General features: G+C 60.2%; 97 protein-coding genes, 1 tRNA gene, 1 other RNA gene and 1 riboswitch (1 of these 100 running past the window's edge). Of the genes, 55 read left to right on the top strand and 44 right to left on the bottom strand.

The window, feature by feature from the left end; genetic code table 11:
* Nucleotides 1-129, bottom strand: the beginning of a protein-coding gene (locus LVD10_RS06795) for a TonB family protein (protein ID WP_237062590.1). Its footprint begins 1032 nt before the window's first position; only the first 129 of its 1161 coding nucleotides appear in the window; the start codon lies at nucleotides 127-129; its stop codon lies beyond the left edge, outside the window.
* A 438-nt stretch (nucleotides 130-567) separates the two neighbouring features.
* Here LVD10_RS06795 and LVD10_RS06790 point away from each other — a divergent pair, with 438 nt between their 5' ends.
* From LVD10_RS06790 to LVD10_RS06775, 4 genes are all read left to right on the top strand, one after another.
* Nucleotides 568-1275, top strand: a complete 708-nt coding sequence (locus LVD10_RS06790) for a cyclic nucleotide-binding domain-containing protein (RefSeq protein ID WP_233006259.1) — start codon at nucleotides 568-570, stop codon at nucleotides 1273-1275.
* A gap of 249 nt (nucleotides 1276-1524) precedes the next feature.
* Nucleotides 1525-2715: an efflux RND transporter periplasmic adaptor subunit gene (locus tag LVD10_RS06785; RefSeq protein ID WP_237062588.1), complete on the top strand. Its 1191-nt coding sequence runs from the start codon at nucleotides 1525-1527 to the stop codon at nucleotides 2713-2715.
* A complete protein-coding gene (locus LVD10_RS06780; protein ID WP_233006257.1) occupies nucleotides 2712-5879 on the top strand; it encodes an efflux RND transporter permease subunit in 3168 nt (1055 codons plus the stop codon). Before LVD10_RS06785 ends, LVD10_RS06780 begins: the two co-directional genes overlap by 4 nt.
* Before the next feature lie 71 nt (nucleotides 5880-5950).
* A complete protein-coding gene (locus tag LVD10_RS06775) occupies nucleotides 5951-6877 on the top strand; it encodes a phosphoribulokinase (protein ID WP_237062586.1) in 927 nt (308 codons plus the stop codon).
* A gap of 103 nt (nucleotides 6878-6980) precedes the next feature.
* On the opposite strand, the gene LVD10_RS06770 is transcribed toward LVD10_RS06775, so the two are convergent.
* Nucleotides 6981-7802 (bottom strand): hypothetical protein, encoded by an 822-nt coding sequence (locus LVD10_RS06770; RefSeq protein ID WP_237062584.1) that lies wholly within the window; start codon nucleotides 7800-7802, stop codon nucleotides 6981-6983.
* A gap of 108 nt (nucleotides 7803-7910) precedes the next feature.
* On the opposite strand from LVD10_RS06770, the gene LVD10_RS06765 reads away from it, so the two are divergent.
* The gene (locus tag LVD10_RS06765) at nucleotides 7911-8774 is read left to right on the top strand and encodes a thioredoxin domain-containing protein (protein ID WP_237062582.1); all 864 of its coding nucleotides are present in this window, start codon (nucleotides 7911-7913) and stop codon (nucleotides 8772-8774) included.
* Between the two features lie 71 nt (nucleotides 8775-8845).
* Here the strand turns inward: LVD10_RS06765 and LVD10_RS06760 are convergent, their stop codons facing one another.
* The gene (locus LVD10_RS06760; RefSeq protein ID WP_233006253.1) at nucleotides 8846-9250 is read right to left on the bottom strand and encodes a hypothetical protein; all 405 of its coding nucleotides are present in this window, start codon (nucleotides 9248-9250) and stop codon (nucleotides 8846-8848) included.
* A 204-nt stretch (nucleotides 9251-9454) separates the two neighbouring features.
* Here LVD10_RS06760 and LVD10_RS06755 point away from each other — a divergent pair, with 204 nt between their 5' ends.
* Both LVD10_RS06755 and LVD10_RS06750 read left to right on the top strand, forming a co-directional pair.
* Nucleotides 9455-9907: a methylglyoxal synthase gene (locus tag LVD10_RS06755; protein WP_233006252.1), complete on the top strand. Its 453-nt coding sequence runs from the start codon at nucleotides 9455-9457 to the stop codon at nucleotides 9905-9907.
* Between the two features lie 184 nt (nucleotides 9908-10091).
* On the top strand, nucleotides 10092-10514 hold the full coding sequence (locus tag LVD10_RS06750; RefSeq protein ID WP_233006251.1) for an ExbD/TolR family protein: 423 nt from the start codon (nucleotides 10092-10094) through the stop codon (nucleotides 10512-10514).
* A gap of 133 nt (nucleotides 10515-10647) precedes the next feature.
* Here the strand turns inward: LVD10_RS06750 and LVD10_RS06745 are convergent, their stop codons facing one another.
* A complete protein-coding gene (locus tag LVD10_RS06745; RefSeq protein WP_233006250.1) occupies nucleotides 10648-11430 on the bottom strand; it encodes a tryptophan 2,3-dioxygenase in 783 nt (260 codons plus the stop codon).
* A gap of 130 nt (nucleotides 11431-11560) precedes the next feature.
* Between LVD10_RS06745 and LVD10_RS06740 the strand changes: the two genes are divergently transcribed.
* The 3 genes from LVD10_RS06740 (at nucleotide 11561) to LVD10_RS06730 (ending at nucleotide 14772) form a co-directional block, all read left to right on the top strand.
* Nucleotides 11561-12814: a Zn-dependent hydrolase gene (locus LVD10_RS06740; RefSeq protein ID WP_237062580.1), complete on the top strand. Its 1254-nt coding sequence runs from the start codon at nucleotides 11561-11563 to the stop codon at nucleotides 12812-12814.
* Between the two features lie 80 nt (nucleotides 12815-12894).
* Entirely contained in the window at nucleotides 12895-13812 is a 918-nt protein-coding gene (locus LVD10_RS06735; protein ID WP_233006248.1) for a dimethylarginine dimethylaminohydrolase family protein, read from the top strand.
* Nucleotides 13813-13995: 183 nt separating this feature from the next.
* Nucleotides 13996-14772, top strand: a complete 777-nt coding sequence (locus LVD10_RS06730; protein WP_233006247.1) for an enoyl-CoA hydratase — start codon at nucleotides 13996-13998, stop codon at nucleotides 14770-14772.
* Nucleotides 14773-14834: 62 nt separating this feature from the next.
* Here LVD10_RS06730 and LVD10_RS06725 read toward each other — a convergent pair whose 3' ends face one another.
* Together LVD10_RS06725 and LVD10_RS06720 are read right to left on the bottom strand one after the other, a co-directional pair.
* Complete coding sequence (locus tag LVD10_RS06725) at nucleotides 14835-15149, bottom strand: hypothetical protein (protein WP_233006246.1); 315 nt, start codon at nucleotides 15147-15149, stop codon at nucleotides 14835-14837.
* A gap of 52 nt (nucleotides 15150-15201) precedes the next feature.
* Nucleotides 15202-15522 carry a heavy metal-binding domain-containing protein gene (locus LVD10_RS06720; protein WP_233006245.1) on the bottom strand — a complete coding sequence of 107 codons (321 nt, stop codon included), beginning with the start codon at nucleotides 15520-15522 and terminating at the stop codon, nucleotides 15202-15204.
* 282 nt (nucleotides 15523-15804) lie between these two features.
* Between LVD10_RS06720 and LVD10_RS06715 the strand changes: the two genes are divergently transcribed.
* Nucleotides 15805-17589 (top strand): DUF5011 domain-containing protein, encoded by a 1785-nt coding sequence (locus tag LVD10_RS06715; protein WP_237062578.1) that lies wholly within the window; start codon nucleotides 15805-15807, stop codon nucleotides 17587-17589.
* 38 nt (nucleotides 17590-17627) lie between these two features.
* Here the strand turns inward: LVD10_RS06715 and LVD10_RS06710 are convergent, their stop codons facing one another.
* From LVD10_RS06710 to LVD10_RS06675, 8 genes are all read right to left on the bottom strand, one after another.
* The gene (locus LVD10_RS06710) at nucleotides 17628-18305 is read right to left on the bottom strand and encodes an SDR family oxidoreductase (RefSeq protein WP_237062576.1); all 678 of its coding nucleotides are present in this window, start codon (nucleotides 18303-18305) and stop codon (nucleotides 17628-17630) included.
* A 240-nt stretch (nucleotides 18306-18545) separates the two neighbouring features.
* Nucleotides 18546-19319 (bottom strand): DUF3050 domain-containing protein, encoded by a 774-nt coding sequence (locus tag LVD10_RS06705; RefSeq protein WP_233006242.1) that lies wholly within the window; start codon nucleotides 19317-19319, stop codon nucleotides 18546-18548.
* A gap of 870 nt (nucleotides 19320-20189) precedes the next feature.
* Nucleotides 20190-22463 carry a ribonuclease R gene (gene rnr / locus LVD10_RS06700; protein ID WP_233006241.1) on the bottom strand — a complete coding sequence of 758 codons (2274 nt, stop codon included), beginning with the start codon at nucleotides 22461-22463 and terminating at the stop codon, nucleotides 20190-20192.
* A 272-nt stretch (nucleotides 22464-22735) separates the two neighbouring features.
* Nucleotides 22736-22945 carry a cold-shock protein gene (locus tag LVD10_RS06695; RefSeq protein ID WP_233006240.1) on the bottom strand — a complete coding sequence of 70 codons (210 nt, stop codon included), beginning with the start codon at nucleotides 22943-22945 and terminating at the stop codon, nucleotides 22736-22738.
* 737 nt (nucleotides 22946-23682) lie between these two features.
* Nucleotides 23683-24072: a transfer-messenger RNA gene (gene ssrA, locus LVD10_RS06690) on the bottom strand.
* A gap of 133 nt (nucleotides 24073-24205) precedes the next feature.
* Entirely contained in the window at nucleotides 24206-25558 is a 1353-nt protein-coding gene (locus tag LVD10_RS06685; RefSeq protein ID WP_237062568.1) for a sodium-dependent transporter, read from the bottom strand.
* A gap of 43 nt (nucleotides 25559-25601) precedes the next feature.
* Nucleotides 25602-26081, bottom strand: a complete 480-nt coding sequence (gene smpB, locus LVD10_RS06680; protein ID WP_233006231.1) for an SsrA-binding protein SmpB — start codon at nucleotides 26079-26081, stop codon at nucleotides 25602-25604.
* A 19-nt stretch (nucleotides 26082-26100) separates the two neighbouring features.
* A complete protein-coding gene (locus LVD10_RS06675) occupies nucleotides 26101-27519 on the bottom strand; it encodes a sodium-dependent transporter (RefSeq protein ID WP_233006230.1) in 1419 nt (472 codons plus the stop codon).
* 188 nt (nucleotides 27520-27707) lie between these two features.
* Between LVD10_RS06675 and LVD10_RS06670 the strand changes: the two genes are divergently transcribed.
* Together LVD10_RS06670 and LVD10_RS06665 are read left to right on the top strand one after the other, a co-directional pair.
* Nucleotides 27708-28148, top strand: coding sequence for a type II toxin-antitoxin system RatA family toxin (locus LVD10_RS06670; RefSeq protein WP_233006229.1), 441 nt, complete (start codon nucleotides 27708-27710; stop codon nucleotides 28146-28148).
* Nucleotides 28145-28489, top strand: a complete 345-nt coding sequence (locus tag LVD10_RS06665) for an RnfH family protein (protein WP_237062566.1) — start codon at nucleotides 28145-28147, stop codon at nucleotides 28487-28489. The genes LVD10_RS06670 and LVD10_RS06665 overlap by 4 nt, the downstream gene beginning before the upstream one ends.
* A 61-nt stretch (nucleotides 28490-28550) precedes the next feature.
* Here LVD10_RS06665 and LVD10_RS06660 read toward each other — a convergent pair whose 3' ends face one another.
* A complete protein-coding gene (locus LVD10_RS06660; protein WP_233006227.1) occupies nucleotides 28551-28898 on the bottom strand; it encodes an outer membrane protein assembly factor BamE in 348 nt (115 codons plus the stop codon).
* Nucleotides 28899-29225: 327 nt separating this feature from the next.
* On the opposite strand from LVD10_RS06660, the gene fur reads away from it, so the two are divergent.
* Complete coding sequence (gene fur, locus LVD10_RS06655) at nucleotides 29226-29636, top strand: ferric iron uptake transcriptional regulator (RefSeq protein WP_233006226.1); 411 nt, start codon at nucleotides 29226-29228, stop codon at nucleotides 29634-29636.
* An 87-nt stretch (nucleotides 29637-29723) separates the two neighbouring features.
* On the opposite strand, the gene LVD10_RS06650 is transcribed toward fur, so the two are convergent.
* From LVD10_RS06650 to recN, 3 genes are all read right to left on the bottom strand, one after another.
* Complete coding sequence (locus LVD10_RS06650) at nucleotides 29724-30164, bottom strand: OsmC family protein (protein WP_237062564.1); 441 nt, start codon at nucleotides 30162-30164, stop codon at nucleotides 29724-29726.
* A gap of 179 nt (nucleotides 30165-30343) precedes the next feature.
* Complete coding sequence (locus LVD10_RS06645) at nucleotides 30344-30937, bottom strand: 1-acyl-sn-glycerol-3-phosphate acyltransferase (protein WP_233006224.1); 594 nt, start codon at nucleotides 30935-30937, stop codon at nucleotides 30344-30346.
* Nucleotides 30938-31114: 177 nt separating this feature from the next.
* Nucleotides 31115-32782: a DNA repair protein RecN gene (recN, locus tag LVD10_RS06640; protein ID WP_233006223.1), complete on the bottom strand. Its 1668-nt coding sequence runs from the start codon at nucleotides 32780-32782 to the stop codon at nucleotides 31115-31117.
* 272 nt (nucleotides 32783-33054) lie between these two features.
* On the opposite strand from recN, the gene grpE reads away from it, so the two are divergent.
* The 3 genes from grpE to dnaJ all read left to right on the top strand — a co-directional run bounded on the left by grpE (nucleotide 33055) and on the right by dnaJ (nucleotide 37064).
* Complete coding sequence (gene grpE / locus LVD10_RS06635) at nucleotides 33055-33702, top strand: nucleotide exchange factor GrpE (protein ID WP_233006222.1); 648 nt, start codon at nucleotides 33055-33057, stop codon at nucleotides 33700-33702.
* Between the two features lie 174 nt (nucleotides 33703-33876).
* Nucleotides 33877-35820 carry a molecular chaperone DnaK gene (dnaK, locus tag LVD10_RS06630; RefSeq protein WP_233006221.1) on the top strand — a complete coding sequence of 648 codons (1944 nt, stop codon included), beginning with the start codon at nucleotides 33877-33879 and terminating at the stop codon, nucleotides 35818-35820.
* Between the two features lie 119 nt (nucleotides 35821-35939).
* A complete protein-coding gene (gene dnaJ, locus LVD10_RS06625; protein WP_233006220.1) occupies nucleotides 35940-37064 on the top strand; it encodes a molecular chaperone DnaJ in 1125 nt (374 codons plus the stop codon).
* 73 nt (nucleotides 37065-37137) lie between these two features.
* Here dnaJ and LVD10_RS06620 read toward each other — a convergent pair whose 3' ends face one another.
* Both LVD10_RS06620 and LVD10_RS06615 read right to left on the bottom strand, forming a co-directional pair.
* On the bottom strand, nucleotides 37138-37584 hold the full coding sequence (locus LVD10_RS06620) for a hypothetical protein (RefSeq protein ID WP_233006219.1): 447 nt from the start codon (nucleotides 37582-37584) through the stop codon (nucleotides 37138-37140).
* 98 nt (nucleotides 37585-37682) lie between these two features.
* A complete protein-coding gene (locus LVD10_RS06615; protein ID WP_237062562.1) occupies nucleotides 37683-38027 on the bottom strand; it encodes a TraR/DksA family transcriptional regulator in 345 nt (114 codons plus the stop codon).
* A 107-nt stretch (nucleotides 38028-38134) separates the two neighbouring features.
* On the opposite strand from LVD10_RS06615, the gene dapB reads away from it, so the two are divergent.
* The 6 genes from dapB to greA all read left to right on the top strand — a co-directional run bounded on the left by dapB (nucleotide 38135) and on the right by greA (nucleotide 46850).
* Entirely contained in the window at nucleotides 38135-38959 is an 825-nt protein-coding gene (gene dapB / locus LVD10_RS06610; RefSeq protein ID WP_237062560.1) for a 4-hydroxy-tetrahydrodipicolinate reductase, read from the top strand.
* A gap of 47 nt (nucleotides 38960-39006) precedes the next feature.
* Nucleotides 39007-40431, top strand: coding sequence for a 30S ribosomal protein S6--L-glutamate ligase (rimK, locus tag LVD10_RS06600; protein WP_439651221.1), 1425 nt, complete (start codon nucleotides 39007-39009; stop codon nucleotides 40429-40431).
* A 211-nt stretch (nucleotides 40432-40642) separates the two neighbouring features.
* Nucleotides 40643-41239: a YfiR family protein gene (locus LVD10_RS06595; RefSeq protein WP_233006216.1), complete on the top strand. Its 597-nt coding sequence runs from the start codon at nucleotides 40643-40645 to the stop codon at nucleotides 41237-41239.
* Nucleotides 41240-41776: 537 nt separating this feature from the next.
* Nucleotides 41777-42934 carry a glutamine-hydrolyzing carbamoyl-phosphate synthase small subunit gene (gene carA / locus LVD10_RS06590; RefSeq protein WP_233006690.1) on the top strand — a complete coding sequence of 386 codons (1158 nt, stop codon included), beginning with the start codon at nucleotides 41777-41779 and terminating at the stop codon, nucleotides 42932-42934.
* A gap of 98 nt (nucleotides 42935-43032) precedes the next feature.
* Entirely contained in the window at nucleotides 43033-46263 is a 3231-nt protein-coding gene (carB, locus tag LVD10_RS06585) for a carbamoyl-phosphate synthase large subunit (protein WP_233006215.1), read from the top strand.
* Between the two features lie 110 nt (nucleotides 46264-46373).
* Complete coding sequence (greA, locus tag LVD10_RS06580; protein ID WP_233006214.1) at nucleotides 46374-46850, top strand: transcription elongation factor GreA; 477 nt, start codon at nucleotides 46374-46376, stop codon at nucleotides 46848-46850.
* A gap of 61 nt (nucleotides 46851-46911) precedes the next feature.
* Here greA and LVD10_RS06575 read toward each other — a convergent pair whose 3' ends face one another.
* The 9 genes from LVD10_RS06575 to LVD10_RS17935 form a co-directional block, all read right to left on the bottom strand.
* The gene (locus tag LVD10_RS06575; protein ID WP_233006213.1) at nucleotides 46912-47787 is read right to left on the bottom strand and encodes a hypothetical protein; all 876 of its coding nucleotides are present in this window, start codon (nucleotides 47785-47787) and stop codon (nucleotides 46912-46914) included.
* A 517-nt stretch (nucleotides 47788-48304) separates the two neighbouring features.
* On the bottom strand, nucleotides 48305-49186 hold the full coding sequence (locus tag LVD10_RS06570) for a hypothetical protein (protein WP_237062558.1): 882 nt from the start codon (nucleotides 49184-49186) through the stop codon (nucleotides 48305-48307).
* Between the two features lie 181 nt (nucleotides 49187-49367).
* Nucleotides 49368-50246 carry a hypothetical protein gene (locus LVD10_RS06565; RefSeq protein WP_233006211.1) on the bottom strand — a complete coding sequence of 293 codons (879 nt, stop codon included), beginning with the start codon at nucleotides 50244-50246 and terminating at the stop codon, nucleotides 49368-49370.
* 439 nt (nucleotides 50247-50685) lie between these two features.
* On the bottom strand, nucleotides 50686-51579 hold the full coding sequence (locus LVD10_RS06560) for a hypothetical protein (protein WP_237062557.1): 894 nt from the start codon (nucleotides 51577-51579) through the stop codon (nucleotides 50686-50688).
* Nucleotides 51580-51606: 27 nt separating this feature from the next.
* Nucleotides 51607-52170: a hypothetical protein gene (locus LVD10_RS06555; RefSeq protein ID WP_233006209.1), complete on the bottom strand. Its 564-nt coding sequence runs from the start codon at nucleotides 52168-52170 to the stop codon at nucleotides 51607-51609.
* A gap of 42 nt (nucleotides 52171-52212) precedes the next feature.
* Entirely contained in the window at nucleotides 52213-53082 is an 870-nt protein-coding gene (locus LVD10_RS06550) for a CsgG/HfaB family protein (RefSeq protein ID WP_233006208.1), read from the bottom strand.
* A gap of 64 nt (nucleotides 53083-53146) precedes the next feature.
* Entirely contained in the window at nucleotides 53147-53566 is a 420-nt protein-coding gene (locus LVD10_RS06545) for a curli assembly protein CsgF (protein WP_233006207.1), read from the bottom strand.
* A complete protein-coding gene (locus LVD10_RS06540) occupies nucleotides 53566-54012 on the bottom strand; it encodes a curli production assembly/transport protein CsgE (RefSeq protein WP_233006206.1) in 447 nt (148 codons plus the stop codon). Before LVD10_RS06540 ends, LVD10_RS06545 begins: the two co-directional genes overlap by 1 nt.
* Complete coding sequence (locus LVD10_RS17935) at nucleotides 54009-54599, bottom strand: helix-turn-helix transcriptional regulator (RefSeq protein WP_255774599.1); 591 nt, start codon at nucleotides 54597-54599, stop codon at nucleotides 54009-54011. The genes LVD10_RS06540 and LVD10_RS17935 overlap by 4 nt, the downstream gene beginning before the upstream one ends.
* Nucleotides 54600-55342: 743 nt before the next feature.
* On the opposite strand from LVD10_RS17935, the gene LVD10_RS06530 reads away from it, so the two are divergent.
* Genes LVD10_RS06530 through LVD10_RS06515 form a run of 4 tightly spaced genes read left to right on the top strand, consistent with a single transcriptional unit; the run spans nucleotide 55343 to nucleotide 59260 of the window.
* Complete coding sequence (locus tag LVD10_RS06530; protein ID WP_233006688.1) at nucleotides 55343-56743, top strand: hypothetical protein; 1401 nt, start codon at nucleotides 55343-55345, stop codon at nucleotides 56741-56743.
* Complete coding sequence (locus LVD10_RS06525; protein WP_237062555.1) at nucleotides 56740-57399, top strand: vWA domain-containing protein; 660 nt, start codon at nucleotides 56740-56742, stop codon at nucleotides 57397-57399. Before LVD10_RS06530 ends, LVD10_RS06525 begins: the two co-directional genes overlap by 4 nt.
* A gap of 54 nt (nucleotides 57400-57453) precedes the next feature.
* Nucleotides 57454-58356, top strand: a complete 903-nt coding sequence (locus LVD10_RS06520; RefSeq protein WP_237062551.1) for a glycerophosphodiester phosphodiesterase family protein — start codon at nucleotides 57454-57456, stop codon at nucleotides 58354-58356.
* The gene (locus LVD10_RS06515) at nucleotides 58349-59260 is read left to right on the top strand and encodes an MBL fold metallo-hydrolase (protein ID WP_233006203.1); all 912 of its coding nucleotides are present in this window, start codon (nucleotides 58349-58351) and stop codon (nucleotides 59258-59260) included. The genes LVD10_RS06520 and LVD10_RS06515 overlap by 8 nt, the downstream gene beginning before the upstream one ends.
* Nucleotides 59261-59312: 52 nt before the next feature.
* On the opposite strand, the gene LVD10_RS06510 is transcribed toward LVD10_RS06515, so the two are convergent.
* Genes LVD10_RS06510 through LVD10_RS06500 form a run of 3 tightly spaced genes read right to left on the bottom strand, consistent with a single transcriptional unit; the run spans nucleotide 59313 to nucleotide 61445 of the window.
* A complete protein-coding gene (locus LVD10_RS06510) occupies nucleotides 59313-60074 on the bottom strand; it encodes an ABC transporter permease (protein WP_233006202.1) in 762 nt (253 codons plus the stop codon).
* Nucleotides 60071-61027, bottom strand: coding sequence for an ABC transporter ATP-binding protein (locus LVD10_RS06505; RefSeq protein WP_237062550.1), 957 nt, complete (start codon nucleotides 61025-61027; stop codon nucleotides 60071-60073). The genes LVD10_RS06510 and LVD10_RS06505 overlap by 4 nt, the downstream gene beginning before the upstream one ends.
* 40 nt (nucleotides 61028-61067) lie before the next feature.
* Complete coding sequence (locus tag LVD10_RS06500) at nucleotides 61068-61445, bottom strand: hypothetical protein (RefSeq protein WP_233006200.1); 378 nt, start codon at nucleotides 61443-61445, stop codon at nucleotides 61068-61070.
* 23 nt (nucleotides 61446-61468) lie between these two features.
* Between LVD10_RS06500 and soxR the strand changes: the two genes are divergently transcribed.
* Nucleotides 61469-61927, top strand: coding sequence for a redox-sensitive transcriptional activator SoxR (gene soxR / locus LVD10_RS06495; protein WP_233006199.1), 459 nt, complete (start codon nucleotides 61469-61471; stop codon nucleotides 61925-61927).
* A gap of 17 nt (nucleotides 61928-61944) precedes the next feature.
* Here the strand turns inward: soxR and LVD10_RS06490 are convergent, their stop codons facing one another.
* The 11 genes from LVD10_RS06490 to LVD10_RS06440 form a co-directional block, all read right to left on the bottom strand.
* On the bottom strand, nucleotides 61945-62247 hold the full coding sequence (locus LVD10_RS06490; protein ID WP_369413276.1) for an antibiotic biosynthesis monooxygenase family protein: 303 nt from the start codon (nucleotides 62245-62247) through the stop codon (nucleotides 61945-61947).
* An 87-nt stretch (nucleotides 62248-62334) separates the two neighbouring features.
* Nucleotides 62335-63060: a dienelactone hydrolase family protein gene (locus LVD10_RS06485; RefSeq protein ID WP_237062547.1), complete on the bottom strand. Its 726-nt coding sequence runs from the start codon at nucleotides 63058-63060 to the stop codon at nucleotides 62335-62337.
* Nucleotides 63061-63157: 97 nt separating this feature from the next.
* Nucleotides 63158-63568, bottom strand: a complete 411-nt coding sequence (locus LVD10_RS06480) for a VOC family protein (protein ID WP_237062545.1) — start codon at nucleotides 63566-63568, stop codon at nucleotides 63158-63160.
* A 5-nt stretch (nucleotides 63569-63573) separates the two neighbouring features.
* The gene (moeA, locus tag LVD10_RS06475) at nucleotides 63574-64857 is read right to left on the bottom strand and encodes a molybdopterin molybdotransferase MoeA (protein WP_237062543.1); all 1284 of its coding nucleotides are present in this window, start codon (nucleotides 64855-64857) and stop codon (nucleotides 63574-63576) included.
* An 89-nt stretch (nucleotides 64858-64946) separates the two neighbouring features.
* On the bottom strand, nucleotides 64947-67625 hold the full coding sequence (locus LVD10_RS06470; protein ID WP_255774598.1) for a nitrate reductase: 2679 nt from the start codon (nucleotides 67623-67625) through the stop codon (nucleotides 64947-64949).
* 2 nt (nucleotides 67626-67627) lie between these two features.
* A complete protein-coding gene (gene nirD / locus LVD10_RS06465) occupies nucleotides 67628-68023 on the bottom strand; it encodes a nitrite reductase small subunit NirD (protein ID WP_233006194.1) in 396 nt (131 codons plus the stop codon).
* Nucleotides 68024-68117: 94 nt separating this feature from the next.
* Nucleotides 68118-70658, bottom strand: coding sequence for a nitrite reductase large subunit NirB (gene nirB, locus LVD10_RS06460; protein WP_233006193.1), 2541 nt, complete (start codon nucleotides 70656-70658; stop codon nucleotides 68118-68120).
* Nucleotides 70659-70948: 290 nt separating this feature from the next.
* Nucleotides 70949-72628: a bifunctional protein-serine/threonine kinase/phosphatase gene (locus LVD10_RS06455; RefSeq protein WP_237062529.1), complete on the bottom strand. Its 1680-nt coding sequence runs from the start codon at nucleotides 72626-72628 to the stop codon at nucleotides 70949-70951.
* Between the two features lie 89 nt (nucleotides 72629-72717).
* Complete coding sequence (locus tag LVD10_RS06450) at nucleotides 72718-74184, bottom strand: NarK family nitrate/nitrite MFS transporter (protein WP_237062526.1); 1467 nt, start codon at nucleotides 74182-74184, stop codon at nucleotides 72718-72720.
* Between the two features lie 222 nt (nucleotides 74185-74406).
* Nucleotides 74407-75477: a CmpA/NrtA family ABC transporter substrate-binding protein gene (locus LVD10_RS06445; protein WP_237062524.1), complete on the bottom strand. Its 1071-nt coding sequence runs from the start codon at nucleotides 75475-75477 to the stop codon at nucleotides 74407-74409.
* A complete protein-coding gene (locus LVD10_RS06440) occupies nucleotides 75474-76058 on the bottom strand; it encodes an ANTAR domain-containing response regulator (RefSeq protein ID WP_237062522.1) in 585 nt (194 codons plus the stop codon). Before LVD10_RS06440 ends, LVD10_RS06445 begins: the two co-directional genes overlap by 4 nt.
* Before the next feature lie 662 nt (nucleotides 76059-76720).
* A riboswitch (molybdenum cofactor riboswitch) is annotated at nucleotides 76721-76929 on the top strand.
* On the opposite strand from LVD10_RS06440, the gene moaA reads away from it, so the two are divergent.
* The 10 genes from moaA (at nucleotide 76918) to LVD10_RS06390 (ending at nucleotide 85809) form a co-directional block, all read left to right on the top strand.
* Entirely contained in the window at nucleotides 76918-77886 is a 969-nt protein-coding gene (gene moaA / locus LVD10_RS06435) for a GTP 3',8-cyclase MoaA (protein ID WP_237062520.1), read from the top strand. It overlaps the preceding riboswitch by 12 nt.
* A 2-nt stretch (nucleotides 77887-77888) precedes the next feature.
* On the top strand, nucleotides 77889-78563 hold the full coding sequence (gene mobA / locus LVD10_RS06430) for a molybdenum cofactor guanylyltransferase (protein WP_233006187.1): 675 nt from the start codon (nucleotides 77889-77891) through the stop codon (nucleotides 78561-78563).
* Nucleotides 78556-79086 (top strand): molybdenum cofactor biosynthesis protein B, encoded by a 531-nt coding sequence (gene moaB, locus LVD10_RS06425; protein ID WP_233006186.1) that lies wholly within the window; start codon nucleotides 78556-78558, stop codon nucleotides 79084-79086. Before mobA ends, moaB begins: the two co-directional genes overlap by 8 nt.
* Nucleotides 79087-79090: 4 nt before the next feature.
* A complete protein-coding gene (gene moaC, locus LVD10_RS06420; protein ID WP_233006185.1) occupies nucleotides 79091-79609 on the top strand; it encodes a cyclic pyranopterin monophosphate synthase MoaC in 519 nt (172 codons plus the stop codon).
* Nucleotides 79606-79854 (top strand): molybdopterin converting factor subunit 1, encoded by a 249-nt coding sequence (gene moaD, locus LVD10_RS06415; RefSeq protein ID WP_233006184.1) that lies wholly within the window; start codon nucleotides 79606-79608, stop codon nucleotides 79852-79854. The genes moaC and moaD overlap by 4 nt, the downstream gene beginning before the upstream one ends.
* Nucleotides 79855-79856: 2 nt before the next feature.
* Nucleotides 79857-80312: a molybdopterin synthase catalytic subunit MoaE gene (moaE, locus tag LVD10_RS06410; RefSeq protein ID WP_237062518.1), complete on the top strand. Its 456-nt coding sequence runs from the start codon at nucleotides 79857-79859 to the stop codon at nucleotides 80310-80312.
* A gap of 473 nt (nucleotides 80313-80785) precedes the next feature.
* Nucleotides 80786-82336: a Re/Si-specific NAD(P)(+) transhydrogenase subunit alpha gene (locus LVD10_RS06405; RefSeq protein ID WP_439651220.1), complete on the top strand. Its 1551-nt coding sequence runs from the start codon at nucleotides 80786-80788 to the stop codon at nucleotides 82334-82336.
* 18 nt (nucleotides 82337-82354) lie between these two features.
* Nucleotides 82355-83746, top strand: coding sequence for a Re/Si-specific NAD(P)(+) transhydrogenase subunit beta (pntB, locus tag LVD10_RS06400; RefSeq protein ID WP_233006181.1), 1392 nt, complete (start codon nucleotides 82355-82357; stop codon nucleotides 83744-83746).
* 60 nt (nucleotides 83747-83806) lie between these two features.
* Nucleotides 83807-85405: a S41 family peptidase gene (locus LVD10_RS06395; protein WP_237062516.1), complete on the top strand. Its 1599-nt coding sequence runs from the start codon at nucleotides 83807-83809 to the stop codon at nucleotides 85403-85405.
* Complete coding sequence (locus LVD10_RS06390; protein ID WP_237062514.1) at nucleotides 85405-85809, top strand: hypothetical protein; 405 nt, start codon at nucleotides 85405-85407, stop codon at nucleotides 85807-85809. Before LVD10_RS06395 ends, LVD10_RS06390 begins: the two co-directional genes overlap by 1 nt.
* Before the next feature lie 10 nt (nucleotides 85810-85819).
* On the opposite strand, the gene yhbY is transcribed toward LVD10_RS06390, so the two are convergent.
* Complete coding sequence (yhbY, locus tag LVD10_RS06385) at nucleotides 85820-86122, bottom strand: ribosome assembly RNA-binding protein YhbY (RefSeq protein ID WP_233006178.1); 303 nt, start codon at nucleotides 86120-86122, stop codon at nucleotides 85820-85822.
* 147 nt (nucleotides 86123-86269) lie between these two features.
* Between yhbY and rlmE the strand changes: the two genes are divergently transcribed.
* The 17 genes from rlmE to LVD10_RS06300 form a co-directional block, all read left to right on the top strand.
* Entirely contained in the window at nucleotides 86270-86893 is a 624-nt protein-coding gene (gene rlmE / locus LVD10_RS06380; protein ID WP_233006177.1) for a 23S rRNA (uridine(2552)-2'-O)-methyltransferase RlmE, read from the top strand.
* Nucleotides 86894-87195: 302 nt separating this feature from the next.
* Nucleotides 87196-89115, top strand: a complete 1920-nt coding sequence (ftsH, locus tag LVD10_RS06375; protein WP_233006176.1) for an ATP-dependent zinc metalloprotease FtsH — start codon at nucleotides 87196-87198, stop codon at nucleotides 89113-89115.
* A 154-nt stretch (nucleotides 89116-89269) separates the two neighbouring features.
* The gene (gene folP, locus LVD10_RS06370; RefSeq protein ID WP_233006686.1) at nucleotides 89270-90064 is read left to right on the top strand and encodes a dihydropteroate synthase; all 795 of its coding nucleotides are present in this window, start codon (nucleotides 89270-89272) and stop codon (nucleotides 90062-90064) included.
* A gap of 75 nt (nucleotides 90065-90139) precedes the next feature.
* On the top strand, nucleotides 90140-91492 hold the full coding sequence (gene glmM, locus LVD10_RS06365) for a phosphoglucosamine mutase (RefSeq protein ID WP_233006175.1): 1353 nt from the start codon (nucleotides 90140-90142) through the stop codon (nucleotides 91490-91492).
* 104 nt (nucleotides 91493-91596) lie between these two features.
* Nucleotides 91597-92337, top strand: coding sequence for a triose-phosphate isomerase (gene tpiA, locus LVD10_RS06360; RefSeq protein WP_233006174.1), 741 nt, complete (start codon nucleotides 91597-91599; stop codon nucleotides 92335-92337).
* A 77-nt stretch (nucleotides 92338-92414) separates the two neighbouring features.
* On the top strand, nucleotides 92415-92861 hold the full coding sequence (gene secG, locus LVD10_RS06355) for a preprotein translocase subunit SecG (protein ID WP_233006173.1): 447 nt from the start codon (nucleotides 92415-92417) through the stop codon (nucleotides 92859-92861).
* Nucleotides 92862-92876: 15 nt separating this feature from the next.
* Nucleotides 92877-92962, top strand: a tRNA-Leu gene (locus LVD10_RS06350).
* A gap of 636 nt (nucleotides 92963-93598) precedes the next feature.
* On the top strand, nucleotides 93599-94108 hold the full coding sequence (locus LVD10_RS06345) for a hypothetical protein (RefSeq protein ID WP_233006172.1): 510 nt from the start codon (nucleotides 93599-93601) through the stop codon (nucleotides 94106-94108).
* 2 nt (nucleotides 94109-94110) lie between these two features.
* On the top strand, nucleotides 94111-96156 hold the full coding sequence (locus LVD10_RS06340; protein ID WP_237062511.1) for a tetratricopeptide repeat protein: 2046 nt from the start codon (nucleotides 94111-94113) through the stop codon (nucleotides 96154-96156).
* Nucleotides 96153-99353, top strand: a complete 3201-nt coding sequence (locus tag LVD10_RS06335) for a tetratricopeptide repeat protein (RefSeq protein ID WP_237062509.1) — start codon at nucleotides 96153-96155, stop codon at nucleotides 99351-99353. The genes LVD10_RS06340 and LVD10_RS06335 overlap by 4 nt, the downstream gene beginning before the upstream one ends.
* Before the next feature lie 58 nt (nucleotides 99354-99411).
* Complete coding sequence (locus LVD10_RS06330; RefSeq protein ID WP_233006169.1) at nucleotides 99412-100008, top strand: tetratricopeptide repeat protein; 597 nt, start codon at nucleotides 99412-99414, stop codon at nucleotides 100006-100008.
* On the top strand, nucleotides 100005-100319 hold the full coding sequence (locus tag LVD10_RS06325; RefSeq protein WP_237062507.1) for a hypothetical protein: 315 nt from the start codon (nucleotides 100005-100007) through the stop codon (nucleotides 100317-100319). The genes LVD10_RS06330 and LVD10_RS06325 overlap by 4 nt, the downstream gene beginning before the upstream one ends.
* A gap of 87 nt (nucleotides 100320-100406) precedes the next feature.
* Nucleotides 100407-101198, top strand: coding sequence for a MotA/TolQ/ExbB proton channel family protein (locus LVD10_RS06320; protein WP_233006167.1), 792 nt, complete (start codon nucleotides 100407-100409; stop codon nucleotides 101196-101198).
* Nucleotides 101198-101788 carry an ExbD/TolR family protein gene (locus LVD10_RS06315; RefSeq protein ID WP_237062505.1) on the top strand — a complete coding sequence of 197 codons (591 nt, stop codon included), beginning with the start codon at nucleotides 101198-101200 and terminating at the stop codon, nucleotides 101786-101788. Before LVD10_RS06320 ends, LVD10_RS06315 begins: the two co-directional genes overlap by 1 nt.
* Complete coding sequence (locus LVD10_RS06310) at nucleotides 101785-102342, top strand: ExbD/TolR family protein (protein WP_233006165.1); 558 nt, start codon at nucleotides 101785-101787, stop codon at nucleotides 102340-102342. Before LVD10_RS06315 ends, LVD10_RS06310 begins: the two co-directional genes overlap by 4 nt.
* A gap of 9 nt (nucleotides 102343-102351) precedes the next feature.
* Entirely contained in the window at nucleotides 102352-103728 is a 1377-nt protein-coding gene (locus LVD10_RS06305) for an AgmX/PglI C-terminal domain-containing protein (protein ID WP_233006164.1), read from the top strand.
* 306 nt (nucleotides 103729-104034) lie between these two features.
* Nucleotides 104035-115343 (top strand): hypothetical protein (locus tag LVD10_RS06300; RefSeq protein ID WP_237062503.1); only part of this gene is annotated, 11309 nt, incomplete at its 3' end.

Here is a 115343-nt window from a genome sequence, read left to right as displayed (position 1 = left end):
GACAGCAGCAATGTAGCGATCCTTGTTAAATTGTTGTTCAAGTGCAAGGCCGTTCAATAACGGTGCAGCGCTGGCGGACACTGCCGCGGCAAACACCATTACAGCGGTGATGAATTTTAACGATTTCATTTTATTTTGGTGTCTGTCTTTCCGGATGGGATTAATCCGTAGGATAGGTTACTTTACGCTCTCCTCCCCCGAAGCGCGTTGCCCGGTAAAAATTTTGTCCTACTGGATGCGTCGAAAAACGTCCCGGTAGTACAAACCCTTCATTTAGTCCGGACTGTTCCTAACTCTACTTCAACTGCAATGGAGTTCAAGCCTAAAACGGGTAGAATGTCTCGTTTTTCCGAAAATGCACTTGCAACAGGGAGACAGTGGTCATAGGGCCGGTACAATCGGGACGAGCCGGATAGTGTTCCTCAGTGAGGAGAGCCCCGTAAAAACGGATTGGACTTCGCGGGAAATATACCCGCCCTGATGAAATTTTCGGCATGGGCGCCCCGGCGCGCCTGTAACACACAAAGCCATAACGCGATCCAACAGATTTCTTTTGCAAATAACCCGATGGATATAAAACCTCTCAGTGACTACCCCCGGGAGGCGGTGGACCGCCTTCTCAGTGTCATTCATTTGTTTCGTGACATTCGTGCGGCCAGCGACTGGCAGTATGACGTCGTGCTGCAGCGCTCGCGCCTGGTTGGGCTCGCCCCGGGGGAGTCTCTGCTGGCGGAAGGAGATGTGGATCAGTGGGTTTATTTCCTGCTGCGCGGCGAGCTGAACGTCCACATAGATTCCGATGACGACGATAGCCTGGCTGCAGGCCGGCCGTTGGCGGTAATCCGGCCGGGCGAGGTGTTCGGGGACCTGTCGATGTTGCTGGCGGAGCCACGGACAGCCAATGTCAGCGCGGCGCCGACCAGCCGGGACACCCAGGTGCTAGGGGTCGACTGTACCCTCTTCGGTGACCTGGATGACTTCTCGCTCCTGCATCTCTCCACCAAGCTGATTTTTTACCGGAATATGGTGCACTCGCTGCGCTGGAAACTGGAAGTATACCGTTCCAAGTATCCGGATCATGAGCTGGCTGACAGCCATCGCCGGGTCAAGCTGTATACCGGTCCGAAGAACAGCCGCGACGAGCTGAAGGCCCTCGCCGACCAGGCTCGTGCCCTGGCGCGATTCCTGCTCGACTGGAATGCCGAATTCGGCAGTGGCCAGCTGATGGATGAGGAATCCGACATGTCCGATTTCCTCGAATCCATGCTTTCCTGATCTGAATCCCCTCCGGCGGGGTATCAATTGGCGGGTTCCCCCGCCATTGTACTCCGCTCCTGGCCTTCCCGACCGGCCGCGCTATCTCAGGGTCATTTTCCGGGTGTATTCTGGAATCGTGCGGGTGGCGCTTGTGATTTTCGCATTCCGGCAGACTTTGCGCTGGTGGTGGCCCCTATACTCCAGCTCCCGTCTCGGGAGCCTGCGCATGCGTGTTAATCAAATTTTTTAGAAGGATGGGTTTGGGTAATGAGTTCCTTGTCTGATATCTGGCGCCGGAAGAATTACCGGATCGCGCTGGGCGTCGCGGCGGCGGCGCTGCTGTGGCTGGCGAGCGGCCTGCTCGATTCCGGTGAGCAGGAAGAGTCGCCTGCTGGCCGTGCTGGCGCCGGCGGGGAAATGGCACCGATCAGTGTGCGGGCCCGCCGGCTGGAGGCCCGGCCCTACACTACCCGGGTGACCGTCAATGCCCATACCGAGGCCAATCGAAGCGTGCGGATGCGCGCTGAACTCGATGGTGTGGTGGCGAAGCTGCCAGTCGAGGAGGGGCGGGCAGTGGAGAAAGGAACGGTGATCTGTCGCTTCGAGGCCGAAGATCGCCCACAGCGCCTGGAACGTGCGCGCGCCGCCCTGCGCAAGGCCGAGCTGGACTTTGCAGGTTCCCAGCGGCTGCGCAAGAAGGGCTTGCAGTCCGAGACTGAACTGGCGCAGCAGGAAGTGGCGCTGGCCAACGCCCGGGCCGAATACGAGCGCGCCCGTGTGGAAATGGACAACCTGGAGATCCGGGCCCCCTTTGCCGGCGTGATCAACCGCCGGGCAGTGGAACTGGGGGATTACATCCGCCGCGGGGAGGAATGCGCAACCCTCCTCGACCTGGACCCCATCCTGGTGGTAGGCGAGGTTGCCGAGGGAGAGGTGGGCAGCCTGGTCCCGGGCGCGCCGGCGGTTGCGGAACTGCATCGGGGCCGGGTAGCGAAGGGGCGCCTGCGCTATGTGAGCCAGGAGGCACACGCGGTGACCCGCGCCTACCGGATCGAGGTGTCGGTGGATAACAGCGACGGCGAACTGCGTGCCGGGCTCAGCGGCCAGCTGGCCCTGCCCACCGGTGAGGTTCAGGCACACCTGATCAATTCCTCGTTGCTGACGCTGGACGACCGGGGCGAACTCGGGGTGCGCCACCTGGACAGCGAGAACCGGGTACAGTTTTCCAATGTCCAGCTGGTCGGGGACGGGAGCGAGGGGGTCTGGGTGACCGGGCTGCCCCGGGAAACCAACCTGATAACCGTGGGCCAGGAATATGTCACCGCCGGGCAGGTGGTGGCAGTAGAGCAGGAGCAGGGGCAATCGGCCCTGCCACCCCCCGAGCGGGATTCCGGCCTGCCGGCTATGCAGCAGGTGGCGGATCCGGTCGGCGAAGACGGGGACGGGGGCCGCCCATGAGTATTCTCGACAGCGCAGTGTCCCGCGCGCGCAGCACCATCAGCCTGATGCTGCTGGTGGTACTGGTGGGGATCGTCGCGCGGCAGATGATGACGATCGAGACAAATCCGGAAGTGAATCCGCCGTTTGTGATCGTGCAGGTGCGCCATGAGGGGATTTCGCCCGAAGACGGTGTGCGCCTGCTGGTGCGCCCGCTGGAGCAGGAAATCCGGGCGCTGGAGGGGGTGCAGGAAATGATTGCCACCGCACGTGAGTCCCTGGCTTACCTGGTGGTGGAATTCGATACCGCAATCCCTGTCGATGAGGCGCTCGACGAGGTGCGCAATGCCGTTGACCGGGCAAAGGCGGAACTACCGCGGGATGCCGATGAACCGATTGTGGAGGAGGCGGCGGCACAGCCGTTTCCGGCGATCGTCGTGACGCTGGCGGGCGAGGGTGTCGGGGAGCGGGTCCTGCTGCAGACGGCACAATACCTGCAGCGCCGGATCGAGAATATCAGCGAGGTCCTGAGTGCGGATTTGCGCGGCAACCGCGAAGAGGTGGTGGAGGCCCTCATCGACCCGGTGCGGCTCGAGCACTACCAGATCACCAGTGGCCAGCTGATCAATGCCGTGGTGGGCAATAACCTGCTGATTCCCGCCGGGGAACTGATGACCGAGCGCGGGCGTTTTTCGGTCAAGGTGCCGGGGCTGATTGAGACCGCCCGCGACGTCTATGAGATCCCGGTAAAGTCCTCCCCGGACGGTGTCGTCAAGCTGGGTGAGGTCACGGATGTGCGGCGCACTTTCAAGGACGCCTCCAGCTACACCAGCGTCAACGGGCGTCCCGGCCTGGCGATCAACGTGGAAAAGCGCAACGACGCGAGTTCGGTCGCACTGGCGGATCGCGTGCGCGAGGTAGTCAATGCAGAGCTCGACAGCCTGCCCCGTGGTGTGGAAGTGAACTTTGTCTTTGACCAGTCACGGTTTGCCCGCGATATGGTCAGCGAGATGGAGGGCAATATCCTCACGGCGATGTTGCTGGTCATGATTATCGTGGTGGCGGCACTGGGGCTGCGTTCGGGCCTGCTGGTGGGCCTGGGGATTCCGTTCTCGCTCCTGTTCGGCTCGATCATCACCTGGTACCTGGGTTTTTCATTCAATTTCATGGTCATGTTCGGCATGCTGCTGGCGCTGGGCATGCTCATTGATGGCTCCATCGTGATCACCGAGTACGCCGACCGCAAAATGGCCGAGGGCATGTCGGCACGGGTTGCCTACACCCTGTCGGTGCGGCGCATGTTCTGGCCGGTGGTGGCCTCCACCGGCACAACCCTGGCGGCATTCCTGCCGATCATGTTCTGGCCCGGCGTGGTGGGCGATTTCATGCGCTACCTGCCGGTTACTGTCTTTGCGGTATTGGCAGGATCGCTGCTGTATGCGCTGTTCTTTGCCCCGGTGCTGGGCAGCCTGTTTGGCAAGGGCAACCTGGACAGCCGCACCCAGCAATACCTGAAACAGTTGGAGAGCGGCCAACCCACGGAACTCACGGGCATTACCGGGACCTTTGCGCGAACCCTGGACGCCATTGTGCGACGGCCACTAATGGCTTTTTTCGGTGCCGTAGCGACACTGGTTGGCATTGTTGTTGCGTATGGTTCTTTCGGGGCCGGGGTTGAGTTTTTTACCGATACCGAAGAGCAGTACGGCAATGTGGAGGTACGCGCACAGGGGAACCTGTCAGTTGCCGAGCAGCGTGCCCTGGTGGCGGAAGTGGAGCAGGCTGTACTGGAGGTGCCCGAGGTGCGGATTGCCTATACCGCGGTGGGGTCCGGTGGCCTGTCGGGCAATCGCGACCGCGCCCCGGACCAGATCGCCAATATGCTGGTGGAGCTCTACCCGGCGCAGCAACGTGAGCGGCGCAGCCGCGATATATTTGCCGACCTGCGCGCTCGCACCGCCAACTTCCCCGGTATCAAGGTGACGGCCAACGTATTTGAGGGGGGGCCGCCGATCGGCAAGGACATCGTGCTGGAATTGCGCGGTCGCGACTACGACCAGTTACTGGCGGAGACCCGGCGACTGCACCGCGCGCTGGAGAACGATTTTGATGGCTTGCGGGATATCGTCAATACGGCGCCCCTGCCGGGCATCCAGTGGGAAGTGACTGTGGACCGGGCGAAAGCGGCCCTCTACGGTGCCGACCTCACCGAGGTGGGCCGCGCGGTGCAACTGGTGACCACCGGTGTGCGGGTGGCGGAGTACCGGCCGGACGATAGTAACGAGGAAGTGGATATCCGCATCCGTTACCCGGAGCGGGCGCGCGGAATCGCCGCCCTGGACCGGCTCAAGGTGAACACACCCGGGGGCACAGTGCCGGTGAGCAGCTTTGTCGCTACCGAGGCGCGCCCCAAGGTGGATAAGATCGAGCGGATCAACGGTATAACCCGCATGCAGATCAAGGCGGATGCCGAGGAGGGCGTGCTGGCCGACGACAAGGTGAAGGAAATCCGGGCCTGGCTCGAGGACAACCCGGTACCCGCGGACGTCGAATTGCTGTTTCGCGGTGCCGATGAGGAACAGAATGAGTCGCTGGCTTTCCTGGGGGTGGCATTCCTGTTGTCGTTGTTCCTGATGTTTATCCTGCTGGTGACGCAGTTCAACAGCTTTTACCAGTCCCTGTTGATACTGTCCTCGGTGATTATGTCCACCATCGGTGTACTGCTGGGCCTGCTGCTAACCCAGACCACATTCAGTGTGATCATGACCGGTGTCGGCATTGTCGCGTTGGCGGGGATCGTGGTGAACAACAATATTGTACTGATCGATACCTACAATTTCGTGCGCAGTAACGAGCCAGCCCTGTCACCCGCAGCGGCGGCGGTGAAAGCTTCGGCGCAGCGACTGCGCCCGGTCTTCCTGACGACGGCCACCACAATCCTGGGGTTGTTGCCGCTGGCCCTGGGGGTGAGCGTCGATATGCTGGGCCGGGATATAGTGGTGGGCGGGGTAATCGCCTCCTTCTGGGTGCAACTGGCCAGTGCGATTGTCTATGGCCTTACTTTCTCCACCCTGCTGACGCTGGTGGTGACGCCAATCATGCTGGTGTTGCCGGGGCGCATTCGCGAGGGCCTTGCCGCCTTTTCGCCACCCGTTATTCGCGGTGCACAGTGGGGTGAGGATTAAAGGCCGGCAGGGGATGACCGTCCTCTGGACGGGACGGCCAGGGCCAGAAAATAAAATAGGGAAAATCCAATATGGCGGATTCTCACTGGCCTGCTGCGGTGTCGGAGCGGGCACAGGCGCTACAGGCACAGCTGGAAGGTGAAATCCGGCAATTTATCGCCACGCACCGCTTGCCTGCGGCATTCATGCAACTTGTTGAAGACTATTACCTGCCACTGGCGGTATGGCTTGCCCGGCAGCAGCGCGACAGGGGAGGCCCTCTGGTGGTGGGACTATGCGGTGGCCAGGGATCGGGCAAGTCGACCCTGACCGCTTTCCTGCAGCTGGTCTGGCAATCCCTGGGCATCGAGAGCGCCGGCTTTTCCCTCGATGATATTTACCTGACGCGCGCCGAACGCCAGCAACTCGCCCGCCGGGTACATCCGTTGCTGGCGACACGCGGCGTACCCGGCACCCACGATGTGCAACTGGGTGTAGATACCATCGATCGCCTGACCCGCTTGCCCGGCGGGCAGGAGGTGCCAATTCCGCGCTTTGACAAGGCCACCGATGACCGGGCTCCGCGGGAAACCTGGTCATGCCAACACTCGCCGGTGGATATCCTGTTGTTTGAGGGCTGGTGTGTCGGGGCGCTTCCCTGGCAGGACCAGGAAACTCCGGTCAACGAGCTGGAACGCTCAGAGGATCCCCGGGGGATCTGGCGCGACTACGTCCGCGCACAGCTGGATGGGCCCTACCGGGAGCTCTTTTCCCGGCTCCACCTGTTATTGATGTTGCGGGTGCCAGACATGGCCAGTGTGCTCGAGTGGCGGCGCCTGCAGGAGGAGAAGCTACGTGAGGCTACCGGTGGTGGAATGAGTGATGCGGAGGTGGAAAGGTTCGTGCAGCACTATGAGCGGGTGACCCGCACCCTGCTGGATGAAATGCCCCGGCGGGCGGATTGCGTCCTGGAGCTGGGTCGCGATCACCGGGTCTGCGGGTTGCGCCTGAACCAATAGTGCGCTGAGAGCCCGACCGAACATTACTGGAAAAGCAAAACCCCGGCCTGTGGCCGGGGTTTTGCATTGCGGGCAGGCCGGCGACGGCGTGCCGTAGTCTGCCTTACTTGGACTTGGGCGGACGGCCCGGGCCGCGCTTGGCGCCAGTCTTTTTGGTGGCAGTTTTTTTAGCTGCAGTCTTCTTGGCTGCGGCTTTCTTCGGGCGACCGGGACCGCGCTTGGCAGTGGCCTTCTTCTTGGTCGCTGCGTTTTTGGTGGCAGCCTTCTTGGTAGCAGCCTTCTTCGGGCGGCCAGGACCTTTTTTGGCGGCAGTTTTGGCCTTGGTCTTGGCCTTGGCGGCGGCCTTCTTGGCCTTTGCAGCAGCTTTCTTCTTGGCGGCGGCGGCCTTCTTCTTCTCTGCAGCAGCCTTCTTCTTGGCAGCAGCGGCGGCCTTCTTCTTCTCTGCAGCAGCCTTCTTCTTGGCAGCAGCTGCTGCCTTCTTGGCCTCGGCGGCGGCCTTCTTCTTGGCCTCAGCGGCGAGCTTCTTGGTAATGGCGGCCTCTTCCTTCGCTACAGCCTTGGCCACCTTGGCCGCCATCTTGTTGTCTTCCTTGATGGCAGCGAGCTGGGTCTTGGCCTCTTTGGCTGCCGCCTTGGCGTTGTCGGCGGCCTTCTTGGCCGCTGTTGCCGCAGAGCGGGCCGTGGCCAGCTGGGCTTTCTGGGCCGCGGTCTTTTTCTTGGCGCGGACTGTTTTCAGCTTGTTCTGGGCCGCAGCAGCTTTCTTGGCCGCTTTCTCAGCGTCCTTGGCCAGCTTGTCGGCAGCTTTTGCCGCGTCCTTCTCCTGCTTTTCGCGGGCTTTATCCAGTTTTGATTTCAGTGAAGTCAGTTCCGCTTGCAGCTTGGTAACATCACTGACCGAACCGGCAGATTTTTTACTTGCAGCCATAAAATATCCCTGTAATTAAATTTGTTTTGGACGAAAGAATTTCATCGCGCTAATTGCAGCGTATTTATATAATCAATTGCAAGTGTTTTTGGGCCAATATGACCTTTTATGGCTAAATTTAAGGGATTTTTTACTTTTATCGCGTTTGCCTGGCTCTGGGGCTGCGGTTTTTTTGCAATCGACCAGTGGATTGCCAGTGGAAAACTGGCCTGGCTGGGAACATTTCTCAGTGGCTGGGGCCTGCCCGGCTGGTTATTGTTGCGCTACTGGCGGCCAGAAAAATTCAGGGCAGACGAGCGCGAATCGGCGGGACTGACGGTAGTTTTGTCAGGGTTGGCAGTTGTATTACTTACCGACAGGGAAATTGGAAATGCCCTGTACCTGGCGCTGCTTAACCTGGGCCTGGTGCTGCTGTACCTTTTCCATTTTTCCTCGCTCCAGCATCCCCCCCTGCCGGAGCCCGGAGCGAAATTCCCCCCGCTGGTAACCGCCGATGGCAAAAAATTAGAGATTTCTGATTACCTGCGGCAACAGAATGTTTCCGGCGTGCTATTGGTAGTGCTGCGGGGAAGCTTCTGTGCCAGTAGCCGGGAATCGCTCGCGGAAGTGTCCAGCCTGGCGCCGGCACTGGAAAAACACGATGCGATGCTGTTGCTGGCATCAGCCGAACCGGAAGAGCACTGGTCCGCCCCCCGCCCCCCGAACGGGAGGCGGCAGGGCTATCTCAGCCTGGACATTGCGGCTCGGGAAAACCAGGCCTGGATAGAGGCCGGGGCGGAGCCCCTGTGGGTGAGGATCTTTGGCGTGAAGCGTGCGGGGCGCCGCTGGCGGGCCGGGATAGGTGCGGCCAGGCCATCCTGCTGGCTGCTTGACCGGGATGGCTATGTACTGTGGCGATTTGTCCCGGATAATTATCGCAAGCCAGCGCCCGTCCAATTGCTGCGCAGCCAGCTGTCGCGCCTCGGCGACTGAGCCAGGCCGCACGCCTGTCGACAGTCGCCGTCACCGTCCCTGTTGCCAGGGGATGGCACCAGGGCGGCAGGTTAAAGGGGGCCGTAGGGAAGGTAGCGGTTGTCTGAGTGCTCGCGAATCCACAGCAACTGCTCGCGATCGAGTGCGGCCTTGCGCCGGCGCAGGGACTTTGCCAGTGGAATCACGGGCGACTCGGCGCCGCCATCCCAGCCCGACAGTTGCATCTCGGCCAGGGTAAAGAAGCGGATCAGGTTCCACACCTGTTCATTGTCGAGGGATTCGCAGGCTTCCAGCCACTGGCCGGCCGGCAGCCGCATCAGGGCCGATGCAGCCAGGTCATCCTGGCCCAGCGGGCCTGGCAACTGGTTGTTGTCCCGCACCGCGTCGATAAACCTTTCCAGTTGCGCGCGGTCTATGGCGACTTGTGCATCGCTGTTGCTTGCCGTGTCTTCCGGCTCCCAGGCACCAACGCTCATATGCGATCACCTCCTGATTTCGATATTTGAGTGGTAGCGCAGTATAACCGGGCAGCACGCTTTCGTCGGGGGGGGGATGAACCGGCCTTCGGGGGAAGGCTTGTGTCGCGCTGCCAAAATTGCGTAAATCAACCCTGGCCCGGGCCTCGCTACGGCCGGCCCCGGTTCCAAGCCGCTACCGACCAATAAGAGACACTATATAAGATGCAGTTTATTGCCCAACCCCTCCCGGCCAGGAAACGGGTGGCCCTGGTCGCCCACGACAATCGCAAGCAGGCACTGATCGACTGGTGCAACCGTCACAGGGCACTGCTGGAGCAGCACGAGCTGCTCGGCACCGGGACTACCGGGGCGAAGATCGAGTCCGCCACCGGTCTGCCGGTTGAGCGCCTGTTCAGCGGCCCCCTGGGGGGGGACCAGCAACTGGGGGCGAAGATCTGCCAGGGGGAGATCGACGTGCTGGTGTTTTTCTGGGACCCGTTCGAGCCCATGCCCCATGACCCGGACGTCAAGGCACTACTGCGGATCGCCGCGGTGTGGAATATCCCGGTGGCCTGTAACTCGAGCAGTGCCGATATGATGGTCCAGTCCGCCCTGATGGATACCAGCTTTGAGCGCGAGGTTCCGGACTACGAAAGCTACCTGTCGACCCGATAGTGCAATTTTTGCCCAAAAAATGCTTTTGCCTGCCTGGAATAGACCTTAAGCGCTTGATTCAAAAGGATATTTTCCTTACGGTGAAGGTTTCACTTGCAAAGATGGGCATTTCGCGGCAATCTTGCCCCCCTGATCAGACCGGTCAATCCGGCGCCATTCGCATTAGATAATTGTACGGTGTTTTATGAGTAGACGACGCGGTAAGGCCGTAGAAGAGGAAAAAGCAGATATCGACCTGACGCCCATGCTGGACGTTGTGTTCATCATGCTGATCTTCTTTATCGTGACGGCGTCCTTTGTGAAGGAAAAGGCGCTGGATGTGAACGTGCCCGATCCGAATGAGACAGAACAGACTCCGCCGGATCCCGACAAGCAGAACATCCTGCTGACCGTGGATGCCAACGACGACATCTATATGGGCGCCAGCCGTGTTGACTCCCGCGCTGTCCGTGCCCGTATCGCCCAGCTGTTCGCCGAGAACCCGCAGGCGATTGTGATTGTACGCGCGCACAACAAGTCCAGTGCCGACACCTACGTCACCATCGCGGACGCGGCCAAGGAAGTGAATGCCGGTATCCAGGTTTCCCTGGTACCGTTCGAGGACTGAGGTCCCGGTTCACTGTCCGGAGTTGCTCCGGAAAGCAAAAAGCCAGCTTATGCTGGCTTTTTTTATGCCTGGCAGTTGCCCGGGGCAGCGCTGCGGTTGTCCGGCGCCGCAGCGCCGGCTTGCCCGGCCGGGACTAGAACTCGGAGCGAATTGCCCACAGGTCCGGGAATACCGGCCGGAACAGGGTGCTCTGCAGGTAGCCCACCCCGCTCGAACCGCCGGTGCCCATCTTCGCGCCGATGGTCCGCTCCACCATCTTTACGTGGCGGTAGCGCCACTGCTGGAGGGATGTGTCGATATCCACCAGTGCTTCACAGATCTCGCCTACCAGCGGGTCGTTGCGATAGACATCGATCAGCACCTTCTGCACCGCACTGGAGGGTTCTGCCACCTGGCTGAAGTCCCGCTTGAGCACGCTCTCTGGAATTGAATGCCCCTCCTTGGCAAGGAAAGTCACGAAGGCATCCCACAATGTTGGGGCCTCGAGGCGCTCTTGCAGGCGGGCGCGGTGCTCCGAGCCCCGGGGGTAGTTCTCCAGTTTCTTGGCATCCTTGGCTCCGTAGACGAATTCCAGCTCCCGGAACTGGAACGACTGGAAACCACTGGCGGTGGAGAGGCGATCACGGAAGGAGAGGAATTCCAGCGGCGTGAGGGTCTCGAGAATGTCCACCTGCTGGATCAGGGTCCGGTAGATGGCATCCACCCGCTTCAGGGTATGCAGGGCGCGGTACTTCTCCCCGGCATTGAAAAGGCCCATCAGGAAGTCCAGCTCGTGCAGCAACTGCTTGAACCACAGCTCATAACTCTGGTGGATCACAATAAACAGCATTTCATCGTGCTCGGGGCCGTCGGAAAGCGGCTGCTGGCACTTGAGTAGGTCGTCGACTTTAAGATAAGAGCTATAGGTTACGGTCATGGAATCTTTACTGCCTGTCTGTATTTTGATCAACGGCGAAACTTTGCTTTCTTTATGCGCCGCAGATCAAAACTAAAATTGCGGGAAAAAGCGTAATATTAGACACATTATAAGGTCTGGAGCGACTCGAATGAAAAACACCGCGCAAGATCTGCGAATCGACGGCGCCCGCCTGTGGGACAGCCTAATGGAGATGGCGCGTATTGGCGCCACACCGGCCGGTGGCTGCAACCGCCAGGCACTAACCGACGAGGACAGGGCCGGTCGTGACCTGTTCACCGAATGGTGCCGCGAGGCCGGCTGTGAGATCCGGGTGGACCGCATGGGCAATATCTTTGCCCGGCGGCCGGGCTCTGACCCGGACTTGCCACCGGTGATCACCGGCTCCCACCTGGACACCCAGCCCACCGGAGGCAAGTACGACGGTGTCTTTGGTGTCCTCGCCGGACTGGAGGTGATGCGGACCCTGGAACAACATGGACTACAGACACGCGCGCCCCTGGAAGTGGTGGTGTGGACCAACGAAGAGGGGGCGCGCTTCTCGCCTGCCATGATCGGCTCCGGGGTCTGGTGCGGGGAGTTCAGCCTCGACTACGGCCACGGCCGCGAGGACAAGAACGGCAGGACCATCGGTGCCGAGCTGGAGCGCATCGGGTACCTGGGAGACCAGCCGGCGGAACCCTTCCCTATTACCGCGGCGTTCGAGGCGCATATCGAGCAGGGCCCGATCCTGGAGAAGGAGGACCAGGTCATCGGGGTGGTGACCGGGGTCCAGGGCATCCGCTGGTATGACGTTACCTTCCATGGCACGCCGTGCCACGCCGGACCCACGCCCATGGCGGACCGCCGGGACCCGGTACAGGCGTTGTCACAGCTGTGCGAGCGCCTCTATGGCGAGGTTAAGGCTTACAGTGACGAGGCGCGGATGACCTGCGGCGACCTGCGCGCAGAGCCGGGCAGCCGCAATACCGTCCCGGAAAAGGTGGTGTTGGCGCTGGATTTGCGTCATCCCCAACCGGAGGGACTCGAGCACCTGCACCAGTCCCTGCACCGGGTGGCGCAGGAAGTACAGGAAGCCACCGGCTGCGGGATCGAAATCCGCGATGAGTGGCATTCCCCGCCGGTGGCGTTCGACCCGCAATGTATCGACGCGGTTAACACCGCGGTGGAAGGGCTCGGTTACAGTCACCGCAGGATGGTGTCCGGGGCAGGGCACGACTCGGTATACGTTTCCCGCGTGGCCCCGGTATCGATGATCTTTGTCCCCTGTGCCGGCGGCCTGTCGCACAACGAGGCGGAATCCGCCGAACCGGATCACCTGGAGAAGGGCTGCAATGTCCTTTTGCAGGCCATGCTCGCCCGCGCCGGCGTCGCCAGTGACTGAATGGCAATAGCAGCCGGCAAAGAAAGAGGGGCGACCTGCGGTCGCCCCGGGAATCCAGCAGTTAATTGGAAAGAGCCGTAATGAGTGACTTCACCTTTCGCCGCCGCCTCGACAATGGCGGTACCCCGCCCCTGGATAAGTGGGGCATGGACTCCGAATATGGAACCCTGCGCGACGTGTTGATAGGGCCCGTGGATAATTTCAGCTGGCGCACCGGCAATGCCAGTGCCCGCCGGGCGGTGCGTCTGGGGATGCAGTTTGATCACAAGGTGGCTGCAGCCCAGCATGCAGAAATGGTCGATGCCTATCGCCATGCCGGGGTGAATACTCACATTATTCCCGCAGATAGCGCGTTGCCTTACCAGATCTATGGCCGTGATTCCTCGGTGATGACCCCCTGGGGCCCGATTGTCACGCAGATGTACAGCCCCTGGCGGCGCGGCGAATGGGCGCCGATCGTAAAGCTCTACCAGGAGCTGGATATCCCCATCTACGACATCATCACCGCCGGCTCCCTGGAGGGGGGGGACTTTATGGTGTTGGAGCCGGGCGTCATTCTCTGCGGCTATTCCGGTGAGCGCACCAGTCCCCAGGGCTTCGAGCAGATGAAAGGCTGGATCGAGCAAGAGGGCTGGGAAGTGAAGGGCTACCCGTTTGACCCCTTCTTCCTGCATATCGACGTGATGGTGGCAATGCTGGCGGAAAAGTTGGCGGCTATCTGTGTCGACGCGGTGGAGCCTGAGCTGGTGCAGTGGTTCCGCGACCGCAAGATCGAGATCATCGATATCCCCTTCCCGCAGGTGCTTGAGCTCGGGGTCAACGTAGTGGCCCTGGGCAATGACCGGGTGATGCTGCCCAGTGCCAACAAGGGGCTGGCGGAGAAGTGCCGCGCCCACGGCCTGGAGGTGATCGACCCGGATATCTCCATGATCACCCCCGGAGGCGGTGGCGTGCACTGCATGTGCCAGCCCCTGCGCCGGGATTCGGTCGCGAAGTAAGCAGCCACTGGCAGGCGCCGCCCCAGGGGGCGGCGTTTTTGCATGATGCGGTGACTCCGGTCAACGGATGTGGTCGATTCGGGACTCCCAAGCCCCGGCCCAGCAGCTAAGATGGTGGCATTATCGCGGCGCGCGGCCCCACCGGGACTGGCGCCTGTCAGCAGACTGTAACCGGAGATGCCCATGCAAAGCTCATGTGCAGAAGTCCAGGCGCAGGTATCCGACCGCGTACTGGAAATCACCATCGTGCGCCCCGAGCGCAAGAACGCCCTCACCATGGCCATGTACCAGGCCATGGCCGATTTGCTGAATACCGCAGCGGAGGACCGGGATGTCCGCGTAGTGGTCATTACCGGTGCCGAAGGCGTATTCACCAGCGGTAATGACCTGATGGATTTCCTCGGGGGGTCCGCCTCCAGCGAGGAATCGCCGGTCTTCCAGTTCATGGTGGCCCTGTACAACTTCCCCAAGCCGGTGATCGCTGCCATCAACGGCCCGGCGGTGGGGATCGGTACCACCATGCTGCTGCATTGCGATATGGCGTTCGCCGGCGAGGACGCGCTGTTCCAGATGCCGTTTGTGAACCTGGGCCTTTGCCCGGAATACGCTTCCAGCTACTTTATGCCGCGCATCATGGGCCATGCCAGGGCAGCGGAGCTGCTCCTGCTGGGCAAGAAATTCGATGCCGCCGAGGCGGTGGAGCTGGGCATCTGCAATGCCGCAGTAGCGGCGGAAGAGGCATTGCCGCGGGCGCGCCAGGTGGCGGCAGAGCTGGCAACCCGAGCACCGGAGGCGGTGCGCCTGAGCAAGCAACTGTTGCGTAAGGGCACCCATGACCGGGGCCTGGAAGTGATCCAGGAGGAGGCCGGTCACTTCCAGAAGCGCCTGCAGTCCGAGGAGTTCAAGGAAGCGGCTACCGCGTTTATGGAGAAGCGCCCCGCGGATTTCTCACGCTTCTAGGCCCGAATCCCAGCCACTATTGCCTCTCTCTTCACTGAAGCCGTTCCCGGTCGGGTGCGGCTTTATTCAACCCCGGGTTCACCGTTGCGGATAAAGGTGGGGGCCTCGTAGGCCCGGTAGTCGACCGGCTCGCTCTGCCAGTTCAGCGGGTTATCCTCGCGGCGCTCGCGGATCGTCTTGCCGAATACGCTGAAATGCGTCTCTTCCATCAGCTGCGTCAATTCCCGGTTGTCGGTCAGCCCGAAAAATACCCCGGCCTGCATAAAACCCTCCAATCGGTGCCGGTCCACCGCCGGTGTCTTGTAACCGCTCTTGGAGGCCGAGAACATACGCCGCAGCCGCGATTCCACCTCAGCGAGATACTGGTCCTTGTCCATTCCTCTACCCTGCAATTCGGATCAGCTGTTATGTGATTATTGAGCGCCAGTTTCAGCGGAATTTGACCGCCGTACCGCTGACGCTGACCATCATCATTGCGCCCTCAGCGCCGACAACTTCGTAATCGATATCGATACCGACAACGCCATCGGCGCCCAGTTCACGGGCCTGCTCCTCCATTTCCTTGAAGGCGATCGCCCTTGCCCTGGACATTTCCTTTTCGTAAGCAGCAGCGCGGCCGCCAACGAAGTCGCGAATGGCACCAAAGAAGTCTTTAAAAACATTGGTACCCATAATTGCCTCGCCTGCGACGACATCGAGATACTCGCGAATTTCCCGACCATCGACAGTGGATGTGGTTGTCCTGAGCATGGTGTTCTCCTTCTGGCACAATGATTCCAGAGGTTACCGCAGGCAGGCAATATCCGTCGACCGGAATCCGGGCATGTGTAAGGTCCGCCTTCGGATGGGCTGATACATGCACTAAGCTGTGTTGAATCGGGGATATGGATGTTAAGGAACGCGGCACGACCGTTGATAAATGAGAACCCTGTTGCAGGGTTGACCCTTCTTGCCACGTAATTATTCAATGTTCTTTGGTCAGGCAACCTATTCTAATCGTAACAATGAGCGGCAATTCACAGGAAGTGCGCTATGCCCCGGATATCACAGGCAATCGCCATCGCCGGGATCCTGATTCTCCTGACCGGGGTGCTAAAAATGCAGTCACCGCCGGAGTCTGTCGATCCCTCCGATATGCCTCTGGTCGCAGGCCAGGGGCAGGGGAATGGCAACGGGCCCAAGAAGGATCCCTGTGAGTGTGATGATGGCGGTGGGGGTAGCGCCAACATCGACGCCATATTGCGGGTGCTGACGCGCAGCAGCGGGGTGTCGCCGGAGACGATCTATTTCTCCGCCCAGGATTCAACCGATACTGCCTGCCAGGATCTTTCCGGTGGCACCGATCCGGTGGCCTGTGCCACCGGCCAGTGGTTCGCCTATCACTTCAATTTCGACGATCCCGAGTCCGGTGAATTCAGCACAACAATGCGCAGCCGAAACCAGCAGGTAGGGTCCAGTCCCCGTGCCATCCATACGTTTGTCTGTACGCCCTCCAGTAGCCGCTATGTCGACGGTGCCTGCGAGTACAATGTCGGTGTAAGGGTGCAGAACCCGAGTGGTGATTACGAAGATGCTTTTACGACGGTACGGGTACTGGCACAGGAGGCCTACTACACGCCGGATAGCACAATCTGTGTTTCTCCTGCCGGGGACTACAATGGTTGTCCTGCAGGGGCCGTCCAGGCATCGGACCTGCCGGCTACTGGCGAGTATGCTGGCAAGCGCGTGTTGCTCCATGCGGGCGAAAGTTTCGGGAGAATCTGCACCGATTACGGCGAGGGGAATATCACCATTGACCGCTACGGTGAGGGTGCACGACCCGTAGTCGAGGACGTGCGTATTGGTGTCGCGGGGCGTTGTGAAGACCGCAGCCCCACTTCGGCACAGGCCCAGGGGTATCCGGAGCTTGTGCAGGATAATCAGGGTAATATTGTCCAGGGCTGGAGTTACAATGTGACTGTCACTGGCATCCGTGCTGGCAATATCAGCGGTGGTATGGCCGCAACCCTGGTGACTGTACACAATGTGGATATGGACTGGTCGGAGACCGGGCAATATTGGGGCACCTTCAGCTTTACCTCGCAGGCGAATTATTGCGGCAAGAATCCGGACATCCTCGATTGCTCGCTGCTCCACTGGCCCTACGGTATCTTCCTGTCCGATTCCGTGCTGAAAAGTCATCCGGACAATCTTCCCAACGTCAATATCGGTTGTATGGACAGTTGCCAGATGGTCAACGGTGGCCTGATTGGAAACGATGTGACCACAGCGATGGAGCACAATGCCCGCTTTATGGGCGTGTGGGGACTGGTAGTTTCCAATGTCTGGCACAGGGGAAATCATATTGGTGGGCGTGGCGGTAAGCACCGGCTCGCCTTGCGGGGCAGTGGTGGATTCGAGAACCTGAATACCACGAAAAATCCTGAGGACTTATCTGGCACGGACTACCTGCGCACCGGGGATATCAGTAACCACTGGGCACCGAGATTCAATTTCGTTGTAGACAGCTTTTTCAATGACACAGTGTTGATGCCGGAACACGACTCGGCAGCCTTTGTCGAGCTCTCGTCCGGTTACCTGTATTCAGGTATGTTCAACAGCCGCTTTTTCCCCGATACCGTGGATAACCTTGCCGCCCAGGTCCGTGTCGGTGGCGTAGATGTTGTTCTGAGGGGCAATCAGTACCATGACAGTAATCCAGCTTGCCGGCAGGATAATGGCGAGTTGCACGACGAGAGCCAGATTTTTACCGATGCAGAGGGTTGTACTCCGGTTAGCTCGGGGACTGCCCCGATGCCCGACGTGCCGGGGCGTTGAGCTGAACCCGGCCAGCAGACCCTGTAGGCAGCCCGGTGTTACTCCGTGGGAACTACGAATACCTCGCGGACATTGGCCCTAGGTGGTGCGTTGACAGCGAACAGTACAGCGTCGGCAATGTCTTCCGGGTCGAGCTTGTCGGGCTTCGGCTCGTCGAAGAACTCCGTGTTTACCATCCCCGGGGCAATAACGGTACAGCGCCCGTTCCACTCCGCCATTTCCTCTGCCAGGTTGGCCCCGAAGCCGTGTACGAACCACTTGGAGGCACCGTAGACCGATCCCTTGATCGGCATCCGGCCAGCCTGGGAGCCGGTCATGATGAAGTGACCACGGGAACTGCGCAGGTGCGGCAGGGCGAGCTTTGCTGTCCAGAGCAGGGCGCGGATATTGACGTCTATCACCTGTTGCCATTCGCCAGGGTCACCCGCCTCGGTCCCTGGCTGTGAGATGCCGGTGCCGGCGTTGGCAAATACCACGTCCAGCTGCCCGAACCGGTTGATGGCTGTTTTCACCACTTTTTCAAGCTGGTTCCAATCCGCAACATCGGCCGGGACAGCCACGGCGTTATCAGCTCCCAGCTCTGTTACCAACGAATCCAGGGCGTCCTCCCTGCGGGCGGTGAGGACCAGTCGCATTCCTGCGTGGCCGGCTTTCAATGCCGTAGCTCGCCCGATGCCACTTGAGGCGCCGGTGATTAACATGACTTTGCCTGCCATTTGTATACTCCTAATTGTATTGGAGGGATTTGCAGTAGCAACTTAGGACAAGATTTCGTGTCCAGCCTATTTCTTGCCGGGCTGCCAATAAAGTGGCGCCGTAAACCATGGCTGTCACCATAGGCCAACTGGAACTTTGTGCGCTGGAATACAGGGTGGGGCGGGGCACATCGGTAAGACGGGGGGAGTGAGCGCCCCGGAAAGCGCCGATACCGGGCTTGCCGGGGCCTGGCGATATACCTAGACGGCGATTCGCGCAGATGGCTCGGCTTGCTGGATCTGCACCAGAATGCCGTCCCAGAGTCGGATTCTCCCCTCTATCGCTTGTTCCGCGGCCCTGAACGCGCGGGCCCGAGCGTGATCACAACCCCCAATCAGGTTTTCGAGAATCTTCTGTGCGGCAGGTCCATGCTCATCCCCATCAAGATCAATGTGTCTCTTCAGGTAATATGTCATGCGGGGAATGCGGTGCTCATCCACCCCCCACTGGTCCAGTAGCCGGGTAAACATCTCGGGGATGGCATCCTCCCGACCGTAGAGAAAGTTTGCCGCAACCTCTTCATTGCCACCGGTCAGGGCAAGCTGGATGTTTGCGCGCACGAACTCCCGCACGAAATCCGGTGTGTCGGCTTCCTCCAGGGCTGTTTCCAGGTCCTCCCCACGTTCCAGTGCTGCGATAAACGTGAGGAAGCAGGATGCATCCGCCTCGATTTCTTCCATGGCCTCAAGGTACATGGTCAGGTGGCTCGCAGGCTGCCCGTCAAAGTTCAGGTCGGTTTCCTCGTAAAACACGATTTCATTGATCAGGCGGGCGGCGAAGATGTTTTCCGGGTTTTTCCAGGGGAGCGTGACGCAGGTCAGGGAGTTCTGTAGCCGTTTCACGAGGGTCATGAAATCCCATACCGCAAATATGTGGATGCTCATGAAGTCACGTAACTGGTCAAGGGTGGTAATGCTCCGGTAGAGCTCGTGGTGCTGGAGGGTCTCTGTGACGGATTGCAGCTGATTTTTCATACACTTCTGTCCTTGTTTTATTGCTTATTAACCAAGGTATTTCGCGTACGACAGTGTTGTGTGTCGTTGTGTCTGGAAGTCACATCGCTCGTGGAGCCGTCTGTCGCGGCCTTTCACTACTATTGCCGAGCTTTTGCCCGAAGTGTTTTACCCCCTGTTCCCCCTCGTCTACTGCAAATTGCCCTTGCGTCAATGAGCGACGGTCCTTTGCATCTATGAATTGCCAGCCCCGTAATGGTGCAGGTTGGGAGCTAGGTTTGTTTGCGAAATGATCGGCGCGGGAATGGAATAAGCCCTAGCGCCAAATTCATCTTCACCACTCGAGAGTCAACGAGGAACTGGCACAGTGCAACCTATTTTTTGCCTGATGTAGAAAAAAGTGCCTCGTATCACACTTTTTATAGGAAATATTTTCACTAGGACTGAGGGGAAGCTTTGGGGTTCTCTGGCACAAGACAGGGAGAGTGAATCAGGACAGGGGACATCCAATACCGATGCCTCCCCCATATTTGCTCGCTCGATTAACCAGGCTCGCGTGGCCGCAGTGTCAATTGGGTATGGTACGAGTGAGCTGTTTGTGTGCCGGAACGGGAGTCGTAGTTGACCCGGGTGGAGCTGGATCCAGTTGCCATTCGGTACAGCAAGGCTACAGGCGACTGCTGGCAGGCTTCATTTGCTGGAGAGGAGAAGTCATTGGCCGCCAACCATGCGCAGCCCAGGCTTTTGCTGGATGACAGCCACCAAGGGATGCCCCGGTGGTTGTTGGTCGATACCTAACCCCGCCCCCCAAACTCAGTTGCGAGGGACTGGGGTATCCGGGTAGATCACAGTCGGCTGCTTCACTGTTGCTCAAGATTTCCAGGCGGGGCCTTAATCGACCAGTGCAAATTCAATCTTGCGACGTTCCATATCAACGCGTACTACCCGCACCTCGATCTCATCTCCGAGGGCAAAACTCGTATTGCTGCGCTCGCCGGTAAGGCACTGCCTGGCGGCATCAAAGTGATAGTAGTCTTTCTTCAGTGCCGTCACGTGTACCAGGCCTTCAACCTGAATCTCGTCAAGCTCGATAAACAGGCCGAAGTTGGTGACGCTACTTACCTGGCCGGGGAAGGTCTCGCCAACAAAGTCCTGCATGAACTCACATTTCAGCCACGCCTCCACATCCCAGCTCGCCTTGTCGGCGCGGCGCGAGGCGGTAGAACAATGTACAGCGAGAGTCTCCATTGCCGCCATGTCGTAGGGGTAGCTCTTGTGCGGGGCGAGGCGTTCCGCGCTGTCAAAGCGCTTCACCGCTGCCTTGCCTGCGCCGAAGATGGATCTAATCGCCCGGGGCAAAAGGTTACGCTGCACTGGCTGGCGGATCACTGAGCGAATGGCCCTGTGTACCATCAGGTCCGGATACCGGCGAATGGGCGAAGTAAAATGGGCATAGGCGGAATAGGCCAGGCCGAAATGGCCACGGTTATCCGGGCTGTACTCCGCCTGGCTGAGTGATCGCAGCATCATGGTGCGGATGGTTTGTGCATCGCTACGTTCGCCTGCCTGGGTCAGTAGCTGGTCGAAATGCGCGGGGCGGGGCTTGTTGCCGCCGGCCAGCTTGAGTCCCCTGGCGTTAAGGAAGGCGCGCAGGGTAGTCAGCTTTTTATCCTGCGGGCCTTCATGCACCCGGTACAGTGCCGGCATCTTCCGTTGCTTGAGGAAGTCTGCGGTCGCCACGTTGGCGCTCAGCATGAATTCCTCAATCATCTTGTGTGCATCATTGCGGATGACGGGTACTATCCTGTCAATCTTGCGGTCTTCGGTGAACCTGAATTGCACTTCCGGCTTTTCAAAATCCATTGCGCCGCGCTTGGTACGGGCTTTTTTCAATACCGCATACAACTGATGCAGTGCGTGGATGTGAGGTGCCGTTTCCTTGAGTTGGCGAGCGGTCTGGCGACCCAGCTTGGAGTCCGGGGCTGTCAGGAACGCGTTTACCTGGTTATAGGTCAGCCTGGCATGAGAGTGAATAACACCTTCTGAAAAGGTGTAACCAGTCATTTTCCCGGACTTGCTGATTGTCATCTCACAGACCATAACCAGCCGGTCAACCTGCGGGTTGAGCGAGCACAAACCGTTGGACAGTGATTCCGGCAACATGGGTACCACGCGGCCGGGAAAGTACACCGAGGTTGCGCGCTTCCGGGCTTCCTCGTCGAGCGCACTTCCCGGGGCTACGTAGTGCGAAACATCCGCAATTGCCACGAACAGGCGCCAGCCACCGGACGCAACATTTTCACAGTAGACGGCATCGTCGAAGTCTTTGGCGTCCTCGCCGTCGATGGTTACAAATGGCAGTTTTCTCAGGTCGGCACGATGCAGCTTGTCTGCCTCGGGTACCTCACTGCCCAGTTTTTTCGCCGCCCGCAGGGCATCCTGCGGCCAGCTGTGGGGGATCTCATGGCTGCGGATTGCTACATCGATTTCCATGCCCGGCCCCATCGAGTCGCCCAGCACCTCGGTTACGCGCCCGAAGGCATTGTAGCGACGGCTCGGGAACTCGGTGATATCTACGGAGATGTACTGGCCGGGCTTTGCGCCCATCAATTCGTCTCGATCGAGGTCAATTTCGTGGGCGATACGGCTGTTTTCCGGCTTGAGGAAATAGTGGTCATCCTCAAACTGCAGCCGGCCCACAAGCTGCTGTGTATTGCGTTCAATGACACTGACAATAACGCCGAGCTTGCGCCCGCGCCGATCGGTACCACTGATGCGGGCCTGCACCCGGTCACCGTCAAAGACGGTCAGCATTTCGTTGTCTGACAAGAACAGGTCTTCTTTCAGTGCATCAGTACTCAGGAAGCCGAAACCATCCGGGTGGCCGATGACACGGCCGCTTACCAGGTCCTCTGCTTTAACCAGGCTGTAGCCCTTGCGGCGGTCAAAGGCAATTTGTCCGTCACGCTCCATTGCCCGCAACCGGCGGCGCAATGCCTCTTTCTGTTCATCGCTGTTGAGTTCAAGGACTGTTGCCAGCTTCTCACGGTCAAGGGCTTTTTTATTGTTCTCGAGCAAGCTCATAATGAACTCGCGCGCGGGAATTGGGTGGCTGTATTTTTCAGCATCGCTGGGATTAAACGCAGCTACTGGGGCTTTTCTCATAAAATTCTCTCGGGAAAACCGCCAATAAAATTGCGCTTGGTGAGAACTTGAGTGATGTGGCAGGGCAGATCAGGTGTTACTCGGCAAGGTATGCAGGCGGAATGGCTCAAAGGTGTTGAGCGGGTGTTACTAGTGGCCATTCAGACTGTCACCAGTCTGAAGGCCGGTCTTTCAGGTTGGGAGACCCGGAGGTTGCCTCTCAACCGGGGTGGCATCCGGGCCACCCAGCAGCGGACCTTTGCAGGGCCGGCTGTAAATGTGAGCCTGTTGGCTCAGACACAAACAATGTTTTCAGCTTGCGGGCCTTTGGGGCCCTGGGTTACGGAGAACTCAACAGCCTGGCCTTCGGCCAGGGTTTTGAATCCTGAGCTGACGATTGCGCTGAAGTGTGCGAACACATCAGGGCCAGACTTCTGTTCAATAAAGCCAAAGCCTTTTGACTCGTTAAACCACTTAACGGTACCGGTCGTCGAATTAGACATGGTGATTTCCTGTAAACAACTATTGATCAGCCTTTATGGGGCGCGGGTAGTAAAAAAAGACTGGAATTTAGATGCTGCAGGACGAAGAAATACAGATGCGACGAAACTGAGGATTTAAACAAGAGGCTTACTTTTAACTGTAGGCACTGTAGGGCCTCTTGGGAAGTAAGTCAAAGGTTTTTTAGAGGGGCGGACCTTGGGTATATCGGTACTGCATTTCCAGGCATTGGAGGGAGGTTTTACTGCCAATAATGCCGATAGAGAAACGTAGATCTGGCCGTTGGTGCCCCAGGAGGGAGGCGAAAGGGGGATGACAGGAGTGGCTAGACGCCTTGCAATCCAACTAGAGCTCTTCGGGGCGGCCCCGGGCGCCTTGTGAATAGCTTAGTCAGAGATTGTGGTGGCGCCCTGATAGTCTGATGGCGGGAGTGATTCGTCGCTGCGCTCCTCACCCCTGCGGGGCGGCCCTTCGGCCGTCTTAACGCGCTTCGCGCGTTGATCGAACCCGGGCGCTATGTATTCCACTCTTGCTCCGTCAGCGGATGTTGTAGAGAGCTGGAACTCATGATGGCGGGAGTGATTCGTCGCTTTCGCTCCTCACCCCTTCGGGGCGGCCGTTCGGCCGTCTTAACGCGCTGACGCGCGTTGATCGAACCCGGCGCATTTGCATTCCACTCGCGACAGCTCTGCCAAATTAAAAAAGGCCCGCTACCTTGCGGTAGCGGGCCTTTTTAATTTGGTGGAGATGGCGGGAGTCGAACCCGCGTCCGTCAGCACTCTGCCATGAGCTCTACATGCTTAGGTCCATCTATTGATTTAGCCGCATACAGCCCGATGGGCAGGACGTAATTGGCGAGCCTGAATAAGTTTTAACCCTTCCACGTCAGGCACGCTTCAGGGCGATCCAGTTCTGTATGACAGCCAGCAGCGCGGTACTGGAACCTTGCTGAAGGCTGCTAAGGGACGAACCCTTAGTTAGTGCTTCACAGGCTGCTTACGCAGCGAGTTGGGCACCGTAGTTGTCGTCGTTGGCAACTAATAGATTGCAGCTTTGGATTTACGTGATTCGCTACCATCACGGCATGCACCCATGGTTTCGTCACCGGCGTCGAATCCAAGTCATCCCCGATGCAAAACCCTGTGTGGTCTAGGACTTAGTATACCGGATTTTGTTCCCGGACAATATGCCCCGACACGACCAGATGGTGAAGATGGTCGCGGATGGCCAGTTATGGACGGCCAGTCGCGACCAGAAAGTCATCAGCCCAGCAATACCGACTGGGCGAAAGCGGCGAAGATCAGCAGCGGGCACACGATGCGCACGTACCAGGGCCAGATCTTCCAGAACAGGGTTCTCTCGATGCCCTCGTGGCCCTTCTCCAGCTCCGTGAGCAGTTGGTCACGGCGCCAGATCCAGCCGGCGAAGATACACAGGGACACGCCCAGCAGGGGCTGGCCGTACTCGGTGCTGATGCTGATGACCAGCCCGAACAGGGTATCGAAATTGAAGATGATCAGACTGCTGATGGCAAAAATGACCAGGCCGACCAACATGGTCGCCCGTTTGCGCCCCAGCTTCAGGTTCTCGATGGAGAAGGCAACGGGGACTTCCAGCATGGAGATGGAGGACGTCACCGAAGCGATGGTCATCAGGGCGAAGAAGGCGATGGCCACGAACAGGCCGGCGGTGCCCATGGTGTCGAACAGGGCCGGCAGCACCTGCAGGATCAGGCCCGGCCCGGCGATCAGCTCGCCGCTTTCGGAGAAGATCTGGGTGCCCGCTTCCTGGGCCACGTACATGGCCGGCAGGATCAGCAGGCCGGCGGTGAAGGCGATGCCCACGTCGATCAGGGTTACCAGGGCGCCCAGCCGCGGCAGGCTCTCCTGCTTGCTCAGGTAGGAGCCGTAAATCAGCATAGTGCCCACGCCCAGCGACAGGGAGAAGAAGGCCTGGCCCATGGCGGACACCAGCAGCTGCGGTGACAGGTGGCTGAAGTCGGGCATCAGGTAGACCTCGAGGCCGGTCATGGCGCCGGGCTGGGTCAGTACGTAGATGATCAACAGCAGCAACAGGATGATCAGCGCGGGCATCAGCAGGGTGGACCAGCGCTCGATACCCTTCTCCACGCCGCTGGCAATGATCACCATGGTGATGGAGCTGAACAGGGCGGTAAACAGGAGGTTGCGGGATGTGCTGCTGCCGGTCAGCCACTCGGCGGCGCCGCCGGCTCCCCACAGTTGAGCAAAGGGCTCCACCAGGTGCGCGACCATCCAGCCGGCAACAATGGAGTAAAAGCTCAGGATAAGCGATGCCACCAGGATGCCACCGAAGCCGGTGAGGTTGGCAAAAAAGCGGCTTACCGGGCCCTCGGCCACGCCGCGCAGCGCCTGGACCATGTTACGGCGTGCGTGGCGGCCAATGGTGAGTTCGGCCATCAGGGCCGGGTAGGCCAGCAGGAAGGCCAGGATCAGGTAAACCACCACGAAGGCGGCGCCACCATTGCCGGCGGCCTTGGTGGGGAAGCCCCAGATATTGCCCAGGCCAACGGCGGAGCCCGCCGCGGCCATCAGGAAGCCGATGTTGGAGCTGAATTGTCCTCTCGGTGCACTCATGAGTAACCCTGTAATTATTTTTCTATCGGGCGCCGGCGCCCTACTACTTGTGTTCGGTGCGCATCAGGCGCTGTTTCTCGCGGTTCCAGTCGCGCTTCTTCTCGGTCTCGCGCTTGTCGTGATGGGCCTTGCCCTTGGCGAGGGCGATCTCGCACTTGATCAGGTGCTTCTTCCAGTAGAGCGCGGTGCAGACGACGGCATAGCCCTTCTGGTCGACAGACGCAATCAACTTGGCCAGCTCGCGCTTGTTGAGCAGCAGGCGGCGGGTGCGGTCGGGCTCGGTGACGAAGTGGGTAGAGGCGCTGGGCAGCGGCTGGATGCGCGCACCCAGCAGCCAGGCCTCGCCATTCTTGAAAATGACGTAGCTGTCCGTCAGCTGGGCCTTGCCCTCGCGGCAGCTTTTCACTTCCCAGCCCTGCAGTTCCATACCCGCCTCGAACTTCTCCTCGATGAAGTAGTCGTGGCGCGCCCGCTTGTTCAGGGCGATGGTACGGGAGGAGTTTGCGCTTTTCTTTTTGGCCATGGATACAACAAGTGCCTGATTAGAAGAAACTGTGCCCGAAGTACTTCTCGGCTACTGTGTTGATAAACACCAGTAGCAGGATCAGGGGGATGAAAGTCCCCAGGGAGAAGTTGACGTACTTCTGGGAGAGGCTGCCGGCAAAGCTGGGGTCACCTTCCTGCAGCTCGCGGTCGAAATTGGCCCGCTTCCACTTGTAGATGACGAATAGGCATACCAGCAGGCCGTTCAGTGGCAGGATCGTAGAATAAAAGATCAGCTCTACCAGATCAAAGAAAGACTTGTTCTCGCCGGCGATGGATACAAACTGGGTTAGCCAGTCGGCCATGCCGAACGACATGGCGCAGGCAATGGCCAGCACCAGTTGTATGGCGGCGATGCTGTAGATCGCTTTCTTGCGCTCCATGCCGCGCTCGTCACACAGGGTCGCTACCGGCACCTCGATAATGGAGACCAGCGAAGTGATCGCGGCCACCAGCACCAGGAAGAAGAATACCGCTGCGAAGGCGCTGGCCCCGAAGTAGCCGATATTTTCCTGCAGGGCGAGGAAGATCTTCGGCAGGAACAGGAAAATCATGCCGGCCGAGGAGTCACTCAGTTCGGTGGGGTCGATCTGCGGATTGAAGTGGAAAATGGTGGGCAGGATCAGCAGGCCCGCGGTAAATGCCACCAGGGTGTCGGTCAGGGCCACGGCCTTGGCGGAACCCGGGATCGAGTCCCGCTTCTTCATATAGGAGCCGTAGGTAATCATGATGCCCATACCCAGCGACAGGGAGAAGAAGGCCTGCGCCATGGCATTGTTGACCACCTCGGCGTTGAGCTTGGACAGGTCGGGGGTCAGGTAGTACTTGACGCCCAGCATGGCGTTTTCCTGGGTCAGCACGAATATCACCAGGCCCAGCAGCATCACGAACAGCATCGGCATCAGGGTCTTGGCGGCGCGCTCGATACCGTCCTTGACCCCCATGGCGAGTATGCCGTTGATGATCAGCATCAGCACCACCAGGTAAGCGAACACGATGGGGGAATTGATGAACTGGCCGAAATGCTCGCCGGCAGCCAGCTGGTCCAGGTTGCCGCCCAGGGTTGCCACCAGGTAGCCGAGTACCCAGACGGTTACCACCAGGTAAAAGACAGCGATCATGAATGGGGTGATCAGGGCAAACCAGCCGGGAATACGCCAGCCAATGGAGCCCCCGGAGACCTGGCGGTAGGCGCCAACCGGGTCCTTGTCGCTTTTACGACCCAGTGCCAGCTCGGCCATCATCACGGGAAGGCAGATCAGGAACACAAACAGTGCATATACCAGCAGGAAGGCCCCGCCGCCGCTCTTGGTGGCGGCGACCGGAAAGGCCACCAGGTTGCCGATTCCCACGGCGGAACCCGCCGCGGCGAGGATAAACCCCAGTCGCGATCCAAAATGCTCTCTTGCTGCGGACATAGTACTCTCGCTTGCCTGTTATTCTTGTCTTTACACCGCTGGCAGCGGCGACCGGCCGGGCACCCCGGCCGGATAAAGCTGCGATTGTTGCAGGAATTGACTTGCTTGAGTAGCGCCGACTGGCAAAATTGCCCGCTCCGCGCGCGGAAATGGCCGTGTGGGCGGCAGTATTGGAAAGATTGGAAAGCATGGCAGAGATAGAGCGCAGTGCACTGGTGATGTTCAGTGCAGAGCAGATGTTTGACCTGGTGAACGATGTGGAGAGCTATCCCCAGTTCCTGCCCGGCTGCAAGAGTGCTGAAATTTTGCACAGTGACGAGAATACCCTGGAGGCGCGCCTGGAGCTCAGCCGGGCCGGTATCCACCAGAGCTTTGTCACCCGCAACCAGCTGGAGCGGCCGACGCGCATGACGCTGGAGCTGGTGGACGGCCCGTTCGAGCACTTCGAGGGGCTCTGGCACTTCTCGCCGCTGGCACACGACGCCTGCAAGGTGAGCTTTGCGCTGTCTTTCCGGCTGCGCAACCGGCTGGTGGCAGCGGCTGTGGGCAAGCTGTTCAGTGAGCTGGCCAACCAGATGGTGCGGGTCATGTGTGAACGCGCCGAGCACGTATACGGGAAACCGCAATGACCGATATGAAGACAATTGCCGTGGAGGTGGTGTACGCACTGCCGCACGAACAGCGGCTGGTGAGCCTGCTGGTACCGCCCGGCACCACGGCGACCGAGGCCCTGGTCCGTTCCGGATTGCCGGAAGAGTACCCGGGGATCGATCCGGCGACGGCGCGGCTGGGCATCTTCGGCCAGGCGCTGGGGACCAAGGGGCTGGCGGTGGCCGATCAGTATGAGCTGAAGCCGGGAGATCGGGTGGAGGTATACCGGCCGTTGATTGCAGACCCGAAAGAGGCCCGCAAGCAGCGTGCGGAGAAGGCCCGGCGCAAGGCGCAGGAGACCGGTGGTAAAGCGGATTAAATGGCCGCGCTGCCCGGTGTTTTGGGCAGGCAGCAGCCGGGGCGCCGCTGAAGGAAGGCTGTTACTGCGGCCAGCCGGCCGGCTGCCAGTCGCCGCTGGTGGCAATCAGCAGGTCGCCATTGAAGTAGACGGAGAACTTCTTCTGTTCCACTTCGCCCTTTGGGTCGCGCACGCGGTTCACGTAATCCCAGCGATTGGCGTTGAAGGTGTCTTCGAGCAGCGGTGTACCCAGCACGAAGCGCACCTGCCGGCGGGTCATGCCCGGCTTGAGCTGGTTTACCATTTCCTGGGTAATGATATTGCCCTGCTGGACTTCGATCCGGTGCACGCCCGGAAACTTGAACAGGCTGCAGGCGCTGATCAGTGCGCAGAGGCCGGCAATGGCGAGGGCTTTCAGGGTCGTTGGCATTCAATGCTCCATTGTTATCTCGATGCTGGCGGAACCGGCTTGCCGGGCCGGGAATGGTCCACCTGGGTAAGGGTAGGCGCCCCGGGGCGCTGAAAGTTCCCGTTGCCGGCGCCTCACGCCCCCTCATATCAGGGGAGGCGGCTGTGCCGGGGCCGGGCCAGGGAGCGCCGGGGTTCCGCTGACTACGCTCGGCGTGGATAATACCGCAAGAGTTGGCGAGCTGACAGGCATCGGAGTGCCTGTCTGTGTCCGGCCGCCCCGGTTACATCCGGGCCGGTAACTGGCTGTATCGCCGAAACCAGAAGAATTTTCCCGGGAAACTGATCCATGTCGAACGAAAACCAGGAACTGCGCAAAGCCGGTCTCAAAGTGACGCTGCCGCGAGTCAAAATCCTGCAGCTGCTCGAGAACGCGAGTGAGCAGCACCTGAGCGCTGAAGATGTCTACAAGTTGCTGCTGGACGCCGGGGAGGATGTTGGCCTGGCGACGGTGTATCGCGTCCTGACACAGTTTGAGAGTGCCGGGCTGGTGATGCGACACAACTTCGACGGCGGGCACTCGGTGTTCGAGCTGGATCGCGGCGACCACCACGACCATATGGTGTGTACCGATAGCGGCAGGGTAATCGAGTTCCACAATGAGGAAATCGAGCGCCTGCAGCAGCAGATCGCCGAGGAGCACGGTTATGAGCTCACCGGGCACAGCCTGGTGTTGTATGTGAAGAAAAAGGATTCCTGACCGGTCAACCGGAAAGCCGCTCCCCCACTATGGGGGCGGCCCATGGCCACGACAACCCGGCTGTTAACCCGGGTTCTCCCCCTCCCTTCATGCCTGTCTTTGGCGGACCCTCACCTCGAGCGTTACCCCGGCCACCAGCGAATTGGTCACCAGGCACCTTTCCTCCGCCTTGTGCAGTAGCCGCTCCGCTTCCCCGGTGTCACCACCTGCGGGTATCTCCAGTTCGGCCGAGATGGTAAATGCGGTGAACTGTGTCTTGCGGTCGCGCCGGTCGAGGGTGCCGTTCGCCTCGCAGGCCAGGGAGTGCCACTCCAGTTGCTTGAATGTTGCGATCGCCCGGAAAGTAAGGATGAAGCAATCCGCCAGCGCTGCCACCAGCAGGTCCTCCGGCGACCAGTGATCCCCGGGCCCGCCAAACTGTACCGGCGGCGCGGAGGTCAGGGGTTCAACCCCATCTGTGGATAACTCGACATCACTGCCGGGATCGGCCCGGGCGGCCACCCGGTACTGGTGGGGAAGTTCCTGCATGGCCTGGCACCTCACAAAGCGCTGAGTCGCCAAAGGCTAGGGTCAGGCGCCCCGGGCCACCAGCCTCGGGCCTTGCCCCGTGGCTGGTGCATATCGCTGCGGTCCATGCACCCTGCGGGTGTGCAGGCTGCGTTATTTGTGGGGACGGCCCATGGTCGTGATCGGTTGCGCCGAGCGCCTTACGCCGGCGGCGTGTAGCGCTGCGGGAACTTGCCAATCTTGTCGGCATAGAAGTCACGGAACCGTTCCAGCTCGCGGGCCAGGTCGGCGCTCATTTCAAAGGCCGGCCCCATGCCCACTTCTTTCCTGGGGAAATTGATGAACCCGCATACCACCGGCACACCGGCACCGCGGGCAATATGGTAAAAGCCGGTCTTCCAGCGTTCCGCCATACCGCGGGTGCCTTCCGGCGGCACGGCGATCACCAGGGAGGCGCTGCGCTTGAACTGCTCCACCGTTGCCTCGACCAGGTTATTGGCCTTGCTGCGGTCCACGGCGATGCCGCCAAACCACCGCATCATGCCGCCCAGCGGGAACTTGAACAGCTTGTCCTTCCCCATCCACTGGGGCACCAGGCCCAGCTTGAGGGCGGTGAGGATAAAGTAGTAGCCATCCCAGTTGGTGGTATGCGGGGCGCCCAGCAGTACGTATTTCTTCAGTTTGAGCGCCGATTCGTCAGCGACCACCCGCCAGCCGTGCAGTTTCAGCAACAGCTTCGCGACCTGGCGCAGGATCGGGGTGACAATCGGTGTGTTGAAAATGGTTCTCTGCATGAAATCAGCCAGATTGAATGTTGGCGGCGAATTATAGAGGCATTTCGGCGCCAATTCCGGTTAATTGCGGCTTTTATCAGTGTAGGGTGAATTGTCCCCGCCACGCGGCTGCAACAGCCGGGGCGCCCGCCAGAGTGGAAAGGGAAGGCCCGGGAGCCGGGGCGCTATGCTCCCCCGTCAGGCGCGGGAGAGCATCTCCCCGGCGTGGGCCAGGGACTGTGCGGTGGTTTCGCCGCCCAGCATGCGGGCGATCTCTTCCCGGCGCTCCTGGTCCTTGAGTTCCCGCAGCGCCACGAATGCGGCGTCTCCGTCGCTGTGCTTCTCCACCAGGTACTGCCGGTGGGCCCGCGCCGCCACCTGCGCCAGGTGGGTTACGCAGATCACCTGGCCGGTGCGGCCGTTGCGGCCCTCGCCCAGTTGCCGCAGCAGGCGCCCGACAACATCGCCGGTGGCCCCGCCGATACCCACGTCCACCTCGTCGAAAACCAGGGTGGGGGTGCGGGAGGTCTGGGCGGTGACTACCTGGATTGCCAGGCTGACCCGCGACAGTTCGCCCCCGGAGGCGATCTTGCCCAGCGGCCGTGCCGGCTGGCCGGGGTTGGTGGCGATCAGGATTTCCACCTCTTCCAGGCCGGTGGCCGCCGGTTTTTCCTGTGGCTGCAGCGCCAGCTCCACCCGGGCGTGGGGCATGGCCAGGTCGGCCAGCTGCCCGTTCACCGCGGCGGCCAGTTTTTCGGCCGCGCCGGCGCGCAGTTTGCCCAGCTTGCCGGCGGTGGCCCGGTAGGCCTGTTCCAGTTCCCGGCACTCGGATTCCAGCCGGTCCAGTGCATCCGGTGCGCCAATTTCGTCCAGTTCCGCCTGCAGCTGCTCCTGTAGCCCGGGCAGCTCCGGTGGCTGCACGCGGTGCTTGCGTGCGGCCTGGTAAATGGCGCTGAGCCGCTCCTCCACCTCTGCCAGGCGTTCGGGATCCATCTCGAAGCGATCGATATGCCGCGTCAGGGTGCCGGCGGCTTCGTCCACCTGGATCCGGGCGCTGTCGAGCATCTGCGCCACCTCGGTCAGCTCCGGCGACTGCTCCGGCATGGCCGTGAGCAGCTGCAGGGCCCGGTGCAGGTGCTCGGAGATATCCCCCTCCCCGCCGGTGAGCATGGCTGCAAGCTGGTAACTGCCGCTGAGGATCTGGCCGGCATTGGCCAGCTGGCGTTGCTCGCTCTCGAGTTCAGCGATTTCGCCCGCTTGCAGGTCCAGCTGGTCCAGCTCCTCCAGCTGGTATTGCAGCAACTGCCGGCGCGCCTCGGTTTCCTCGGCACTGTCCGCCAGGCTGCGGTAGCGGCGGTACTGGTCCTGCCAGGTCTTGAAATGAATGCGGGTCTCCGCAGCCAGCTCGCCGGCACCGGCGAACTCGTCCAGCAGTCGCCGGTGGGTGTCTTTTTTGAGCAGGGACTGGTGCTCGTGCTGGCTGTGGATATCGATCAGCTGCTCGCCCAGGGCGCGCAGCTGCAGCAGGGTCACCGGCTGGCCATTGATATAGGCCCGGGAGCGCCCGTCGGCACTGATGGTGCGCCGCAGGATTACCTCGTGGCCGGTGTCCAGTTCCTGCTCTTCCAGCCAGGTGCTGGCCTCCGGATGGTCACTGATATCGAAAGTCGCGTGGATGTCGGCCCGTTTCGCCCCGGCGCGGACCAGCTCCGCATTGCCGCGGTCGCCGAGGGCCAGGCCCAGGGCGTCGAGGGTGATGGACTTACCGGCCCCGGTCTCGCCGGTCAGGGTGCTGGTGCCGGAGCCAAACTCCAGTTCCAGCTGGTCCACCAGGGTGAATTGGCTGATAGACAGGTGCAGCAACATAGGGATCGCTTCTGGCTCAATTGTTATCTGTGTATTTATACAGTAATCGCCGGCGGGTCGCTACCGCCACCCGGTGACATTACAGTGCGCGGGGAGGCGGTCAAGCGCCGCGCTGGCGGGGCGCGTGGCGAGTTTCCGGGATAACCCCTTGAACTGCATGGGCAAGGCCCCATATACACCTGCACTGTCCGCCCGGCATGGCACGCCCGGCTTGGCGCCCCCGGCGGACATCATATTTGAACCAACTGACAGTCGACGCGACGGAGAGAGCAGTGGCCAGAGAGCGCAGCGAAGAAGATCAGATTGACGAGGGGACGCCGCATCCCGAGGCACTGACCGCGGAAGAGGCGGCAGCCGAGGAAACCAGTGCGAGTGCCGAGGTAGAGGAACCCTCCCCCGAAGAGCAGCACGAGGCAGAGGAGGCCCTGCACGCGGAGCCCGACAGCCCCGAGGCACTAAAGGGGGAGATCCTGGGCCTGCAGGAGCAGCTGGCGATCCAGAAGGACCTGGCCATGCGCGCACAGGCCGAGGCCCAGAACGCGCGCCGCCGCGCCCAGCAGGATGTGGAGCGGGCGCACAAGTACGGCGTGGAGAAGCTGCTGCAGGATTTCCTGCCGGTGGTGGACAACCTGGAGCGGGCGCTGTCCAGCATCGACCGCGAGGACGAGGCCAACAAGGCCATCATCGAGGGTATCGAGCTGACCCATAAGTCCTTCGTGGACACCCTGGCAAAGCATTCCGTGGAAGTGGTGAACCCGGCCGGCGAGCCATTCGACCCGGAACGGCACCAGGCCATGACCCAGGTCCCCAGTGGTGATGTGGAGCCCAATACGGTGCTGGATGTATTCCAGAAGGGCTATGTACTGAACGGCCGCCTGTTGCGGCCGGCAATGGTAGTGGTGAGCAAGTCCCCGTCGTGACTGCACACCCCTTTGTCGGGGGCAGGCCCGGAGAATCGGGCAGCCCGGGCAGAGGATCGGGCATAAAGCCCCTTGAAATTGTAAGGCCGGCACCAATATAGCTGGCAACTGAACGAAAACTTGCGCTCCCGCCGGTATCGGGCGGGAAGCGGCGAAAAAGTGAGGAACATACTGATGGGAAAAATTATCGGCATCGACCTGGGAACCACCAACAGTTGTGTGGCAGTCCTGGATGGTGACAAGGCGCGCGTGATCGAGAACGCCGAGGGCGATCGCACCACCCCGTCCATCGTGGCGTTCACCGATGACAACGAGATCCTGGTGGGCCAGTCTGCCAAGCGCCAGGCGGTTACCAACCCGCAGAATACCCTGTATGCGGTCAAGCGCCTGATCGGTCGTAAATTCAAGGACGATGTGGTGCAGAAGGACATCAAGATGGTGCCCTACAGCATCGTCGAGGCCGATAACGGTGATGCCTGGGTAGAAGTGAAGGGCGACAAGAAAGCGCCGCCGCAGGTTTCCGCCGAAGTACTGAAAAAAATGAAGAAGACCGCCGAGGATTTCCTGGGCGAGACCGTCGATGCAGCGGTGATCACCGTCCCGGCCTACTTCAATGATTCCCAGCGCCAGGCCACCAAGGACGCGGGCCGCATCGCCGGCCTGGACGTAAAGCGCATCATCAACGAGCCCACCGCGGCCGCGCTGGCTTATGGCCTGGACAAGCAGGGCGGTGACCGGACCGTGGCGGTCTACGACCTGGGTGGTGGTACCTTCGATATCTCCATCATCGAGATTGCCGATGTCGACGGCGAGAAGCAGTTCGAGGTGCTGTCCACCAATGGTGACACCTTCCTCGGCGGTGAGGATTTCGACCTGCGCCTGATCGACTACCTGGCAGAGCAGTTCAAGAAGGACCAGGGCATCGACCTGAAAGGCGACCCGCTGGCCATGCAGCGCCTGAAGGAAGCGGCCGAGAAAGCCAAGATCGAGCTTTCCTCCAGCCAGCAGACCGAGGTCAACCTGCCGTACATCACCGCAGATGCCTCCGGTCCCAAGCACCTGGTGGTGAAGCTGACCCGCGCCAAGCTGGAGAGCCTGGTGGAAGAGCTGGTCGAGCGCTCCCTGGGGCCGGTCAAGACCGCCCTGGCTGATGCCGACCTGGCGGCCTCCGGCGTGGACGAGGTGATCCTGGTGGGCGGCCAGACCCGTATGCCGCTGGTGCAGAAGAAAGTAACCGAATTCTTTGGCAAGGAGCCGCGCAAGGACGTCAACCCGGATGAGGCGGTGGCCATGGGCGCTGCAATCCAGGGCGCGGTCCTGGCCGGCGATGTGAAAGACGTACTGCTGCTGGACGTTACCCCGCTGACCCTGGGCATCGAGACCATGGGCGGCGTGGCGACCCCGCTGATCGAGAAGAACACCACCATCCCGACCAAGAAGTCCCAGGTGTTCTCCACCGCGGATGACAACCAGACCGCTGTGACCATCCACGTGGTCCAGGGCGAGCGCAAGCAGGCGTCCGAGAACAAGTCACTGGGTCGCTTTGACCTGGCTGACATCCCGCCGGCGCCGCGCGGTGTGCCGCAGATCGAAGTCGCCTTCGACATCGATGCCAACGGCATCCTGCACGTGCACGCGAAGGACAAGGCCACCGGCAAGGAGCAGTCCATTGTGATCAAGGCTTCCTCCGGCCTGAGCGAGGAAGAGATCGACAAGATGGTGCAGGACGCCGAGGCCAATGCCGAGGCGGACAAGCAGTTCGAGGAGCTGGTAACCACCCGCAATACCCTCGACGGCATGATCTCTGCCACCAAGAAGACCCTGGAAGAGGCTGGCGACAAGGCCACTGCCGAAGAGAAGTCCGCGATCGAGGCGGCCATCTCCGAAGCGGAAGAGGCCGTCAAGGGCAACGACAAGGACGCCATGGAAGCGGCCACCAACAAGCTGACCGAGGCTTCCGGCCCGCTGGCACAGAAGATGTACGCCGAGCAGGCGCAGGCGGCACAGGGTGCCGAGGGCGCAGCCGAGGCGGAGCAGGGCGGCCAGCAGTCCGGTGGTGACGACGCGGTGGACGCGGAGTTCGAGGAAGTGAAGGACGACAAGAAAGAGGACAAGTAAGCCCTCCCTGCGCGCGGGTGGCTGGTGGCTTCCCGCGCAAAGACAAACCTCGAGGCGCGGCGGCAATTCTGCGGAACTGGCCACCGCGCCTCAGTTAGTTAAGACAGAACACACTTTTTATGTCGAAGCGCGATTATTACGAAGTCCTCGGTGTCGAGCGGGACGCCTCCGAAAAAGACCTGAAAAGGGCCTATCGACGGGTGGCTATGAAGTATCACCCGGACCGGAATCCCGACGACAAAGAGTCGGAGAACAAGTTCAAGGAGGCCAACGAGGCCTACGAAGTCCTGTCCGACCCGCAGAAAAAAGCAGCCTATGACCAGTTTGGCCACGCCGGTGTGGAAGGCCAGATGGGCGGCGGTGGCGGTGCCGGCGGTTTTGGTGGATTCTCCGATATTTTCGGCGATGTGTTCGGCGACATCTTTGGCGGTGGCGGCGGCCGTCGCGGCGGCCCGCAGCGCGGCTCGGACCTGCGTTACGACCTGGAGCTGGATCTCGAGGACGCCGTGCGCGGTACGACTGTGCAGATTCGCGTGCCGACCCTGGTGGGTTGCAAGACCTGTGACGGTTCCGGGGCCAAGCCGGGCTCGAATCCCCAGACCTGTGGTACCTGTGGCGGTGTAGGCCAGGTGCGTATGCAGCAGGGCTTCTTTGCCGTGCAGCAGACCTGCCCCAACTGCCGCGGTCGCGGCACCATCATTACCGATCCCTGTGGCAGCTGCCATGGTGCCGGCCGGCTCGAGGAGACCAAGACCCTGTCGGTTAAAGTTCCTCCCGGCGTGGACAGCGGCGACCGTATCCGCCTGTCCGGCGAGGGCGAGGCGGGCCCAGAGGGCGGTCCTCCCGGGGACCTCTATGTGCAGGTGGTGGTGAAGGAGCACGAGCTGTTCCAGCGCGACGGCAAGAACCTCTACTGCGAGGTGCCGATCAGCTTTGTCACCGCGGCCCTGGGCGGTGAAATGGAAGTGCCCACCCTGGACGGCAAGGTAAAGCTGAAGATCCCGGCAGAGAGCCAGACCGGCAAGCTGTTCCGCCTGCGCGGCAAGGGCGTCACGCCCGTGCGCGGCGGTGCCCCGGGCGACCTGCTGTGTCGGGTGGTGGTGGAAACACCGGTCAACCTGAGCACTCGCCAGAAGGAGTTGCTGGAGGAATTTTCCGGCACCCTGAGTGAGAAGAAAAACTCACCCCGCCAGACCGGCTGGTTCGAGGGCGTGAAGAATTTCTTCGGGGACATGAAGCTTTAAGGGCCTTGGGCCCCAATTCCTCCCTCCCGCTTCTTACCGCGCCGGCCGGCACGGGGAAGCGGGAGGGAATCCCTCACATCTCCGCCAGTCGCCGGCGAAACTCCTCGTGGTACTCGAGCTGTAACTCCTTGAGAGACTGCAACTGCTGTTCATCGAGGATGTCCACCAGTTGTGCGCGAGTCTCGGCGCGAATGGCAATCATCTTCGCATCGATTTCCTCGCGCTGTTTCTGCGTCAGTTCCGGTGGCTCCCCGGAGAGGAAGCCATAGCCCTTCAGCATTTCCTTTTTGCGGCGGAAGTTCTCCTGCAGGATCGGCAGGACGGTATCCTCCTGCTCGGGGGTCAGGTTGAGCTTCAGGGTCACCCAGTCGGTGACGTCGTCATATTTTTCCCAGAAATCCTCCCCCAGCCCTTTTTCTTCCTCCCGGGCGCAGCCGCTGGCCAGCCCCAGCAGCAGGGCCAGGATAGCCAGGGCCAGGCCGGCATTGGCGGGGAATCTGGTGTTTCTCAGGTGGTGCATGGTTGCCTCTCCAGGGGGGTATGCACCAGATTCTAGATGGCACGGGCAGTGCGGTGGGTCCCCGGGCGGAACCGTCCGCCTGAATTGTACTGGCGCAGTCAGCCCGGCTTGCCGGCGCAGTCGATACAACGGGTGATGGTTGGGTCTGCGCTGAGTCGGGCCGGCTCGATGGCATCGTCACAGATAAAGCAGAAACCAAAGTCGCCGCTGTCGATGCGTCGCAGGGCGCCGTCGATGCCCCGCAGCAGGGCCTGCCGCCGCCGGTCGGAGTCCAGTGCTATCTGCTGCGCCTGCAGGGCCTCCATGCGCGACAGGCGGCCGACGCTGGACTGGTCCAGGGTTACCGTCTGGCTGCCGCGCTGCGCTATCTCTTCCAGCGACAACAGTTCTGCCCGTAGGGCCTGCAGCCGCAGGCGGAAGTCCGCGAGTTCCGATTCGTTCATGCAGTAGGGCCATTTTTGTTGTTATAAAGGGGAATACTACTACAGCTATGTTCCGGCGCCGGGGTAGAATCCGCGGCTTTCAGGGCGGCAGTCAGAAAGGAGGAGAGATGACAGTCAAGGTAGCCGTAACGGGGTTCGCCGGGCGCATGGGGCGCGCGCTGGCAGAGGCGCTGGCGCAGGCCGATAACGCGGAACTGTCCGCGGCAATCGTGCGCCCCGGGTCCAGCCTGGTGGGCAGCGATGCGGGCGAGGTTGCCGGGCTGGGCCGGTCGGGACTGCCGGTCGTGGATAGCCTTGGCGGCGCTCAATTCGATGTCCTGATCGACTTTTCCGCTCCCGCTGCCACCCTGGAAAATGCGGCCTTCTGTGCCGGGCAGGGCAAGCCGATTGCAATCGGCACCACCGGCTTCAGTGAGGCCGAGAAAGCGACGTTACTGGCACATGCACAGGATATCCCGCTGTGCCTGGCGAGCAATTTCTCCACTGGCGTCAATCTCTGCTTCAACCTGCTGGAGACTGCTGCCCGGGTAATGGGGGAAGAGGCGGATATCGAGATTGTCGAGGCGCACCACCGTCACAAGGTGGACGCCCCGTCGGGCACCGCCCTGAGTATGGGGGAAGTGATTGCTGAAACGCTGGGCCGGGACCTGCAGCAGGTGGCGGTCTACGGGCGCGAGGGGCAAACCGGTGCGCGCGATCGCGAAACCATTGGTTTTGCCACGGTTCGTGGCGGCGATGTAGTGGGGGAGCACTCGGTAATGTTCCTCGCCGATGGCGAGCGCATTGAAATCGGCCACCGGGCCAGCAGCCGCCTGTCGTTTGCCCGCGGTGCGGTGCGGGCGGCGCTGTGGCTGCTTGGGAATGAACAAAAGGGCGACCGCGTGCCGGGCCACTACGATATGCGCGATGTACTGGGGCTGAAAGTCGGTTAACCTGATCGCGACTGAATTTTGCAACATCAAGGTCACAGGAGTTGGCGTTGGAACATAAGATAATCGTTGGTAGCGAGGAGTGGTGCAGCTTCCCCGGGCTGGGGATTCCCGCCATCAAGGCGCGGGTTGATTCGGGGGCCAAGACCTCCTGCCTGCACGCCTACAACATTCATACCTTCAAGCGCGACGGCGAGTCCTGGGTCAGCTTCGAGGCGCACCCGCTGCAGCACCAGCGGCGCCCGTCGGTACGCTGCGAGGCGCGCCTGCTGGACAAGCGCACGGTGCGCAGTTCATCCGGGGAGGCAGAAAAGCGCCCGGTCATCCGTACCGCCCTGTCGATTGGTGGCAGTGTCTGGGATATCGAGCTGACCCTGACCAACCGGGACTCCATGGGCTACCGGATGCTGCTGGGCCGCGAGGCGATGATGGGCCGGATGATGGTGGACCCGGCGGAGAGCTTCTGTCTCGGCGATATGCGCGTCAGTGAGCTGGAGGAGTACTACCGGGACGAGCATCACATGGCGGGCACCGGCCTGCGGATCGGGCTGCTGGCGTCCAACCCGGACCTGTACAGTAACCAGCGCATCATGGAGGCGGGCGCCGAGCGCGGGCACCGCATGAGCTTCCTCGATATCCGCCAGTGCTATATGAAGCTGGATCCCAGCGAGCCGGAGGTCCACTACCGCGACGGGCGGATCCTGAACAACCTTGATGCAGTGATTCCCCGGATCCGGCCCAGCCAGACCTTCTATGGCTGTGCCCTCACGCGCCACTTCGAGAGCCTCGGCGTATTTGCCCTCAATGGTTCCGACGCCATCAGCCAGTCGCGGGACAAACTGTTCTCGCTCCAGTTGCTGCAGCAGGCGGCCCTGAATATCCCCACGTCGGGCTTTGCCAACTCGCCGGTGGATACCAACGAGCTGATTGAAATGGTTGGCGGCGCCCCGCTGATCGTGAAGTTGCTCGAAGGTAGCCAGGGACGCGGGGTGGTGCTGGCCGAGACGCGCAAGGCGGCCGAATCGGTGATCAACGCATTCAAGTCCCTCAAGGCCAACCTGCTGGTGCAGGAGTTTATCCGGGAGGCCCAGGGCAAGGACCTGCGCCTGTTCGTGATCGACAACAAGGTGGTGGCTTCCATCCAGCGGGAGGCCGCACCCGGGGAGTTCCGCGCCAATATCCACCAGGGCGGCACCGCCTCGGTGGTGAAGGTTACTCCCGAGGAGAAGCGCCTGGCAGTGAAGGCGGCAAAGACCCTGGGCCTGAAGGTGGCTGGGGTGGATATTATTCGCTCCCGCAAGGGGCCACTTCTGCTTGAGGTGAATTCCTCACCGGGCCTGGAGGGCATTGAGAGCGCCACCCGCAAGGACGTGGCCGGCAGCATGATCATGTCGATCGAGAAAGCGCTGAAATGGCGCCCGGCGGCGCCGGTCAATGGCGCTGAAAGCGTGGTTCCCGACGAAGGGGCCGGTTGACGGCCCTGTCCCGGGGCGAGGGTCCCGGGGTCCTCTCCCCTGCGCCGGCCGGGTTACGGCTGGCAGCTTCCTCTTCCTGCCCCTTTGGCGAAGGCCCCGCCGCGATACTAATCTGGTGTTGAGACACGCTGGTATGTAGTCGTGGCAGCGAAGTCGATGCCAGTGAGCGTATTCCCGCGCCACCGAGACCGATAAAGCCATGCGAGCGGGCATGAAACGACACCCCGACCCTTCCTTCCGTCGCCTGGCAGTGCAGCTGCTCGGGCACCTTATGTTGTTGTTGCTGCTGCAGCTGATCCTGTCGGCAGGAGCCGCCGCGGCGCCCTCGCGGCTGTCGGATACCGAGGCGGGGCGCCGGCTGATGATCAACTATATTGTCCATTTCGCCCATCACCTGCAGTGGCCGATCGAGGTTTTCAGCGGCACCGGGGCACCGTTCCGAATCTGCCTGCTGGAGCAGCCAGACCTGCTGGCGCCGCTGGCATCCCAGCTCAAGTACCATCGTGTCGATGGGCGACCGGTCGAGGTTGCCGGCCTTCCGCCGGGGGAGAAACTGGAGGCGCGCCGCTGCCAGATCCTGGTGCTGGGCGAGGTGTCCCCGGATTACTGGCGCGAGCTGATGCTGGCACTGGAGTTCTTCCCGGTGCTGACGGTCAGCGATGTCCGCGGCTTTACTGCCGCGGGGGGCATGATCGGCTTTGTGGGACGGGGGCCACAGGTGGCGGTGCGCCTGAACAAAACCATGTTCGACCGCTCGGAACTCAAGATTGGCAGCAGCCTGTTCCGGTTGACCAACGGGGCAGATTAGCGCGCTGCGGGCAAGGTCCGGTGACAGTTCACCGCGCCAGAATGTCCGGTCCTGCGGCGGGAAAGCCTGAATTGGTGCTGCCAGTGTGGCGCTTTCCCGGCTTGCCCTGGACGCTCTGGCAGCGCTCGGTTGTCACCGAACCTCACGCATGGCCCGTTGCCGTCTACTGGCGTATTTTTATACTGGCGCTTGGGGCGCATTTCGAGTAGAATCTGCGCCCGGTTTGGGCATGTCGCGCGCTCGCTGCGCGCCGGACAGTGAGTCCCATCAACGCCGGTGGCAAGCGCCGGCCACAGTGTGAGAGCTGCGCGTGAAGAAATCCAAAAAGCGAGATGAAGCAGGAGTTTCATCTCGCTTTTTTATAGGGGCCCGGTTCCAGGGTGCCCTGTCCAAGGACAGCGCTGCTGCCGGGGCGCCGTCGGGCCGCCCGGGCCAGCTGGAGCAGTATCACCGCGCCTCACGTCAAATCCCGCCCGGAAGCAGTTCTGAAGATTGGAGATCAAGTTGACTAAAGCTGTCCCCACGCCGGAGCCCCAGATGCCCAGCCCCCTGATGCCAAGCACTACGCCAGCGCTGCTGGTACTCGCCGATGGCAGCGAGTTTCACGGGCGCGCCATTGGCGCCCTTGACAGCGCCGTCGGTGAGGTCGTGTTCAACACCTCCATGACCGGTTACCAGGAAATCCTGACCGACCCGTCTTACGCGCGCCAGATTGTCACCCTGACGTATCCCCATATCGGCAATACCGGCACCAACAGTGAGGACGAGGAGGCCGCGGATATCTGGGCCACCGGCCTGGTAATCCGCGACCTGCCCCTGCTGGCCAGCAGTTTCCGCAATGAGAAGTCACTCGAGGACTACCTGCGGGACCGCAATGTGGTGGGCATCGCCGATATCGACACCCGCCGCCTGACCCGCCTGCTGCGGGACAAGGGCGCCCAGAACGGTTGTATCGTCGCCGGCGACGATATCGACCGGGACGCGGCGCTGGCCAGGGCGCGTGAATTCGCCGGCTTGAAGGGCATGGATCTTGCGAAGGTGGTTTCCACCAAAGAGCCCTACAACTTCAATGAGGGCACCTGGGAACTTGGGCAGGGCCACCAGCCGGCGCCGGCAGCGCAGCCTTACAAGGTTGTGGCTTACGATTTTGGCGTCAAGCGCAACATTTTGCGCATGCTGGTGGATCGCGGCTGCGAACTCACCGTAGTGCCGGCACAGACTCCGGCCTCCGAGGTGCTGGCAATGAATCCCGACGGCGTATTCCTGTCCAACGGACCCGGTGATCCCGAGCCCTGTGACTATGCCATCAAGGCCATTCGCGAGATTCTCGACGCCGGGATCCCCACCTACGGTATCTGCCTGGGGCACCAGCTGCTGGGCCTCGCCGTGGGCGCCAGGTCCGAGAAAATGAAGTTCGGCCACCACGGGGGCAACCACCCGGTGAAATGCCTCAAGAGTGGCCGGGTGATGATCTCTGCCCAGAACCACGGCTTCTCCATCGACGGCGATTCACTGCCGGAGAATGTGGAGATCACCCACGTGTCCCTGTTTGACAATACCAACCAGGGTATCCGCCTGACCGACCGGCCCGCATTCAGCTTCCAGGGACACCCGGAAGCCAGCCCCGGCCCGCACGATGTGGCGCCACTGTTCGACCAGTTCGTCGAAATGATGGAGGCGCGCCGCCAGGCGTAACAGGGGCCGGCTGCGGCCGGCCACGGGACACGTGCATACGCACTGACTGAATTTTGAATTGACCATCACCGGTGCGGCCGGTGCGAGACGGAAGAAAGATGCCAAAACGCACAGACATCAAAAGCATTCTGATTATCGGCGCCGGTCCGATTGTTATCGGCCAGGCCTGCGAATTCGACTACTCCGGCGCCCAGGCCTGTAAGGCGCTGCGGGAAGAGGGCTACCGGGTGATCCTGGTGAACTCCAACCCCGCCACCATCATGACCGACCCGGCCATGGCCGACGCCACCTACATCGAGCCGGTGGAATGGCGCACGGTGGCCAAGATCATCGAGCAGGAACGCCCCGATGCCATCCTGCCCACCATGGGTGGCCAGACAGCGCTCAACTGTGCGCTGGCACTGGACAAGCACGGTGTCCTGGAAAAGTTTGGTGTAGAGCTGATCGGTGCCGACAAGGAGGCGATCGAGAAGGCCGAGGACCGGGACCTGTTCGACAAGGCCATGCGTGCGATTGGCCTGGAGACGCCGCGCGCCAAGATCGTCCATTCCATGGAAGAGGCGATGAAAGTCCCGGAAGAGTTCGGCTTCCCGGTTATCATTCGCCCGTCCTTCACCATGGGCGGCTCCGGCGGCGGTGTGGCGTACAACTGGCCCGAGTTCGAGGAAATCTGCAAGCGCGGCCTGGACCTGTCCCCCACCAACGAACTGCTGATCGACGAATCCCTGCTCGGCTGGAAAGAGTACGAGATGGAGGTGGTTCGCGATAAGAACGACAACTGCATCATTGTCTGTGCCATCGAGAACTTTGACCCCATGGGCGTGCACACCGGTGACTCCATCACCGTGGCCCCGGCGCAGACCCTGACCGACAAGGAATACCAGCTGATGCGCAACGCCTCCCTCGCGGTGCTGCGCGAGATCGGCGTTGAAACCGGCGGCTCCAACGTGCAGTTCGGCGTCTGCCCGAACACCGGGCGCATGGTGATCATCGAGATGAACCCGCGGGTATCCCGCTCCTCCGCCCTGGCCTCCAAGGCCACCGGCTTCCCGATCGCCAAGGTAGCGGCCAAACTGGCAGTGGGCTACACCCTGGACGAGCTGCAGAACGAGATTACCGGCGGTGCGACCCCGGCCTCCTTCGAGCCGAGCATCGACTATGTGGTTACCAAGATCCCGCGCTTTACCTTCGAGAAATTCGGCGAGGCAGACGCGCGCCTGACCACACAAATGAAATCCGTGGGCGAGGTGATGGCCATCGGCCGCACTTTCCAGGAGTCCCTGCAGAAAGCACTGCGTGGCCTGGAAGTGGGCAGCTTTGGCCTCGAGAGCAAAATTGACCCCGAGGAGGAGGGTGCGCAGGAGCGCCTGCGGCGCGAGCTGTCCGTTCCCGGTGCAGAGCGTATCTGGTATGTGGGTGACGCCTTCCGCATGGGGATGACGGTCGAGGAGGTCTATGAGCTCTCGGGCATCGACCCCTGGTTCCTGGTGCAGATCGAGGAACTGGTCAGGATAGAGGAGCCGCTCAAGGCCCTGCCCACATCCGCCCTGACGACTGAATACGTGCGCTTCCTGAAGCGCAAGGGCTTCTCCGACATGCGCCTTGCCAAGTTGCTGGGGGTAAGCCAGAGAACCGTGCGCGAGTTCCGCCACAAGCTGGGGGTGTTCCCGTCTTTCAAGCGCGTGGATACCTGCGCGGCCGAGTTCGCCACGTCCACCGCTTACATGTACTCCACCTATGACGAGGAGTGCGAGGCGAACCCGTCCGACCGCAAGAAAATCATGGTGCTGGGTGGTGGCCCGAACCGTATCGGCCAGGGCATCGAGTTCGACTACTGCTGTGTGCACGCCGCACTGGCGATGCGCGAGGACGGTTACGAGACCATCATGGTCAACTGTAACCCCGAAACGGTTTCCACCGACTACGATACCTCCGACCGCCTCTATTTTGAGCCGGTGACCCTGGAGGATGTACTGGAAATCGTGGCCAAGGAAAAGCCGGAAGGTGTGATCGTACAGTTCGGCGGCCAGACTCCGCTGAAACTGGCGCGCTACCTGGCGGCGGAAGGGGTGCCGATCATTGGCACCACCCCCGAGCAGATTGACCGCGCCGAGGACCGCGAGCGCTTCCAGCAGATGATCATGCGCCTGGGGCTGAAGCAGCCCAAGAATGCCATCGTGCGCTCCGTCTCCGAGGCCATCCAGGCCGCCAAGGACGTGGGATACCCGCTGGTAGTGCGCCCCTCTTATGTACTGGGTGGCCGGGCGATGGAAATCGTCTACAAGGAAGACGAGCTGCTCAACTATATGAAGGAAGCGGTACAGGTATCCGACGACTCGCCGGTTCTGCTGGATCACTTCCTCAATGCCGCGGTCGAGGTGGATATCGATGCGGTGTCCGATGGCCAGGATGTGGTCATCGGCGGCATCATGCAGCATATCGAGCAGTGCGGTGTGCACTCCGGTGATTCCGCCTGCTCCCTGCCGCCCTATAACCTGCCCGCCGGGGTGCAAGACCAGATGCGCGAGCAGGTCAAGGCCATGGCCCGTGAACTGGGCGTGGTAGGCCTGATGAATACCCAGCTGGCCTGGCAGGACGACGAGATCTACGTGATCGAGGTCAACCCCCGCGCCTCCCGCACGGTGCCGTTTGTCTCCAAGTGCATCGGTACCTCCCTGGCCAAGGTGGCGGCGCGCTGCCAGGCGGGGATCAGCCTCGCGGATCAGGGCTTTACCAAGGAAATCGTACCGGACTACTTCTCCGTGAAAGAGTCTGTATTCCCCTTCAACAAGTTCCCGAAGGTGGACCCGATCCTCGGCCCGGAGATGAAGTCCACCGGCGAGGTCATGGGCGTTGGTGCCACCTTTGCGGAAGCTTTCGATAAGGGGCTGCTGGCCGCCGGCGACACATTGCCGGAATCAGGCAAGGTCTTTATCTCGGTCCGTGACTTCGACAAGGATGCCGCAGTCCATGTGGCACGGGACCTGGTGGGACTCGGCTTCGAGCTGGTTGCCTCCCGTGGTACCGCCAAGGTATTGCAAGACAGCGATATTCCGGTTACAACCGTCAACAAGATGAGCGAGGGCCGGCCGCATATCGTCGATATGATCAAGAACGACGAGATTGCCCTGGTGGTCAACACTACCGAGGGGCGCCAGGCGATACGCGACTCCGCCGATATCCGTCGCAGCGCGGAGAACCACCAGGTGTGTTACACCACCACGCTGGCGGCGGCCAAGGCCATGGCGCTGGCCATGCAGCAGGGCGAGCCGCTCCAGGTACGCCGTTTGCAGGACCTGCATCAGCGCGTGGTTGAGTTGTCGAAATAAATCCGGCACTGCCCGGAGCGGCCACCGGCCACAACCAATCAGTGATATATCGGCCGGGCTTCCCCATGGGGAGGCCCGGTTTTCTAGTAATAAAAATTGGAGGTCCCAACTTGAACCGGGTACCAATGACTGTCGAGGGCGCCGAGGCCCTGCGCGCCGAACTGGAAAACCTGAAGAAGGTAGAGCGCCCCGCCGTGGTCCAGGCGATTGCCGAGGCCCGTGAACATGGCGACCTGAAGGAAAACGCCGAGTACCACGCGGCCCGCGAGAAGCAGGGCTTTATCGAGGGACGTATCCAGGAAATCGAGGCCAAGCTGTCACACGCGCAGGTCATCGATGTCAAAGCCATCGAGCCCAGCGACAAGGTGATCTTCGGTACCACAGTGACCATCATCCACATGGAAACCGACGAGGAAGTGACTTACCGGATTGTTGGCGATGATGAGGCTGACGTGAAAGAGAAGAAGATTTCGGTGAACTCGCCGATTGCCCGCGCGTTGATCGGCAAGGAAGTGGGGGATGTTGTCGAGGTGCAGACTCCGTCAGGATCGGTGGAGTACGAGATCGATACTGTGCAGCATATCTGATCCCGCAGCGGGATGATAATAAAAAAAGGGCGGCCAGCAGGCCGCCCTTTTTTTTGCCCTTTTACTGGAACACAACGGAGTTGTTGAATGCGCCGATCTGGGTGACAAGGGCTGTTTCGGCCAGGCCGAACTGTCCGACCAGGGCGTTGTTGCCAAGACCGGTCTGGGAGGTTACGGCCAGGTGACCGAAGCCGATCTGTCCGACGTACACGTCGTTGCCAATACCAACCTGTCTTTCAAATGCAGCGTTGTTCACACCTGCCTGGGAGATATCTGCCTCGTTTCCGATGCCGCTCTGTGCAATGGTCGCATCATTACCGAAGCCGAACTGGCGGGTGTCGGCATCATTGAGGATACCGTTCTGGGTCATGCTTGAGGTATGGCCAAGGCCGCTCTGGAGCGCATCGGCATTGTTCAGGATGCCGGTCTGGTTGATGGTGGCGGTGTTGAAGAAACTGAACACCTGAGTCACTGAAGCCGAGTTCAGCAGTCCAGACTGGTTAATGTTGGCGTTGTTACCAAAACCCAGGGTCTGCACTGTGACCGCACTGTTCAGTGCGCCATCCTGCATATGCATTGAGTTGCTGCCCAGCTGCAATGATTGCACTGTCAGTGAGTTATTGAGCAGCCCGCTCTGCATGCTGTTGGCGGAGTTGCCTGCACCGAAAGTCTGGAATGCCGCGGCATTGTTCAGGGCACCATCCTGCACCTGGGTGATGGAGCTGTTGAACTGCACCGACTGGGTCGCCGAGGCATTATTGAAAAAGCCGGATTGATCCTGCGTGATCGTATTATTCACGGTCAGGAAGCCGGTCTGGTTGGCAGCAGCATTGTTGCCGACCCCAGACTGGTTCTGTGTGGTGGTATTGCCGGCGGCAAAGACTGAGCCGCTGATAGCAAACAGCAGGGCGGCGGCGATCGGGGTTAACGTCTTCATGAGTGTCTCCATTACTGCATTGAGTTTCCGACGTTGGTAAAACCGGTGCCAGTTTGCACCGATCTCTTATGGTGCCTTACTCAGCACCATAGAGGGCTCCAGCCACAGGCCATCCGTGTCCACTGGGGAGCCGGGCTGAGACTGGGAATCAGGTGGGGAACCTGTCGGCACGACAGGCCGGGGAAGGGGCAATCCGCTTGCAGGGTACAGATACTGCTTCGATTCATTGGGTCGTACTGCCTGTTTCGACAATGAATGTGCTCTCTAAATGACAGTGTTGCCAGTTCTTGGTGGAGGTGCCATGGGAAGGAAGTACGGAGTTGGTTGAGAAGAAAGTGTTAACAGACGCGGGCGGCGTAGAGACAAACAGATAAGCGGACCTGTCACAGCCACAGCGCCCGTGAGAGACACCCGGAACCAGGAATCGCCGCCCTGCCAGTGAACTTCGCAGGCAGGGCGGCGGCGCTTGGTGGCCCTGGTTATCAGGTGTGGGCCTCTCCCTGGAAAGCGACCATGCTTACTGGAAGATGCTGGCCGAGTTTCCTACGCCAACCTGGTTGATGATGGCAGTTTCCGAATAGCCGTTCTGGATGACCAGTGCTTCGTTCTGTACGCCGGACTGGTTCACCAGTGCCCGGTGGTTGCCACCAGGTCCAAACTGGAAAATATCTGCACGGTTTAACAGGCCGCTCTGGTTGATGACAGCCTGGTTGTACTGGGAGGCCTGCAGGATGTTGGCTTCGTTACCCAGCCCCTGCTGGTAGATTTCTGCCTCGTTGTACAGGTCGAGCTGGGTAATATTGGCCGTATTCAGCAGGCCGTCCTGGCCGATGCTGGCGTATTGTCCAGAACCGGCCTGGAGAATTGATGCCTCGTTACCCTGACCGGACTGGAAAATATAGGCTTCGGAGTCATAGGCCGCGTACTGGCCAATTGCCGCGCCATGCACTGAACCTACCTGCTCGATGACCGCCACGTTACCACTGCCATCTACCTGCGTGATTGACGCATCGTTGCCAAAGCCGGTTTGGCCGATACGAGCTTCGCTGTTGCTTGTGGCTATCTGGAATGTCGAAGCACGGTTGAGTATCCCGGACTGGCTAACGTGCGCTGTGTTACCTGTGCCGCCTTGCTGTAGCGAATAGGCGTCATTGAGCGCGCCATCCTGGACCTGGTAGATCATGCTGCCGGTTTCGCCAGCCTGTACTGCCTCGGCGCTATTGAAGAAACCGGATTGTCGCTGAATGATGGTGTTATCAATCGTGGCTGGGTTGTCCTGGACAGCCACGGCACTGTTGGCGACACCATCCTGTGACAGGTCGGCAGTGTTGTTGGCTGCGAGGACGTACCCGCTTGTCGCCAGTAGAACAGCTGCCGCAATGGGAGTGAAGGATTTCACACGCATCTCCTTTACGTCGCACCTCAAAGGATTACTTCACGGTGTGGGTTGAGTGGCCTTGTGGGCCGTAAGGGTTTTCTGCTCCTGAGTCATGTAAAAGTCAGCGGCCGTGAAAAGCCGCTGACAGTGGGTGCGTGACGGGCGCGGAGCCGCGTCACGCTGGCTATTTCCGGGGATCGCTTTACTGCACGATCACGCCGAAATTGCCCAGACCAACCTGGGTGGCCATCGCTGTTTCAGCGAAGCCAAACTGGAAGGTCAGGTGCGCGTTCGCGATACCCAGTTGGTTGGTTGTGGACATATGGCCCAGACCCACCTGGGTGGTGGCAGCAAAGTTGACGATACCGAGCTGGTTGGTGGTCTGGCTGTTGAGGATACCGAATTGCTCTACGTCAGCCGTGTTTGCCAGACCGAACTGGTTAACGTCTGATACGTTGAGGATACCTACCTGATCGACCCATGCATTGTTAGCAACGCCAACCTGGGTGGTATCGGAGAAGTTGAACAGGCCTACCTGGTCGGTATCGGCATCGTTAGCCAGTCCGCTCTGGTTCACGATACCCAGTGAGCCGACGCTGAAGAACTGGTTCACCTCACCTTCGTTACCCGCGCCTGACTGGAGTACTACGCCAGTGTTGAATGCACCGAGGACCTGCAGAACGTCTGCCTCGTTGCCCGCACCGACCTGCACAATAAGCGCGTTACTGCCCAGCTGTCCCAGCTGGAAGGTGTCACCATCGTTGGCAATACCAACCTGCAGTACGGAAGCGTTGTTAAACGCACCGAATGCTTGCAGTGAATAGGCATCGTTAGCGATACCAACCTGGGTCTGGGAAATGCTGCTGTCGTTCTCACCAGCGAACTGCACAGCATCGGCATCGTTGACAATGCCGATCTGCAGCTGGTCGATGGTGTTGTCATCGACTCCCGGGCCAATCTGGAAGGCGCCGGCAGTATTGCCGAGGCCGATTTGGGTCTGTGTGGCGGTATTGCCTGCGGCAAGTGCGGTTCCGCTCACAGCAAACAGTACAGCGGCGGCGATCGGGGTTAACGTCTTCATGAGTTGCTCCTTTACTTCTGACGCTAAGAAACCAGTACAGCTATTACTGGCTGGAATACGCCCCTTGGCCTAGCGGCGCATTCCTTTTTGATCGGAGGGAAATCCTCCTGAGCCATGTGGCTCTATTCCTTCCCTGGAGGCGCATGGATCGCCTGCCAGTCATGCCCGCAGATCCCTGGGATCAGCTGGCACTGCTCGGCGAGCAAATTTCGATCTTTATGGTCAAAACTTGATCGCTCGACTGTCAGTTTTGCTGGCTGGCCGGAATGTCGCTATGGGAGGGAAGTGTCGAAACACTAGGAAGAAAGTTCGTTTTTTGATCAGTCTGTTGAATGAATAGCCGCTTATGTTGAATATGGCGCAATCAGGTGAGTGAGACGAACGGGGGACGTTCCCGGGGATGGGAGGAGGGGGCGCTAGTCCGGGGGCTAAAGATTGTTTATTGTGACAGGGACACAGTGTTACCGCCGCCAGTCTGCGAGATGATGGCGGTCGCAGAGAACCCTTGCTGGAGTAATCCCACGCTATTCAGGTTGCCAGCCTGGGAAATGATCGCCAGGTGACTTCCACCCTGGCCATAGGCGCCGGTCTGCTGCAGGGTTACAGCGTTGAAGTTGCCGCCCTGCGTGATGTCGGCACTATTGTACCATTCGTCCTGTTCCGCCAGGGCACGATTGGCGATACCGTCCTGTGTCACATCGACATTATTGAAGAAACCCGCCTGCCCTGTGTCCGCGAGGTTCAGTTCACCTGCCTGGCTTTCCACCGCGCTGTTGCCTACCCCGGACTGCTCGATATCGGCATTGTTATCGGTGCCAGCCTGGGAGATAAATGCCGTGCTGATATAGCTGTCGTATTGCCGGATACTCGCATCCTGCAGGATACCGGACTGGTCGACCTGTGCCTTGTTGCGGACTGTCAGTGTCTGGCGGATTTCACTACTGTTGGATAAGCCGCGCTGGCGCGTGATTGTCTCGCTGCCATAACTGGCGAGTTGCACGTTCAATGCGCTATTACGTCCACCCAGTTGTATCTGGATGCTGGTATTGTCGTCCCCGTACTGTTGCAGGGAATAGACTTCATTGAGGCCACCTTCCTGGAGTTGCAGGATTTCGCCACCCTGCTCACTCTGCTGTACAGCATAGGCACTGTTGTAGGTGCCGTCCTGGTCCTGGTCGATGGCACTACCCCGGGCACTGGAGCGCCTCTGTTCAGCAGAAGCGAAATTGCCGGAACCCTCCTGTTCCTGATCGATAGAGTTGCTTTGCGCCGCTGCCAGCGATGCAGTCATCACCGTCATCGAGAACAGGACTACGCCGTGGAAACTTGTCATTCCGTGACCCCGCTTGTGTTTGCCCGCTCAGTTGTATTGGTTCACGACAGTGGTGATTGAGGTGCCCTGCTGTGACACGGAAGTGCTCAGGCCATTACCGCTCTGGTAGATGTCCACTTTATGTGCCGCACCAAGCTGCTCGATGTTGGCTGAGTTCTGGATACCATACTGGGAGACACCCGCCCGGTGCCCGAAGCCCAGCTGGTCCAGTTGAATCAGGTTTTCATAGCCAACCTGTAGCAGGTACGCCAGGTTGATCTCACCCAATTGCCGGACAATTGCCGCATTGTCGATGCCGGACTGGTTTACGGAGAGAAAGTTCTGATTGCCCTGCTGCAGTGCCGAGAGAAAGTTCAGCACGCCAACCTGGCGGCCGTCCAGCGTGTTAAGACTGCCGTCCTGGACAATTACTGCCAGGTTGGCGATGGAAACAGCGGTTGCTGCATCGAGCTCACTTTGCGTCGGTAGTTCAGCGGCGACTTGCAGTTCCTGCGCCTGTGTCATTGCCGCGGCACAAAGCAGGCAGGCGATGGCCAGGGAAAAAAGCCGGGCGGGCCGCTGCCGGCTGCCATGCAGGCAGAACAGTTTCATTCACTTATCTCTGTCTTGGTTAATCCGGATGCCGTCGGGGCATCACATGAACCTGACCGGTTCATTCAGGTAGTACTGCAGGACCTCATTGTTGATTTCGTCCGGGTTCTGCAGTGCCCAGGAATTGGCAACGATACCTTCACTGATCAGGTGAATTACGGCCGACTCCATCGCAGATAGGGTGGCCAGCTGTGCAGGTTCGTTGCGTGTCATTCCCGCTTCCATTTCCAGAAGGCGGCGGAAACTCACAAACCGGTAGACATCCGCGCTGATTGCCTTCGAATAGACCGTTTTTGAGGTCAGTACCGAGTGCAATACGCGACCGGAGCGGATATCGATAGCCCGCAGGTTGACGGTGACCTGGTCGACCCGGTACTGGTCATCCAGCCCAATCCCGAAGTAGCGGGCACCTGCACCACCGGTACGGATATTCGTATCGTAAGCGACCACGCCGCCTTCAAGCAGAACGTTTGCGGCGACAAGACTGGGCAGCGGATGACTGTTGTTCGCGGGCATATTGGGCTTGTTCTGCGCGGCACGGATGATTTTCCTCTCCGTCAACAGATTCTGTAGCCCTTCTCGCTCCAGCGGGATAAACCAGCCCGACTGGTTGAGAACATCCATCAGCATCGACGCGCCACCCTGGGTAATCGCGGTAGAAAAGCTGCTGGAAGGGGCTGGCTTATACTGGCCCGTCTGGTCGCGGAAATTGTAGACCGCCACCAGGATCTTGCCCTTGGGTGCGGGCAGGTTGAGAAGGTCGCGGAACGTGGCGTGCCTCGGTGTCAGGCCAGCGTCATTCTGTCCGGGGCCAAACAGGGAATCGCTGGTGCTCTTCACCAGGGTGCAGCCACTCAATGTTGTAACCAGCGCCAACAGGGGCACTCCACACTTGCTGATTATTTTTCGCATGGCACATCTCTCCTATAGAGAATCGCGAATTATTGAATTTATCTTCGGCCAGGCTAGGTAGCGTTTAGTTTGTCGGGTTCAGGCCACTCACTATGATTTCACTCACATCTCCTGTGTCCCGGTCGGTGACCAGGATGGTAAGGACGCCATCCGTATCCACTATCTGCACAATAAAATCGTCGGTGATCAGTTCACCGCTATTGCCATTACCAACATCCGTCAGTAACTGGTTGAGCAGTCGGGTCTCCAGTGAATCGGTGAACCGGTCCAGCGGACTGGGTTGCTCAAACAGGTCTTCAGGCCGATCCGGGTCCTCGTTGTCATCCTGGGCCTGTGCATTGGACAGCAGGTAACTGCCATTCAGGGGGTTGCCGCCGAAATTTGGATTGGTTGGCTCGTAAATCAATTCGGTGGCAATGGCCGGGTTAAAGCTGGCTGTCAGGGCGGGAGCCAGGAAATAACAAGCGATGTACTTTGCTTTCATTAAAATTCGTCCTTTCCCAGGTCAAAGTGGTCTTCCAGTGCCTGGCGCAGCTTTTCTTTCTGCACCATTTCATGAATCTGTATGGCGGCCTGTTCAGCCTGTTTTTGCACGTCGGCGTTTCTTGGCTGGAGAAAACGCCGGTATACAACTTTATAGTTGTACGTTACCCAGATCAGGTTGCCCCACCGAGCCGAGGGTCTTTCGCGGATGGTGAGGTTGTATTGGGCGTCCGGGTAGTGGTAATTCCGGTACTCACTCATATAGCGGGCGAAATCGTGCCCGGTCCGGGTAATCGTCTGGTCGATATTGAACCCACTGATCTCATCCTCGAGACGACCGGTCGACTCTTCCAGGGTGCCGGCCTTGACGGTCTCCTCCAGCTCGTCGTCCTGTGCCAGTACAGGCAGGCTCAGGAGCACGGCAAGCATCACCGGCAGTGGCCTCATATTCGCTCCCCTTCCAGGTGCAGCTTTGCCCAGTTGCTGGCCTGGAGACGGTTCTTGACACCGATCTTGCGGAAAATGTTGTAAATGTGGTTTTTGACGGTGTGTTCGCTCAGGTGCAGCCGCGTGGCAATGACGCTATTCGATTCCCCGGAGGTTAGCTGCGCCAGTATTTCCTGTTCCCGTCGGGTCAGCAGCGGGGTATGGGTCGCGGCCGGCTCTTCGCGGCCGTCTTCGCGCAGGGCGTTGGCAAGGCGCTCAACCAGAACTTCCTGGCTGCCGTGGGAATCGCAAATGAATCGCATGCCGCGATTGCGAATCTGTGCGGTCAGGTTGTCGGCCAGGTCAGGCGGATAATTGATGAGCAGTATTTTCGGGTGGTTCAGCGACAGTAAAAAGCGAAGGGTTGCGCCCTGGTATTGATTGCCGGCGATCTGCGAACAGTCGAAAATGATGGCAAAGTAATGTGGCAGGCAGTGACGTTGCTTGCCGAACTCCGCCTTCTCCCATTTGTAAGGGAGGGACCCCGAAACCAGGGAAAACAGCAGTTCTCCATGCAGGCCGGAGTTGCTGTAAAAAAGAGCCGGCATAGGATTTTCCATCACTTCGCCTCAAATTCCATTTCAATCTTTCGCAGTCTTCAACAGCAGACAGAAAATTGAACGTCTGCGCTCCTCTGCCGATCGCTTGAGCTTCTCGCTCATAATTCCGGCCGAATATTTTTCGATAGGCCGAAAAACTTAGCGGGTGAGAAGTTAGTATGGAGTGTAGACCGTGCCTGCCGGTTTGCGAGTCACAGGGGGTTACAGGGGGATAATGGTTTGGTTTTAAAAAAGGGCCTGTTAGCCTCAAACGTAATAGGTACCCTTCAGGTCCCTGACAGGCCTGTCGATTCGGTTTTTCCGTATGCCTTTGGGCACGGATTTTGTCCCCGCTGGCGGGGGAGGTAATTGCACTGTTGGCCGGCAATGAACTGTGCCGCTGCAGGTGTATCCATAGCAAACCCGGCCACCCCCCTTTCCAATGGTGAGGACAAAGCGCGCCTGTGTAGCTGAAAACGTTGTCGGCAGGGGGAGGCAATACGGGCAGGCAAGCAGGGCGGTAATGTCGCAATGTCAGGTAACACACGGGAGAGCGGCATCGTCCTTGATCGTGGTGTCCGACCCCTGGGCTGCGGGAGCCCGCGGGCGCGGGGCACTGGTTCATAAACCTAAAGTGTCGTATTTTGACATCCGGAGTAGTTTCTCGAGCTTTCTGGCGACTCCGGGCCCGTCGTAACCGGCGGGTGATCAATTTTTCGCCAGAAAAACACAGGAGAGAGCAAGTGACGGAAATGATAGACAGTCTGCCGCTCTGGTTGTGGTTCATCCTGGCACTCGTGGCCCTGTTTGTGGCGCGTCGCCCGGTGCATCAGGCCATCAGTGCCCTCGGGCGCTTTTTCCAGCAGTCCCTGCGTATGGGGGCCAGTGCGGTGGCTGGTGCGGAGCGGCGCCTGCAACAGCGTAACCGCGAGGTGTTGCTGGCATCCGGCCAGGAAGCCGCCGAGCGCTATGTGGAGCGGGAGTTCGACCGGATTGAAGCGACCATGAAGCGGGAGCTGGCGCAATACCCCGCCCTGCACCGGCGGCTGTGTGAGCAGCTGACTGCCATCGATGAGGATTATGTGCGCAGTGCCGAGGTGCCGCCGGAGCCCACTAACTGGGCCAAGGCGATCAAGGCCGTCTCCGAGATCCCGGCCAAGCAGGATCCGGTAGTCGGGGATGTGCTCGAGATCATTCACCAGTCCATGCGCAAGTCTGAGGCCAAGGCGCTGGAGGCCTACCGCGAGTCTGCCCGTGAACGCCACCAGCTGCTCAAGCGCATGATGCCCCATTGGCGCTCGATCCTGAAAAGCCTGGGACGGGTGAACAAGCATGTGGAATCGGTAATTCGCCGGGCGACTGCCCTGGACGGCCATATGCGTCGTTACGAGGAGATCCAGCAGGGCACCGACCGGGCGCTGCGAGGACTCTCCTCTTCCTCTATGAGCCAGTTCTTTATTTCTGCTTTTGTACTGGTAATCGCCGTGGGTGGCGCGCTGATCAATTTTCACCTGATTGCGCGGCCCATGACCGAGATGGTGGGCGGCACCAGCTATATCGGTAATTTCAAGATGGCGGATATATCCGCCCTGGTGATTATCCTGCTGGAAATCACCATGGGACTCTTCCTGATGGAGTGCCTGCGGATCACACGCCTGTTCCCGGTCATCGGTTCGCTTAATGACAAGCTCCGTACGCGCATGATGTGGGTAGCTTTTGCGCTGCTGTTTTTCCTGGCCTGTGTGGAGGCGGGCCTGGCCTTTATGCGCGAGGTGCTGATGCAGGAAGACCTGGCCGTGAGCGCACAATTGCGCGGGGAGGAAGTGGCGGCAGCCACCGAGGGGGTCTACTGGATTACTACCGCCGCCCAGATGGGACTCGGCTTTATCCTGCCATTTGCCCTGACGTTTGTCGCCATACCACTGGAGAACTTTATTGCCTCGGCGCGGACCGTTATTGGCGTGCTTGCTGCATTCCTGCTGCGCACGCTGTCGGTGATTATGCGCCTGCTGGGGACGGCATCGCTGCGCTGCAGCGCAATGCTGATCCGTCTGTACGATATTGTCATTTTCTTCCCCCTGTGGCTGGAAGCCCGTTTCGAGCGTTGGCGCGAATCCGGCCAGCAGGGCAAGGCACTGGAGGAGGCGGGATGAGCAGGCAATGGACAATGATTGCCGGGCTGGTCACGGCACTGGCCACAATACTGCTGGCAGCCTGTGGGGAGTCCCGGGCGCATAACCGCGGCATCTATATGCTGGTGGATACCTCGGGCACCTACACCCGCGAGCTGGACAAGGCCCAGCAGGTGATCAACTACACCCTGGCCAGGCTACAGCCCGGTGATACCTTCGCCGTGGCCAGTATTAATACGGCCAGCTTCAGCGAGAAAAATATCCACGCCAAGGTGACTTTTGATGACCGCCCCAGCGTCACCAACCGCCAGAAGCAGGCATTCCAGCAGTCGGTGGCAACGTTCGTGGACGACGCGCGGCCGGCGGAGTACACCGATATTACCGGTGGCTTGCTGCAGGCGATCGAGTTCCTCAATGAGAAGGACCCGGGGCACAAGACAATCTTCCTCTTCTCCGACCTGAAGGAAGAGATCAAGGCGGGCTATAACCGCGATGTGCCTCTGGACCTGCAGGGATTCGATCTGGTGGCGCTCAACGTCACCAAGCTCCGCAGTGACAATGTTGATCCGAACGAATACCTGGAACGTATTTCACGCTGGCAGGAGCGTGTCGAGGAGACTGGCGGCACCTGGCGGGTCCTGAACGACCTGGGCCAACTCGAGGCAATCCTGCCCTGAGGCCATGGCTGCCAGGGCCTTTCCTGTTATGAAGTGAGGAGGCCTTCTGCCCCCATGTTGTGGTTTGTCCTTTTCTGCGGCCTATTGGCGGCACTCTGGCTTTACGCACGGGGGCGTCCCGCGCCCCCATTGACGGTAAAGTTGCCTGATGCCCCGGTTCCCATGGCGATTGCCCACGGCGATGAGCGCGGCAGTGGCCTTTTCCCCGGCAACACGCTTCTATACATGCGTGAGATGTCCCGCCTGGGCGTCGATGCCATAGAGCTGGACCTGAACCTGACGAGGGATGGCCACCTTGTCCTGATGCACGACATGGAACTGGACCGTATCACCAGTGGCAGAGGCCGTGTGATCGACCATACCCTCGCGGAGCTACAGCAGCTTGACCTGGGCATGCGCTGGACCCGTGACGGCGAGCATTATCCCTATCGCGATGCACCGCTGAGAATCTGTACCATCGATGAAGTGTTCGAGGCTATCCCCGATATGCCCCTGATCATCGAATTAAAGAACAACGACTTGGCCGCCGCCCGGGCCATGTGTGAAGTAATCAGGCGAACGGGCCATCAGCAAAGGGTAATTGTCTCCACCTTCCATAAGCGTGTGATCGATGAATTTCGCCGGATATGCCCCGAGGTCACTACCGGCGCTGCCATGGGGGATGCCATCCTGTTCTATGCCGCCCAGCTGCTGGGATTGGAGAAACTCTTGCGCCCCGCCTACCAGACCATGCAGTTGCCGCTGCGATATTTTGGCCTACCGGTGATTGGCCCCCGGTTCTTGCGGGCCGCCCACGCGCTGGGCCTGCACGTATCCGTATGGACCATCAATGAGCCCGGTCAGATGGCACACCTCACCAGGCTCGGGGTAGACGGTATTGTTACTGACCGGCCCGACATCATGAAAAATATCAACCGTATTGAATCCAATAATAAGCAGGAGGTTCATAATGCGTAGTCTGTTGAAAACCGCTACTGCGGGCATCCTCGGGACCCTGGCGACCACGGCAGTATCCACGGCGCTGGCCCAGGATCGCTTCGCGGAAGTTGAAATCAGTACCCAGAAAGTCACCGATCATATCCATATGCTGCAGGGCGCCGGTGGCAATATCGCGGTTTTCTCCGGTGAGGACGGCGTCTTTATGGTGGATGACCAATATGCGCCACTCACCGAGCGCATTGGTGCCGCGGTGGCGGCAATCAGTGACAAGCCGGTGCGCTTCGTAGTCAACACCCACTGGCATGGCGACCACACCGGCGGTAATGAGAACTTTGGAGAGGCAGGCGCACTGGTGGTGGCACACGAGAATGTGCGCAAGCGGATGAGCACTGAGCAGTTTATGAAGCTGTTCGACCGCAAGGTGCCGGCGTCCCCGGCGGAGGCCCTGCCGGTAATCACCTTTACCGATGCGACCACGTTTCACTGGAACGGCGAGGATGTGCACGTGCAGCATGTGGACCCGGCGCATACCGACGGAGACTCCATCGTGCACTTCAGGAATGCCAATGTGATCCACATGGGGGATACTTTCTTTAACGGCAGTTACCCGTTTATCGACCTGTCCTCCGGCGGTTCCGTGGATGGTGTAGTGGCTGCGATGGATAATGTATTGTCCCTGGCGAATGATTCAACCAGAATCATTCCCGGGCACGGGCCCCTCAGCAACAAGGCTGAGTTGAAAGCCCAGCGGGATCTGTTGGTAAAACTGCGTAACCAGATCCAGGCGCTGGTGGACCAGGGAATGAGTCGTGAGGAGGTGATTGCGGCGCAGCCTACCCGGGAATACGACGACCAGTACGGGCAGGGGTTTATGAAGCCGGATGTCTGGACCGGCATAGTCTACGACTCCCTGGCCCGTTAGTCCGGGGATTTGCTGGAAGGAGAAAGTGGCGGCGCAGGCCGCCATTTTCTATTCAGGTCTTGATCCGGTAGCCGGTACGGAATATCCACCAGACACCGGTCAGGCAAAGCAGCAGGAAGAGCAGGGTCATTCCCAGGCTGATGACGACGTTGACATCGGACACGCCATAGAAGGCCCAGCGAAAGCCGCTGATCAGGTAGACCACCGGATTGAATAGCGTCACCTTCTGCCAGAATTCCGGCAGCATATTGATGGAGTAAAAGGCCCCGCCGAGAAACGTCAGCGGGGTTACCACCATCAGCGGGATAATCTGCAGTTTCTGGAAGTCATCGGCCCAGATGCCAATGATAAAGCCGAACATACTGAAAGTGACGGCAGTCAACACCAGGAAGGCGAGCATCCAGAACGGGTGCAGGATATCGTAGTCGACAAAGAAGCGAGCGGTCAGCAGGATCAGCCCGCCGAGGATAATCGACTTGGTGGCTGCGGCCCCAACGTACCCCGCTACTACCTCAAACGCCGACACCGGCGCCGAGAGGACCTCATAAATGGTGCCTGAGAATTTGGGGAAGAAGATCCCGAACGAGGCATTGGAGATGCTCTCGCTCAGAAGCGACAACATAATTAGCCCGGGAATGATAAAGGCACCGTAACTGACGCCGTCGATGTCACCCATGCGGGAGCCGATAGCAGCACCGAATACGATGAAGTAGAGGGAGGTCGACAGCACCGGTGAGGCGATACTCTGCATCAGGGTTCGCCAGGTGCGTGCCATCTCGAATTTGTAGATGGCGCGAATTCCGTACCAGTTCATGGCTGTGACTCCTCTTCCATTGACTCCTCTCGTGCGCCCTTGACCAGCCCGACAAAGATCTCCTCCAGTGAACTTTCCCGGGTGTGCAGGTCGCGGAAATCAATATCGGCGTCATTCAGCCGGCGCAGGAATTCGGTAATGCCGGTATCCTCACTCCTGATATCGAAGTGATAAATAAGTTGCTGGCCGTCCTCACACAGCTCCACCGGCAGGCCGGCCAGGGCCTCAGGCAGTGCATTCATCGGGCGGGCCAGTTGCAGTCGCAGTTCCTTTTCGCCCATTTTCTGCATCAGGGTGCGCTTGTCGTCCACCAGCACCAGGCGGCCCCGGTTGATCACACCCACACGGTCGGCCATTTCCTCGGCTTCCTCGATGTAATGGGTGGTGAGGATAATTGTCACCCCGGATTCCCGCAGGCCGTGCACCATCTGCCACATATCCTGGCGCAGCTCCACATCGACCCCGGCGGTGGGCTCGTCGAGAAACAGGATCTTGGGCTCGTGGGACAGTGCCTTGGCGATCATTACCCGGCGCTTCATGCCGCCGGAAAGGGCCATGATGCGGCTGTCCTTTTTCTCCCACAGGGAAAGCTGGCGCAGTAGCTTCTCGATATATTCCGGATCGGGTGCCTTGCCAAACAGGCCGCGACTGAAATTGACGGTGGCCCAGACACTCTCGAAGGCATCGGTGGAAAGTTCCTGCGGCACCAGCCCGATTTTGCTGCGGGCGGCGCGGTAGTCGCGAATGATATCGTGCCCGTCTGCCAGTACCGTGCCGCTCGATGGGTTGACGATGCCGCAGATGATGCTGATCAGCGTGGTCTTGCCCGCGCCGTTGGGGCCGAGCAGGGCGAAGATCTCTCCCCGCCGTATATCCAGGTCGACATCCCGCAGGGCGGTAAAGCCTCCCTGGTAGGTCTTGCCAACACCCCTGGCCGAAATAATGGGTTCCACAGAAACTCCTTGCTTGTGGGTGGCTTGTTTGGGGATCCGCTCACTTCGGGATCCAGGGTCCGCGCGGGCTGGCCGCCTGAGCCCTGGTTGCCCAGCGCACCGTCAGGCGCAATGCGGCCCTGCCGATCGCCGCCGTGAATCGCTGAACGCGTTCGCGGGAGTTTACCGGAGCCTTCCCTGCCTGTCCGGAATCAGCCCCGTTTTCCCGGTACGGTGTTGGTGCCACCGGTATCCCGTTACGGTCCCGCTTTGGATTCTTGTGCCCCTGGTTGCCCGGGCCTTTATGGGTAGCCATACCTTCCATCATATCGTTGTTCTCCATGTCCTTGTCATCTGGTGCGGAGCAGTGTAAAACCTCAAGTAAACTTGAGGTCAATGCCTGGATTCCAAAATTCCCGGTAGCGATCAGCAACGCCATCCGGGATTAGCGGGAGGATGCCCATGGGGGATAAATCGTCGCGTGCGGCGCGGGAACTAAGTGTCGGGGAGGTGGCCCGGCGCAGCGGGGTGGCGGTGTCCACGCTACATTTCTACGAGAGCCGGGGATTGATCAGGAGCTGGCGCACTGCCGGTAACCAGCGCCGTTACAGCCGGGATGTCCTGCGACGGGTGGCGGTGATCAAGGTGGCGCAGAGTATGGGAGTTTCCCTGGCGGAAATCAGGGCAGCACTGGATGAGCTGCCGGACGCTCGTACGCCCAACAAGCGCGACTGGCAACGGCTGTCAGCAAAGTGGCGTGCAGAGCTGGATCGCCGCATTGAGCAGCTGCGGGGCCTACGGGATCGGCTGGATGGTTGTATCGGCTGTGGTTGCCTGTCACTGGAAACCTGCCCGATGTGGAACCCCGGCGACGAAGCCGGGAAAGAGGGAGCCGGAGCCCGCTACCTGATGCGGGGGTAGGCCGCGGCCAGTGGCTGTCAGCCAGTGGATTGCTCGCGCATCAACTGGTAATGCTCTACATCGGGAAATGGCTCATAGAAATGATGCAGGAGCGCTTTCCACTCCTGGTAGCGGGGCGACTGGCGGAAGCCCTCAGTGTGGTCCTCTAGGGTTTCCCTCTGCACCAGCAGCAGGTAGCGATGATCCTTCTCAATGCATTTCTGCAGCTGGTGGGAAAGATAGCCCGGCATGCTGGAGATGATCGCCTGCGCGCGTTTGAACGCGGCTTCAAAGGCGTCGCATTGGCCGGGCCGGATATCCAGCTGGGCGACTTCAAGAATGATGCAACTGTCCTCAGGTCGGCTTCCTTTCGCTTGCGGGCGCTCACGGGAACCGGCACCCGGCGCGCCCGCTGGAATTTCACCCTGTCAGCCGAACAGCTTGCGGTAAAACGCCATGGCGCCGCTCCAGGCATCCTGTCGCGCCTCATCGCTGTAGGCGAGTGGAATGCCGAACTTTTCCCCCCGGCTGGTAGCAGCGGGGTTGGTAAAGCCGTGTTTTACGCCGGGATAGCTGGTGAGTTCGAATTTCACCCCGGCTTTCTGCATTTCCTCGACAAATGCGGCTACCTGTGCCGGCGGGATCATGTCGTCGGCGCCGCCGGTATAGACCTGCAGTTGCGCCTTGACGCTGCCGGGTTCCACCTGGATATCGCTCTCCAGTGCGCCGTGAAAGCTGACCACGCCCTGCAGCGGCAGTCCCAGGCGGGCCATATTCAGCGCCACTGCGCCACCGAAACAGTATCCCTGGGCGGCGATATGTTGCGAGTCGACGGAGTCGTGTTGTTGCAGGATTTCCATCGCCTTGCGGAATCGCTGTTCGATGGCGCCTGGTGCCTCGAGTGCAGCGTTCATCAATGCGCCCGCATCGTCCGGATTGTCGGCCTGCTTGCCGGTGCCAAACATATCCACGGCAAAGGCGGTATAACCGGCGGCGGCGAGCTTGTCGGCCTCCTCGCGGACAAAATCGTTGTGGCCCCACCATTCGTGAATAACGAGGATGCCGGGTCGCTTGCCACTGGAGCTGTCGTCCCAGGCAAGGTAACCGGTGAAAGATTCGCTATCGACTGTGTACTCCACGGTTTCACTGTGCATTCGGGCTCTCCTGTTCTGAATGTGCAGTTGGCGGTTTACCACCGGGGGAATATAGGCGGCAAACCCTGGCAGTCTCAACCCCTGTGCAGCGTTTATCTTAGCTCTCAGTTACGTTTCCCTTCAGCTCCACCGTGTTGCCCTCGGGGTCGCGTATATAGAGTGAGGGTCCCTGGCCACCGGCGCCGTAGCGGTATTCAACCGGGCCCGGTTCGATATTCCGGGCACGCAGGTGGCGGACCAGGGCGGCGGCGTGAAATGGCTCGATCCGCAGGCACAGGTGGTCCAGGTTATGGCCCGACCGCCCGGGGGCTGTTCCGCCCGCACGTCCCAGTTCACTGTCCACCGGTACCAGGTCAATCAGGCTGCTGCCCGCGCGCAGCTGGTAGAGGCCGATGTGCGGCTCTTCCCGCTCCGGGACACAACCCAGTACGTCGACATAAAAATCCCGCATTGCTTCCAGGTCGGTCACGCGCAGGACAACATGGTCGATCTGCAGGATACGGAACATATCGGCTATCCCAGGGGCGGCCGGAAGGGCTCGATGGTGACCCAGTCACCGGTGTCGCGGTCGCCGCTTTCCCGCGCGAGCACGATAAAACAGTTGGCGCGGGAGAGTCCCGACAGGATATGGCTGCCCTGTATGCCGGTGCTTTCCACCACCTGCAGGCCATCACTGTCGCGGTAGGTGAAACCGCGCTGGTAGTCGGTCCGTCCCGGTGACTTGCGAATCGGGTTGAGCAGGCGTGCACGGCTCTGGAAGGGTGCCCGCCGCTCGCTGTCGGCAACGCCCCGCAACTTTTCCAGCGCCGGTAGGACCAGCTGGTAGAGGGTTACCAGGGCGGAGACCGGGTTGCCCGGCAGGCCGAAAAACAGCGTCTCGCCCCCGGCTTTCGGTAAGCGTCCGAAGGCAAAGGGTTTGCCCGGCTTGATCGCCAGTCGCCACAGGTCCAGTTGCCCCAGTTGCTCGAGTACCGCCCGGGTATAGTCGGCTTCACCCACCGACACCCCGCCGCTGGTGATGACTATATCGGCACAGTCGCGGGCGCGCTCGAAAGCGGCGCGAATACTGTCGGGACAGTCTGGCAGGCAGCCGATATCGATGGTCTCGATACCCAGCTGCCGCAGGGCCGCGTCCAGGGCGATACGGTTGCTGTCGTAGATTTCGCCGGGGCCGAGATCTGCAGCGGGGGTTCCCGGTGGTCGCAGCTCGTCGCCCACGGACAGCAGCGCCGCGCGCACCGGGCGCATCACTACCAGCTCCCTTACACCGGCGGCCGCCAGCAGGGCAACATTCGGCACGGTGATTGCCCGGCCCGGTGCCGCCAGCGTATCGCTACAGCGGACATCCTCGCCCCGGCGGCGGATATGGCTGCCGGCGGCGGGAACCGTCTCGGGGACCAGTATTTGTCCAGGCGCCGAATCTCCGGGAGCGTCGCCATGAACCCGGGCGTGCTCCTGCATCACCACCCGGTCGGCGCCAGGGGGCAGGGCGGCGCCGGTCGTGATGCGCACACACTGGCCGGCGAGCAGGGTGCCAGTGAAGGGATGGCCGGCCAGGCTCTTGCCGACCAGCTCATAGCGTTGCGCCTCGCCGCACAGGGCATAACCATCCATGGCCGAATTGTCGCAGGGGGGCAGGTCAACCTGTGCCGGCGCGCGCTCTGCCAGCACGCGGCCGCAGCACTCGCCCAGCGGCAGGGTTTCGGTTTCCCGCAGCGGGGTAATGGTCTGCAGGAGTGCTTCGCGCGCCTGCTCTACGGTAATCAGGCCAGTGGTCAGGCAGGAATCGATGGTCATGGGACTGTCAGCTTCTCAGGGTTACGGCTTTATTCTGCTCTTCCCATGACCTTAGCGCGATTGCCGGAAAAAGAAAATTGGTGGATGGGTCAGGCAACATCCCGGGCCTGCGCTCGCAACAGTGCCGCGAGCTCGGGCTTGCAGGAGCCGCAATTGGTGCCACAGCCCAGCTGCTCGCCGAGTGCTTCCACGCTGGCGGCGCCGTCACTGATTGCAGTTTCGATCTGCTCCCGGGAAACCTGCATGCAGCTGCAGACCATCGCGGACGCCGGCGCAGCCCGTCGCAACAGCTGAGCCGGCTGATCGGGCAGCGGTTGCAGTAGCCATCGTTCCATTGCCCTGCGGTCCGGCAGCTGGCGCCAGTGGCTGGCACTGAACAGCAGCAGTTGCAGGGTATCCGTATGCACCAGCCAGCGCTCCGACTGCAGCAGCTGCAGTCGTTGCCAGCGCAGTGGCACGCTGTCTTCGGGAACCAGCTGCCGGGCCAGAGCGCGACAGTCTGTCGGCAGCGACAGGGCCAGCTCGAAGCGATCACCGCCCTCACAGGGAACACGGTACCAGTGCAGCAGCTCACCAGAGGCCGTCATGTCCTCCATCAGGCCACCGACACGGGCGGCAGTGGCAGGGGGGCAGGCCAGGCTCAGGTAAGCTTTTGCCCTGAGCGGGTGAAGCTGTACCGGCACCTGCTTGAATTCGGGCTGTCCGGAATGGGGATCGGTCACCGCCCCCGCCAGTGCGCTGACGCGGCTGAGGCCGGCCAGGCTCTCGCTCCAGTGAATCGGTGCAAACAGTTCACCGGCCCGCTGCGATGCATCGACCAGCACCCGTGCGCGCATCCGGCCGTGGCTACTGGCAATTTCCGCCAGCTGGCCATCCTCGACCTGGTAAGTGCTGGCATCCGCCGGGCTCAGTCGCAGCTCTGGTAGCTCGGTATGATCCAGCAATTTTCTGGCGCGCGCAGTGCGGGTCATCGTATGCCACTGGTCGCGCAGGCGACCGGTATTGAGCCACAGGGGAAACGACTCGCTGCGGCGCTGGGTAGGTGCGCGGGGTTCAATAGTCACGAAGCGGGCGCGGCCGGAGTCGGTAAAGAATCGCCGATCGGTGAACAGACGTGGAGTTCCGGCGGGGTTGTCCCGGTTGACCGGCCACTGCAGCGGTGCCAGTTGGTCGTATTGGCGCGGTGTAATCCCGGCCAGCGCAGAGATATCGAAGGCCCGCTCACCCCGGTTCTCGAACCCGGACAGGGCGGCGTGCTCGCGAAATATTTCCACTGGCTTCTGGTAGCGGAACGCGTCGCCGTGGCCGAGCCGTTCCGCCAGGTCGCAGATGATCTGCCAGTCGTGCCGGGCCTCCCCGGGCGCGGGCAGGAAGCTGCGTTGCCGGGATATACGGCGCTCCGAATTGGTGACGGTGCCGTCCTTTTCCGCCCAGGTGGTGGCCGGCAGCAGCAGGTCAGCACAGCGCGCGGTATCAGTATTAGCGACGCAGTCGGACACCACCACTAGCGGGCACTGTTGCAGTGCCCGGGTGACGCGGCCGGCATCGGGCATGCTTACTGCGGGATTGGTTGCCATGATCCAGATGGCCTTGATCTCGCCGCACTCTACCGCGCGAAAAAGGTCCACCGCCTTCAGGCCCGGTCGCCGGGCGATATTTTCCGCCTGCCAGAAGCGGCCGACCCGGTCGATATGGTCGGCGCGGAAATCCATATGCGCGGCGAGCATATTGGCCAGGCCTCCCACTTCACGGCCGCCCATGGCGTTGGGCTGTCCGGTAATCGAAAAGGGGCCGCAGCCGGGCCGGCCGATACGGCCGGTGGCCAGGTGGCAATTGATAATTGCGTTGTTCTTGTCGGTGCCGCTGCTGGACTGGTTGACGCCCTGGGAGTAAAAACTGACGGTCCTGTCGGTCTCAGCGAACGCCTGGAAAAATGCCCGCACTTCCCCGGTATGCAGGCCGCACGCCTGGGCGGTTTTTTCCAGCGGCCAGTCAGCTGCCGCGGCCAGCGCTCCCTCGAAACCGCTGGTGTGCTGGTTGATAAACTCGCGGTCCAGGCAACCGGTTGTCGCCAGGTAGTTGAGCAGGCCACTGAACAGGGCCGCGTCGCTGCCCGGGGCAATGGCCAGGTGCATATCTGCCATATCACTGGTAGCGGTGCCGCGCGGGTCAATGACCACCAGCCTCGTCTGCGCCGCCTGCATGCGCTGGAACAGCACCGGGTGGGTCCAGGCAGCATTGGAGCCCACCAGCACCACCAGGTCGGCCTGTTCCAGGTCCTCGTAATTACAGGGAACGGCGTCTGCACCCAGGGCGCGCTTGTAGGCGGCCACTGCCGAGGACATGCACAGGCGGGAATTGGTATCCACATTGCCGCTGCCGATGAAACCTTTCATCAGCTTGTTGGCAACATAGTAGTCCTCGGTGAGCAGCTGCCCGGAAAGGTAGAACGCGACCGAGTCCGGGCCGTGCTCGGCAATGGTTTCGGCAAAGCGCGCCGCCATAAAGTCCATGGCGGTCTCCCAGTCGCAATCTGCGCCGCGCAGGCGCGGCCTCAACAACCGGTCCCGCTCACCCAGTGTCTCTGCCAGTGCCGAGCCCTTGACGCACAATCGCCCCAGGTTGGCCGGGTGCTGCTCATCGCCGCAGGCACTGGTGTTTTCGCCGTCGTCGCCTGCCTCACGGGTTACGGCCACCCCGCAACCCACGCCGCAGTAGGGACAGGTGGTGCACGTCCGGTGCGCGCGGAGAAGCTCCCGCGGTGCCATGGTCAGGGCGAGTCCGGCATGCTGGCGATGACGACGGTATCGCCATCAAATGCGGCAGCAAAGGTGTCGAGGCGGATCCCCGGATCCTCCAGGCACTGGCCATCGCGCAGGCGGAAATGCTGCTTGTAGAGGGGCGAGGCAACCGTCAGTTCACCATCGACCTCGGCGATTATGCCCCGGGCAATCACGCCGGCACCGGCGATCGGGTCCCAGTTGTCGATGGCGTAGAGCTGCTGCTCGGCATGGGGAATAAAAAATAAGGCGATGCTCCTGCGGGGCGCTAATGGCCCGGCCGCAGAAACATCGCCTACGAGAACACACACTCCTGAATCGGCAACCAGGTCTGATCGCTGGCAGACCGGCTGCCATGGAGTGGGGGTTATGGCAACTTCTGTCATTATTTATACTCCAGAATGCAATGATTGTGCAGCAAAATTCGAAAATTAATTTAATTGCGCCGTTTTGGTGCAGTTTGCTGGAAAACAGCCGCGCTCAAGCGGGCTCGGCGATCTTTACGACCTCTTCTTCACGGGCGGGTCGTGGCTGGCCACGCTCTTCCACGAAAACGATTTTTTCATCCGGTTCGTCGGTATTCACAAACTGGCGGAAGCGCTTGAGCATCTCCGGATCGTTGATGGCCGTTTTCCATTCACACTGGTAAGTGCCGACCACGTTCGCCATCTGCACCTCCAGTTCCTCGCCAAGGCCCAGCTTGTCGTCAATGATGACCTCACGCAGGTAGTCGAGCCCGCCCTCGAGGTTTTCCAGCCACACTGAAGTGCGCTGCAGCTTGTCGGCGGTGCGGACATAGAACATCAGGAAGCGGTCGATATAGCGCACCAGGGTCTCGTCATCCAGGTCGGTGGCGAACAGGTCCGCGTGGCGCGGGCGCATGCCGCCATTGCCGCAGACAAACAGGTTCCAGCCATTCTCGGTGGCGATTACGCCCACATCCTTGCTCTGCGCCTCGGCACATTCGCGGGTGCACCCGGATACCGCCATCTTGATCTTGTGCGGTGAACGCAATCCCTTGTAGCGATTCTCGATATGCAGGGCCATGGCAACACTGTCCTGTACCCCGAAGCGGCACCAGGTACTGCCCACGCAGGACTTCACCGTGCGCAGTGACTTGCCGTAGGCGTGCCCGGTTTCGAAGCCGGCCTCAATCAGCTCCCGCCAGATCTCGGGTAACTGTTCCAGCCGGGCACCGAACAGGTCGACGCGCTGGCCGCCGGTGATCTTGGTGTAGAGGTCGTATTTCTTGGCCACCTGGCCCAGCACGATCAGCTTGTCCGGGGTGATTTCGCCCCCGGGTACCCGCGGTACCACCGAGTAGCTGCCGTTCTTCTGCATGTTGGCCATAAAGGTGTCGTTGGTGTCCTGCAGGCCCACATGGGGCCTGTGGTGGATATGGTCATTCCACAGGGAGGCGAGGATGGAGGCCACGGTGGGCTTGCAGATTTCACAGCCGCGACCGCTGCCATGCTTCTGCAACAGGTCCTCGAACGTACGGATTTCTTCCACCTGGACAATATGGAACAGCTCCTGGCGGGTAAATTCAAAGTGCGCGCACAGGTGGTTGTTGACCTCCATGCCCAGTGCCGCGAGCTCCTCGTCGACAACGTTTTTCAATAGCGCGGAGCAACCACCGCAGCCGGTAGATGCCCTGGTGACATCCTTGACCTCACCCAGTGAACAGCAACCCCCTTGCACCACATCGACAATCTGGCCCTTGCTGACATTGTGGCAGGAGCAGATGGTGGCGGTTGCGGGCAGTGCCCCGGCACCGAGTGTGGGGGCGTCGCCGTCCGCGGCGGGCAGGATCAGTTGCTCCGGGTGCTCCGGCAGGTCGATATCGTTCAGGTGATACTGCAGCAGCTGGTCGTAGTCGCCGGTGTCACCCACCAGCACGGCGCCCAGCAGCTTCCTGCCGTCGCCGTCAGTAATTATGCGTTTGTAGATGCCGCTCTGTTCGTCGACAAAAGTGATTGCTGCGGCGCCCTCGGCGCGACCGTGGGCATCGCCGATGGATCCTACCTCGACGCCCAGCAGTTTAAGCTTGGTGCTCATGTCGGCACCGGTAAAGCTGGCCTCCTCACCGCAGAGCAGGGAGACCACATTGCGGGCCATGGTGTAACCGGGAGCCACCAGGCCATAGATGAAGTTTTCGTACAGCGCACACTCGCCAATGGCGAAGATATTCCCGTCGGATGTGCGGCAGGATTCATCGATCACGATACCGCCGCGCTCACCGAGTTGCAGTCCGGCGGCTTGTGCCAGCTTGTCTTCGGGGCGGATACCGGCGGAGAAAACGATCAGGTCGGTGACCAGTTCGCGATCATCCTTGAACTGCATACGCAGGCGACCGCTGTCTACTTCCTCGATCAGTTCGGTAGCGGTGCTGGTGTGGACAGTTACGCCCAGGTCCTCAATCTTGTCTTTCAGCAGTCCGGAACCGCCCTCATCCAGCTGGATACCCATCAGGCCCGGGGCGAACTCCACTACGTGGGCTTCCAGTCCCAGTTCTTTCAGCGCGTTGGCAGCTTCGAGCCCCAGTAGGCCACCGCCGACAACGACGCCGGTGGTGGCGTTTTCACTGGCCGCGCGAATCGCGTCCAGGTCCTCAAGCGTGCGGTAAACGAAGCATTTCCCGTGCTCATGGCCGGGAATCGGTGGTACGAACGGGTAGGAGCCGGTGGCCAGGATCAGGCGGTCATAAGTTTTCTCCACACCGCTGGCGGAAGTTACGGTCCGCTTTTCCCGGTCGATGGAGACTGCGGCATCGTTCAGTAGCAGGTCGTAGCCCCAGTCGCGGTACTGGTCGATCCTGCCCAGCGCCAGGTCGTCGGCGCTGCGGCCGGCAAAATATTCAGACAGGTGCACGCGATCGTAGGCCGGTCGTGGCTCGGCGCAGAAGACGGTGACCTCGAACAGTGCGTTCTCGGGGCGCGCAGCCAGCTGCTCAAGGAAATGGTGGCCCACCATTCCGTTGCCGATAACGATTAGTTTTTGCTTAGCCCGCGGTTCAACCATGTGAGTTCCTGCCGTGTTGTCTCTGAATGATCCGGCAGGGTGGGGCGGGGAGGGTGGTGTAGGCACGGCCTCTACCCCTTCTGCCGAAGGGTACAGGCGCCGTTGCCTCGTAAGGGATTTTCTGTATTGGTGTAATCAGGGATTCAAGGATTGTGCCAAACGCGTCTCACCGGTTTATGCGGGTTTGCCGCTGCTGCCTGTGACTGGTGTGCGGCAAGCTGGTGCAGGGGCGGCCGGGTTGCACCGTGTTGGTGCCGGCAGGGTGTTGCGCAAGGTTTTGTTCCGGTTTGTCACTGCAGGAAATGCAGCAGGTGCGAGAGCAGTAACAGCAGTGCTACGAGCTGCCAGAACAGCAGCGGGTTGCGCTCCATCAGTGGCGCGCTGTCCGCGTGGGTGAACTCGGGGTTGGGTGTGTGCAGGTCGTGGACAAACTCCGACAGGGCCGCGTAGCGATGACGGGGGTTGGGATGGCAGGCCCTCTGCAGGGCCCTGTCGATCCACAACGGTAACTCCGGGCGGTGATTCCTGGCTGGCCGATAGTGGAGCGCGCTGTAGTTGTGCAGCCGGTAAAGCCGGTCGCCTGCTCGCTCGCGATAGGGATAATGGCCAGTGAGCAACTCATAGGTGATTACCCCGAGGGAAAAAATGTCTGATCGGTGACTGGCGGCATCGCCGAGAAAGTATTCGGGAGCAATATAATTCTTGCTTCCCGGGACCCGGTCGCTGCGATGGTGCAGGTGCTCCCTGAGTCCTGCCGCATTTGCGCCGCCCAGGTCGACCAGCTTCAGGCGTCCGTCGGCGGAGATCATGATGTTCTCGGGTTTCAGGTCGCCGTGGATAATCTCCATCCGTTGCAATCGTCGCAGTGCACTGACCAGTTGCTGCACCAGTTCCCGCACCTGCTCGATTGGCGGCGCCGGGTTCAGTTCCAGCCACTGGCGCAGGCTCTGGCCCTCGACATATTCCATCACGTGGTAGAGGAACTGTTGAGACGCCGGTGGGGCATAGATGCGCACGATACCCGGGTGATCCAGCCGCCTGCCGGTCCATTCCTCGGCAATAAAGTTCTCTATGTAGGCCGGGTCATCAATAAAATTGGCCGACGGTGTCTTGATGACACGCAGGGCACCACTGCCGGTATCGCGGGCCAGGTAGAGCTGGCTGCGGGCACTGGCGTGCAGCTCCTGCAGGACCAGGAAACCATCGAGCCGGTTGCCGGGGCGCAGGTCCGGGGGGAAGGGCAGCCTGTCGCGCTGCCCCAGCAGGTCCTCGCTTTCCGGTTCCGGGCACACCCGGACACGGACCACAGCTGCGCTCAGGTTGTCTTCCGAACCGGCAGCGAGCGCCGCGTCCAGAAGTGCCCGGGCGGGGTCGTCGGTCTGTGCTCGCAGTATTGTCGCGATGCGCGCCGGGGCCAGGTAGTCGTGCACCCCGTCGCTGCAGACCAGGAAGATATCGCCCTGCTCCAGCTGCTCACAGCGGTAGTCCACCTCAATATGGGCGTCCATACCCAGGGCGCGGGCCAGGAAGGTGCGGTTGCGTCCTAAAGCTCGGCTGTGGTCACAAGTAAGGCAATCCAGGGTGTCGCCGCGCAACCGGTAGATACGGGAGTCGCCGATATGGATCAGGTGGGCACTGGCGCCCTTGAAAATCACGCAGGAAAATGTGGTCAGCCAGCCCTGGCGGAGTTCCCGGCTGCCGCCGCCCTGGCGGTAGAGCCAGCTGTTCAGTGCGTGCAGCACCCGCGCGGCCGCCTGTTTGACGGACCAGGTTTCGGGCGTGCTGTAGTAGTCGGACAGGAACCCACTGATCGCCGCGCGCGCCGCCTCACCGCCGGCTTCGGCACTGGCAACCCCGTCTGCGACCGCTGCCAGGGCTCCGCGGAACAGGCGTGCGGAGCCACTGGGCGCACAGACCGCACATGCATCATCGTTATGGACCCGCCGTCCGGCACAGGAAGCGCTGGTCATGACCAGCGCTTCCTGCCGCCTGTCATCCGCCCTGGCTCGGCTGTCTGTGCCTTGCGGGACGTGCGTGTCGGTCGCGGAAGGCATGGTATTCAGGTCACATCGATCAGTGAGACGCTGCCATCCGGCAGCACTTCCGCCATCTGCCCCTGCGGTTCCTCCATCAGCAGGAGCACGGCAAAGCCCACCAGCGCGGTGGCGGCAATCACCAGGAAGAAGGCCTCGTAGGAAACCAGGCTCAATACCGTCAGGTAAAACACTGCCCCCACATTGCCGTAAGCGCCTGTCATGCCGGCAATCTGCCCGGTAAGGCGCCGCTGGATCAGGGGCACCACGGCGAAGACCGCACCCTCACCGGCCTGCACGAAAAAGGAACAGCCCATGGCGGCGGCCACGGCCAGTAGCAGTGGCCAGGTGCTGTCGATCTGGCTCATCGCCAGGTAACCCGCCATCAGGCCCAGTACCAGGACCTGGAGCGTGGCCCGGCGACCGAACCTGTCACTGAAAAGGCCGCCCACCGGGCGGGACACCAGGTTCATGAAGGCGTATCCGGAGGCCAGCAGCCCGGCCCGCACCGGGTCGAGGCTGAAGGTTTCGGAAAAAAACAGCGGTAGCATGGAGACTACCGCCAACTCAGAGCCAAAGGTGGCGAAATAGAGCAGGTTGAGGATCGCGACCTGCTTGAACTGGTATCGATGCGCGGGCGCCGGTGGTGTCTGCAGTACCTCGCGGTTGATTTCCCAGCAGCGGCGGGCGTCCAGGACATAGAGGAGTACCAGCGCCGTATAGACCAGGCTGGCCCAGGTTCCGTCCAGCAAGGCTACCCCCGCGGGGGATAGCTTCCAGGTGAGCAGGGCCAGGGCGGCGTACAGCGGCAGTTTCATCACCAGCAGCAGGGCAAAGTCGCCGCGGCTGGTGACCTCCATGCCGCCCATCCTGCGCGGCTTGAAGTAAGTCGATCCCTTGGGGGTGTCGGTCACACTGCGGTAGTACACAAAGCTGTATCCCAGCGCGAGTACGCCGGTGAGGCCGATTGCGTAGCGCCAGCCATCATCACCGCCGAACAGGAGGGCAATCGTGGGCAGGGTTATGGCTGCCGCCGCCGAGCCGAAATTACCCCAGCCGCCGTAGATTCCCTCAGCCGTGCCCAGCTGTCGGGCCGGGAACCATTCGGAAACCATGCGGATCCCCACCACAAAGCCAGCGCCGATAAAACCGAGGAGCAGGCGGCCCAGGGCCGCCTGTACGAAGCTGTCAGCGAGGGCGAAAATAAAACAGGGAATGCTGCCAACTGCCAGCAGTATGGAGTAGGTCAAGCGTGGGCCATAGCGGTCGGTGAGCATTCCGATCACGATACGCGCGGGAATGGTCAGTGCCACGTTCAGTATCAGCAGCGTCTTTACCTGCCCGGGGCTTAACGACAGGCTGTCGGAGATTGCCATCAGCAGGGGCGCGTGGTTAAACCAGGCAAAAAAACTGATGAAAAATGCCACCCAGGTGAGGTGGAGAATCCGTATATTCCCGCGGAATGAAAACAGGTTCAGTGATTGGCTGGACATGGTTGCTTCCTCTTATCGCTGTGCAATGCGGGCATGCCGGTCGATATCCTCTGGTCTCGATGGCACACCGCGCGCGGCCGCGGGCATAAAAAAAGCCCACGGGTGCAGCCTTGGCTGCGGCCGGTGGACTTCGTTGTCCAGGTTTCTAGTTTTCTCTGTGAGCGGCATTCGCCGCTTTAATTTCCTGGTGCCGGTGCAATTTGCCGGGCACGCTGTCCGGGTTCAGTGCTTGCCGAGATAATCCAGCACCTGCTGGTACAGCTCCTCGCGGAAAGCCCCGGCAGCTTGCGGGGACACCGGTGAGAACTTGCCGCATAGCTCCAGCAGTTGCGTTGCCTTTTCCCGGGTCGGGCGCCCGCAGTCGCTGTCGGTGTGCGCAAACAGGTGCCAGCCGGGATTGGCTGCCGGGGGCTGGCCATGTTGACAGTGCAGCTGGTCATTCAGTGAGGGGGCCAGGCTGTCGGCATCCAGGTCCAGGTAGTGTTGTTGCGCGAGCAGCGCCACCGCATCACGTCGCTGGGCGCGGTCGCCAAGCCAGGTGCAGGCCTGCAGCAATGCGGCGCGCAGGGCCAGGTGCGTCTGTGGGTGCCTGGTGTGCCAGCCCGCAGTAACGGCAAGCACTTTCTCCGGCATGGCCGGCAGCAGGGCATTGCAGGCTGCCACGATTACGCCCAGTCCCCGTTGTGCGGCAATGGTGTTCCAGGGTTCACCCACGCAGTAACCATCGATATCACCCCGCTGCAGTGCCGTTACCATCTGTTCCGGCGGCAGGATATGTAGCTGCAGGTCCCGGTCGGGATCGATACCGGCCAGGCGTAGCCAGTGGCGCAGCTGTAGCGTGTGGCTGGAGTGGGGATAAACCGTCGCCAGTTTCAGTGGCGGGGCCGACGCGGGCTGTGCATGCAGGTAGTCCCGCAGTGCCGCACCGGTGGTGCTGCTATCGCCCCCACCGTTGCCCAGTCCGAGTGACTCGAAAAGGTTCTGCGAAAGCGTAATGGCGTTGCCGTTGCAACTCAGGATCAGGCCGGTCAGTAGTTGCTCCTCGCACTGGGGCAGGGCCTGTGACAGGGTCAGCGGCATGGGGGCGAGCATGGCTGCACCATCGGCGACGCCGCTGATCAGGCGATCACGCAGAGTCGCCCAGGAGGTTTCCCGCTGCAGTTCCACTGTCAGGCCAAACCGGGCAAAAAATCCCTCCTCCTGCGCTACTACCAGCGGCGCGCTGTCGGTCAGCCGCAGGTACAGCAGTTTGATATGTCGCTTTTCCAGGTGCAGTGGTGAGGCTGGGGTCATGACTGGGACTGTAAGTGGTTAATGATCTGTTCCGCCACCGCGAGCATGGTGGAGTTGCTGTTCATGGCCAGGTTGCGCAGGGTCTTGTGAGCCGCCTGTTCATCGAGGTTTTTCCTTGCCATCAGCAGGCCCTTGGCACGCTCGATGGTCTTGCGTTCATGCAGTTGTTGCTGGGTCCGCTCCAGGGATGCGCGCAACTGCTGGTAGCTGCGAAACTGCGCCATGGCGATCTCGATCGCCGGTGTCACGCGTTCGGCACTCAGTCCCTCGGCCATATAGGCACTGACTCCGGCCTCCACAGCACTGGTAATAAAGTCAGCGCCCCCGCGGGCGGAGAACATGGCCACCGGGGTGGGGTTCTGTCGATTGATGATCGACAGGCTCTCCAGGATATCCCGGTCTGGTGACTCAATATCGATCAGGACAATATCCGGACGATGGTTATCCACCTGTTGCAGCAGGCCGGCAGCACTATTCAGGTGCACGAGCAGGCGGTAACCGGCAGCGCGGAGCTGCCGGCAGACCATTTCTGCTCGTTCTGGCTGGTCGTCGACCAGCATGATGCCAAGGGGGTCGTTCATTGGACCTGCTGTTGTCTCACCGTCTTGTCGCTTGAGTCTTTCTGGTTCCGGGTGTCACTGGTTAAATCGGTGCAAGCGCAGTGCCAGACCGCACCGGCTGTTACTGCGGGAGGCTGGGCCGGGCAGGCACCCACAAAAAAGCCCGGCGATAAATCCTGTTATCGCCGGGCCCCGTTGCCTGTGGTATTGGCAATCAAGAATCATACCAATTAGGGCAAAGCACTAAATGCCATGGTCCGTGCGTGAAGCCCCGTGCTATTTTGGGTATTGGCCCGGGGCAGTTTGCGCCGTTTTGGTGCCAGCCTGCCTGCAAAGTGTTTTTTTGGTGCGAGCCGTCCGGTATGGCGCGTGCGGTGACCCGGGAGTGGGCACTCGCAGATGCGCGCCGGGGATACCGTAACAGGCAAGTTCGCTTTGTGCGGGTATTGGGGCGCCACTCGGCTGGCCGGGCCTGGCCGATCTATGGCATAAAGCTTGCGTGCTATGGATCGGGTGGCTGCCTGTGGAATTGCCGGCACCCCGTGAATTCGCCGGGAGAGGTAAATCGAAGAAACCGGATATTTCCTTTTGTTGGGAATATTTACTTCGGGAGCGCCTTTTCCGGAAACAGAAACAATCCTGACAGGAGAGAGCGTCCCGAGCAGGACAATAAAACCACTGATACCGATCACAAACACCGAGCCCGTTTCCCTAAGTCCGGCCCAGCCCATGAGTACCGGGGCTGGATAGGGGAGTCGGGCCGTGGCCACCAGTTGGCGGAACTTCCACACTGGCCGGGCCACCAGGGTCGGCGGAGAAATCCTCCGGCCTCCCGAGAGCCTGCAATCCCTGCGGGCTCGCTGACTTGGAAAGGCGTTTGATGCTTACAGACAACCATGGGCGCAGGTTCTATTACCTGCGGCTGTCCGTCACAGATGTCTGCAACTTCCGTTGCGACTATTGCCTGCCCGAAGGGTACCAGGCGACGGACAATTCCCCCCACCTGGGCACTGCGGAGATATCGACCGTGGTGCGCGCGTTTGCCAGCCTCGGTACGCAGAAAGTGCGGCTGACCGGGGGTGAGCCCTCCCTGCGTGCAGACCTCCCGGAAATCATTGCCGCCACCAAGGCCACCCCGGGTATCCGCCGGGTCGCGGTGACCAGCAACGGCTACAAGCTGCCACGGGTGATCGGCCAGTGGTGTGACGCCGGCCTCGACCAGCTGAATATCAGCATCGACACGCTGGACCCGGCGGAGTTTGCCGATTTTACCGGGCATGACTGCCTGCCGAGGGTACTGCGCGGTATCGAGCAGGCCCGGGCGCTGGGGCTTGAAGTAAAGGTGAACGCCATGTTGCTGCAGGGCGGCGCCGACCGGCGCCTGCGTGAGTTCCTGGGCTGGCTGCGGCATACGCCGGTGACATTGCGGTTTATCGAGTTGATGCGCACCGGTGACAATCGCGAGTTTTTTGCCAGCAACCATATTCGTGGTGACGCCGTGGAGCGGGAACTGGTGCGGGATGGCTGGCAACTGGTAGAGCGGCCACGGGATGCCGGGCCTGCCCGCGAATATCGTCACCCGGATTACCTCGGCCGTATCGGTTTTATTACCCCGTATAGCGAAGATTTCTGCGATAGCTGCAATCGGCTGCGGGTGTCCGCCCAGGGCCGCCTGCACCTGTGCCTGTTCGCCGAGCACGGCATTGACCTCTATCCCGAAATTGCTGCCGGCGACAGTGCTGCCCTTGCGGAGAGGATCCGCCGGGAAATCGGTGCCAAGGAACCGAGCCACTACCTGCAGCAGGAACAGGTCGGCGCAACCCGTAACCTGTCAATGCTGGGGGGCTGATCGTGGCCGATACACGTACCAGTATTATCTGCCCCGTGGTGCTGGCTGGCGGAGGGTCCCGTCGCATGGGGCAGGACAAGGCGGCGATGGTGCTGCCCGGCGGAGAAACGCTGTTAGAGCGTGCGGTGGGGCATCTGGAGGAGTTGCGCCGGCAGTTTCCCGCTCGCTGGCTGGCTACCAGGGTCAGTGGGGCAGCCTGGGGCGGGGTGGCGGATATCGGTTCGTCGCGGGGACCGGTCAGTGGGCTGCATGCGATTGCCGAGGATCTGGCCGGGGTGCTGGAACCGGCCGCTGGGGGCGCGGGACCGCCGGCAATCCTCGCTGTCCCCGTCGACATGCCGCTGTTGACAGTGGCCCCGCTGGCAGCCCTGTGCCGTGCAGGTGTTGGGAACGGTGCCCGTGCACTCTGTTATGAGCGCCTGTGGCTGCCGCTGTGGCTGCGCCTCGACGATAACGCCCGGGATTACCTGCGGGATGTCTCCGCCGGCCGGGGGGACGCCTCCCTGCGACAGCTGGTTCACCAGCTCGGCGGTACAGAGTTACCGGTGGGGGAGAGTGGCTGGCAAATGAATGTTAATTGCCCGGCTGAATTCAGCCGGCTGCTGCGTATCCTGGGATCTCCGCAAACAGGGATCCCCGGCCGTGGGCGAGAATTACAGGAGAGTATCCATGACTGATCACACCAACGAAACTACCGCAACGGTACCCGTGCCGCTCAATGTGGCAGTGCTGACCGTATCTGATACCCGCACCGGGGACACGGATACCTCGGGCCAGTACCTGGCCGAGGTACTGCGCGCCGCAGGCCATAACCTGATGGAGCGAAAGATCGTCCCGGATGATGTCTACCAGTTGCGGGCCCAGGTTTCCCTGTGGATAGCGGATCCCGCCGTCCAGGTGGTGCTAACCACTGGTGGTACCGGTTTCAGTGGTCGCGACTCCACCCCGGAGGCCCTGCAGCCGTTGTTCGACAAGCAGGTTGAGGGGTTCGGGGAACTGTTCCGTGCAGTGTCGCTGCAGGAGATCGGTTCCTCCACAATCCAGTCCCGCGCACTGGCGGGCCTGGCCAATAACACACTGGTGTGCTGTGTGCCTGGTTCCACCGGTGCCTGCCGTACCGCGTGGGAGCAGATACTCTGCCAGCAGCTGGATTCCAATTTCCGGCCCTGCAACTTTGTAACGCACCTGCAGCGAGGGTAAGCGCATGGAATTGACGCACCTGAACCAGCGCGGTGAAGCCAGCATGGTCGACGTCACTGACAAGTCGGTAACCGACCGGGGCGCCCGTGCCGCTGCAGAAGTACGCATGAGTGAGGCGGCCTTTCGGCAGCTGGCGGAGGGTAATAACCGCAAGGGTGACGTGCTCTCGGTGGCACGCATTGCCGGCATCCAGGCGGCGAAAAAAACCGCCGACCTGATTCCCCTGTGTCATCCGCTGGCGCTGAGCAAGGTCCAGGTGGAGTTTGCGTTGGACCCGGATCATTGCTCTGTCCGTATCCGCAGCTTCTGCCGGCTGGCGGGGCGCACCGGGGTGGAAATGGAAGCCCTGACCGCAGCATCGATGGCGGCACTGACCATTTATGATATGTGCAAAGCGGTCGATCCGGCCATTGCCATCGGCAATATCCACCTGCTGGAGAAATCCGGGGGCAAACATGGACACTGGACGTCACCACAGGGTGATGCGGAACCCGGACTGGCAACCGCGGAGGAGCACTGGTGATTCGCATACTTTTTTTTGCCAGCCTGCGGGAAGAGCTGGGTTGCGAGCAGCTGGAGCTTCCCGTGGCTGGCATGGGTGACATCAGCCAGGTCAGGGCAGCCCTGCAGCAGCGCGGGGAAAAGTGGGCGGTCGCGCTCGGCCGCGGGAACCTGCAGGTGGCCCTCAACCAGGCCCTGGCCGGGGACTCGAGCACGGTGAAAGCCGGGGACGAAGTGGCTTTCTTCCCACCGGTGACCGGGGGGTGACGGTGTCGGTTGAAGTCAGGGTACAGGAGCACGAATTTGATACCGGCGCCGAGTTCGGGCTCTTGCGTGCGGACAATCACAGTGACGGCGCCACGACGATATTCGTCGGTTCGGTGCGTGATTTCACCAGCGGGGACCCGGTCACGGCACTGGCACTGGAGTACTACCCGGGAATGACGGAGAAGGTACTGGCGGATATCGGGCAGCGTGCGCTGGAACGCTGGTCCCTGGGGCGGGTGCGGATCCTGCATCGGGTGGGCCAACTGGTTCCCGGTGACGATATTGTATTTGTGGGGGTGACCGCCCCCCACCGCCAGTCGGCCCTGGATGCATGTGGCTATATCATCGACCTGCTAAAGACCGAAGCACCTTTCTGGAAAAAGGAAAGTGGCAGCGGTAGGGCGCGGTGGGTGGAATCTCGTGCCAGTGATCACGAGGCCCTGGAGAAGTGGCGCTGACAAATTGGCTGTAATGGAATGGCAAGAAATGATAGAAAGCTCGCCAATGGCACCTGAATGTGAGGCTACCGTTGCGTCGTAAATGACGCCATTTCTGCAGCAAAGAAAGCGGCGGGTATATTTTCCCAGCCAGTTTTTCAACCTTAGGAATAATCGCTATACCCTTGTTGACTGGGGAAAATACCGCTTTTGCCAGTAGGGTAGAGGCGATTATGGCGTTGAATATCAATTGCAATGATTGATTCTGGTAGTGGTTTTTCCCATAACCCTTTTTTTATGGCCACTATTGATCCCGTTGATACCGGGCTTCAGTCTCTTTTGTTTTCATAAATTTCCCCCCGTGGTTAGAATCGATTCCAGCGATGTCCCCAGGCAGGCCATTTGGTTACCCATGGAACTGCATTTCGTGTGTGCCACGGCGAGCCAGCTGGTCGACCTGGTGTTTTCATAACAATGACAGAGGGAGTAACGCGTTGATCATAGCCATACCAAAAGAATCCGCTCCGGGGGAGGCGCGGGTTGCGGCCACGCCGGAGAGCGTGCGGCGCATGCAGGATCTGGGTTTTTCCGTCGTTATCGAGAAAGGGGCTGGCGCTGCCGCAAGCTTTGCAGACGAAGCTTACCGGGAGGCTGGTGCGGAAATCCGTGAGGACGCCGCGGCCTGCCTGAAAGATGCGGGCCTGGTGTTCAAGGTCCAGGCGCCCACCGATGAAGAAATAGAGTTGATTCCCTCTGGCGCTACCCTGGTCGCATTCCTCAAGCCGGCTCAGAGTGAAGAGTTGCTGGAGAAGCTTGCGGCAAAGAATATCAATGCCCTGGCGGTGGAGTCGGTACCGCGTATCTCCCGCGCGCAGAAAATGGATGCGCTGAGCTCCATGGCAAATATCGCCGGTTACCGGGCTGTGATCGAGGCGGCGCATAACTTCGGGCGCTTCTTTACCGGCCAGATCACCGCTGCCGGTAAAATCCCGCCGGCCAAGGTGCTGGTGATCGGTGCCGGTGTCGCGGGCCTGTCCGCGATTGGTACCGCCAAAAGTATGGGCGCCATGGTCCGTGCGTTCGATACCCGTGCAGAAGTGCGCGAGCAGGTAGAATCCATGGGTGCCGATTTCCTTACTGTGGAGATCGAAGAGGAGGGTTCTGGCCAGGGTGGCTATGCCAAGGAAATGTCCCAGGCATTTATCGATGCCGAGATGGCCCTGTTCCGTGAGCAGGCGAAAGAAGTGGATATTGTTATCACCACCGCCCTGATCCCGGGCAAGCCGGCACCGAAATTATGGCTGGCGGACATGGTCGACAGCATGCCGGAGGGCTCTGTCGTGGTGGACCTCGCCGCGGAAATGGGTGGCAACTGCGATTACACCGAAAAAGACGAAAAGGTGGTGAAAAGCGGTGTAACCATCATCGGTTACACCAACCTGCCGAGCCGGGCCGCCACCCAGTCCTCAAAGCTTTACTCCACCAACCTGACCCACCTGCTGGCTGAGCTGGCGCCAGAGAAGGATGGCGAGATCAATATCGATTTCGAGGATGAAGTGATTCGCGGTGCCACGGTGGTTCGCGAAGGGGAAATTACCTGGCCACCACCCGCTCCCAAGGTTTCTGTGCAGCCCAAGCCTGCCCCGGAAAAGTCCGCGGAAGCCGCACCGAAACCGGAAGCCAAGGCGCCGAAGAAAACGTCGCCGCTGTCGATCCTGGCCTTCTGGGCCATTGCCGGGGCCCTGCTGCTCTGGCTTGGTCGGGTGGCTCCAGCTGACTTTGTCTCGCACTTTACGGTTTTTGTGCTGGCCATTTTCGTCGGCTGGCAGGTGATCTGGAATGTTACCCATGCCCTGCACACACCCCTGATGAGTGTTACCAATGCCATTTCCGGCATTGTCGTTGTCGGTGCGCTGTTGCAGGTGGGGGCTACGGGCTCGGGCCTGGTGACATTGCTGGCGTTCGTTGCAGTGCTCGTGGCCAGCATCAATATCTTTGGTGGGTTCTTTGTTACCTACCGCATGCTGAAAATGTTTCGGCGTTAACTGGAGAGGAGAATAACAATGAACGGTATGATTTCGATGGCGTATCTCTTCTCCGCGGTGATGTTTATTCTCAGTCTCGGCGGGCTGTCCAGTCACGAGACCGCGCGGCGGGGCAATATCTACGGCATGGTGGGTATGGCGGTGGCAATCATTGCCACTATCGCGGGTATCGTCTCCGGCGCCTACTGGATGGTGGCTATTGCCATGGCCGTCGGCGCGGTGATCGGTATCTTCCTGGCGCGGCGAGTGGCCATGACCCAGATGCCGCAGATGGTGGCATTGCTGCACAGCTTCGTGGGCCTGGCCGCGGTACTGATCGGCTGGGGAGGCTTCCTGGACCCGCGCCTGAACCTGACTGGTGCCGAGCACATCGTGCACAACACCGAGATCTTCCTGGGGATCTTTATCGGTGCGATTACCCTCACCGGTTCACTGGTGGCATTCGGCAAGCTGCAGGGAATCGTCAGCGGCAAGCCGCTGATGCTGCCGGCGCGGCACTGGCTCAACCTGGCGGCAATACTGGCCTGCCTGTTCCTCGGCTGGCTGTTTATTCCCGCAGACCTGGGTGCCGGCACTGTCCTTAACCTGCTGATCATGACGGCCATTGCCCTGCTGCTGGGTATCCACCTGATCGCGGCGATCGGTGGCGCGGATATGCCGGTGGTGATCTCGATGCTCAACAGCTATTCCGGCTGGGCTGCGGCTGCCACCGGTTTTATGCTGAGCAATGACCTGTTAATCGTGGTGGGCGCGCTGGTCGGCTCCTCCGGTGCCATCCTCAGTTACATCATGTGCCGGGGAATGAACCGCTCCTTTATCAGTGTGATCCTGGGTGGTTTCGGCTCTGACGGCGGTGAAGTGGGCGATGGCGAGGTCGACGGTGAAGTGGTAGAGACCAGCTTCGATGAAGTGGCGGATGACCTGGATGCGGCAGACAGCATTATTATCGTTCCGGGCTTTGGCATGGCCGTGGCCCATGCGCAGCAGGCGGTCAGTGACCTGACTGAAAAGCTGCGGCAGAAGGGCAAGACTGTTCGTTTCGGCATCCACCCTGTGGCGGGGCGCCTGCCCGGTCATATGAACGTACTGCTGGCAGAGGCCAACGTGCCGTATGACATCGTCCTGGAAATGGATGAAATCAATGGCGACTTTCCCGATACCGATCTGGTGCTGGTAATCGGCGCCAATGACACGGTGAACCCGGATGCGGTGGAAAAGCCCGGCTCGCCGATTGCCGGCATGCCAGTACTGGAGTGCTGGAAGGCGGGCAAAGTGGTAATTCTGAAACGTTCCATGGCCTCGGGTTATGCCGGGGTGGCCAATCCGCTGTTCTACAAGGAAAATGCCCGTATGCTGTTTGGCGATGCGAAAGACAGCCTGCAGACGGTACTGGGCAAGCTTTCCAGCTGATTCCAGGTGAACGGGTGGCTCTGCCACCCGGCTGGCAGAAAAACTGAGCGAACAACAATAATGCAATTCTCCAACGCCCCCTCGCTGGCCGGCCTGTCCCGGTCACTTCTTTTCAGCCTGGCCTGCCTGGCCGGCGGTTGCAGTGGCGGTGGGGGAGGGGGTTCCTCTTCCCCCGGGCCGGCCGCGGTCGATGGCGGAAGTGATGATGGCAGCACCTGGGAGCCCGGAGTCTTCCTGCCTGCCGACACTTATGCCAGCCGCTGTGAGTCGCCCCGGGCCGGCAGTGACTTCCCGGATGTCCAGGGTACGGCGCTGGATGAGAAGAACTGGCTGCGCTCCTGGAGCAACGACCTGTACCTGTGGTACGACGAGATCGAGGACCGTGACCCGGCCGACTTCGGCGTGCTGGAGTACTTCGACCTGCTCGTTACCAATGAGGTGACCGACAGTGGTGCCCGAAAGGATAACTTTCATTTTTACCTGTCCACCGAGGAGTGGGTAGCGCAGTCCCAGTCGGGTGTCTTCCTGGGCTATGGCCTGCAGTGGGCCGTACTGGAATCGCGTCCTCCGCGGGAGGTGTTGATCGCCTATACGGAGCAGGAGGGACAACCGGCAGGCGCCGAGCGTGGTGCCCGGGTGCTGGAGGTTGACGGTGTCGACCTGGTTAACGCCGATGACGATGCCGGTATCGAGGCGCTGAATGCCGGCCTGTTTCCGGAGAATGCCGGTGAGGAGCACGACTTCACGCTCGAGTATGTGGACGGTAGCGTGCAAACCATCACCCTGACCGCGGGCGCCTACGCGACGGATCCGGTGCAGTTCGTAAAGGTGGAAGAGGCGGCGCTGGGGCGCAAGGTCGGCTATTTGCTGTTCAATGACCATATCGCTATCGCCGAGAAGCAGCTGGTTGAGGCGGTGGAATACCTGGACGCCCAGGCTGTCGACGAGTTGGTTCTGGACCTGCGCTACAACGGCGGTGGCCTGCTTACCATGGCGAGCCAGCTGGCCTACATGATCGCCGGGGAAGTGCCCACGACCGGCATGACGTTCGAGCAGATGGTGTTCAACGACAAGCACCCGGAGATCAACCCGGTCTCCGGCCAGCCCCTGGATCCGCTGCCATTCATCGATGTCACCGGCAGCGGCGGTGAGCTGCCCCAGGGGCAGCCACTTCCGTCCCTGGACCTTCCGCGAGTGTATGTCCTTACCGGTGGCGCCACCTGTTCAGCCAGTGAGGCGATTATCAATGGGCTGCGAGGTGTGGATGTCCAGGTGGTGCAGATCGGCGAGCGGACCTGCGGCAAGCCCTATGGCTTCTACCCCACTGATAACTGCGGTACCACCTACTTCACCATCCAGTTCACCGGCGTGAACGCCAAGGGGTTTGGCGAGTACTCGGATGGCTTCGTCCCCAATGGTTCCGGCAGTGCCGGCGTGACGGGATGCACCGTTGCCGATGATTTTGCCAGCCCGCTGGGCGACCCCTCTGAGGCGCGCTTCGCCACTGCCCTCAATTACATCGAGACCGGTAGCTGCAGTGGAAGCCTCGCGTCTGGTACTTCCAGTGTGGTGAGCCAGGATGTGCGACTGCAGGGATCCGGCGGCCAGAGCGTCTTCAAGTCCATGTGGCGGGAAAACCGTATTCTGGGGGGGATGTGATGATGTGCCTCCTCTCCTCACGGCTCTCCCTGGCCGGCCTGCTGCTGGTGGCTGGGATAACCGGCTGCAATTCCTCCCCGGCCCAGGGTGGTGACGTGCCGGCGGTGCGCACGGGGATAAGCGAGGCTGGTAACGCCGAGTTACAGCGGGCGGTGAGTGAGGCCCTGGGCGGGGTGCCGGTGACGCTGTCGGAAACTGCATTTACCGACAGCAGCCTGCTGGTCATCGAGCGCAATCCGCCGCGGAGCCTGGACCAGCCCCATCTCGGTGGGCGCGAAATGTCTCAGCCTGTCCGATTCCGGTTGTCGCTGGGAGATGGCCACTGCTGGCTGCAGCGCCTGCCCGGGGGCGACCGCCGCCAGCTGGCGGCGGTCAATTGTGTGCCCGAGGAGCCGGCCCGGTAGGAAGGGGGAATCAGCGGAGCAGGTTCGAGGTGCGGGCCTTGGGTTTCTCGGCCGCCCGGAAGATCAGTGCGATCTTGCCAATCTCCTGCACCAGTTCTGCGCCACTCTGCTGGCAGAGCTCGGTGATGACCTGGTGGCGGAGGTCGCGGTCAGCCACCATCAACTTGACCTTGATCAGCTCGTGATCCTCCAGGGCCCGGTTGATCTCTTCCATCACGCCTTCACTCAGTCCCTTGCCGGCGACGGTCACGACCGGCTTGAGGTTGTGGCCAAGGCTGCGCAGGGATTTTTTACGCTCGGCAGTTAAAGGCATACAATACTCCATTACCACTGGGTATCCATTCTGGATACCGATTGTAGGAGCGGCCCCGGGCCGCGATCGGTGTCGGGTCAGCGGACCCGCGATCGCAGCCCGGGGCCGCTCCTGCGAAAGCTGTTTAGATACCAGGCATTGTAACCGATGGGCCGATCCAAAAGCAGCCACCGCTGGCTGCGCGAACATTTCAATGACCCCTATGTCAAACAATCGCAGAAGGAGGGCTACCGCTCCCGGGCAAGCTATAAGCTGCAGGAACTGCAGAAGAAAGACCGCCTGTTCAAGCCCGGGATGACGGTTGTGGATCTCGGCGCCGCGCCGGGTGGATGGTCGCAGGTTGCGATGGAACTGGTGGGTCACAAGGGCCGCGTGCTGGCCTCGGACATCCTCCCCATGGACCCGATCGCTGGGGTGGATTTCGTCCAGGGTGATTTCACCGAGGAAGCCGTGCTCAATACTTTGCTGGAGCATATGGGCGATGCCAGGGCCGACCTTGTGATTTCCGATATGGCCCCCAATATGAGTGGGGTGAGGGACGTCGACCAGCCGGCGGCCATGTACCTGGTGGAATTGGCCGTGGATATGGCGCGCGAGGTGCTGAAACCCGGTGGCGCATTCGTGGCCAAGGTCTTCCAGGGCGAGGGGTTTGACCAGCTGATCCGGGACCTGCGGGCCAGCTACAGCAGTGTCGTGACCCGTAAGCCCGGGGCCTCACGCCCCCGGTCGCGCGAGGTCTATGTGGTGGCGCGAGGCTTCAAGGGCGGCTGATTGCCGGAGAGGCCCGCGCTTCCCTGGAAATGCGATAGGAAAAGCGCTGCGTGACCGGCTGGTCCCTTCTGCCACATGCCCAGTCTGTGGTATAAGCGGACCCTGTGGTGGCGCAGCGGAACACGCGGTCAACATGCCTATCATACCTATACTGGTGTGACTGGATCTGGTGGCACTGCAATCAGTGTGGGCAGTGCGACTGCCGGCCGGCGAGTGCCGGCCCCGGGATTGAGCCCGGCGGGTCAGCCGGACCCGTGCGGAGGCAGTTTAAGTAAAGCAAGAGGGTGATCCCTTTGAACGATATGGCAAAGAACCTTGTACTGTGGCTGATCATCGCGGCGGTGCTGCTGATGGTGTTCCAGAACTTCAAGCCGCAGTCCAGGGATGAGTCCCTCAGCTACTCCGAATTTGTGAGCGACGTGCAGGCCGGGCAGGTGGAGAGCGTGGTCGTCGATGGCCTCGTGATTACCGGCGAGCGCGCTGATGGCAAGCGCTTCAAGACGATCCAGCCGCAGATCATCGATAACGAGCTCACCAACGAGCTGGTCCGCAACGACGTGAAATTCGTCGGTCGCGAGCCGGAATCCCCCAGCATCTGGCAGCAGCTGCTGGTGGCCAGTTTCCCGATCCTGATCATTATTGCCGTGTTCATGTTCTTTATGCGGCAGATGCAGGGCGGAGCCGGTGGCCGGTCCGGTCCCATGGCGTTCGGCAAGAGCAAGGCCCGCCTGCTGGGCGAGGACCAGATCAAGACCACTTTCGCCGATGTGGCCGGTGTGGACGAGGCCAAGGAAGACGTGCAGGAACTGGTGGAGTTCCTGCGTGATCCCACCAAGTTCCAGCGCCTGGGTGGCGCGATTCCCCGTGGCGTGCTGATGGCCGGCCCTCCCGGCACCGGTAAGACGCTGCTGGCCAAGGCCATCGCCGGCGAGGCCAAGGTGCCGTTCTTCTCCATTTCCGGTTCCGATTTTGTGGAGATGTTCGTGGGCGTGGGTGCCTCGCGGGTGCGGGACATGTTCGAGCAGGCCAAGAAGCAGGCTCCATGTATCATCTTTATCGATGAGATCGACGCCGTGGGCCGCCATCGCGGCGCCGGTGTCGGCGGTGGCCACGACGAGCGCGAGCAGACCCTGAACCAGCTGCTGGTGGAAATGGACGGCTTCGAGGGCAATGAGGGCGTAATCGTAATTGCCGCCACCAACCGCCCGGATGTGCTTGACCATGCACTGCTGCGCCCGGGACGCTTCGACCGCCAGGTGTTCGTTGGCCTGCCGGATATCCGCGGCCGTGAGCAGATCCTGAAGGTCCATATGCGCAAGGTGCCGGTGGCCGACACGGTTTCCGCTCAGACCATTGCGCGCGGTACCCCGGGTTTCTCCGGTGCCGACCTGGCCAACCTGGTCAATGAGGCCGCCCTGTTCGCGGCCCGAGCCAACCGTCGCACCGTGACCATGGAAGAGTTCGAGCGCGCCCGGGACAAGATCATGATGGGCGCCGAGCGCAAGTCCATGGTGATGAGCGAGAAAGAGAAGGTGAACACCGCATACCACGAGGCCGGCCACGCCATTATCGGTCGCCTGGTGCCGGAGCATGACCCGGTACACAAGGTCACTATCATTCCCCGCGGCCGGGCCCTCGGCGTGACCCAGTTCCTGCCGGAAGAGGACAAGTACAGCATCTCCAAGCGAGCCATCGAGTCGCAGCTGTGTTCGCTGTTCGGCGGTCGTATTGCCGAGGAGATGACCCTGGGCGCCGAAGGTGTGACTACCGGTGCTTCCAATGATATCGAGCGTGCCACCGAGCTGGCCCGCAATATGGTCACCAAGTGGGGCCTGTCAGAGAAGCTGGGGCCTCTGCACTACGGAGAAGATGAGAGTGGCCAGCCCGGCGCCGGTAACCCGGTGTCTGGCAAGACCTCCAACGAAATTGATACGGAAGTGCGCCGCATCATTGATGACTGCTACAACCGTGCGAACAAGCTGCTGGAGGAGAACCGCGATATCCTCGAGGCAATGAAGGATGCGTTGATGGAGTACGAAACGCTGGACGCGGAGCAGGTCGACGACCTGATGGCACGACGCAAGGTGCGGCCGCCCCGCGACTGGCACGACAATGATTTCGGGTCCGGTGGCAGTGGCCAGGCGGACGATACCGACAAGAGCCGCGATCCGTCGTCAGCCGATGAGGGGAATCCCGTCGGCGGGCCCCTGAACGGGCACTGAGTTCAATTGCGGTAGCGAAAACCAGGGTTCGCCCTGGTTTTTTTTATGGTAACCGCCGGCTGTGACCGGCAGGGCTACCTCAACCACAAACCTGGGGGGTAACGTGCAGCTAGAGTGTGCCGGACGAATCCTGGACCTTTCCGTTCCACGGGTGATGGGCGTTCTCAATACTACGCCGGATTCATTTTCGGATGGTGGCAGCTACTATCGCTCGGGCAGCCTCGACCTGGACATGGCCCTGGCCCGTGCCGAGCAGATGCTGCGGGAAGGTGCGGCAATCATTGATATCGGCGGAGAGTCCACCCGCCCGGGTGCGGAACCTGTGACTGAACAGCAGGAGCTGGATCGGGTGGTGCCGCTGGTGGAGGCAATCAGCAGCCGGCTCGGGGCGCTGATTTCGGTGGATACCAGCACGCCCGCGGTGATGTCAGCTGCAGCGGCAGCCGGCGCCGGAATGCTCAACGATGTGCGAGCCCTCGAGCGCCCCGGCGCCCTGGAAGCCGCGGCGGCCACCGGCCTGCCAGTCTGCCTGATGCATATGCAGGGTCAGCCGGGCACCATGCAGCAGGCCCCGGAATACAGTGATGTGGTGGCTGAAGTCAGAGGTTATTTACAGCACCGGATGCAGGCCTGTGAAGAGGTCGGGATCCCCCGCAGCCGCCTGATCCTGGATCCGGGATTCGGGTTCGGCAAGACAGATGAGCACAATCTAGCCCTGCTGCGGGAGCTTGAAAGGGTGGCGCCAGAGGGAACCCCGCTGCTGGCAGGGTTGTCGAGAAAGTCCATGATCGGGCGCCTGCTGGGCCGTGAGGTGAGCGAGCGCCTGCCGGGGAGCCTGGCGCTGGCCATGCTGGCGGCGCAGCGCGGAGCCCGCATACTACGGGTACACGACGTGGCGGCAACGGTGGATGTTCTCAGGTTGCAGCAACTGGTGGACCGGCCCGACTAGCCGCTGGTCCCCGGGTTATTCTCCAGAGGGGGCACTTGTGGTTGTCCCTAAAAAAGATGGAAGAGATGTAAAAGCATGGCAAGAAAGTATTTCGGAACTGACGGTATTCGTGGCCAGGTTGGTGAGGGACCGATCACCCCGGACTTCATGCTGCGCCTGGGCTACGCCGCCGGCAAGGTACTGGGGCAGATGGTCGGCGCCAAGCGCGGTGGGCACCGCAGCATCCTGATCGGCAAGGATACCCGTATTTCCGGGTATATGTTCGAGGCTGCCCTGGAGGCCGGCCTGATCAATGCGGGCGTGGATGTGGGCCTGCTGGGGCCGATGCCGACCCCGGCCATTGCCTACCTGACCCGTACATTCCACGCCCGGGCGGGGATCGTGATCAGTGCCTCCCATAATCCCTACCAGGATAACGGCATCAAGTTCTTCAGCGCCGACGGCAGCAAGCTGCCGGACCAGGTGGAACTGGACATTGAGGCGGCCATGGATCTGCCGATGGAAACTGCGGCGGACCTGGGCAAAGCCTGGCGGATCGACGATGCCGCAGCCCGCTATATCGAGTTCTGTAAGGCATCAACTCCCTGGGGGTTCTCCCTGGAGGGGCTGAAAATCGTGCTCGATTGTGCCAATGGCGCCACCTACCATATTGCGCCGAAAGTATTCCGCGAGCTGGGCGCAGAGGTGGTCGCGGTGGGAGTGAGCCCTGATGGCCACAACATCAATCTCGACTGTGGGTCCACCAGGCCGGGCCTGTTGCAGCAGACGGTACGCGAGCAGGGTGCCGACCTGGGCATCGCCTTTGATGGTGACGGCGATCGGGTGCTGTTCGCCGATCGCAATGGTGAGCTGGTGGATGGGGACCAGTTGTTGTTCCTGATCGCGATACATCGCCAGCAGTTCCTGGGTGGCTGCAGCGGGGTTGTGGGGACCCAGATGAGTAACTACGGTTTCGAGCTGGCCCTGCGCGAGCGTGAGATCCCGTTTGAGCGGGCCAAGGTCGGCGACCGCTATGTTCTCGAAAAGATGAGCGCCAATGACTGGAAGCTTGGCGGTGAATCTTCCGGGCATATCATCTGTGCTGATTCAACCACGACAGGCGATGGCGTAATTTCTGCCCTGCAGGCGCTGCGCGCCATCACCGACTTTGATGAGCCGCTGGATCAGCTGAAAACCCGTATGAAGATGCTACCGCAGCACATGATTAACGTGCGCCTGGCACACCGGGACGGGGTGCTGGACCACGAGGATGTCCGTACTGCTGTCAGCGAGGTGGAGGCCGAGCTGGCGGGACGCGGGCGGGTACTGCTGAGGCCCTCCGGTACTGAGCCCCTGATCCGGGTCATGGTGGAGGGCGAGAAGCGGACCCAGGTCGAGACCCTGGCGGCGCGTATTGCTGAAGTCGTGGCGCGCATCGGCAACAGTTAGTCCGCACGGGCTGAGGGCCGGGCTCGCCGGGAAAAACGCTGTTACATTAAGGTTGTATGTTGGCGGCAATATCGCTAAGATTTGCGCCCCTTGAAGGAGCACACATGCCGAATCCGCTGGTAGTAGCCAACTGGAAAATGAATGGCGACCGGGCGTTTGCCGGGGCCTTTTTTTCCGCACTGGATCTTTCCGGTGTCGTGGCCGACGTGGCGATTTGCCCACCTTTCCCCTACCTCATGCAGGTGGTTGAGAGTGCCGGCAAGGTGGGGTCCGGAAAGCTCTCTGTAGGTGCCCAGAACGTCAGCGCGGAAGAGGCCGGAGCCTTTACCGGTGAGGTCTCTGCGGACATGCTGGGCGATTGCGGGGCCCGATATGCAATTGTCGGGCACTCTGAGCGCCGCACTCTCTATGGGGAGTCCAGCGAGCTGGTGGCGAAAAAGTTTGCGGCGGTAAAGGGCGCAGGCCTGGTGCCCATCCTCTGTGTCGGTGAAACGCTCGAAGAGCGTGAGGCCGGCCGGACACTGGACGTGATCAGTGCGCAGTTGCAGGCTGTGGTGGATCATGCAGGAGCTGAGAGCTGGCGTGGTGTAGTGGTTGCCTATGAGCCCGTGTGGGCCATCGGTACAGGGAAAACCGCGACTCCGGAGCAGGCCCAGGAAGTACATCGCTTTATCCGGGAGCGCCTGGGTGAGGCTGGGGTTGAGACCCCACTGCTCTATGGCGGTAGCGTCAAGGGTAGTAACGCTGCAGCGCTGTTTGCGCAGCAGGATATCGATGGGGCACTGGTTGGTGGTGCCTCGCTCGATGCAAAAGAGTTTACTGGCATTTGTCGTGCGGCGGGATAATAGGCCCTGCTGACTGGCGGCGAACTGCGGAATATTGAATAATTGGGCCTGGCGCCCGAACAGTGGGTTTCCTGAAAATGGAAAAATTGGTTTTAATCTTTCACGTCCTGACAGCGCTGAGTATTATTGGCCTGATCCTGCTGCAGCAGGGTAAGGGTGCCGAAGCTGGAGCTTCATTTGGCGCCGGCGCATCCCAGACGGTTTTTGGTAGCCAGGGTAGTGGAAACTTTTTCTCCCGCCTGACCGCCATCATGGCCACTGTGTTCTTCGTAACCAGTTTTGGCCTGGCGATTCTGGCCAAGCAGGCTTCCGAGGCGAATGTCGACGCGGACCTGCCTGAAATCCCGGCTGCAGTAGAGCAGCAGGGTCCGGCGAGTGATCTGCCGGAAATGGAGAGCGACGTGCCGCAGGTGGAATCCGAGGCCGCAGGTGAAGTGCCCTCGGTAGGCGAGATTCCGGCGGAGTCTGGCGAGGCCGTTGACGACGTTCCCCAGGCGGAAGGTGAAGAAGAGCCGCAGCAGTAAGAGTATTGAGTTTTTGCCCAGGTGGTGGAATTGGTAGACACGCTATCTTGAGGGGGTAGTGGCCTATGGCCGTGCGGGTTCAAGTCCCGCCCTGGGCACCATATAAAAGTCTTCAGTTATCTGAAGCAATCCGAAAAGCCCCGCACAGCGGGGCTTTTTCGTTTCTGCTGTAGGGTGATCCGGTCAATGATAAGGCTGCAGCCTTTCTGGCGGCGGGCATTGACGCTGGTGGCTGTCCTGATGTCAGGGGTGCTGCGCGGGCGGGGCTCCACTCCCGAGCTGGGGGCGGTAAGGCGTTGCGATACGGCTTATTGTATTGCTGCCGAGCGCCTGCCTGACCACCGCTGTTTTAAGGTCGGGTCGGTGACGCGGGAAGAAGGTTAAATCCGGGCTTGAGCGGCCCTACACTTTCTGGGGGATAGCTGGTTCAGCCTGGCTTTGTTGTGCTGGCGGCGCGTTGTGTCACGTTTTCTTGCCGCATCAGCAATGTCTATATGCCCGTGCCGTGGTTTCTATCCTACTGCCGAAATTCACAGTAATGTGAGCCACTACGCGGCTCGGAGTCGCGACATTGTTCGAATATCCGAGATTTGACCTGCCTCACATTTGCCCGCCCCCCGATTGCCATACAATCTCGCTGACCGAATGCCCCTTCAATTATGGGGTTTCCAGCGGCCCTCGCGGGTCTGCGACATCATCGACGCTCGTTGTCAGCGGTAGGGTCAGAGGTAGGTATCATGAGCAGAATTCTAAAAGTGACAGTATTCATGCTGCTGGCGTCAGTCGGGTATGCCCAGGATGTGAGCCGGGACGATATTCGCGGACTGGACGAGCAGATCCAGGATGTTAAGAAAGATGTGATTGGCCTCACAGCAGAGCTGTCCCAGCTGGAAGAAAAGCTCCTTTTCCCCTCCAATACCCAGGCCTCCTTCTTCGTTTCCATGGCGGAGCCGCGCAACTTCAACCTGGAATCCGTCCAGCTGAAGCTTGGCGGCGAGGTGGTGGCACATCACCTCTATACTTTCCGTGAAATCGAGGCCCTGCAGAAGGGTGGCGTACAGAAAATACACGTTGCCAATGTCCAGTCCGGTAGCCATCCGCTGCAGGTGCGCTTTATTGGCAAGACTGATTCCGGCCGGGAAGTAACGGGTGAGGCTAGCTACGCCGTCGAGAAAGAGGTTGGTCCCAAGTTTGTCGAGATCAAGATTGCCGGTTCCGAGTCCGCGGTCAACTTCAAGGACTGGTAAGCATGTTTCCCCGTCTGCTACCGACCCTGATCGGCGCAACCCTGGTGTCGCTGGCGGTTGTTCCTGTTGCGAGCGCGATTGACCGATCCCAGGATGACCTGAAAGACCTGTTCTTTGGTGCGGCCATGTACGAGGCCTACCAGGACAACTACTTCGATGCGATTGTCGACCTGGATACGGAGATCCAGCAGTACCGCCGGCTCGACCAGCCTGAGCTGGATCCTTTTACGGCCCACTATGGCCAGGCCGCATTCTCTGTTGGTGACCTGGAGTTGTCCTATCGGATGCACCAGGAGGCCGGGCGTGCGATCGAGGCCGTTCTTGAGGGCAATGTACCGCAGCCGGTTCGCAACGAGGCCGCCTATCGCCTCGCACGGATTCACTATCACAAGCAGCAACCACAGAATGCACTGCATGCCCTGCAGATGATCGAGGGGCGTGTGCCCGAGCGCGTACGTGCCAGGGAGCGTTTCCTGCGTGCCCGCGTTTATATGGAGCTGGGCCGTTTCACCGAAGCGGTAGAGTTACTCGAGGACCTGAAAGGTGAAGAGGAGCTGGCCGGCTTCGTTGAGTACAACCTGGGCATTGCCCTGCTTAAAGCAGGTGAACAGGCGGAGGGGATTTCCGAGTTAACTGCCCTGGGTAAGCGCCGCAGCTCCGACAGCGCCAAGCAGGCCCTTTATGATAAGACCAACCTGATGCTGGGTTCCCGGCTGATGGAGGCCGGTGAGCTGGAGCTGGCCCGGCCCTATTTTGATCGCGTGCAGCTCGACGGTCCGTTCTCCAATCGGGCGCTGCTCGGCGCCGGCTGGGTGGAGGCGCGCGCCGGACGCTACGATCGCGCCCTGGTCCCCTGGAAGATCCTGCAAAAGCGGAAGAAAACCAATGCGTCGGTTCATGAGGCCCTGCTGGCCGTACCCTTCGCATACGGCAAGCTGGATGTGCACAGTACAGCAGCAGTGAACTATGGCCATGCACTGGATATTTTTGGCAGCCAGGTCGATACGCTTACCCAGTCCATCGAAAGTATCCGCGAGGGAAAATTCCTTGAAGCCCTGCGCCGCAAGGAGGCTGACCAGGTCAAGAACTGGGTGGTAACGCTGCGCAGTATCCCCGGAGCGCCGGAAACCCACTACCTCCTCGACCTGATGGCTTCGAATGATTACCAGGAATTCCTGCGTAACTACCAGGACCTCAATGACCTGTTTGAGCGTAACGAGGAATGGCTGGCAAGCCTGGCAGCCTACGAGAACATTATCGCCCTGCGCCGCGGGTACTACGAGCCACTGCTGCCGGGCCTGGACAGCAAATTCCGGGCGCTGGATGCCCGTATCAAGCTGCGGGTCGAGCAACGGGATACCTTTGCCCAGCGGATTGACCAGATGCTGGTGAGCCGTCGACCCGAATTCCTTGCGAAAACATCCGAACGCGAAAGCCTGCGGCAACTGGAGCGTATCCGCTCGACAATGGCAGCGCGGCCGTCACTGGTCAGCGAAGAGACCGAAGACCGTGTGGCGCGCCTCGAGGGCATACTCGAATGGCGCCTGGCCTCGGAGTATGACGCCCGCCTGACCGAAGCCTACAAGCACCTGCAGGAGCTGAACACCGAGATCGAGGAGCTGCAGGAGGTTTACAACTCCTATGTCCGCACCCGCCAGGCGGCCACGCACAGTTACGTTGGCTATGACGAAACAATCCGCTCGCTGCGGAACCGGATCGAGCGAGTGCAGCCGCGGATTGAGCAGCTGATGGCCCGCCAGGGCACCATGCTCGAGCAAATGGCTATCAATGTCCTTGAGCGTCGTCGTGCGCAACTGGAGGAATACCAGATCAAGGCCCGCTTCGCCCTCGCTGACAGCTATGACCGGGCAAATGAATTGCAGGAACAGCGCGCTGACCAGCGCAAGATCGAGCAGTATCAGGCCGAGCAGGCAGACCAGCCCCGGCAGGAAGATAGCCCGGAACAGCCCGCTGATGGTGAGCCCCTGCCGCAGGACACGCCGCCAGAGCTGGAGCCCGGATCCGCCGATGAGGAGGCTTCGCAGTGAAGGATGCCCGAGCCCTGACCGTTAACCCGGTTGCCCGTGCGATCCGTGCACGCCAGCCTGGCAGCACCGCCGGTGCCGCCCTGCTGCTGGCCCTGCTGGGCGGTTGTGCGGTGAACGACAGCCAGACCATTGGCAGCCTGCAGAATGTCGATATCGAGATCAAGGAAGAGCGGATCGATGGCAGCCTGGAGAAAGCTCTGGCCAGTTACCAGAAGTACCTGCAGGAAACGCCGGAGACCGCCTTTACGCCGGAGGCGATCCGCCGTATCGCCGACCTGAAAATCAAGCAGGCGCACCGGGCCGAGGCCCGCTCGCTGGGTGAGGATATTGCTGCCTCAGGGGGCGAGGGCAGTGGCGCACCAGTCTCGATTGATGCTCAGGGCCGGCGCGAGGGCGGGCGCCTGGCTGCGCCGGAGACCGCTGCAGCTCCCGCTGCCTCCGGTTCGTCCGCGACGGCATCCGGCATCGCCTCCCGTGGCGATGAATCTGACCTGGCATTTGAGGCGCGGGCCACGGCGGGAGTCGATATCGACACCGACGACGGTCCGGTGGCGGTCCCCGGTGACAATCCCGACGCGGTGCTTGCCGCCAACGCTGCCGAGGCGATCGGCCTCTACAAGCAGCTGCTGGAAAAATATCCCCTCTACGAACGCAACGACCAGGTAATGTACCAGCTGTCCCGGGCCTACGAGGAAACCGGGCAGATTGACGAGGCCGTCGAAGTCCTGCGCCAGATGGTGGCGAAGTACCCGCAGTCCCGCCACAGCGATGAGGCCTACTTCCGGCTGGGCGAATATTACTTTATCCGCAAGAAATACCTGGATGCCGAGGAAGCCTATGGCAAGGTGATCGCCATGGGGGAATCGTCGAGTTTTTATGAGATTTCGCTCTATAAGCGGGGTTGGGCCTTCTTCAAGCAGGAGCTGTATGAGCGCGGCCTGGATGACTTTGTCGCCATGCTCGATTACAAGGTCTCACAGGGCTACGACTTCGAGCAGCAGAGCAACGACGTCGAGCGGAAGCATATTGAGGATACCTTTCGCGTCGTCAGCCTGAGTTTCTCTTACCTCGGCGGTGCAGAATCCATCGTGGAGTACTTTGAGCGTGAAGGCTCCCGCGGTTACGAATCCTATGTCTATAGCCACCTGGGGGAGTACTACCTGGACAAGCGTCGTTACCAGGACGCTGCGGAGGCTTACGACACTTTCGTGGAGCGGAATCCCCTCCATCGGGTTGCGCCGGATTTCTCAATCCGGGTGATCGAGATTTACCAGAAGGGTGGTTTCCCCCGCCTGGTACTGGAGTCGAAAAAAGCCTTCGCAAACACCTACGCACTGGAGGCTGAGTACTGGACTGTCTTCGACGTCAATGAATATGACGAAGTCATTGAGTTCCTGCAGGCCAACCTGATCGACCTGGCCGGCCACTATCATGCTGCCTACCAGGACAAGCGACTCAAGGATAAAAAAGCAGAAAACTACCGTGAGGCCATTCACTGGTATCGCAGTTACCTGAAATCCTTCAGCGATAAGCCCAAGGCCCCGGAAATCAATTTCCAGCTGGCCGGACTGTTGCTGGAGAATCGCGATTTCCATCAGGCCGGTGTCGAGTATGAACGCACAGCTTACGATTACCCAGCGCACAAGAAGTCAAGTGAGGCGGGGTACGCTGCGGTGTATGCCTATCGTGAGCACCTGGGCAAGAAGCTCAAGGATGCGTCCCCGGAGAAACAGGCACCGTTCCAGCGCGAGATTATCCGCTCTTCCCTGAAGTTCGCCGAAACCTTCCCGAAGCACAAGGACGCCGCCAAGGTTATGGTGGGGGCAGTCGAGGACCTGTACAGCCTCAGGGATTACCCGCAGACCATCGAGCAGGGCAAGTTGTTGCTCGAGCGTTTCCCGGGAGCCAAGCCTGAGATCCGCCAGTCGGCCTGGCTGTCGATCGCTCATGCGTCGTTCGAAACCGAGGCATTTGTGGAGGCCGAGGCTGCTTACGGACAGGTGCTGGCATTGACACCCGCAGACTCCAAGGACCGCGCCGGTTACATTGATAACCTGGCGGCGTCGATCTACCAGCAGGGTGACCTGGCCCGGAAGCAGGAGGACCACGCGACGGCTGCAGCGCACTTCCTGCGTATCCGCAATGCGGCACCAGGTGCGACCATTCTCGCGACTGCCGAATACGATGCGGCCGCCTCCCTGATTGTGCTGGAAGACTGGATGCAGGCAGCTGCAGTCCTCAAAGGCTTCCGCCAGCATTTCCCGCAACACGAGCTGATCAGGGAAGTCACCAAAAAGCTGGCAGTGGTCTACCAGGAAAGTGGCCAGCTGATGCTGGCGGCGGCAGAATTCGAGCGGATTGAGCGCGAAGCTGAGGATGACGATGTCCGCCGAGAGGCGCTTAACCAGGCTGCGGACCTATACAGTGCGGCCAAGCGCAATGACAAAGCCCTGGAGGTCCTGCGTCGTTACGTGAAACTGTTCCCGACCCCGATGGAACCTGCACTGGAGACGCGCCAGAAGATTGCTGAGCTGCACAAGGCGGCCGGCAACCAGGGTGCCTATATGGATGAGTTGCGCCAGATGGTGCGTATTGAGGCGCAGGGTGGCAGCCAGCGCAACGATCGCACCCGTTACCTGGCTGGCAACGCTGCTCTGGTTATTGCCGAACCCACTTTCGATGCCTTCACCCAGGTCAGGCTGGTTGCGCCCATCGAGCAAAACCTGAACCAGAAGCGCGTACGCATGAAAGCGGCTATCGCCGCCTATACCGACCTGATTGATTACCAGGTGGCGGATGTTACCGCCGCGGCAACTTATTATCTCGGTGAAATCTACCTCCATTTCAGCAAGGCACTGAAAGAGTCCGAGCGCCCGAAAAACCTCTCTCCCCTAGAACTGGAGGAGTACGAGCTGGCTCTTGAAGAACAGATTTACCCGTTTGAGGAGAAAGGTATCTCCGTCCATGAGAAAAACATGGAGCTGCTGGGTATGGGGATCTACAACGACTGGATCGAGAAGAGTATCGGCCAGCTGGCGACGCTGGTGCCGGCGCGCTACGCACGGCCGGAAGAGGCAGGTGAGTTCCTGCCCACCATTGTCCCCATCCCGGAGATTCCGGAAGCGGAAGCCGGCGATGAGGCCGACGTAGCCAGCTCCACGGCAGATGCACCGGCAAGCGGAGACCAGGAGTCGTGATGGTCGCGGGCACTGATAGCTGGCGGCCACTGGCGGCACGAGTAGAGGTAGGGAATTCATGAGAAATCTTCCAGTCAACATGCTGGCCCGAACCGCGTGCGTTGCACTGATGCTCCTTCTGGGCGCCTGCGCGGGCGGGCCTGCCAAGACCGGCAAGGTCACGGACTACAGCAAGGTCCGTGTAGCCGGTGGCGTGAGCAAGGACTTTGAGGAGTCCCTGCAGTATCTGAATGCCGGGGAGTACCAGCAGGCAATCGAGCTGTTGAACGAGGTTATCGAGCGTGAGCAGCGACTTCCCGCTCCCTATGTAAACCTTGGGATTGCTTACTATAAAACCGGAGACCAGAAGCACGCTGAAGAATCATTTCTCAAGGCGCTGGAACTTGATCCCGGGCACGCTGCCGCCAACAACGAGCTGGCCGTGCTGTACCGCAAACAGGGCCGCTTTGAAGAGGCTCGCACTATTTACACCAACGCCATCTCCAGTAATCCGGAATACAGTCCGCTGGTGAAAAATTTAGGCATTTTGTGTGATCTCTATCTGCAAGATCTCCAGTGTGCTCTGGCACAATTCAACCAGTATCTTCAATTAAATCCGGATGATCAGCAGGTGACCATCTGGATGGCGGACCTCAAGAGGAGGGCTGGACGATGATTTCCCGTAAATTCTCCCCCCGCTTTCTTTTCCCGTTGAGCATAGCTTGCCTCCTGGCTGGTCCCGTGGCCGCGCAGGAAGAGCAGGCCGAAAAGAAAGTGGATACCAAGGTGAAGCAGCTGTCTGGTATTTCCATTATCGGTAACAAAGAGGCTCCCAAGTCTCTTTACATCGTTCCGTGGAAGAATTCCGAGGTGGGTGTGGAGACTGAGCTGGTATCCAGCCTACTGGACGACAGCCTGCAGCCGCTGGATAAGGAAGTGTTTGCGCGTGAGCTTGAATTTTACGAGCTCAGCCTTTCCGACGAATAAAACCGGCCTGATGTGCACGGATTGCCTGTCAGCCTTTCTGTTTAATTAAAATCGAAGCTTACCGCAGTATTTTCAAGAGGGTTAGTGATGGACTTTTTCAACAGCGTAATCGCGTTCTTCCAGACTGGTGGTGCATTCATGTACCCCATTCTCGTGGTGTTCGCGCTGGGGGCCGCGGTGGCCGTTGAGCGCTATATCCGGCTTGTCTACGAGCGGCACACCAACCGCGCCATGTGGGACAAGTTACAGCCCGTGCTGACCTCCGGTGACTTCGACCGGGCCCGTAACCTGGTCAAGCAGGATAACTCCGGTGTGAGCAAACTGCTGTCAATGGGGCTTGCCCGCCAGGGTGCCGTGCGCCGTCGTGAGGACATCGAGATCGCGATGGAAGAGAGCATGATGGAGATTATCCCGCAGCTCGAGAAGCGCACCCCATATGTGGCCCTGTTCTCCAACATCGCTACGCTGCTGGGCCTGCTGGGTACCATTATGGGCCTGATCGAGGCGTTTACCGCAGTAGCCAATGCCAACCCGGCGGAAAAGGCCGACCTTCTCTCCGCCAGTATTTCTGTGGCAATGAACACCACCGCCTTCGGCCTGATGGTGGGTATTACCCTGTTGATCGTTCACGCCCTGCTGAACTCACTGACTGGTGAAATCGTCGACAGCCTGGAAATGGTGTCTGTCAAGGCCCTTAATATCATCTCAATCTCTACGCGTCGCCGCGGTGAGGTCAAGCCGGACGAGCAGCAGGCCGATAGCCAGGAAAAGGCTGTTACCGCCGATGCTGGAACCGAGGCTGCTGCAGAAAGTGAAGCAGCGGCAGAGACCGATACGCCCGAGCAGGAAGAAGAAGTAGCGGAAGTGGAAAAAGCGTAATGAGAAGAAGGCGCCACGGGAGAGATAAAGAAGCTCCGGAACTGGACATCACCGCCTTCCTCAACCTGATGGTGGTGCTGGTGCCGTTCCTGCTGGTGTCGGCGGTCTTCTCGCGCGTCACCATCATGGAGCTCAATATGCCGTCCGGTGCGGGCGGTGGTGCACCGGACGACCCTACTGTCACGGTAGAGGTTGTAGTTCGCCAGGACCGTCTGGAAATCAGTGACGGCGAGAAAGTCATTGCCCGCTTCCCCAACCCGGGGCAGGAAAGCGAGTCCCCGGAGGGATCCACAGGTGAGCAAGCGCCTGTAGCAGATGCCGGGGAGGAAGAAGCTAGCCTGCGCCAGACCGAAGAGGTCTACGACCTGGCCAAGCTCAGTGCGTTCCTGCTGAAGATCAAGGGTAATTATCCTGAGAAGACCGATGCTATGGTGCTGCTGGAACCGGACATCCCGTACGAGTACCTGGTCGGTGTCATGGATACGATTCGCGGTGCGGAAGTTCGTCGTGAGGGGAGCGACCCGAGTGATCCGGAATCTGTTGAGCGGGTTGAGCTCTTTCCGGATATATCAATAGGAGATGCCCCGTGAGACACGAAAGCCGACGCATGAAACGCATGTCCCGGAGCCGTCGACGCAAGACGCCGGGTATGAACCTGACATCACTGATGGATGTATTCACCATCTTGGTGTTCTTCCTGTTGACCAACACCTCCAGCAACGAGGCGCTGGATCCCCCGAAGGTGATCACACTGCCGGATTCGGTGGTCGAATCCAGGCCACGTGAAACGGTGACACTCATGGTCACCGACAAGGAAGTGCTGGTTGAGTCCAAGCCGGTAATGAGTACCGAGGACCTGATCCAGAGTGAGGAAACGGTTGTGGAAGCCATCAAGGAGGCGATGGCAGCAGAAATGGGTAAAGCCCTGAGTGTCGCCAAAGCTGAGGCGCAGGAGGCACAGGAAGAGGGTGGAGAGACCGTTGCTGAAGGTGGTGAGGAAGTACCGGCAGAACCTCCGGAGGTCAATATCCTCGCGGACCGGGCGATTCCCTTCAACCTGTTGAAAAAAGTGATGTCCAGCTGTACCGAGGCCGGCTATACGCGGATTTCTCTAGCGGTCATTCAGAAAGCATCTCAGGGTTAATGGAAGTTCGTGAGTAAATTAGATCAACAAAAGCAGGCGGTCAGCGGCGAGCTGGAAGAGGTACGCCGGCGGATTCGCGGACTGGAAGGCGAGCAGAGCCAGGTCGAGGCGAAGCTGGCAGACCTGGTTGCAGAGTCCGAGCAGTACCAGCTGCTGGCCGATATTGCGGAAAAGCTCCAGCGGCTGGATGAAACCGGTCACAGTGAGATGTTCTGGTCTGATGACTTCAGCCAGAGTGCCTCCCGTGCGGTGGTTGATCGTGTCCAGCGAAAGGTCAGCGTCTACGAAACCAACCTCGAGATGCTCGAGGAGCGGCGTCGGCGGATCCAGGAAAAGATCGAACATTACGAAGAGGATATCCTCGAGCTCGATGACCGCGCCGAACAACTGCGCCGAGCGGAAGAGGATGCTAAGTTCGAGTTCGAGGTAACCCGCGACCTGGTGCTGTCCGACAGTCGCGTACCGGTGATGCCCTGGCATACCCAGAGCGATGACGACAAGCGCTTCCGCCGATGCCTGCTGGTATCCCTGTTGCTGGCCCTGTTCCTGGGTTATGGCATACCGCTGTGGACGGTCCCCGAGCCGGAAGATGATGTGGTGGAGATTCCCGAGCGCCTGGCGAAGCTGGTGATCGAGAAGAAAAAGAAACCCAAGCCTCCGCCCGAGCCCAAGAAAAAGGAAGAGAAAAAGGACGAGAAGAAACCTGAGCCCGAGAAGCAGAAGGTAGCCAAGGAAGAACCCAAGCCCGTCAAGGCGGAGAAGAAGCAGGCCCGCAAGAAGGCTGAGCGCTCCGGCGTGCTGGCGTTCAAGGATAACTTCCAGGACCTCATCGAGGATGACCTCGACAACCGCCTCGGCGAGCGCACCCAGCTCAGTACCGCGGGTAAGAAGGAAAATCGCAGCCAGCGTTCCCTGATTACTGCAGCGGCCAAGAGCGACAGCGGTGGCATTGCCAGTGCCAATATAAGCCGCAATGTCGGTGGTACCGGCTCGTCGATGGAGGGTGTCGCCTTCTCCCGGGTTGAGAGTTCCATTGGTAGCGAAGGTGACTTCGCCGGCGAGGAGCGTCCGCTCAGTGATGGTACCGGGCCTTCCCGTACGGACGAAGAAATCCAGATCGTCTTCGACCGTTACAAGGCTTCCCTGTACCGTATCTATAACCGGGAGCTGCGTAAGAACCCGGCCCTCCAGGGCAAGATGGTCCTGAAATTGACGATCGAGCCGGATGGTTCCGTGTCTGCCGTGAGTGTCGAGTCCAGCGATATGGACTCCCCGGCACTGAACAGCAAGATTACGGCGCGGGTGAAGCGGTTTAACTTCGGTCCGAAGGCCGGGGTGCCAACCATCACCATCCTGTATCCGATCGACTTCCTGCCGGCGGGCTGATCCCGCCATCGGCCCTTCTCCTCATTTGAGGAGAGGGGCTTTCCACTTTTGCGAGTCCTGTTCCCAACATGTCCTGGATCTGCTACTCGCCCTCAGTTTGCGCAGCTCATGGCTTCCCTGGCCGTGAGAACTGTGTGGCAAAGTTATTGAAAAGAATTCTACAAAATCCAACTTAGACCTGCTTCACGGCTAGTTTGTTCCGCTACGACTAAAGTGCGCCGCACCGGGCAGGGTGTGCCCGGCGTCCGTGGCTTGCGGGGAGCGGACAGCAAAATAACTTTCCGTTAGCACTTCTAAGGGATAATGATGTTGTTTCATGTGGTCAGTCGAAATTCAGTCAAGAGAACGCTCGGAAGTCTATTCCTGACCTGCCTGGGCTTCGTATTGCCCTCGGCCCCGGCGCTGGCCGACCACAACTGCCCAGTAATCAACCCCGATAATCCCGCCTTTTTCAGCATCGTTGACCATCGTTTCTCGCAGAGCTGGTGCACGCTCTGCGGTGATGGCCAGGTCACCATTGAAGTCCGTGTTCCCAACGGTATCCGTGGAAATAACCAGCATATCGAGAACCTGGTGGTGACAGAGAATTTCGGTGCGACCGGGCTGGAGTATATCCCCGGATCTACATCGGTCAGCAGCGGCCTGGTCCTCGGCGAACCCTCTGTATCCGGCAATACCATTACCTGGGATTCCTCTGACCTTTCGGCCCTGGCCCAAAGGTTTGAAGGCAGCACAATGACGATCACGTTTGGGGTGCGCAGTCGGGATGAGCAGGAAGAGGATATCGTCACTGCTAACAGGGCAATCGGCGCTTCAGTCTCTTTTGACTACTGTAATTTCCCCAGGGAGACTGACCAGGATATTGTCGAGCTGGATCTGCGAGAACCTATTCCCCAGCTGGACAAGCGTGGCCGGAACGTCGATGCGCGCCAGAATAACTATACGAATACTGTCTATGGCAATATCAATGATGACGTTATCTGGCGGGTTAACATCCAGAATGCCGGTGATGCCGCCATGCAGGATGTGCGCTTCGATGATCTGATGTCTGATCCCAATATGGATATCAGCCATGTTTGTCCGACCGAGGGGGCGGCTCTTACCATCGCCAACAATAATGGCTCAGGCTCCGGTGCTGGCTGTGTCGCCGCTTCGAATAGCATTGGGAACTTTGAGGTGACCTCTCCGTTTGGAAATGGCAGCACTGATCCCAATGGGGCCGAAGTTGATGTGTCTGTAGGCGGCAGTGTCAATGTCTACATCGTCGGTAAGGTCAACAGCTCTTGCAGCAACGGGACCAACACCGTGAGCGATTTTGAGTGGGGCTGTGAAATCGATGGCAACACCGGCGTTGGCGGTATCGACCAGACTTCTGGCGGTGGTGGACCCTACAGCGACACTGCGCAGATGAGCACGGTCTCGTCCAGCGACCTGACCATCATCCGCAATATCACTGGTACCAATACGGGCCAGCCCCTGGGGGCCAGCGGTTTTGTCACCCTTACAGTCCGGAACCTGACCGGCGGAACGGTGAAGGATATCGACTTCACTAATGATTTGCCGGAAGAATATGTTGTGGATACCACATACGTACCGCAGATTCTGGCGATCAACCGAGGCGTGGGCCATCCCGGTAATTACACCGGATCGTTTGCAGGAATGGTGGACACGCTGGAGTGGCGCGTCGGTCCAACCTGGAATCAGTGGGATTCTGATCCCCTACAGAACAATGCCCCTGAGTTTCGCCTGCTGAGTACTACCCAGAATCCTGATTATCCCGACCAGCAACATATGCTTAGGCATGGCGATGAAATCGTGATTCGTTTCCGTATAGTCACCACCGAGCCCGATTTCTATGACAAGGCCGCGAACCTGGATGTCGACGAAGAGACGGCCGGAGATAATACTGATCCCAACAGCAATATTACTCTCGCTCAGCAGAATGTCGTTACAGCCAACTTTACCGACTTCTGCTCTGGAACAGTCCGCACCCAGGTGGAGACCGACAATGTTACGCCGGACCCTGAAGACCTTGATGTAACTACTGTTTTCCCCCTTTATATCGTGCGGGATAGTGGCGCGTCCCCTCTGACAGTGGATGTGACTAACAATGGTGGTCACGAGGCTGATGACTACTTTGTCTACATCTCCTTTGGTCAGGCCATGACGGTATTGGGCAACGACCGCAGCTGTAGTGCGGTTGGCTTTCCTCCCGCACACCCTGTATGGAACGATCCGGACTACATACCTGCGTCCGCGAGCGTCTATCGATGCACCGCTGCCGACCTTGGTGTGATTCAGCCAGGCGGAACCGAGCGTGTGGTTTTCCAGGTAGAAAAAAATCATGGTGCGATGGAGGATGACCTGACCTTCCGCGCTGACGTGATCGGTGAGATCACGCTTAGTGATGGGACTAGCCTCGATTTTCCCGAACCTGCCGACCTGAACGGAGATCCAGGTACAACTCCAGGTAAACAGCTTGCGAATAATTACAGTCTGGATGGAGTTCGAGCGCGCGTACTCGGCTTCAATCTGGTCAAAAAGCTGAGCGGCCAGTGTACAGAGCTCAATGAGCCTGGTTTCGCCAATGATGACGTGATTATTGGGGAAGACTGTAAGGTTGAGCTACAGGCCGGTGGCTGGTTTGGCTTTGAAACTCCCGGGTACACCCTAATTGAAGTCAATTCAGTATCTTTCGGGGATGACCTGCCGGATGGGCAGGGCTACATTTCTGACAATGCGCTGGCCTGTAATGATGTGGAGCTGCCGGACATCGCTTCCCGCTGTGTTGACCTGAGGGCCAGCAACGCGATAACTGAGCTCGGCGGACTGAATACTGCGCTGAGTGAGGTGGACCCTCTGTGGCAGGTGGCGGGCGAAATTGACCAGCGGGACCGCTGGTTCCTGAATGATCTCACCACTCGTCTGCTGAATGACCCGGTGGACACCGTCGCGGCCCCAAACCAGCATGCTGCCGCCAGTACGGACTTCGCGCGAGCGGCCTTCACCGCGGTATTCGAGACTGAAGGCGTGCAGGAAACCGTAGTGGTGGATAACACTGCGGGGGTTCCGGCTGATATTCCCGGCTATCCGCCAGAGGAAGACTGGCGGGTGGACCTGACGGTGACTGAGCCTTTCCTCGAGGTGGAAAAGCAGGTGTGTAATGAGGCCCTGTATGGCCTTGGCACCAGCTGTAGTAATTTCGTCAACCTTACAGACGAGGGACACCGTGACCAGACTTATATCTTCCGCCTGCGGGTGAGCAATCGGGCGGCAGACAATGGTGTGGGTCGTTCCCCTGCCTATGATCTGGTTGTCAATGATACTCTGGATGCATCCGGACAGATGTGTGTCGAAGCGCTGGATGCCGACGGTATCGACAATGATGGGGACGGTGTTTCAGAAACCATCACCGGAGACGACGGCCTTGTGGGCCTGTCGGCCAACCAGAATGACTATGATCCCTCTGTTCACTGTGGGGAGAATGGGTCTCCGGCAGTTATTACCTTCTCTTATAACCAGTCTGCAGCACTTGAGCGCCTCAATCCCGGTGAGACAATAGACCTTTACTACCGGGTCAAGCCGCATCCGACTGTCGCACCGCAGCAGCTGTTCACCAATACTTTCTTCGCTCTCTATGACAGCCTGAAGAGTGACTTCGGCAACCAGAACTCCCCGCAGATCGATAGTGACTCTGATAATAACGGCACTGCCGACGGTGCTCCGGAAGCCGGTCGAGCTCGCCATTATCGTTCGGCCGTTGCCGAGGCGCAGATGCGTATTATCGAGGTCCAGGCGCAGCCCAAGGCTGCACTTGCATTGTCCAACAGTGCAGCCAGTGGAACGAGCCGCGATTCAGCGGTAGTTGGTGAGGAGATCCATTACCAGTTGACCACACAGATCCCTGCAGCGAAGTTGCGAAATTTCGTTATCAGGGATGAGCTGCCATCGGGAATGCGTTGTACGGATGCTCCGGTGGTTGACCTGGACGCTGCACCCTACGATGCCGCGGGCTTTATGCCGGGAGGAGAGATTACTCCCACTTGTACGAGTACCGGTAGCAACGACTTTGTTGAATGGAACTTCGGCGACCAGGAGCTCACGACCGTGAGCGGAAGCCTGTTTGATTTCCAGATCGAATTTTTGGCCCGGATAGAGAATAGTACTTTTACCAATGATGGCGACATCCTGGTGAACGGAGGTAGCGGTACTGTCGCGGATGCCCGCTATGTCGATGAGGGCGGCAATCTGGTTGTTGTGCCGTTCGAAGCCCATGAGGTGGAGGTACGGGAACCGCAAATTGTGCTGGCGAAGTCATTTGCCGTAGCTGAAAGTGATGCCGATGATGTACTGACGGTAACGGTGAGTGCAGAAAACACTGGATCGGCTACGGCCTACAACCTGCAGGTGCTGGACGACCTCACCGGCAGCGGGCTGGTCTATCTGGGTAACGTTGGCGGTAATGATCCGCCGGAGAACACCGATACTTCCAGCATCGGAGCCGACGCACCGATCTTCAGCTGGAACAGCGCCAGTTCTGGCTATGCAATTGCTCCTGGTGAGAGCCGCAGTTTTACCTTCGATGTTCGCGTGGAGCAGGGAGTTGAGCCCCATGAGATTCTCGATAACACCATCGAGGGGCGCTGGCAGTCTTTACCATCACGCGACGTCGCCCTCAATCCCGCGGGGCAGATTGGACCAGACGGTGCGGCCGATGGTATGCGAATTGGTGCCGTGCCTAATGCGAACGACACCATAAATGATTATGAAGCCACTGCCGCAGCCCAGACTGAGGTGCCGCCACTGGAAGTGGTAAAGACTGACCTGGATACCACGGTGGTGCCGGCGATTGGTGCCCACAAGCAGTTCCAGCTCGAGCTGCGCGTGCCGGAAGGAGTCAGTAACGGCGTGATCGTTACCGACCAGCTGGCTTCAGCGTCTGCAAGCTATGTCCTGGCACATAACTCAGATTACGACATCGATTACCAGTTTGTCGGAATTGACTCGATCAATGGCCAGGCGCCGGATGAATCAGCGTTCAATGCAATCCCGGCTGACAATACTTCCGGAAACGCTACCTGGGACATCGGCCAGGTGGATACCGCCAGCGAAGACGACTCTACCAGTGGCAGTATCGAGCCACTGATTCGTATCACTTACTTTGTCCGGGTTGATAACGAGCTGATCTCGACCGACGCCGGTGATTCCCTGCGGAACACTGCCAACCTGAGCTACGTTGATGGTGAGACTGGTGGTTCCCGGAGCGTTGGTGATGACACCGCAGCCGTCACTGCAGTTGAACCACAGCTTCAGGTCAGTAAGGCTGTGACCAATACTACGGGCGATCCCGGACTGGCCCAGGGGGGTGATGTACTGGAGTATGTGATTACCGTAACTCACAGTGGGTCCACGGCAGACGCCTTCGATCTCAACCTGGTGGATATCCTGCCCGGGGAAGTTGAACTCGATTCCTCGTTCACGCCCACTGCGACTGTGAATGGTAATCCTGTCAGTGGCTTCACCTCGACTCCGTCCGGGGTGCCGGGAGGCCCGCTTAATTGGGGGCGTGATAACGGTGATAACAGTTTGGATCTTCCGCTTGGCAGTACACTCGAGCTGACCTACCGTGCGGTGGTTACCTCGGTATTTGGCCAGCCGGTGGTAAATAGCGTGTTGTTGGACTGGACATCCCTGGATGATAGCGAGGCCAATGACACTTTATATGAGCGACATGGTATCGGTTGTCCCGTTATCAGTGCCCCCAATGATTACTGTGCCGGGCCGGCAGAGGCATCTATCAATACGCAAGACAATTCCGGCCTGCAGAAGCTGGTAGCTTCCGACAGTTATGATGATCCGGCGGACAGTACCTTGCGCGTCGGGGACACGGCAACTTATCAGCTAGAAATCGATGTCCAGCCGGGAACCACCAACGCTGTCACCGTCACCGATATGCTGCCCGCCGGTATCACACTGGAATCATTCACCATCAATGGTGACGATGTAGCGCCTTACAGTGACGGCGGTGGTTACAGTTACGCGGATATCGCGGCAGCGAGTGTCCCGGCAATCGGGGACACCGGATCGCTGGTCTGGAGCCTGGGTGATGTGACCCGGGAACTGGGCACCGCGACCCCCTTGGTGATCGAGTATGTTGTGAGAGTCACTGAGGATAGTGGTATTCCCCATACCGCCAGTACCCAGTTGGTCAGTACTGCCAGCTTGTCTTATACCGATGCCGCGGGCAATCCTCCGGCCAATGACCCGCGGCTGGAAAGCAGCGCTACAGTCACAGTGGTGCAGCCGCTGATGGACAACCTGCTCAAGGTCGACCGGGATGGTCGCGGTAGCCCCTACCTGGTGACGGACCTGGCAAATGATGTGATGAGATTCCGGCTGCAGGCCTGTAATACGGGCGACGCACCGGCGTACGGGTTGCAGCTGGCTGACGAGCTCGCCATGGAAATGGATGAATCGTCGATCGCAAACCTTGAACTTCGTCTTGACGGTGTCCCGCTTGATGCGGCTGACTACAGCTACACCTCACCGGCTGTGCGGGGCGGGGAAATGGTCTTCGCCCTGGCCACTCCGGTTGCACCAGGGCTCTGCCTGGAAATTGATTACGATATAGGTTTCTATACCGATGTAGGTGGTGGCCAGTCATGGGAAAATACCTTTACGGTAAATGAATACTGGTCATTGCCTCCCCGGGATGCACAGCGTTACGGGCCGGTGGACCTGCCTGCTCCCTACCAGATGTCGACTGCCCCTGCCAGTGTCGATCCCCTACAGAAGATCCTGCTGCAGCCGAGTGACGGCACCGCCGCTGTGGGTGAAGAAGTCGTATACCAGTTGCTGGTGCCCGCCAGCAACAGTGCCTCGGCAATCTATGACCTCGTTATAACGGATAACCTGGATTCCACACTGGAGATCACCAGTGTTTCTGAAATCAGTGGCAATAACCTTTCACTCGATGACAGCAACACCAGTGGGAATAGCCTGGATCTGCGCATCGACCTGTTGCCCGCCGGCACTCAGGCACAGATTGAGATCCGTGCACGGGTTGCCAACAATGTTGCCGCCCAGGCTGGTTACAGTTTTGAGAATGTAGCCAGTTACACCTATGCCGAGTTTGATGGTGGCCCGGCCATTGATGGCGGCGCGGGCAACTCCGGCCTGTTGACCATCATTGAGCCACAGCTCGTGCTGACCAAGTCCATCGACAATCTCGCTGGCCCCGGCGTCACCCCGGATGCGGGCGATATCCTTCGTATCACGCTGGAGCTAACGGAATCGGGCAGTGCAAACAGCTCAGAAGCGTTGGACCTGCTGGTGCGGGAGCAGCTGTCACCTGGCATGGAAATTGTTGCCGGTAGCGCTATATTTGCCGGTGCTGCGGTGACGGATCCCGTCATTGCCGGAGATGCCGCCACTGGCCAGGAGCTCACCTGGAATCGCAGTAACAGCAACCTTGATATTGGCATCGGTGGCACTGCAGAGCTGGTCTATGACGTTCGGGTAACTGACAGCGTACTTGCCGCAGCAGACTTGTCGTCGGCCAGTCGCATTCAGTGGACCAGCGTCGATGACGATAATACTGGTAGCCTGGAGCGCAACGGCACCGGCACACCGGCACTGAATGATTACTTTATTGATGGTGAAGTCGCGCAGCTGACCGCGGCCAATGACAGCACTATTGCCAAGAACCGACTCAGTGACAGCTTCGGTGTGGCAGATGAGCAGCTGCGTGTGGGAGACCTGATCGAGTACGAACTGCGTATCAATCTGCAGGAGGGCAGTCATCCCAGCGCGGTCCTGACTGACAACCTGCCACGAGGACTGGTTTTTGAAGGCACCCTGGCGGTAAACGGCGACAGCAGTGCCCCATTCTCCCCGGCTGGAGCATTTACTCACGCTGACATCGCCGAACCGGCGCAGTCAGGTGACCCGGCCGCAGGACCGACTACGGTTAGCTGGAATATTGCCGATCTGGTGAATACGGGGGATAACGACGCGAGCAATGATGAGTTCGTCATCCGCTATCTTGCCCGGGTCCTCAACCAGGATGTCCACCCCTGGCCGGCCAGCAACACGCCGCTGACAAACAGTATCGATTTTACGCGTGTTATTAACGGTGGCAGTGCCACCCTTGCGGGAAGCGAAACCCTGGACCTGTTGCAGCCGAACCTGTCCGTGGCCATTACATCCAGTCCGGCAGACGGCTCGACCCTGGCACCGGGTGATATTATCGATTATACGGCGACCGTGACCAATAACGGTTCTGCCCCCGCGTATGACCTGGTGTTCCGCGACCTGGTCCCGGCAGGACTGCGCCAGGGTGGTGTCACCGTGCAATCGACCGTCGTCAATGGCGTCGCCGTCGCCAACCTGGCCCCTGCCTATGATGCCACCACTGGTGAGGCGGTATGGGACTTTGGCGGAGGCACCAGCTACGCCATCGCACCCGGTGAATCCCTGCAGGTGACCTACCGTGTCCAGGCAGATGGTAACCTGGGCGCTGGCTTGTCGATTCAGAATGGTGCTTTTGCCGAGGTCTATTATTCGCTGGATGACGACGATCTCCCGGCTCTTTCCGGGGGGACTTCAGAAGTCGGCATGCGCGAGGACTATGGCCCGACCGCTCCTGTTGGCGTGCAGTTCAATACGCCCAGTGCCGAGGACCTGCTGATCGAGAACACCCAACCGACAGCCTCTATCGGCGAGCCCTTCGCCTATCGAGTCACTATTCCCGGTTCCACCCAGGGCGCCGCCCTGAATGACGTACAGGTTCTACTGGACCTGAACGACTCCGCAGCGGACCTTGTATTTGTTGACGCGATAAAGGTATCCGGCAGCCAGGATTTCAGTCCGGTAAACACTGGTTCGGAAACCGGCCTGGTGATTGGTGATACTGCCAATGGAATTGATGTACCTGCCGGTGAAGATGTAGTTGTCGATATTATTGTTCGCCTGCGCGACAGTAACCCCCCGAATGTCGATGGCCTGGATTTCACTAACAGTGCCACTTATCGCTATAACTTTGCGAATGATAACCCGGCTGCAGGGCAGGGTACCGGTGGTGGTAATACCACCACCGCAATGTCGGTGGTAGAACCAACTGCGTTGACACTGGTCAAGTCTGGGCCGGCCAGCGTTCAGTCCGGCTTGCCGGGTACGTTTGTGCTGGATGTTCACAACATCGGCACGGGCCCGGCGTGGGATATCAGTATCACCGATATCCTGCCCAACCCGAGTCAGGGTGGCATGTGCGAGGCCCCACCGGAGAGCTTCGTGGCGGAAATCGTGGATGCCGGGGGCAATCCGGTAACTTCACTGGCAGCGGGGGCCGATTTTATTACGGACTTCGATGCGGCAACCTGTGTGCTCAAGTTAACCACCACGGGTAATAGTGCCAGGCTGCCTTCGGATCACCACCTGCGCTTCAGCTACGAGGCGTTCCTGGATACCGACACACCGGATGGTGCCGACCTGGTCAATATCGCCGGTGTGGAGCACTGGTTTAGCTGGGACAGCAGTGCTCCGGATGCGCGTGAGTACGTCCGGCCGGCACCCACTGATGGCACCCCTGGCATACTGGACCATGAGGATGTATTTACCACCGTTGCCGCTGTGCCCAATGTGTCCTTTGCCAAGTCGGTGGAAAACATTTCCCGCGGTGATAGCCCTGCCATGGCGGCCAGCCCAGGCGATGTACTTCAATACACGCTGGTGGTGCGTAATCTCAGTGACCTCGATATCAGTGATATCGAAATTACTGATGAGTTGGACCGCCTCAATGCGAGCGCTCTATATCAACCGGGATCCCTGCAACTGGTTAGCGCTCCCGCTGGGGCCGATAGCTCGGCCACTAATGCTTCCGGTGGTGCAGCGGGCAGCGGTGTACTGGACGTGCGCGAGTTGCAGTTGGGTGCGCAGGGATCCGGTTCGGACCTGGCAGAAGTGGTTTACCAGGTAACGCTGGCTCCGGTGATCGACAATGGCACTGAGGTGCTGAACCAGGCCCGGGCCCAGCTGCCGGGGCAGGAGCCGATCGAAAGTGACGACCCGAATATCAATGGCGCGGACGATCCTGGCGTGGCTGGCGATGAGGATCCAACCCGTGTAGTGATTGAATCCGCACCGGACCTGGTGGTCGAAAAGACCTCATCGGATATAAGTGGCGATGCAGAGCTGCTGCTGGCCGGCGATACCCTGCGTTACACATTACGCGTCCGCAATAGCGGAAATGAAAATACCGGTGAGGCACTGTTGCGCGACCAGGTGCCGGCGAATACCACTTATGTACCCAACTCCACCAAGCTTAATGGCGAGGCGGTGGTGGATATAGGCAGCACGTTGCCTCTGGCATCTGGATTGCTGCTTGCCTCACCAGGAGCGGGAGACGGGGTATTGCTTGCCGACCCGGGCGGGTCGGGCAGTGGTGAGGCGGTAGTCAGCTTTGATGTCACCATCAATGACGTCAATGACGGAACCCTTATCTCCAACCAGGGCTTCCTCACCGGCGCGGGAGCGGGCAGTGTTGCCTTTGACGAACTGGCATCCGATGATCCGGATACCGATGCGCCGTTGGACCCGACTATCGATATTGTCGGTGACGTACCGTTGCTGGTGGTGCAGAAGACTGTGGCAATCCAGGAAGACAACCTGACAGCGGGTATTGTCGATCCTGGAGATTCACTGCGCTATACCATTATCGTCAACAACATAGGCGGCGTGGATGCCACCGAAGCCGAGCTGACCGACCTGATTCCGGCCAATACCACCTACGTGGCCGGCAGCACTACCCTGAATGGCATCGCGGTAAGCGACAATGGTGGCGGTGAAGAGCGTCTCAGTGCAGGCCTTCCCATCTCATCCGATAACCTGACTCCGCCCCTGCCCGGTGCGGCCGAGGGTGTGATCAGTTCCGGGCAGGCTGCCACCATTGTTTTTGATGTCACGGTCGACGCCGGTACCGCGACAGGTACGGTGATCAGTAACCAGGGCAGCGTTGCCACGCTGGAACTGCCGCAGACATTAACCGACGCCGATGGAAACCCGGCCAACGGCGCCCAGCGGACTGAAGTGGTGGTGGGGGATGCGCAGCAGCTTTCCATCACAAAAGAAGTCGCCGTAGTGGGTGGCGGGGCTGCCGAAGCCGGGGCGAGGCTGGAGTACCTGGTGCGTGTGACCAATATCAGCGCCGTACCGGCTGGCGATATGGTGATCACCGACGACCTGCTTGCAGCAGGCGAGGGGGTACTCACTTACGTTGCGGACTCCGCCATGCTGAATGGCCATGGGGACGGTGTCTCGATAAACGGTTCTGTGATCACTGCCGACTTTGGCGCGAACTTCGGTGACCTTCCCGCAGGTGAAGAGGTTACCCTGCGCTTCCAGGCGCAGCTGGGTGCGGACCTGGAGATCGGCTACACGGTAGTGAACACCGCGATGGTCGAGTGGAATGACCCGGCGGATAGTGAGCAGGCGAGCGTTGCCATCGATGTGGGTGGTACTCCCGGTATTGCCAACCTTGGCGGCTACCTCTGGCGCGATATCGACTTCGACGGTGAGCGCGATGCAGAAGAACCCGTGCTGCAGAACTGGTCTGTAGA

It is taken from the genome of Microbulbifer zhoushanensis, from assembly GCF_021729055.1.
Lineage (GTDB): Bacteria > Pseudomonadota > Gammaproteobacteria > Pseudomonadales > Cellvibrionaceae > Microbulbifer > Microbulbifer zhoushanensis.
This window is presented reverse-complemented; position numbering and strand designations above follow the sequence as displayed.

What these genes read in the sequence shown, in the direction of transcription:
- LVD10_RS06790 (WP_233006259.1), top strand. Translation starts at nt 568, where the DNA reads ATGGATATAAAACCTCTCAGTGACTACCCCCGGGAGGCGGTGGACCGC.
- LVD10_RS06785 (WP_237062588.1), top strand. Translation starts at nt 1,525, where the DNA reads ATGAGTTCCTTGTCTGATATCTGGCGCCGGAAGAATTACCGGATCGCG.
- LVD10_RS06780 (WP_233006257.1), top strand. Translation starts at nt 2,712, where the DNA reads ATGAGTATTCTCGACAGCGCAGTGTCCCGCGCGCGCAGCACCATCAGC.
- LVD10_RS06775 (WP_237062586.1), top strand. Translation starts at nt 5,951, where the DNA reads ATGGCGGATTCTCACTGGCCTGCTGCGGTGTCGGAGCGGGCACAGGCG.
- LVD10_RS06770 (WP_237062584.1), bottom strand. Translation starts at nt 7,802, where the DNA reads ATGGCTGCAAGTAAAAAATCTGCCGGTTCGGTCAGTGATGTTACCAAG.
- LVD10_RS06765 (WP_237062582.1), top strand. Translation starts at nt 7,911, where the DNA reads ATGGCTAAATTTAAGGGATTTTTTACTTTTATCGCGTTTGCCTGGCTC.
- LVD10_RS06760 (WP_233006253.1), bottom strand. Translation starts at nt 9,250, where the DNA reads ATGAGCGTTGGTGCCTGGGAGCCGGAAGACACGGCAAGCAACAGCGAT.
- LVD10_RS06755 (WP_233006252.1), top strand. Translation starts at nt 9,455, where the DNA reads ATGCAGTTTATTGCCCAACCCCTCCCGGCCAGGAAACGGGTGGCCCTG.
- LVD10_RS06750 (WP_233006251.1), top strand. Translation starts at nt 10,092, where the DNA reads ATGAGTAGACGACGCGGTAAGGCCGTAGAAGAGGAAAAAGCAGATATC.
- LVD10_RS06745 (WP_233006250.1), bottom strand. Translation starts at nt 11,430, where the DNA reads ATGACCGTAACCTATAGCTCTTATCTTAAAGTCGACGACCTACTCAAG.
- LVD10_RS06740 (WP_237062580.1), top strand. Translation starts at nt 11,561, where the DNA reads ATGAAAAACACCGCGCAAGATCTGCGAATCGACGGCGCCCGCCTGTGG.
- LVD10_RS06735 (WP_233006248.1), top strand. Translation starts at nt 12,895, where the DNA reads ATGAGTGACTTCACCTTTCGCCGCCGCCTCGACAATGGCGGTACCCCG.
- LVD10_RS06730 (WP_233006247.1), top strand. Translation starts at nt 13,996, where the DNA reads ATGCAAAGCTCATGTGCAGAAGTCCAGGCGCAGGTATCCGACCGCGTA.
- LVD10_RS06725 (WP_233006246.1), bottom strand. Translation starts at nt 15,149, where the DNA reads ATGGACAAGGACCAGTATCTCGCTGAGGTGGAATCGCGGCTGCGGCGT.
- LVD10_RS06720 (WP_233006245.1), bottom strand. Translation starts at nt 15,522, where the DNA reads ATGCTCAGGACAACCACATCCACTGTCGATGGTCGGGAAATTCGCGAG.
- LVD10_RS06715 (WP_237062578.1), top strand. Translation starts at nt 15,805, where the DNA reads ATGCCCCGGATATCACAGGCAATCGCCATCGCCGGGATCCTGATTCTC.
- LVD10_RS06710 (WP_237062576.1), bottom strand. Translation starts at nt 18,305, where the DNA reads ATGGCAGGCAAAGTCATGTTAATCACCGGCGCCTCAAGTGGCATCGGG.
- LVD10_RS06705 (WP_233006242.1), bottom strand. Translation starts at nt 19,319, where the DNA reads ATGAAAAATCAGCTGCAATCCGTCACAGAGACCCTCCAGCACCACGAG.
- rnr (WP_233006241.1), bottom strand. Translation starts at nt 22,463, where the DNA reads ATGAGAAAAGCCCCAGTAGCTGCGTTTAATCCCAGCGATGCTGAAAAA.
- LVD10_RS06695 (WP_233006240.1), bottom strand. Translation starts at nt 22,945, where the DNA reads ATGTCTAATTCGACGACCGGTACCGTTAAGTGGTTTAACGAGTCAAAA.
- LVD10_RS06685 (WP_237062568.1), bottom strand. Translation starts at nt 25,558, where the DNA reads ATGAGTGCACCGAGAGGACAATTCAGCTCCAACATCGGCTTCCTGATG.
- smpB (WP_233006231.1), bottom strand. Translation starts at nt 26,081, where the DNA reads ATGGCCAAAAAGAAAAGCGCAAACTCCTCCCGTACCATCGCCCTGAAC.
- LVD10_RS06675 (WP_233006230.1), bottom strand. Translation starts at nt 27,519, where the DNA reads ATGTCCGCAGCAAGAGAGCATTTTGGATCGCGACTGGGGTTTATCCTC.
- LVD10_RS06670 (WP_233006229.1), top strand. Translation starts at nt 27,708, where the DNA reads ATGGCAGAGATAGAGCGCAGTGCACTGGTGATGTTCAGTGCAGAGCAG.
- LVD10_RS06665 (WP_237062566.1), top strand. Translation starts at nt 28,145, where the DNA reads ATGACCGATATGAAGACAATTGCCGTGGAGGTGGTGTACGCACTGCCG.
- LVD10_RS06660 (WP_233006227.1), bottom strand. Translation starts at nt 28,898, where the DNA reads ATGCCAACGACCCTGAAAGCCCTCGCCATTGCCGGCCTCTGCGCACTG.
- fur (WP_233006226.1), top strand. Translation starts at nt 29,226, where the DNA reads ATGTCGAACGAAAACCAGGAACTGCGCAAAGCCGGTCTCAAAGTGACG.
- LVD10_RS06650 (WP_237062564.1), bottom strand. Translation starts at nt 30,164, where the DNA reads ATGCAGGAACTTCCCCACCAGTACCGGGTGGCCGCCCGGGCCGATCCC.
- LVD10_RS06645 (WP_233006224.1), bottom strand. Translation starts at nt 30,937, where the DNA reads ATGCAGAGAACCATTTTCAACACACCGATTGTCACCCCGATCCTGCGC.
- recN (WP_233006223.1), bottom strand. Translation starts at nt 32,782, where the DNA reads ATGTTGCTGCACCTGTCTATCAGCCAATTCACCCTGGTGGACCAGCTG.
- dnaK (WP_233006221.1), top strand. Translation starts at nt 33,877, where the DNA reads ATGGGAAAAATTATCGGCATCGACCTGGGAACCACCAACAGTTGTGTG.
- dnaJ (WP_233006220.1), top strand. Translation starts at nt 35,940, where the DNA reads ATGTCGAAGCGCGATTATTACGAAGTCCTCGGTGTCGAGCGGGACGCC.
- LVD10_RS06620 (WP_233006219.1), bottom strand. Translation starts at nt 37,584, where the DNA reads ATGCACCACCTGAGAAACACCAGATTCCCCGCCAATGCCGGCCTGGCC.
- LVD10_RS06615 (WP_237062562.1), bottom strand. Translation starts at nt 38,027, where the DNA reads ATGAACGAATCGGAACTCGCGGACTTCCGCCTGCGGCTGCAGGCCCTA.
- dapB (WP_237062560.1), top strand. Translation starts at nt 38,135, where the DNA reads ATGACAGTCAAGGTAGCCGTAACGGGGTTCGCCGGGCGCATGGGGCGC.
- LVD10_RS06595 (WP_233006216.1), top strand. Translation starts at nt 40,643, where the DNA reads ATGAAACGACACCCCGACCCTTCCTTCCGTCGCCTGGCAGTGCAGCTG.
- carA (WP_233006690.1), top strand. Translation starts at nt 41,777, where the DNA reads ATGCCCAGCCCCCTGATGCCAAGCACTACGCCAGCGCTGCTGGTACTC.
- carB (WP_233006215.1), top strand. Translation starts at nt 43,033, where the DNA reads ATGCCAAAACGCACAGACATCAAAAGCATTCTGATTATCGGCGCCGGT.
- LVD10_RS06575 (WP_233006213.1), bottom strand. Translation starts at nt 47,787, where the DNA reads ATGAAGACGTTAACCCCGATCGCCGCCGCCCTGCTGTTTGCTATCAGC.
- LVD10_RS06565 (WP_233006211.1), bottom strand. Translation starts at nt 50,246, where the DNA reads ATGAAGACGTTAACCCCGATCGCCGCCGCTGTACTGTTTGCTGTGAGC.
- LVD10_RS06560 (WP_237062557.1), bottom strand. Translation starts at nt 51,579, where the DNA reads ATGACAAGTTTCCACGGCGTAGTCCTGTTCTCGATGACGGTGATGACT.
- LVD10_RS06555 (WP_233006209.1), bottom strand. Translation starts at nt 52,170, where the DNA reads ATGAAACTGTTCTGCCTGCATGGCAGCCGGCAGCGGCCCGCCCGGCTT.
- LVD10_RS06550 (WP_233006208.1), bottom strand. Translation starts at nt 53,082, where the DNA reads ATGCGAAAAATAATCAGCAAGTGTGGAGTGCCCCTGTTGGCGCTGGTT.
- LVD10_RS06545 (WP_233006207.1), bottom strand. Translation starts at nt 53,566, where the DNA reads ATGAAAGCAAAGTACATCGCTTGTTATTTCCTGGCTCCCGCCCTGACA.
- LVD10_RS06540 (WP_233006206.1), bottom strand. Translation starts at nt 54,012, where the DNA reads ATGAGGCCACTGCCGGTGATGCTTGCCGTGCTCCTGAGCCTGCCTGTA.
- LVD10_RS17935 (WP_255774599.1), bottom strand. Translation starts at nt 54,599, where the DNA reads ATGCCGGCTCTTTTTTACAGCAACTCCGGCCTGCATGGAGAACTGCTG.
- LVD10_RS06530 (WP_233006688.1), top strand. Translation starts at nt 55,343, where the DNA reads ATGATAGACAGTCTGCCGCTCTGGTTGTGGTTCATCCTGGCACTCGTG.
- LVD10_RS06525 (WP_237062555.1), top strand. Translation starts at nt 56,740, where the DNA reads ATGAGCAGGCAATGGACAATGATTGCCGGGCTGGTCACGGCACTGGCC.
- LVD10_RS06520 (WP_237062551.1), top strand. Translation starts at nt 57,454, where the DNA reads ATGTTGTGGTTTGTCCTTTTCTGCGGCCTATTGGCGGCACTCTGGCTT.
- LVD10_RS06515 (WP_233006203.1), top strand. Translation starts at nt 58,349, where the DNA reads ATGCGTAGTCTGTTGAAAACCGCTACTGCGGGCATCCTCGGGACCCTG.
- LVD10_RS06510 (WP_233006202.1), bottom strand. Translation starts at nt 60,074, where the DNA reads ATGAACTGGTACGGAATTCGCGCCATCTACAAATTCGAGATGGCACGC.
- LVD10_RS06500 (WP_233006200.1), bottom strand. Translation starts at nt 61,445, where the DNA reads ATGGCGTTGCTGATCGCTACCGGGAATTTTGGAATCCAGGCATTGACC.
- soxR (WP_233006199.1), top strand. Translation starts at nt 61,469, where the DNA reads ATGGGGGATAAATCGTCGCGTGCGGCGCGGGAACTAAGTGTCGGGGAG.
- LVD10_RS06485 (WP_237062547.1), bottom strand. Translation starts at nt 63,060, where the DNA reads ATGCACAGTGAAACCGTGGAGTACACAGTCGATAGCGAATCTTTCACC.
- LVD10_RS06480 (WP_237062545.1), bottom strand. Translation starts at nt 63,568, where the DNA reads ATGTTCCGTATCCTGCAGATCGACCATGTTGTCCTGCGCGTGACCGAC.
- moeA (WP_237062543.1), bottom strand. Translation starts at nt 64,857, where the DNA reads ATGACCATCGATTCCTGCCTGACCACTGGCCTGATTACCGTAGAGCAG.
- LVD10_RS06470 (WP_255774598.1), bottom strand. Translation starts at nt 67,625, where the DNA reads ATGGCACCGCGGGAGCTTCTCCGCGCGCACCGGACGTGCACCACCTGT.
- nirD (WP_233006194.1), bottom strand. Translation starts at nt 68,023, where the DNA reads ATGACAGAAGTTGCCATAACCCCCACTCCATGGCAGCCGGTCTGCCAG.
- nirB (WP_233006193.1), bottom strand. Translation starts at nt 70,658, where the DNA reads ATGGTTGAACCGCGGGCTAAGCAAAAACTAATCGTTATCGGCAACGGA.
- LVD10_RS06455 (WP_237062529.1), bottom strand. Translation starts at nt 72,628, where the DNA reads ATGACCAGCGCTTCCTGTGCCGGACGGCGGGTCCATAACGATGATGCA.
- LVD10_RS06450 (WP_237062526.1), bottom strand. Translation starts at nt 74,184, where the DNA reads ATGTCCAGCCAATCACTGAACCTGTTTTCATTCCGCGGGAATATACGG.
- LVD10_RS06445 (WP_237062524.1), bottom strand. Translation starts at nt 75,477, where the DNA reads ATGACCCCAGCCTCACCACTGCACCTGGAAAAGCGACATATCAAACTG.
- LVD10_RS06440 (WP_237062522.1), bottom strand. Translation starts at nt 76,058, where the DNA reads ATGAACGACCCCCTTGGCATCATGCTGGTCGACGACCAGCCAGAACGA.
- moaA (WP_237062520.1), top strand. Translation starts at nt 76,918, where the DNA reads ATGCTTACAGACAACCATGGGCGCAGGTTCTATTACCTGCGGCTGTCC.
- moaB (WP_233006186.1), top strand. Translation starts at nt 78,556, where the DNA reads ATGACTGATCACACCAACGAAACTACCGCAACGGTACCCGTGCCGCTC.
- moaC (WP_233006185.1), top strand. Translation starts at nt 79,091, where the DNA reads ATGGAATTGACGCACCTGAACCAGCGCGGTGAAGCCAGCATGGTCGAC.
- pntB (WP_233006181.1), top strand. Translation starts at nt 82,355, where the DNA reads ATGAACGGTATGATTTCGATGGCGTATCTCTTCTCCGCGGTGATGTTT.
- LVD10_RS06395 (WP_237062516.1), top strand. Translation starts at nt 83,807, where the DNA reads ATGCAATTCTCCAACGCCCCCTCGCTGGCCGGCCTGTCCCGGTCACTT.
- LVD10_RS06390 (WP_237062514.1), top strand. Translation starts at nt 85,405, where the DNA reads ATGATGTGCCTCCTCTCCTCACGGCTCTCCCTGGCCGGCCTGCTGCTG.
- yhbY (WP_233006178.1), bottom strand. Translation starts at nt 86,122, where the DNA reads ATGCCTTTAACTGCCGAGCGTAAAAAATCCCTGCGCAGCCTTGGCCAC.
- rlmE (WP_233006177.1), top strand. Translation starts at nt 86,270, where the DNA reads ATGGGCCGATCCAAAAGCAGCCACCGCTGGCTGCGCGAACATTTCAAT.
- ftsH (WP_233006176.1), top strand. Translation starts at nt 87,196, where the DNA reads ATGGCAAAGAACCTTGTACTGTGGCTGATCATCGCGGCGGTGCTGCTG.
- folP (WP_233006686.1), top strand. Translation starts at nt 89,270, where the DNA reads ATGGGCGTTCTCAATACTACGCCGGATTCATTTTCGGATGGTGGCAGC.
- glmM (WP_233006175.1), top strand. Translation starts at nt 90,140, where the DNA reads ATGGCAAGAAAGTATTTCGGAACTGACGGTATTCGTGGCCAGGTTGGT.
- tpiA (WP_233006174.1), top strand. Translation starts at nt 91,597, where the DNA reads ATGCCGAATCCGCTGGTAGTAGCCAACTGGAAAATGAATGGCGACCGG.
- secG (WP_233006173.1), top strand. Translation starts at nt 92,415, where the DNA reads ATGGAAAAATTGGTTTTAATCTTTCACGTCCTGACAGCGCTGAGTATT.
- LVD10_RS06345 (WP_233006172.1), top strand. Translation starts at nt 93,599, where the DNA reads ATGAGCAGAATTCTAAAAGTGACAGTATTCATGCTGCTGGCGTCAGTC.
- LVD10_RS06340 (WP_237062511.1), top strand. Translation starts at nt 94,111, where the DNA reads ATGTTTCCCCGTCTGCTACCGACCCTGATCGGCGCAACCCTGGTGTCG.
- LVD10_RS06330 (WP_233006169.1), top strand. Translation starts at nt 99,412, where the DNA reads ATGAGAAATCTTCCAGTCAACATGCTGGCCCGAACCGCGTGCGTTGCA.
- LVD10_RS06325 (WP_237062507.1), top strand. Translation starts at nt 100,005, where the DNA reads ATGATTTCCCGTAAATTCTCCCCCCGCTTTCTTTTCCCGTTGAGCATA.
- LVD10_RS06320 (WP_233006167.1), top strand. Translation starts at nt 100,407, where the DNA reads ATGGACTTTTTCAACAGCGTAATCGCGTTCTTCCAGACTGGTGGTGCA.
- LVD10_RS06315 (WP_237062505.1), top strand. Translation starts at nt 101,198, where the DNA reads ATGAGAAGAAGGCGCCACGGGAGAGATAAAGAAGCTCCGGAACTGGAC.